Source organism: Delftia sp. PX-1, from assembly GCF_055797465.1.
In genome coordinates, this window is the sequence record NZ_CP184763.1 from 667501 (window position 1) to 779619 (window position 112119).

101 protein-coding genes and 2 rRNA genes (1 of these 103 only partly in view) are annotated in these 112119 nt (G+C 67.3%); 55 read left to right on the plus strand and 48 right to left on the minus strand.

The features are described 5' to 3' along the window. The first annotated feature begins 30 nt into the window (after positions 1-30). Positions 31-2906: ribosomal RNA gene (locus ACN20X_RS03110) — 23S ribosomal RNA — on the plus strand. Positions 2907-3031: 125 nt separating this feature from the next. After that, positions 3032-3144 (plus strand): 5S ribosomal RNA (gene rrf, locus ACN20X_RS03115). 151 nt (positions 3145-3295) lie between these two features. On the opposite strand, the gene ACN20X_RS03120 is transcribed toward rrf, so the two are convergent. Continuing rightward, the gene (locus ACN20X_RS03120; RefSeq protein ID WP_099735233.1) at positions 3296-4063 is read right to left on the minus strand and encodes a class II glutamine amidotransferase; all 768 of its coding nucleotides are present in this window, start codon (positions 4061-4063) and stop codon (positions 3296-3298) included. Positions 4064-4162: 99 nt separating this feature from the next. On the opposite strand from ACN20X_RS03120, the gene ACN20X_RS03125 reads away from it, so the two are divergent. Further along, on the plus strand, positions 4163-4831 hold the full coding sequence (locus tag ACN20X_RS03125) for a hypothetical protein (RefSeq protein ID WP_034367715.1): 669 nt from the start codon (positions 4163-4165) through the stop codon (positions 4829-4831). Positions 4832-4894: 63 nt separating this feature from the next. Here ACN20X_RS03125 and ACN20X_RS03130 read toward each other — a convergent pair whose 3' ends face one another. The 3 genes from ACN20X_RS03130 to ACN20X_RS03140 form a co-directional block, all read right to left on the minus strand. Continuing rightward, positions 4895-5083: a 4-oxalocrotonate tautomerase gene (locus tag ACN20X_RS03130; RefSeq protein ID WP_012202595.1), complete on the minus strand. Its 189-nt coding sequence runs from the start codon at positions 5081-5083 to the stop codon at positions 4895-4897. A gap of 17 nt (positions 5084-5100) precedes the next feature. After that, complete coding sequence (locus ACN20X_RS03135; protein WP_082145387.1) at positions 5101-5355, minus strand: cysteine-rich CWC family protein; 255 nt, start codon at positions 5353-5355, stop codon at positions 5101-5103. Between the two features lie 80 nt (positions 5356-5435). Next, complete coding sequence (locus ACN20X_RS03140) at positions 5436-7628, minus strand: malate synthase G (protein ID WP_160854214.1); 2193 nt, start codon at positions 7626-7628, stop codon at positions 5436-5438. A 304-nt stretch (positions 7629-7932) separates the two neighbouring features. On the opposite strand from ACN20X_RS03140, the gene ACN20X_RS03145 reads away from it, so the two are divergent. From ACN20X_RS03145 to ACN20X_RS03185, 9 genes are all read left to right on the plus strand, one after another. After that, positions 7933-8868 (plus strand): LysR family transcriptional regulator, encoded by a 936-nt coding sequence (locus ACN20X_RS03145; RefSeq protein ID WP_026062476.1) that lies wholly within the window; start codon positions 7933-7935, stop codon positions 8866-8868. Between the two features lie 28 nt (positions 8869-8896). Continuing rightward, the gene (locus ACN20X_RS03150) at positions 8897-9502 is read left to right on the plus strand and encodes a DUF3016 domain-containing protein (RefSeq protein WP_074924252.1); all 606 of its coding nucleotides are present in this window, start codon (positions 8897-8899) and stop codon (positions 9500-9502) included. A gap of 129 nt (positions 9503-9631) precedes the next feature. Continuing rightward, the gene (locus ACN20X_RS03155) at positions 9632-10078 is read left to right on the plus strand and encodes a DUF2214 family protein (RefSeq protein WP_016450692.1); all 447 of its coding nucleotides are present in this window, start codon (positions 9632-9634) and stop codon (positions 10076-10078) included. Between the two features lie 54 nt (positions 10079-10132). Then, entirely contained in the window at positions 10133-11830 is a 1698-nt protein-coding gene (gene argS / locus ACN20X_RS03160) for an arginine--tRNA ligase (RefSeq protein ID WP_016450693.1), read from the plus strand. Positions 11831-11850: 20 nt separating this feature from the next. Next, on the plus strand, positions 11851-12540 hold the full coding sequence (locus ACN20X_RS03165) for an SPOR domain-containing protein (RefSeq protein WP_016454601.1): 690 nt from the start codon (positions 11851-11853) through the stop codon (positions 12538-12540). A gap of 81 nt (positions 12541-12621) precedes the next feature. Beyond that, entirely contained in the window at positions 12622-13272 is a 651-nt protein-coding gene (locus ACN20X_RS03170) for a thiol:disulfide interchange protein DsbA/DsbL (RefSeq protein ID WP_016450695.1), read from the plus strand. A 171-nt stretch (positions 13273-13443) separates the two neighbouring features. After that, positions 13444-14106 carry a lipopolysaccharide transport periplasmic protein LptA gene (lptA, locus tag ACN20X_RS03175; protein WP_016454602.1) on the plus strand — a complete coding sequence of 221 codons (663 nt, stop codon included), beginning with the start codon at positions 13444-13446 and terminating at the stop codon, positions 14104-14106. Next, positions 14103-14900, plus strand: a complete 798-nt coding sequence (gene lptB / locus ACN20X_RS03180) for an LPS export ABC transporter ATP-binding protein (protein ID WP_016450697.1) — start codon at positions 14103-14105, stop codon at positions 14898-14900. The genes lptA and lptB overlap by 4 nt, the downstream gene beginning before the upstream one ends. Positions 14901-14954: 54 nt before the next feature. Continuing rightward, positions 14955-16571, plus strand: coding sequence for an RNA polymerase factor sigma-54 (locus tag ACN20X_RS03185; protein WP_473210272.1), 1617 nt, complete (start codon positions 14955-14957; stop codon positions 16569-16571). A gap of 21 nt (positions 16572-16592) precedes the next feature. Here ACN20X_RS03185 and rtcR read toward each other — a convergent pair whose 3' ends face one another. Further along, positions 16593-18218 carry an RNA repair transcriptional activator RtcR gene (rtcR, locus tag ACN20X_RS03190; protein WP_016454604.1) on the minus strand — a complete coding sequence of 542 codons (1626 nt, stop codon included), beginning with the start codon at positions 18216-18218 and terminating at the stop codon, positions 16593-16595. Between the two features lie 697 nt (positions 18219-18915). Here rtcR and ACN20X_RS03195 point away from each other — a divergent pair. From ACN20X_RS03195 to rtcA, 5 genes are all read left to right on the plus strand, one after another. Next, a complete protein-coding gene (locus ACN20X_RS03195; RefSeq protein WP_013804750.1) occupies positions 18916-20055 on the plus strand; it encodes a slipin family protein in 1140 nt (379 codons plus the stop codon). 56 nt (positions 20056-20111) lie between these two features. Beyond that, the gene (locus tag ACN20X_RS03200; RefSeq protein ID WP_016454605.1) at positions 20112-20609 is read left to right on the plus strand and encodes a hypothetical protein; all 498 of its coding nucleotides are present in this window, start codon (positions 20112-20114) and stop codon (positions 20607-20609) included. A 59-nt stretch (positions 20610-20668) separates the two neighbouring features. Next, a complete protein-coding gene (locus ACN20X_RS03205; RefSeq protein ID WP_016454606.1) occupies positions 20669-21886 on the plus strand; it encodes an RtcB family protein in 1218 nt (405 codons plus the stop codon). A gap of 158 nt (positions 21887-22044) precedes the next feature. Further along, positions 22045-22866: a nucleotidyltransferase domain-containing protein gene (locus ACN20X_RS03210; RefSeq protein ID WP_016454607.1), complete on the plus strand. Its 822-nt coding sequence runs from the start codon at positions 22045-22047 to the stop codon at positions 22864-22866. Between the two features lie 13 nt (positions 22867-22879). Further along, positions 22880-23923 carry an RNA 3'-terminal phosphate cyclase gene (gene rtcA / locus ACN20X_RS03215; protein WP_473210273.1) on the plus strand — a complete coding sequence of 348 codons (1044 nt, stop codon included), beginning with the start codon at positions 22880-22882 and terminating at the stop codon, positions 23921-23923. A 6-nt stretch (positions 23924-23929) separates the two neighbouring features. Here rtcA and rocF read toward each other — a convergent pair whose 3' ends face one another. Together rocF and ACN20X_RS03225 are read right to left on the minus strand one after the other, a co-directional pair. Further along, on the minus strand, positions 23930-24895 hold the full coding sequence (gene rocF / locus ACN20X_RS03220) for an arginase (protein ID WP_026062796.1): 966 nt from the start codon (positions 24893-24895) through the stop codon (positions 23930-23932). A gap of 17 nt (positions 24896-24912) precedes the next feature. Next, positions 24913-25986 (minus strand): ornithine cyclodeaminase, encoded by a 1074-nt coding sequence (locus ACN20X_RS03225; RefSeq protein WP_209803309.1) that lies wholly within the window; start codon positions 25984-25986, stop codon positions 24913-24915. 115 nt (positions 25987-26101) lie between these two features. On the opposite strand from ACN20X_RS03225, the gene ACN20X_RS03230 reads away from it, so the two are divergent. The 3 genes from ACN20X_RS03230 (at position 26102) to sugE (ending at position 28374) form a co-directional block, all read left to right on the plus strand. Continuing rightward, on the plus strand, positions 26102-27382 hold the full coding sequence (locus ACN20X_RS03230; protein ID WP_017406989.1) for a THUMP domain-containing class I SAM-dependent RNA methyltransferase: 1281 nt from the start codon (positions 26102-26104) through the stop codon (positions 27380-27382). Continuing rightward, complete coding sequence (locus ACN20X_RS03235) at positions 27379-27867, plus strand: putative toxin-antitoxin system toxin component, PIN family (RefSeq protein ID WP_016450511.1); 489 nt, start codon at positions 27379-27381, stop codon at positions 27865-27867. The genes ACN20X_RS03230 and ACN20X_RS03235 overlap by 4 nt, the downstream gene beginning before the upstream one ends. 189 nt (positions 27868-28056) lie before the next feature. Beyond that, the gene (gene sugE, locus ACN20X_RS03240; protein WP_013804742.1) at positions 28057-28374 is read left to right on the plus strand and encodes a quaternary ammonium compound efflux SMR transporter SugE; all 318 of its coding nucleotides are present in this window, start codon (positions 28057-28059) and stop codon (positions 28372-28374) included. 13 nt (positions 28375-28387) lie between these two features. On the opposite strand, the gene ACN20X_RS03245 is transcribed toward sugE, so the two are convergent. The 3 genes from ACN20X_RS03245 to ACN20X_RS03255 all read right to left on the minus strand — a co-directional run bounded on the left by ACN20X_RS03245 (position 28388) and on the right by ACN20X_RS03255 (position 32764). Beyond that, positions 28388-28939, minus strand: a complete 552-nt coding sequence (locus ACN20X_RS03245) for a GNAT family N-acetyltransferase (protein WP_017406990.1) — start codon at positions 28937-28939, stop codon at positions 28388-28390. A gap of 417 nt (positions 28940-29356) precedes the next feature. Further along, positions 29357-31753: a cytochrome P450/oxidoreductase gene (locus ACN20X_RS03250; RefSeq protein WP_133073148.1), complete on the minus strand. Its 2397-nt coding sequence runs from the start codon at positions 31751-31753 to the stop codon at positions 29357-29359. A gap of 30 nt (positions 31754-31783) precedes the next feature. Beyond that, positions 31784-32764, minus strand: a complete 981-nt coding sequence (locus ACN20X_RS03255; RefSeq protein WP_034389537.1) for a Bug family tripartite tricarboxylate transporter substrate binding protein — start codon at positions 32762-32764, stop codon at positions 31784-31786. Positions 32765-32924: 160 nt separating this feature from the next. On the opposite strand from ACN20X_RS03255, the gene ACN20X_RS03260 reads away from it, so the two are divergent. Further along, positions 32925-33770 (plus strand): IclR family transcriptional regulator, encoded by an 846-nt coding sequence (locus ACN20X_RS03260; RefSeq protein WP_047327977.1) that lies wholly within the window; start codon positions 32925-32927, stop codon positions 33768-33770. 19 nt (positions 33771-33789) lie between these two features. Here the strand turns inward: ACN20X_RS03260 and ACN20X_RS03265 are convergent, their stop codons facing one another. Next, positions 33790-34653 (minus strand): BUD32 family EKC/KEOPS complex subunit, encoded by an 864-nt coding sequence (locus ACN20X_RS03265; RefSeq protein ID WP_473210274.1) that lies wholly within the window; start codon positions 34651-34653, stop codon positions 33790-33792. Between the two features lie 140 nt (positions 34654-34793). On the opposite strand from ACN20X_RS03265, the gene ACN20X_RS03270 reads away from it, so the two are divergent. Next, the gene (locus ACN20X_RS03270; RefSeq protein ID WP_473210275.1) at positions 34794-35576 is read left to right on the plus strand and encodes an IclR family transcriptional regulator; all 783 of its coding nucleotides are present in this window, start codon (positions 34794-34796) and stop codon (positions 35574-35576) included. Position 35577: 1 nt separating this feature from the next. Here ACN20X_RS03270 and ACN20X_RS03275 read toward each other — a convergent pair whose 3' ends face one another. Genes ACN20X_RS03275 through ACN20X_RS03290 form a run of 4 tightly spaced genes read right to left on the minus strand, consistent with a single transcriptional unit; the run spans position 35578 to position 39734 of the window. Then, positions 35578-36720 carry a CaiB/BaiF CoA transferase family protein gene (locus ACN20X_RS03275; RefSeq protein WP_473210276.1) on the minus strand — a complete coding sequence of 381 codons (1143 nt, stop codon included), beginning with the start codon at positions 36718-36720 and terminating at the stop codon, positions 35578-35580. 21 nt (positions 36721-36741) lie between these two features. Next, positions 36742-37704 carry a Bug family tripartite tricarboxylate transporter substrate binding protein gene (locus ACN20X_RS03280; RefSeq protein WP_017406997.1) on the minus strand — a complete coding sequence of 321 codons (963 nt, stop codon included), beginning with the start codon at positions 37702-37704 and terminating at the stop codon, positions 36742-36744. Between the two features lie 40 nt (positions 37705-37744). Further along, the gene (locus ACN20X_RS03285; protein WP_277849152.1) at positions 37745-38524 is read right to left on the minus strand and encodes an SDR family NAD(P)-dependent oxidoreductase; all 780 of its coding nucleotides are present in this window, start codon (positions 38522-38524) and stop codon (positions 37745-37747) included. A 22-nt stretch (positions 38525-38546) separates the two neighbouring features. Then, the gene (locus tag ACN20X_RS03290) at positions 38547-39734 is read right to left on the minus strand and encodes a thiolase family protein (protein WP_017406998.1); all 1188 of its coding nucleotides are present in this window, start codon (positions 39732-39734) and stop codon (positions 38547-38549) included. A gap of 161 nt (positions 39735-39895) precedes the next feature. Between ACN20X_RS03290 and ACN20X_RS03295 the strand changes: the two genes are divergently transcribed. From ACN20X_RS03295 to ACN20X_RS03350, 12 genes are all read left to right on the plus strand, one after another. After that, positions 39896-41461, plus strand: coding sequence for an AMP-binding protein (locus ACN20X_RS03295; protein ID WP_473210277.1), 1566 nt, complete (start codon positions 39896-39898; stop codon positions 41459-41461). A 48-nt stretch (positions 41462-41509) separates the two neighbouring features. After that, positions 41510-42652: an acyl-CoA dehydrogenase family protein gene (locus ACN20X_RS03300; RefSeq protein ID WP_017407000.1), complete on the plus strand. Its 1143-nt coding sequence runs from the start codon at positions 41510-41512 to the stop codon at positions 42650-42652. 269 nt (positions 42653-42921) lie between these two features. After that, the gene (locus ACN20X_RS03305) at positions 42922-45300 is read left to right on the plus strand and encodes a type VI secretion system Vgr family protein (RefSeq protein WP_473210278.1); all 2379 of its coding nucleotides are present in this window, start codon (positions 42922-42924) and stop codon (positions 45298-45300) included. A gap of 15 nt (positions 45301-45315) precedes the next feature. Continuing rightward, on the plus strand, positions 45316-45657 hold the full coding sequence (locus ACN20X_RS03310; protein ID WP_128422780.1) for a PAAR domain-containing protein: 342 nt from the start codon (positions 45316-45318) through the stop codon (positions 45655-45657). Between the two features lie 6 nt (positions 45658-45663). Then, the gene (locus ACN20X_RS03315; protein WP_473210279.1) at positions 45664-46272 is read left to right on the plus strand and encodes a DUF4123 domain-containing protein; all 609 of its coding nucleotides are present in this window, start codon (positions 45664-45666) and stop codon (positions 46270-46272) included. Positions 46273-46292: 20 nt separating this feature from the next. After that, entirely contained in the window at positions 46293-46673 is a 381-nt protein-coding gene (locus tag ACN20X_RS03320) for a hypothetical protein (protein ID WP_227469546.1), read from the plus strand. Next, complete coding sequence (locus tag ACN20X_RS03325) at positions 46670-47425, plus strand: hypothetical protein (RefSeq protein ID WP_034367907.1); 756 nt, start codon at positions 46670-46672, stop codon at positions 47423-47425. Before ACN20X_RS03320 ends, ACN20X_RS03325 begins: the two co-directional genes overlap by 4 nt. Before the next feature lie 37 nt (positions 47426-47462). Next, positions 47463-48551 carry a type VI immunity family protein gene (locus tag ACN20X_RS03330; protein WP_227469547.1) on the plus strand — a complete coding sequence of 363 codons (1089 nt, stop codon included), beginning with the start codon at positions 47463-47465 and terminating at the stop codon, positions 48549-48551. Positions 48552-48570: 19 nt separating this feature from the next. Further along, entirely contained in the window at positions 48571-49680 is a 1110-nt protein-coding gene (locus tag ACN20X_RS03335; RefSeq protein WP_473210280.1) for a type VI immunity family protein, read from the plus strand. A gap of 12 nt (positions 49681-49692) precedes the next feature. Then, the gene (locus tag ACN20X_RS03340; protein WP_343740965.1) at positions 49693-50214 is read left to right on the plus strand and encodes a hypothetical protein; all 522 of its coding nucleotides are present in this window, start codon (positions 49693-49695) and stop codon (positions 50212-50214) included. Between the two features lie 149 nt (positions 50215-50363). Beyond that, positions 50364-51188, plus strand: a complete 825-nt coding sequence (locus ACN20X_RS03345; protein WP_473210281.1) for a YecA/YgfB family protein — start codon at positions 50364-50366, stop codon at positions 51186-51188. A 33-nt stretch (positions 51189-51221) separates the two neighbouring features. Continuing rightward, complete coding sequence (locus tag ACN20X_RS03350) at positions 51222-51536, plus strand: helix-turn-helix domain-containing protein (RefSeq protein WP_012202639.1); 315 nt, start codon at positions 51222-51224, stop codon at positions 51534-51536. Here the strand turns inward: ACN20X_RS03350 and ACN20X_RS03355 are convergent. The 5 genes from ACN20X_RS03355 to ACN20X_RS03375 form a co-directional block, all read right to left on the minus strand. Then, on the minus strand, positions 51517-52008 hold the full coding sequence (locus tag ACN20X_RS03355; protein ID WP_074924290.1) for a CinA family protein: 492 nt from the start codon (positions 52006-52008) through the stop codon (positions 51517-51519). The two genes, ACN20X_RS03350 and ACN20X_RS03355, sit on opposite strands and share 20 nt — an antisense overlap. A gap of 10 nt (positions 52009-52018) precedes the next feature. Continuing rightward, complete coding sequence (locus tag ACN20X_RS03360; protein ID WP_012202641.1) at positions 52019-52519, minus strand: phosphatidylglycerophosphatase A family protein; 501 nt, start codon at positions 52517-52519, stop codon at positions 52019-52021. 130 nt (positions 52520-52649) lie between these two features. Then, complete coding sequence (locus ACN20X_RS03365; RefSeq protein WP_016453948.1) at positions 52650-54302, minus strand: DUF4139 domain-containing protein; 1653 nt, start codon at positions 54300-54302, stop codon at positions 52650-52652. Between the two features lie 38 nt (positions 54303-54340). Beyond that, complete coding sequence (gene thiL, locus ACN20X_RS03370; protein WP_313284426.1) at positions 54341-55306, minus strand: thiamine-phosphate kinase; 966 nt, start codon at positions 55304-55306, stop codon at positions 54341-54343. Between the two features lie 65 nt (positions 55307-55371). Then, positions 55372-56271: a LysR family transcriptional regulator gene (locus ACN20X_RS03375; RefSeq protein WP_047219821.1), complete on the minus strand. Its 900-nt coding sequence runs from the start codon at positions 56269-56271 to the stop codon at positions 55372-55374. 70 nt (positions 56272-56341) lie between these two features. Between ACN20X_RS03375 and ACN20X_RS03380 the strand changes: the two genes are divergently transcribed. From ACN20X_RS03380 to ACN20X_RS03395, 4 genes are all read left to right on the plus strand, one after another. Next, positions 56342-57790 carry an acyclic terpene utilization AtuA family protein gene (locus ACN20X_RS03380; RefSeq protein WP_473210282.1) on the plus strand — a complete coding sequence of 483 codons (1449 nt, stop codon included), beginning with the start codon at positions 56342-56344 and terminating at the stop codon, positions 57788-57790. Beyond that, complete coding sequence (locus tag ACN20X_RS03385) at positions 57787-58158, plus strand: AtuA-related protein (RefSeq protein WP_013804720.1); 372 nt, start codon at positions 57787-57789, stop codon at positions 58156-58158. Before ACN20X_RS03380 ends, ACN20X_RS03385 begins: the two co-directional genes overlap by 4 nt. A gap of 48 nt (positions 58159-58206) precedes the next feature. Next, positions 58207-59193: a Bug family tripartite tricarboxylate transporter substrate binding protein gene (locus ACN20X_RS03390; protein WP_016450608.1), complete on the plus strand. Its 987-nt coding sequence runs from the start codon at positions 58207-58209 to the stop codon at positions 59191-59193. 121 nt (positions 59194-59314) lie between these two features. Next, positions 59315-61435 (plus strand): alpha/beta hydrolase domain-containing protein, encoded by a 2121-nt coding sequence (locus tag ACN20X_RS03395; protein ID WP_473210283.1) that lies wholly within the window; start codon positions 59315-59317, stop codon positions 61433-61435. A gap of 20 nt (positions 61436-61455) precedes the next feature. Here the strand turns inward: ACN20X_RS03395 and ACN20X_RS03400 are convergent, their stop codons facing one another. The 4 genes from ACN20X_RS03400 to apaG form a co-directional block, all read right to left on the minus strand. Beyond that, complete coding sequence (locus ACN20X_RS03400; protein ID WP_013804717.1) at positions 61456-62580, minus strand: YbdK family carboxylate-amine ligase; 1125 nt, start codon at positions 62578-62580, stop codon at positions 61456-61458. Further along, positions 62570-63832 (minus strand): cation:proton antiporter, encoded by a 1263-nt coding sequence (locus ACN20X_RS03405; RefSeq protein WP_016450606.1) that lies wholly within the window; start codon positions 63830-63832, stop codon positions 62570-62572. Before ACN20X_RS03405 ends, ACN20X_RS03400 begins: the two co-directional genes overlap by 11 nt. 198 nt (positions 63833-64030) lie before the next feature. After that, the gene (locus tag ACN20X_RS03410; RefSeq protein ID WP_016450605.1) at positions 64031-65998 is read right to left on the minus strand and encodes a site-specific recombinase; all 1968 of its coding nucleotides are present in this window, start codon (positions 65996-65998) and stop codon (positions 64031-64033) included. 52 nt (positions 65999-66050) lie between these two features. Further along, on the minus strand, positions 66051-66458 hold the full coding sequence (gene apaG / locus ACN20X_RS03415) for a Co2+/Mg2+ efflux protein ApaG (RefSeq protein ID WP_016450604.1): 408 nt from the start codon (positions 66456-66458) through the stop codon (positions 66051-66053). Positions 66459-66574: 116 nt separating this feature from the next. On the opposite strand from apaG, the gene rpe reads away from it, so the two are divergent. Continuing rightward, positions 66575-67258, plus strand: a complete 684-nt coding sequence (gene rpe, locus ACN20X_RS03420) for a ribulose-phosphate 3-epimerase (RefSeq protein WP_016450603.1) — start codon at positions 66575-66577, stop codon at positions 67256-67258. 116 nt (positions 67259-67374) lie between these two features. Here the strand turns inward: rpe and ACN20X_RS03425 are convergent, their stop codons facing one another. Together ACN20X_RS03425 and ACN20X_RS03430 are read right to left on the minus strand one after the other, a co-directional pair. Continuing rightward, entirely contained in the window at positions 67375-67701 is a 327-nt protein-coding gene (locus ACN20X_RS03425; protein WP_043790802.1) for a CzcE family metal-binding protein, read from the minus strand. Between the two features lie 155 nt (positions 67702-67856). Next, positions 67857-68906, minus strand: a complete 1050-nt coding sequence (locus tag ACN20X_RS03430) for a porin (protein WP_016450601.1) — start codon at positions 68904-68906, stop codon at positions 67857-67859. A 143-nt stretch (positions 68907-69049) separates the two neighbouring features. On the opposite strand from ACN20X_RS03430, the gene ACN20X_RS03435 reads away from it, so the two are divergent. The 3 genes from ACN20X_RS03435 to ACN20X_RS03445 all read left to right on the plus strand — a co-directional run bounded on the left by ACN20X_RS03435 (position 69050) and on the right by ACN20X_RS03445 (position 71514). Then, the gene (locus tag ACN20X_RS03435; RefSeq protein ID WP_151020832.1) at positions 69050-69256 is read left to right on the plus strand and encodes a hypothetical protein; all 207 of its coding nucleotides are present in this window, start codon (positions 69050-69052) and stop codon (positions 69254-69256) included. A 115-nt stretch (positions 69257-69371) separates the two neighbouring features. Continuing rightward, positions 69372-70805 (plus strand): hypothetical protein, encoded by a 1434-nt coding sequence (locus tag ACN20X_RS03440; protein WP_235434694.1) that lies wholly within the window; start codon positions 69372-69374, stop codon positions 70803-70805. Positions 70806-70833: 28 nt separating this feature from the next. Next, complete coding sequence (locus tag ACN20X_RS03445) at positions 70834-71514, plus strand: winged helix-turn-helix domain-containing protein (protein ID WP_016450599.1); 681 nt, start codon at positions 70834-70836, stop codon at positions 71512-71514. A gap of 12 nt (positions 71515-71526) precedes the next feature. On the opposite strand, the gene ACN20X_RS03450 is transcribed toward ACN20X_RS03445, so the two are convergent. The 6 genes from ACN20X_RS03450 to ACN20X_RS03475 all read right to left on the minus strand — a co-directional run bounded on the left by ACN20X_RS03450 (position 71527) and on the right by ACN20X_RS03475 (position 77055). Then, complete coding sequence (locus ACN20X_RS03450) at positions 71527-72534, minus strand: transketolase family protein (protein WP_279493715.1); 1008 nt, start codon at positions 72532-72534, stop codon at positions 71527-71529. Then, positions 72531-73391, minus strand: coding sequence for a transketolase (locus ACN20X_RS03455; protein WP_151020330.1), 861 nt, complete (start codon positions 73389-73391; stop codon positions 72531-72533). Before ACN20X_RS03455 ends, ACN20X_RS03450 begins: the two co-directional genes overlap by 4 nt. Before the next feature lie 33 nt (positions 73392-73424). Then, positions 73425-74684, minus strand: coding sequence for a TRAP transporter large permease (locus ACN20X_RS03460; RefSeq protein ID WP_473210284.1), 1260 nt, complete (start codon positions 74682-74684; stop codon positions 73425-73427). 12 nt (positions 74685-74696) lie between these two features. Then, positions 74697-75239: a TRAP transporter small permease gene (locus tag ACN20X_RS03465; RefSeq protein WP_016450595.1), complete on the minus strand. Its 543-nt coding sequence runs from the start codon at positions 75237-75239 to the stop codon at positions 74697-74699. Further along, positions 75236-76243 (minus strand): TRAP transporter substrate-binding protein, encoded by a 1008-nt coding sequence (locus ACN20X_RS03470; RefSeq protein ID WP_151020332.1) that lies wholly within the window; start codon positions 76241-76243, stop codon positions 75236-75238. The genes ACN20X_RS03465 and ACN20X_RS03470 overlap by 4 nt, the downstream gene beginning before the upstream one ends. 62 nt (positions 76244-76305) lie before the next feature. After that, positions 76306-77055: an SDR family NAD(P)-dependent oxidoreductase gene (locus tag ACN20X_RS03475; RefSeq protein ID WP_016450593.1), complete on the minus strand. Its 750-nt coding sequence runs from the start codon at positions 77053-77055 to the stop codon at positions 76306-76308. Between the two features lie 173 nt (positions 77056-77228). Here ACN20X_RS03475 and ACN20X_RS03480 point away from each other — a divergent pair, with 173 nt between their 5' ends. Together ACN20X_RS03480 and ACN20X_RS03485 are read left to right on the plus strand one after the other, a co-directional pair. Then, positions 77229-78143 (plus strand): LysR substrate-binding domain-containing protein, encoded by a 915-nt coding sequence (locus ACN20X_RS03480; RefSeq protein WP_016450592.1) that lies wholly within the window; start codon positions 77229-77231, stop codon positions 78141-78143. A 257-nt stretch (positions 78144-78400) separates the two neighbouring features. Next, a complete protein-coding gene (locus ACN20X_RS03485) occupies positions 78401-80992 on the plus strand; it encodes a putative bifunctional diguanylate cyclase/phosphodiesterase (protein ID WP_223275343.1) in 2592 nt (863 codons plus the stop codon). 34 nt (positions 80993-81026) lie between these two features. Here the strand turns inward: ACN20X_RS03485 and ACN20X_RS03490 are convergent, their stop codons facing one another. The 6 genes from ACN20X_RS03490 to ACN20X_RS03515 all read right to left on the minus strand — a co-directional run bounded on the left by ACN20X_RS03490 (position 81027) and on the right by ACN20X_RS03515 (position 88795). After that, positions 81027-83552, minus strand: coding sequence for a sensor histidine kinase (locus ACN20X_RS03490; protein ID WP_473210285.1), 2526 nt, complete (start codon positions 83550-83552; stop codon positions 81027-81029). A gap of 24 nt (positions 83553-83576) precedes the next feature. Further along, the gene (locus ACN20X_RS03495) at positions 83577-84416 is read right to left on the minus strand and encodes a substrate-binding periplasmic protein (RefSeq protein ID WP_016453965.1); all 840 of its coding nucleotides are present in this window, start codon (positions 84414-84416) and stop codon (positions 83577-83579) included. 9 nt (positions 84417-84425) lie between these two features. Then, on the minus strand, positions 84426-85190 hold the full coding sequence (locus ACN20X_RS03500; RefSeq protein WP_016450587.1) for an HD-GYP domain-containing protein: 765 nt from the start codon (positions 85188-85190) through the stop codon (positions 84426-84428). Next, positions 85190-85561, minus strand: a complete 372-nt coding sequence (locus tag ACN20X_RS03505) for a response regulator transcription factor (protein WP_017404901.1) — start codon at positions 85559-85561, stop codon at positions 85190-85192. The genes ACN20X_RS03500 and ACN20X_RS03505 overlap by 1 nt, the downstream gene beginning before the upstream one ends. 211 nt (positions 85562-85772) lie before the next feature. Further along, complete coding sequence (locus ACN20X_RS03510) at positions 85773-87023, minus strand: HD-GYP domain-containing protein (protein ID WP_046240182.1); 1251 nt, start codon at positions 87021-87023, stop codon at positions 85773-85775. 74 nt (positions 87024-87097) lie between these two features. Next, positions 87098-88795 (minus strand): methyl-accepting chemotaxis protein, encoded by a 1698-nt coding sequence (locus ACN20X_RS03515; protein ID WP_473210286.1) that lies wholly within the window; start codon positions 88793-88795, stop codon positions 87098-87100. 322 nt (positions 88796-89117) lie between these two features. Between ACN20X_RS03515 and ACN20X_RS03520 the strand changes: the two genes are divergently transcribed. The 8 genes from ACN20X_RS03520 (at position 89118) to ACN20X_RS03555 (ending at position 97348) form a co-directional block, all read left to right on the plus strand. Further along, positions 89118-89594 (plus strand): chemotaxis protein CheW, encoded by a 477-nt coding sequence (locus tag ACN20X_RS03520; RefSeq protein WP_016450786.1) that lies wholly within the window; start codon positions 89118-89120, stop codon positions 89592-89594. 70 nt (positions 89595-89664) lie between these two features. Next, on the plus strand, positions 89665-91419 hold the full coding sequence (locus ACN20X_RS03525) for a methyl-accepting chemotaxis protein (protein ID WP_043790791.1): 1755 nt from the start codon (positions 89665-89667) through the stop codon (positions 91417-91419). Between the two features lie 153 nt (positions 91420-91572). After that, a complete protein-coding gene (locus ACN20X_RS03530; protein ID WP_473210287.1) occupies positions 91573-92250 on the plus strand; it encodes a phosphoglycolate phosphatase in 678 nt (225 codons plus the stop codon). Positions 92251-92396: 146 nt separating this feature from the next. After that, on the plus strand, positions 92397-93692 hold the full coding sequence (gene speE / locus ACN20X_RS03535) for a polyamine aminopropyltransferase (protein ID WP_473210288.1): 1296 nt from the start codon (positions 92397-92399) through the stop codon (positions 93690-93692). A gap of 244 nt (positions 93693-93936) precedes the next feature. Beyond that, entirely contained in the window at positions 93937-94629 is a 693-nt protein-coding gene (locus tag ACN20X_RS03540; protein ID WP_016450790.1) for a hypothetical protein, read from the plus strand. Positions 94630-94799: 170 nt separating this feature from the next. Beyond that, on the plus strand, positions 94800-95300 hold the full coding sequence (locus tag ACN20X_RS03545) for a hypothetical protein (protein WP_016453971.1): 501 nt from the start codon (positions 94800-94802) through the stop codon (positions 95298-95300). Beyond that, positions 95278-95964, plus strand: a complete 687-nt coding sequence (locus ACN20X_RS03550) for a response regulator transcription factor (protein ID WP_013804692.1) — start codon at positions 95278-95280, stop codon at positions 95962-95964. The genes ACN20X_RS03545 and ACN20X_RS03550 overlap by 23 nt, the downstream gene beginning before the upstream one ends. Continuing rightward, complete coding sequence (locus ACN20X_RS03555) at positions 95933-97348, plus strand: sensor histidine kinase (RefSeq protein ID WP_016450792.1); 1416 nt, start codon at positions 95933-95935, stop codon at positions 97346-97348. Before ACN20X_RS03550 ends, ACN20X_RS03555 begins: the two co-directional genes overlap by 32 nt. Here the strand turns inward: ACN20X_RS03555 and ACN20X_RS03560 are convergent. Then, positions 97323-97919: a chalcone isomerase family protein gene (locus ACN20X_RS03560; protein WP_012202680.1), complete on the minus strand. Its 597-nt coding sequence runs from the start codon at positions 97917-97919 to the stop codon at positions 97323-97325. The genes ACN20X_RS03555 and ACN20X_RS03560 overlap by 26 nt on opposite strands. A gap of 982 nt (positions 97920-98901) precedes the next feature. On the opposite strand from ACN20X_RS03560, the gene ACN20X_RS03565 reads away from it, so the two are divergent. Then, complete coding sequence (locus ACN20X_RS03565; RefSeq protein WP_099734956.1) at positions 98902-99216, plus strand: hypothetical protein; 315 nt, start codon at positions 98902-98904, stop codon at positions 99214-99216. A gap of 48 nt (positions 99217-99264) precedes the next feature. On the opposite strand, the gene ACN20X_RS03570 is transcribed toward ACN20X_RS03565, so the two are convergent. Genes ACN20X_RS03570 through ACN20X_RS03580 form a run of 3 tightly spaced genes read right to left on the minus strand, consistent with a single transcriptional unit; the run spans position 99265 to position 101086 of the window. Then, on the minus strand, positions 99265-100245 hold the full coding sequence (locus tag ACN20X_RS03570) for a CBASS cGAMP-activated phospholipase (protein ID WP_154836238.1): 981 nt from the start codon (positions 100243-100245) through the stop codon (positions 99265-99267). Then, positions 100245-100694 carry a hypothetical protein gene (locus ACN20X_RS03575; RefSeq protein WP_016449524.1) on the minus strand — a complete coding sequence of 150 codons (450 nt, stop codon included), beginning with the start codon at positions 100692-100694 and terminating at the stop codon, positions 100245-100247. Before ACN20X_RS03575 ends, ACN20X_RS03570 begins: the two co-directional genes overlap by 1 nt. After that, positions 100691-101086 (minus strand): hypothetical protein, encoded by a 396-nt coding sequence (locus ACN20X_RS03580; protein ID WP_013804688.1) that lies wholly within the window; start codon positions 101084-101086, stop codon positions 100691-100693. Before ACN20X_RS03580 ends, ACN20X_RS03575 begins: the two co-directional genes overlap by 4 nt. Positions 101087-101442: 356 nt before the next feature. On the opposite strand from ACN20X_RS03580, the gene trpE reads away from it, so the two are divergent. Further along, on the plus strand, positions 101443-102942 hold the full coding sequence (gene trpE, locus ACN20X_RS03585; RefSeq protein ID WP_473210289.1) for an anthranilate synthase component I: 1500 nt from the start codon (positions 101443-101445) through the stop codon (positions 102940-102942). Further along, entirely contained in the window at positions 102939-103289 is a 351-nt protein-coding gene (locus tag ACN20X_RS03590) for a chorismate mutase (RefSeq protein WP_016449526.1), read from the plus strand. The genes trpE and ACN20X_RS03590 overlap by 4 nt, the downstream gene beginning before the upstream one ends. A gap of 13 nt (positions 103290-103302) precedes the next feature. Here ACN20X_RS03590 and ACN20X_RS03595 read toward each other — a convergent pair whose 3' ends face one another. From ACN20X_RS03595 to rbbA, 6 genes are all read right to left on the minus strand, one after another. After that, positions 103303-104550, minus strand: coding sequence for an acetate/propionate family kinase (locus ACN20X_RS03595; protein WP_473210290.1), 1248 nt, complete (start codon positions 104548-104550; stop codon positions 103303-103305). Beyond that, positions 104547-106013, minus strand: coding sequence for a bifunctional enoyl-CoA hydratase/phosphate acetyltransferase (locus ACN20X_RS03600; protein WP_126311081.1), 1467 nt, complete (start codon positions 106011-106013; stop codon positions 104547-104549). Before ACN20X_RS03600 ends, ACN20X_RS03595 begins: the two co-directional genes overlap by 4 nt. Continuing rightward, complete coding sequence (locus ACN20X_RS03605; RefSeq protein ID WP_047472286.1) at positions 106010-108319, minus strand: DUF3141 domain-containing protein; 2310 nt, start codon at positions 108317-108319, stop codon at positions 106010-106012. Before ACN20X_RS03605 ends, ACN20X_RS03600 begins: the two co-directional genes overlap by 4 nt. 116 nt (positions 108320-108435) lie before the next feature. Then, a complete protein-coding gene (locus tag ACN20X_RS03610; RefSeq protein WP_016453976.1) occupies positions 108436-108969 on the minus strand; it encodes a hypothetical protein in 534 nt (177 codons plus the stop codon). A gap of 53 nt (positions 108970-109022) precedes the next feature. Next, a complete protein-coding gene (locus tag ACN20X_RS03615; RefSeq protein ID WP_017405871.1) occupies positions 109023-110153 on the minus strand; it encodes an ABC transporter permease in 1131 nt (376 codons plus the stop codon). A gap of 1 nt (position 110154) precedes the next feature. After that, positions 110155-112119 carry the 3' portion of a ribosome-associated ATPase/putative transporter RbbA gene (gene rbbA / locus ACN20X_RS03620; protein ID WP_464183597.1) on the minus strand. It continues 792 nt past the right edge of the window, so only the last 1965 of its 2757 coding nucleotides appear in the window; the start codon falls outside the window, past its right edge; it ends in the stop codon at positions 110155-110157.

Here is a 112119-nt window from a genome sequence, read left to right on the forward strand (position 1 = left end):
GAAATCTCGCAAGAGAGATCAAAGTTATAGGGTCAAGTGACTAAGAGCATGTGGTGGATGCCTTGGCGATGATAGGCGACGAAAGACGTGATAGCCTGCGATAAGCTTCGGGGAGCTGGCAAATAAGCTTTGATCCGGAGATTTCTGAATGGGGAAACCCACCCGCAAGGGTATCGCATACTGAATACATAGGTATGCGAGGCGAACCTGGAGAACTGAAACATCTAAGTACCCAGAGGAAAAGACATCAACCGAGATTCCGAAAGTAGTGGCGAGCGAAATCGGAACAGCCTTCTAGTGATAGTCAGACGGTTAACAAAACGGAATGGAAAGTCCGGCCATAGTAGGTGATAGCCCTGTATGTGAAAACCGACTGGTGGTACTGAGCTAGAGAAAAGTAGGGCGGGGCACGAGAAACCCTGTCTGAATATGGGGGGACCATCCTCCAAGGCTAAATACTCATCATCGACCGATAGTGAACCAGTACCGTGAGGGAAAGGCGAAAAGAACCCCGGGAGGGGAGTGAAATAGATCCTGAAACCGCATGCTTACAAAAAGTAGGAGCCCGCAAGGGTGACTGCGTACCTTTTGTATAATGGGTCAGCGACTTACATTCAGTGGCAAGGTTAACCGAATAGGGGAGCCGTAGAGAAATCGAGTCCGAATAGGGCGTCCAGTCGCTGGGTGTAGACCCGAAACCAAGTGATCTATCCATGGCCAGGATGAAGGTGCCGTAACAGGTACTGGAGGTCCGAACCGACTAGTGTTGCAAAACTAGCGGATGAGCTGTGGATAGGGGTGAAAGGCTAAACAAACTTGGAAATAGCTGGTTCTCTCCGAAAACTATTTAGGTAGTGCCTCAAGTATTACCTGCGGGGGTAGAGCACTGTTTAGGCTAGGGGGTCATGGCGACTTACCAAACCTATGCAAACTCCGAATACCGCAGAGTACAGCTTGGGAGACAGAGCACCGGGTGCTAACGTCCGGACTCAAGAGGGAAACAACCCAGACCGCCAGCTAAGGTCCCTAAAATTGGCTAAGTGGGAAACGAAGTGGGAAGGCTAAAACAGTCAGGATGTTGGCTTAGAAGCAGCCATCATTTAAAGAAAGCGTAATAGCTCACTGATCGAGTCGTCCTGCGCGGAAGATGTAACGGGGCTAAGCCAGTTACCGAAGCTGCGGATTTGCAATTTATTGCAAGTGGTAGGAGAGCGTTCTGTAAGCCTGTGAAGGTGCCTGGTAACGGGTGCTGGAGGTATCAGAAGTGCGAATGCTGACATGAGTAGCGTTAAAGGGGGTGAAAAGCCCCCTCGCCGTAAGCGCAAGGTTTCCTACGCAACGTTCATCGGCGTAGGGTGAGTCGGCCCCTAAGGCGAGGCAGAGATGCGTAGCTGATGGGAAACAGGTCAATATTCCTGTACCGATGTGTAGTGCGATGTGGGGACGGAGAAGGTTAGCTCAGCCAACTGTTGGATATGTTGGTTCAAGCCTGTAGTCGTGCCTGGTAGGCAAATCCGCCGGGCTTAGATGAGGGGTGATAACGAGTCTGCTTGCAGACGAAGTGAGTGATACCCTGCTTCCAGGAAAAGCCACTAAGCTTCAGCTACACACGACCGTACCGCAAACCGACACTGGTGCGCGAGATGAGTATTCTAAGGCGCTTGAGAGAACTCTGGAGAAGGAACTCGGCAAATTGATACCGTAACTTCGGGAGAAGGTATGCCGCAAGTAGGTGAACTTGAACAAAGGGAGCCCAAAGCGGTTGCAAAAAATCGGTGGCTGCGACTGTTTAATAAAAACACAGCACTCTGCAAACACGAAAGTGGACGTATAGGGTGTGACGCCTGCCCGGTGCTGGAAGATTAAATGATGGGGTGCAAGCTCTTGATTGAAGTCCCAGTAAACGGCGGCCGTAACTATAACGGTCCTAAGGTAGCGAAATTCCTTGTCGGGTAAGTTCCGACCTGCACGAATGGCGTAACGATGGCCACACTGTCTCCTCCAGAGACTCAGCGAAGTTGAAATGTTTGTGATGATGCAATCTCCCCGCGGAAAGACGGAAAGACCCCATGAACCTTTACTGTAGCTTTGTATTGGATTTTGAACGGATCTGTGTAGGATAGGTGGGAGGCTTTGAAGTGAGGACGCTAGTTCTCATGGAGCCGACGTTGAAATACCACCCTGGTGCGTTTGAGGTTCTAACCCAGGTCCCTTATCGGGATCGGGGACAGTGCATGGTAGGCAGTTTGACTGGGGCGGTCTCCTCCCAAAGCGTAACGGAGGAGTTCGAAGGTACGCTAGTTACGGTCGGACATCGTGACGATAGTGCAATGGCATAAGCGTGCTTAACTGCGAGACTGACAAGTCGAGCAGATGCGAAAGCAGGACATAGTGATCCGGTGGTTCTGTATGGAAGGGCCATCGCTCAACGGATAAAAGGTACTCTGGGGATAACAGGCTGATACCGCCCAAGAGTTCATATCGACGGCGGTGTTTGGCACCTCGATGTCGGCTCATCTCATCCTGGGGCTGTAGTCGGTCCCAAGGGTATGGCTGTTCGCCATTTAAAGAGGTACGTGAGCTGGGTTTAAAACGTCGTGAGACAGTTTGGTCCCTATCTTCCGTGGGCGCTGCAGATTTGAGGAAGCCTGCTCCTAGTACGAGAGGACCGGAGTGGACACACCTCTGGTGTATCGGTTGTCACGCCAGTGGCATTGCCGAGTAGCTAAGTGTGGAAGAGATAACCGCTGAAAGCATCTAAGCGGGAAACTCGTTTCAAGATGAGATCTGCCGGGGCCTTGAGCCCCCTGAAGAGTCGTTCAAGACCAGGACGTTGATAGGCTGGGTGTGGAAGCGCAGTAATGCGTTAAGCTAACCAGTACTAATTGCTCGTGAGGCTTGACCCTATAACTTTGATGACGTGATCATCAAGGTGGTTATGCCAAGTAAGGCGCAGTCAAAATACAAAGCTGATTACAGACTCTATGAATTCGTTGTGTTGCTCACAAGAGCAGCATGACAATAAGTTATGCCTGATGACCATAGCAAGTTGGTACCACTCCTTCCCATCCCGAACAGGACAGTGAAACGACTTTGCGCCGATGATAGTGCGGGTTCCCGTGTGAAAGTAGGTCATCGTCAGGCTCTTACAGCCCAAGAAACCCCGTAGCCCAAAGCTACGGGGTTTTTTGCATTGGGGTGCAGGAAACGGGGAAACAGGCAGAACAGCCAAAACGGACAACCCAAAAAAGAGAGCGCTGACGCGCTCTCTTTTTATTCCTGAATGCGCAATGCTTCAAAGCGGCAGGCATTCGCCCTGTACAAAGACCTTGAGTTCGCCCGACTGGATTGAAGTCCAGGTCTCATTCTTGGTCAATGGCGCCGTGACGATGATGGCCACGCGGTCCTGGGGTGTGGTTTCCCGGGCGAAGTCCACGGTCAGGTCCTCATCCGACAGATGGGCCTGGGCAAAGGGGTGGCGACGCTCGATGTAGCACAGGTGTGTGGTGGCATGGGCCCACAGCGCTTCGCCGTTGGACAGCAGGAAGTTGAAGGTACCGTGCGGCGAGATGCGCTTGGCCAGTTCGCGCAGCGTGTGCGTGAGTTCCTGGACGCTGGGCAGGCCGGCATGGGACTTCCAGAGCTCCTGAAGAATCCAGCAGAAGGCCTGCTCGCTGTCGGTGTTGCCTACCGGATGGAAGTGGGCATGCAGCTTGGGTGCAAAGCCCTTGAGATCCCCGTTGTGGGCGAAGACCCAGTTGCGGCCCCACAGTTCACGCACGAAAGGGTGGCAGTTCTGCAGGCTTACCGCGCCCTGCGTGGCCTTGCGGATGTGGGCGATGACGTTGCGGCTCTTGATCGGGTACTCGCGTATCAGCTTGGCGATGGGTGAGTCGATGGCGCGCTCATAGCCCACGAAGTGGCGCAGGCCCTTGTCCTCGAAGAAGGCGATGCCCCAGCCGTCCGTATGGTCGCCGGTATTGCCCGCGCGCTGGGTGAACCCCGAAAAGCTGAAGCGCACGTCGGTGGGCGTGTTGCAGTTCATTCCAAGCAGCTGGCACATGGCGGTATCGTTGTTTGCGTAGTTCAAGCCATAGCCTAACGCCTTGCGCAGCAGCTGCAAGCACAATGCGGTGCAACGGCAAAAAAACGGAACAAACCCATGCCCATCCTCTGTCTGCATACGGCGCACAGCAACGCCGTGATCTTCAAGCAGGCTGCTGCCGAACTGGGCTGGCCGGCCCACTCAATCGTTCATCAGGTGCATGAGGAACTGTTGTTGGAGGCGGAGGCTGCTGGCGGCATGGATGCGGCGCTTCGGCGGAAAACAGCAGGGCAGCTTGATGCGCTGGCAGACCCTGCCGATATCGATGCCGTGCTGCTGACCTGTTCGACCCTGGGTCCGGCCGTGGCGGATTGCCTCAGTGACAAGGTCTGGCGTGCCGATGGCATGCTGGCCCGCAAGGTGGCTGCTGCCTTGCAGAGAGATCCCCAGTCACGCATTGCACTGCTGTGTGCTGCTCCCACGACGTATGAAGCCACGCGCGATCTGTTCATGCAAGCGTTGCTGCCTGGCGATGCACATCTGCGCCTGCAGCTGCAGTGTGTCGAAGGCGCATGGGCGCTTTTCCGTAGAGGCGATCTCTCTGGCTACCAGGCACGGATGACCGATGCCGCTTTTCAAGCCTATGCGGCCGGCGCCGCCCAGGTGGTTTTGACCCAGGTTTCCATGGATGGGGTTGCCAGGTACTGGCAGGCCAGAGACTCCCATCCTGTGCCGTGGACCGTGGCTGCCAGTGCGCTGCAGGCACTTGGAGAAATGCGCAAATAAAGCTGCAGCTTCATGGAAAAAGGCAGCCGAAGCTGCCTTTTGCATGCGTTGGAGGAAAAGTCCTCAGCTGCGCTCGGACCAGAGCTTGCCGCCCGTGGCCCAATTTTCGCGCTTGATGTCGGTGATCAGGATGTCCACCGATTCGGGCGAGCCACCGAGGACTTCGACCGAGACGCGCGTGATCTCTTCGACCAGCTTGCGCTTTTGTTCGACGGTGCGGCCTTCCATCATTTCGACGTGGTACGTGGGCATGTCAATCTCCTCAGGGATCAAGTTCTAGGGGGTTGGGTCGGCGACATCATATCGGCCGACGCGGGCGGTCGAGGCTTGTCGGTGCCAAGTGCGCAGGCGGGACACAGGCAGGCCTTGTTGCGCAGGGGCTCCGGAATGCGGGCCAATGCATCGGGTGCCACCGGCGTGTCCATGCACCAGCAGTTCAGCGGATCCACGCCCGCAAGAATGGCGCACTGATTGCTGCGGCCGCACAGCGGACACAGGCTGGCATCGGGGGGATGGGCACTCATCGTGGTTCTGAGTGTAGATCCATGAAAAAAGCACCTCAGGCAAGCCTGGGTGCTTTTTCAAGCGCCGGGCGCCGCCCGCGTCAGGCGGCGGCCTTGACCTTCAGGCGCCAGGCATGCAGCAGGGGCTCGGTGTAGCCGCTGGGTTGCTCCTTGCCCTTGAAGACCAGGTCACAGGCGGCCTGGTAGGCCATCGAGGTGTCGAAGTGGCCGGCCATGGGCTTGTACAGCGCATCGCCCGCGTTCTGCTGGTCGACCACGGCGGCCATGCGCTCGAAGGTCTCGCGCACCTGGGCCTCGGTCACGATGCCGTGCTGAAGCCAGTTGGCGATGTGCTGGCTGGAGATGCGCAGCGTGGCGCGGTCTTCCATCAGGCCCACGTTGTGGATGTCGGGCACCTTGGAGCAGCCCACGCCCTGGTCCACCCAGCGCACCACATAGCCGAGGATGCCCTGGACGTTGTTGTCCAGCTCCTGCTGCTTTTCGGCGGCGCTCCACTTGTCTTCCTTGACCACGGGCACCTGCAGCAGGTCGGCCAGGATGTTGGCGCGCTCGGCGTCGGCATTGGTCTGCTCCAGCTGCTTTTGCACTTCGGCCACGTTGACCTGGTGGTAGTGCAGGGCGTGCAGCGTGGCGGCCGTGGGCGAGGGCACCCAGGCGGTATTGGCGCCGGCCTTGGGGTGGCCGATCTTTTGCTCCAGCATGGCCTTCATCAGGTCGGGCATGGCCCACATGCCCTTGCCGATCTGCGCCTTGCCGCGCAGGCCCAGGCCCAGGCCCACGAGCACGTTGCTGCGCTCATAGGCGGCCAGCCAGGCGCTTCCCTTCATGTCGGCCTTGCGAACCATGGGGCCGGCATACATGGCGGTGTGCATTTCGTCGCCCGTGCGGTCCAGGAAGCCGGTGTTGATGAAGGCCACGCGCGATGCGGCGGCGGCGATGCAGGCCTTGAGGTTGACGCTGGTGCGGCGCTCCTCGTCCATGATGCCCAGCTTGACGGTGTTCTCGGGCAGGCCGAGCACCTTTTCCACGCGGCCGAACAGCTCGCTGGCGAAGGCGGCTTCCGCAGGGCCGTGCATCTTGGGCTTGACGATGTAGACGCTGCCCGTGCGCGAGTTGCGGATGCCGTTGGCGCCCAGACCCTTGATGTCATGGACGGCGATGGCCGTGGTGACCATGGCGTCCAGGATACCTTCGGGGATTTCCTTGCCGTTGCCCCAGAGGATGGCCGGGTTGGTCATCAGGTGGCCGACGTTGCGAACGAACATCAGCGAACGGCCATGCAGCCTGACGGGCTTGCCGTCGGCGCCGGTGTACTCGCGGTCTGCATTCAGGCCGCGCGTCATGCTCTTGCCGCCCTTGTCGAAGGTTTCGGTCAGCGTGCCCTTGAGGATGCCCAGCCAGTTGGCATAGCCCACCACCTTGTCTTCGGCATCCACGGCGGCCACGGAGTCTTCCAGGTCCAGGATGGTGGACAGGGCCGCCTCGACCACCACGTCGGCCACGCCGGCGGCATCGGTCTGGCCGATGGCCGTGGTCTTGTCGATGCGGATGTCGATATGCAGGCCGTTGTTGAGCAGCAGCACGGAAGAGGGCGCTGCGGCATCACCCTGGTAGCCCACAAACTGGGCGGTGTTCTTCAGGCCCGTGGTGCCGCCGTTCTTGAGCGCGACGACCAGCTGGCCGCCTTCCACGCGGTAGCCGGCGGCATCCTTGTGCGAGCCCGAGGCCAGCGGGGCGGCCTGGTCCAGGAAATCACGTGCGAAGGCGATGACCTTGGCGCCGCGAACGGGGTTGTAGCCCTTGCCCTTTTCCGCGCCGCCGTCCTCGCCGATGGCATCCGTGCCATACAGGGCGTCATACAGCGAGCCCCAGCGCGCGTTGGCGGCGTTGAGCGCATAGCGGGCATTGAGAATGGGCACGACCAGCTGGGGGCCGGCCTGGATGGCCAGTTCCGCATCCACGTTGGTGGTGGTCGCCTTGGCATCCTTGGGCTGCTCGACCAGATAGCCGATCTGCGTCAGGAACTGCTGGTAGCCGGCCATGTCGGTGATGGGGCCGGGATGGGCCTTGTGCCAGGTGTCCAGCTCGGCCTGCAGGCGGTCGCGTTCGGCCAGCAGGGCGGCATTGCGGGGGGCGAGGTCGTTGACGATCTCGTCGAAGCCTTTCCAGAATGCCTCGGGCGCGACACCCGTGCCCGGGAGCACTTGTTCATTGATGAAGCGGTGCAGCTCTGTGGCCACCTGCAGGCTGTGGGCTTGGGTGCGATCGGTCATGGTGGGAACCCCGGTTGGATGGATGGAAAGACTGGCCTGGACCCTTTACGGGCCTGACTATAAGGAATACTTTATTAGATTTATTTGCGTACATAAATAGACCATAAATCTTAAAACTCGTGACTTTTACGCAAAAATGTGGGAAGGTTATGCGCCTGCCAAAACCATCGGAAATTGGCATGCAGCCCGGTGCGAAGGGCAAATGGCAGACAGCCAGTGCCTACTGCGCAAAAAGGCGGACCCCAGGAGACAGGCATGCATGCGCATGCCCCACAAGAACACGGAAAAGAAACGGACAGCAGTCATGGACAAGCTCAAGGCATTCGAGTCATTCGTATCGGTGGCCACGCGCGGCAGCCTCACGGCAGCGGCCAAGGCGGAAGGCGTGGCGCCAGCCATCATGGGGCGGCGGCTGGATGCCTTGGAAGAGCACCTGGGCGTCAAGCTCATGGTGCGGACCACACGCCGCATCTCGCTCACGCACGAGGGCAGCGCTTTTCTCGAGGATTGCCAGCGCCTCTTGTCCGATGTGTCCAACGCCGAGGCCAGCGTCAGTGCGGGCGGGGTCAAGGCCACAGGACATCTGCGCATCACGGCGCCGGCAGGCTTTGGTCGGCGGCATGTGGCGCCTCTGGTGCCGCGTTTTCGGGACCTGCACCCCGATGTGACGATTTCCCTGAATCTGAGCGACCGCGTGGTCGATCTGGCCGGTGAGGGCTTTGACTGCGCGGTGCGGGTAGGCGACCTGCCCGACTCGGCCCTGGTCAGCGTGCGCATCGCCGACAACCGGCGCCAGTGCGTGGCCACGCCCTCCTATCTGGAGCGCCGCGGCACGCCGCGCCACCCCAGCGAGCTGACCCAGCATGACTGCCTGACGCTGTCCAGCGATGCCTCGCAGACGCGCGGCTGGGCCTTCCGCATTCCGCACCCGGACAGCGGTACCAGCGAAGTCGTGCATTTCAAGCCGGGCGGTCCGCTGGACTGCTCCGACGGCCAGGTGCTGCACGACTGGTGCCTGGGCGGCTGGGGCATTGCCTGGCGCAGCACCTGGGAGGTGGAGGCCGAGATCGCCGCCGGGCGCCTGGTGGCGGTGCTGGAGGAATTTGCGGCCCCACCGAACGGCATCTTCGTGGTCTTTCCCCAGCGCAAGCACATGCCGCTGCGCGTGCGGCTGTGGATCGACTATCTCAAGCACCATTACGAGCAGCCGGAATTCTGGCGTCGAACCCACGCGGCCTGAGCAGGCCGCCCAGCAAGGAGGAATGAGCATGGCAGTGTCGATCGCGAAGAAAGCGATATCCGCAACGCAGGTCGCGCCCCCCGCAAGGCGGCGCTGGATGTGCATGGCGCTGGGCGCCGCCTGCCTGGGGATGGTGGCGGGCTGTGCCGTCCAGGGGCCGGAGCAGGGCAGGGCCGCAGGGGCCCGCCAGGGGGCGGTGCCTGCGGGCATCGTGAGCGTCACCTTTGACGACCCTTCGCGCTTCGACGCCTCGCGCAGCGGTCCCGGGGAGACCGACAAGGCGCGCCGTGCCTGGGTGGACGCACTGGCCCAGTTCCTGGCCGAACGGGCCGCGCCCAGGCTGCCCCAGGGCCAGCGGCTGGAAGTCCACCTCACCGATGTGCAGCGTGCCGGCAGTTTCGAGCCCTGGCGCGGACCCCAGGCCGCCGATGTGCGCATCGTCCGCGATATCTACCCGCCGCGCATCGACCTGCGTTTCAAGCTGCTGGATGCCGACGGAAAGCTGCTGCGCGAGGGCAGCCGCCAACTGCGCGATGCGACCTTCATGATGCGCCCCGACCTGTATCCCAACGATCCCCTGCGCTACGAGAAGACGCTGCTGGATGACTGGTTGCGCGCGGAACTGCCGAAGTAACGACGCAAGAGCCGGCGCGACGGGAGGTCCGCAGTGGTCTACCGATTGCCTCGGGCATCCCGATGGCGGTCGCCGTTTCTGGCGTAATGCAGCATGGCCCAAGAGGCTCAATTTCTATACGGATTCCCCATGACGATAGAAGCCATTCTGGCCAGCCTTCACCTGCTGGCCATCCTCACCTTCGTGGTGTTCCTGTCCAGCCAGGCAGCGCTGTGCCGCAGCGAGTGGATGAGTGCCGCCGTGGTCCAGCGCCTGGCGCGGCTGGACATGATCTACGGGCTGGCGGTGGTGTTCCTGGTGCTCACCGGCATTGCGCGCCTGGTGTGGGGCGTCAAGGGCATGTCCTGGTACGTCTCGCAGCCACTGTTTCATCTGAAGATGACTTTGTTCGTGGTCGGCGCCGTGTTGTCGATCAAGCCCACGCTGGCCTTCCGCCGCTGGCGCCGCGCGCTGGATGCCGGCCAGGGCCTGCCCCAGCCTGCCGAGGTGGCCAGCACGCGCCGCTGGGTGATGTGGCAGGCGCATGTGGTGCCTGTGATCGCGGTGGTGGCGGTGTTCTGGGCGCGGGGCATGTAGGCCCGGTTTTCCTGTCTGGCGGCATGGGGCGGGCCTGCCACGTAGAATCCGCCGATGCTCTCCGTCAAACAGGAACTGCTCGCGGCTCTGGCCGGCGAGCTTGAAACTTTGTCGCCCGGCGCCGGTGCCCGTGCCGCTTTCGAATCCCCCAAGGTGGCTGCCCATGGCGATTTCGCCTGCACGGCCGCCATGCAGCTGGCCAAGCCACTCAAGCTCAATCCGCGCGCGCTCGGTGAACAGCTCAAGGCTGCGCTGGAGGCCACGCCGGCTTTCCAGCGCTGGGTCGATGCCATCGAGATCGCCGGCCCCGGCTTTCTGAACATCCGTCTCAAGCCCGCCGCCAAGCAGCAGATCATCCGCGAAGTGCTGGGACAGGCCGAGAAATTCGGCTGGCAGGCCGACCGTGGCGCCAAGATGCTGGTCGAGTTCGTCTCCGCCAACCCCACCGGCCCGCTGCACGTGGGCCATGGCCGCCAGGCCGCGCTGGGCGATGCCATCTGCAACCTCTATGCCACCCAGGGCTGGGGCGTGCACCGCGAGTTCTACTACAACGATGCGGGCGTGCAGATCGACACGCTGACCAAGAGCACGCAGCTGCGCGCCAAGGGCTTCAAGCCCGGCGACGAATGCTGGCCCATCGATCCCGAGAATCCGGAAAGCAAGGCCTTCTACAACGGCTCCTACATCCAGGACATCGCAGACGATTTCAAGGCCTGCAAGACCGTCAAGGCCGATGACCGCGAATTCACGGCCAACGGCGATGTCGAGGACTACGACAACATCCGCCAGTTCGCCGTCGCCTATCTGCGCAACGAGCAGGACAAGGACCTGCAGGCCTTCAACCTGCACTTTGACGAGTACTACCTCGAATCCAGCCTCTACACCAACGGCCATGTCGAGGACGCGGTGCAGCGCCTGATCGCGGGCGGGCACACCTACGAACTCGACGGCGCGCTCTGGCTCAAGTCCACCGACTACGGTGACGACAAGGACCGCGTGATGCGCAAGCAGGACGGCAACTACACGTACTTCGTGCCCGATGTCGCCTACCACATCCAGAAGTTCAAGCGCGGCTACTCCAAGGTCGTCAACATCCAGGGCACGGACCACCACGGCACCATCGCACGCGTGCGCGCCGGCCTGCAGGCCGCCGACGTGGGCATTCCGGCCGGCTATCCCGACTATGTGCTGCACACCATGGTGCGGGTGGTGCGCGGCGGCGAGGAAGTCAAGATCAGCAAGCGCGCCGGCTCCTACGTCACGCTGCGCGACCTGATCGAGTGGACCAGCAAGGATGCGGTGCGCTTCTTCCTGCTGTCCCGCAAGCCCGACACCGAGTACACCTTCGACGTGGACCTGGCCGTGGCCCAGAACAATGACAACCCCGTGTACTACGTGCAGTACGCCCATGCGCGCATCTGCTCGGTGCTGGCAGCCTGGGGCGGCGATGCGGACACGCTCAAGGACGTGGACCTGTCGGCGCTGGAAGGCCCGCAGGCCCAGGCGCTGATGCTGCAGCTGGCCAAGTACCCGGCCATGCTGACTTCGGCCGCAGAAGGCAATGCGCCCCACGACGTGACCTTCTACCTGCGTGAACTGGCCTCGCTGTACCACAGCTACTACGACGCGGAACGCATCCTGGTGGACGATGAAAAGGTCAAGCTCGCCCGCCTGGCGCTGATCTCGGCCACGCGCCAGGTATTGCACAATGGCCTGGCAGTGCTGGGCGTCTCGGCCCCGCAACGCATGTAACTTCGAGCGACAAGCCATCTATGAAGACACAGCAACGTGGGGGCACCGTCATCGGTCTCATCATCGGCATGATCGTCGGGCTGGCAGCAGCCCTGGCCGTCGCCGTCTATGTGACCAAGGTGCCCGTGCCCTTTCTCTCCAAGGGCGGCAAGACGGCCGACCAGGACGCGGCAGAGGCCCAGCGCAACAAGAACTGGGACCCCAACGCACCGCTGCAGGGCAAGAACCCGGCGCCGCCACCACCGGCTGCCGTCACGCCCAGCCTCCCCGGCAGCACCACGCCAGCAGCGCCCACCCCGCCCGCCGTGGCCGGCGGCGTGACGCCGCCGCCCGCGCCCGTGGACCCGGCCAAGCCGCCCGCCAAGCCCGACACCAAGGCCGATGGCAAGACCTCCGCCGACCCGCTGGGTGATCTGGTGAAGGCGCGTTCCGCCGCTGCCGAGAAGACGGAAAAGGCCGAAAAGGCCGAGGCTGCCTTCAACTACTTCGTGCAGGCCGGCGCCTTCCGCAGCCAGGGCGATGCCGATGCGCAGCGGGCCAAGCTGGCCATGCTGGGATGGGAGGCGCGCGTGAGCGAGCGAGAGCAAAACGGCATCACCATCTTCCGCGTGCGCGTGGGTCCGTTCACCAAGCGCGACGATGCCGAGCAACTCAAGCAAAAGCTCGATGGCGCCGGGGTCGAGTCCACGCTGGTGCGCGCCGCACGCTGAAACAGCGTTGAGCAAGAGCGCTGAACTTTTTGGCAAACCCCAGCCTCCTAATCTGCAGCATTGAACGAGGAGTTTGTTTTGATGAATCGCCGCGACTTTTCCCTGGCTGCCTCGGCAGCCGCTGCCAGCGCGCTGACGCTGGGCACCTCCGCCGCACAGGCCCAGGCGGCAGCGCCCAAGGAGGGCAAGGACTACATCAAGCTGGCCAAGCCCGCACCCACCAGCGCCGGCGCCGGCAAGGTCGAGGTGGTCGAGTTCTTCTGGTACAGCTGCCCGCACTGCAATGCATTCGAGCCCACCTTTGCCGCCTGGAAGAACCAGGCGCCGGCCGACGTGGTCGTGCACCGCGTGCCCGTGGCCTTCAACGCCAGCTTCGTGCCCCAGCAAAAGCTGTACTACGCCTTTGAAGGCATGAACCTGCTGGACACCATGCATGCGCGCGCCTTCCACGCCATCCATGTGGAACGCAACCGCCTGGCCAAGGACGACGAGATCTTCGCCTGGGTGGGCAAGCAGGGCGTGGACGTGGCCAAGTTCAAGGAGGTCTACAACTCCTTCACGGTCTCCAACCAGGTTCGCAAGGCCACCCAACTGCAGCAGGACTATGACGTGGAAGGCGTGCCGGCCATGGGCGTGGCGGGCCGTTACTACACCGACGGCACCAAGGCCGGCAACATGACCAATGTGCTGCGCGTGGTCGATCAGCTGATCGCCACCAGCCGCAAGGGCTGAGGTCCGGGCCTCGGCCCAGACCACCCGTAACAGGCCCGCCATTGAGCGGGCCTGTCGCTTTTGGAAACCTCTTTTTGTGCCTTCGTGTCAGCGCTTTGCCCCCGGCTTGAAAGACGCCAGGAACGGTTGCGCGCGACACCCCCTACAATGGATGCAAGAAGCGTGCCCTCCATGAAACAACGACTTTCCCCCCTCCTGCTCGCAGCCGCCCTGGCGGCTTTCGCCGGTTTGGCCCAGGCCGAAAAGGCCGACAGCACCAAGCCCATGAACATCGAGGCTGACGCGCTGCGCCATGACGAACTCAAGCAGACCAGCGTCTTCACCGGCAACGTGGTGATGACCAAGGGCACCATCGTGCTGCGCGGTGCCCAGCTCGACGTGCGCCAGGACCCCGAAGGCTTTCAGTACGGCGTGGTCACGGCCGAAGCGGGCAAGCGCGCCTTCTTCCGCCAAAAGCGCGACACCGTTCCCGGCCAGCCCGAGGAATTCGTGGAAGGCGAGGGCGAGGTCATCGAATACGACGGCAAGGCCGATCTCGTGAAGTTCATCCGCCGCGGCGAACTGCGGCGCTATCGCGGCGGCCAGCTCAGCGACGAGATCACGGGCTCCATCATCGTCTACAACAACCTCACCGACGTGTTCACCGTCGATGGGCAAAAGACCAGCGGCGGCCAGCCCAGCTCCACCGCCGGCCAGGGCGGGCGCGTGCGCGCCGTGCTGGCGCCCAAGGAGGGCACACCGGGCTCGCAGCCGCGCGCTCCCGCCGCAGGCGCGCCGGGCACATCCCTGCAGCCCAGCAACACCCTGGACAGCCTTGGTGGTACCAAGCGATGAGTACCGAGGCCTCAGCCCCCGCTGCCCACGCTTCCTCCCCACGCGCCGAACAGGGCAGCAGCCTGCAGGCGCGCCATCTGGCCAAGTCCTACGGCAGCCGCAAGGTGGTCAAGGACGTGTCGCTGTCCGTGAAGAAGGGCGAGGTCGTGGGCCTGCTGGGCCCCAACGGCGCGGGCAAGACCACCTCGTTCTACATGATCGTGGGCCTGGTGCGCAGCGACGGCGGCGACATCTTCATCGACGGACAGGCCGTGGGCAACATGCCCATCCACCAGCGCTCGCGCCTGGGCCTGTCCTACCTGCCGCAAGAGGCATCGATCTTTCGCAAGCTCAGCGTCGAGGACAACGTGCGCGCCGTGCTGGAGCTGCAAAGGGATGAGCAGGGCCGGCCGCTGGCGCGCAGCGTCATCGAGGAGCGCCTGACGGCGCTGCTGCAGGAACTGCGCGTGGACCATCTGCGCGCATCGCCCGCGCTGGCGCTGTCGGGTGGCGAACGCCGCCGCGTCGAGATTGCACGTGCCCTGGCCACGCAGCCGCGTTTCATCCTGCTGGACGAGCCCTTCGCCGGCATCGACCCCATCGCCGTGATCGAGATCCAGCGCATCATCGGCTTTCTCAAGGCGCGCGGCATCGGCGTGCTCATCACCGACCACAACGTGCGCGAGACGCTGGGCATCTGCGACCATGCCTTCATCATCAGCGACGGCCATGTGCTGGCCCAAGGCACACCCGAGGAGATCGTGGACAACGCCGAAGTGCGGCGCGTCTACCTCGGCGAACACTTCCGGATGTAGCGCCATGCCCTGCCTGGCCCGTCTGCGAGATTGCCTGCGCGAAGGAGCTGCCGCTTGAAGCCCGGACTGTCGCTGCGCGTCTCCCAGCATCTTTCGCTCACCCCGCAACTGCAGCAGTCGATACAGCTGCTGCAGCTGTCCACGCTGGAGCTGGCGCAGGAAGTGGAGCAGATGCTGGGCGACAACCCCTTCCTGGAGCTGGCGAACGACGACGGCGACCACGAAGCGGCAAGCAGCGCCCCGGAGCCTGCGGCGCCCGGCGCCGACGCCGCGGACTCCTTCCAGGAAAGCCGTGCGGACCAGCCATCGGCTGCGGTGGAATGGGAGGCGCCGTCGGACACATCCTCCGGCGATGCCGTCGAGACCTCCGGCACGGCCGAATCCCTGAGCTGGGAAGGAGATGGCCAGACCAACTCGGGCAACGACGACCGCGACTGGGGCAGCGATGCGCCTTCCAGCCGCACGCGCGGCCAGGGTGACGATGACGAGACCGATGCCACCGAGCTGGCACGCAGCGCAGAAAGCCTGACCGACCATCTGCACCGCCAGGCCCTGAGCCTGCGCCTGGGCGAGGTGGATCGCGCCGCGCTGCGCTTTCTGATCGAGAACCTCAACGACGACGGCTACCTGGAAGACTCGCTCGACGAGCTGGCACAGGGCCTGGCGGGCGACGACCTGGAGGAGTGCGAGGAACTGGTGCACCGCTTCACCGTGGCGCTGCGCCTGTTGCAAAGCCTGGAGCCGGTGGGCGTGGGCGCGCGCGACCTGGCCGAATGCCTGACGCTGCAGCTGCGCGACCAACTGGCCGATGCCGAGCGCGAAGGCGACGGCAGTGCCGAGGACGAAGATCGGCAGGCCGTGCTGCGCACCGCGCTGGACATCTGCGCCCAGCCCATGGACCTGCTGGCGCGGCGTGACCTGCGCAAGCTCGCCAGCCTGTGCGGCGCGCGCGAGGAGCGGCTGCGCGAGGCGATGGTCCTGATCGCCCGGCTGGAGCCGCGCCCGGGCCGGCGCTTCGCCGACGTGCAGCGCCAGATCGTCGTGCCCGATGTCATCGTGCGCCCGGTGCGCATGGGTGCGGGACGCATGGAGTTCAGCGTGCAACTCAACCCCGATGTCATGCCCAAGCTGCGCGTGCACGACATCTATGCCAGCGCGCTGCGCAGCCACCGGGGCAGCGAAGGCCATGCGGCTCTGCAGCAGCGGCTGCAGGAGGCGCGCTGGTTCATCAAGAACATCCAGCAGCGCTTCGACACCATCCTGCGCGTGTCGCAGGCCATCGTGGAGCGCCAGAAGAACTTCTTCGTGCATGGCGAGCTGGCCATGCGCCCGCTGGTGCTGCGCGACATTGCCGATGCGCTGGGCCTGCATGAGTCCACCATCAGCCGCGTGACCACGGCCAAGTACATGGCCACGCCGCAGGGCACCTACGAACTCAAGTATTTCTTCGGCTCGGGCCTGGGCACCGAGGCGGGCGGCAACGCGTCGAGCACGGCCGTGCGCGCGCTCATCAAGCAGTTCGTCGCAGCCGAGGACCCCAGGAAGCCGCTGTCGGACAACCAGCTGGCCGACATGCTCAAGGAGCAGGGCATCGAATGCGCACGGCGCACCGTGGCCAAGTACCGCGAACTGCTCAAGATCCCCCCGACCACGCTGCGCAAGGCCCTGTAGCCGCGCAGGGCGCGCACGCTCTCAGGCCGCAGGTGCGCGGCCGGCCACGTCATCCCATTTGAGGCCGAATTTCAGCAGGTACTTGCGCAGGCGGTCGGCATCGTTGACCACGCTGCGCTGGGTGCGTGACTGGTCGAACAGGCGGCGCCCCGCATCGGACAGCGAGGGCGATTGCCTGCACACGCGCAGCACCGCTTCGAGCTGCATGCGGTCGAACAGATCCATCTGCTCCAGCCTCTCGGCGGGCAACAGCGCATCAAGGCCGCAGCCGGCGCCGGCGGGGGCGGGCTGCGCTGCCTCGCCCCGTTGCCACAGCCACTGCATGCGCTGGATCTCGGCATCGACCAGGGCCGTGGAGATGCGCCCTCCGTCAGCCAGCGTGGCCAGCCGCGTCATGCTGGCCGACAGGTCGCGGAAGTTGCCGCTCCACAGCGCCTCGGACGAGCGCGCAAAGCGCAGATAGCGCTCGCGGGCCTCCACGTTGAAGCGCACCATCTGGCCGGTCTCGTCGGCCGAGCGCGCGAGCAGGTGGTCCATGTTGGGTTCTATGTCCTCGGGGCGCCCGGCCAGGCCCGGCAGCGCGTAGGACCACAGGTTGATGCGCGCGAACAGATCCTCGCGAAAGCGCCCCTGCGCCACGTCGATGCGCAGGTCGCGGTGCGTGCCGGCGACCAGCTGGAAATCGCTGCTGACCTCGCGGTCGCTGCCCATGGGATAGAAGCGCTTTTCCTCCACGGCCTTGAGCAGCATGGCCTGTTCGTCCAGGCCCAGCTCGCCGATTTCGTCCAGGAACAGCACGCCCTGGTGCGCGCTGCGCAGCAGGCCGGCGCGGTCGGCCGCAGCGCCCGTGAACGCGCCCTTCTTGTGGCCGAACAGCACCGAGGCCGCGCCATCGCCGCGCAGCGTGGCGCAATTGACCTCGACGAACTCGCCCTGCACCTGGTGCCTGGCCTTCTTCAACTCGTACATGCGCCGCGCCAGATGCGATTTGCCCGCACCCGTGGGACCCGTGAGCAGGATGGGCGCGCGCGAGCGCACGGCCACGCGCTCGATCTCGTCGATCAGCGCGTTGAACCCGGCATTGCGCGTGGCGATGCCGCTCTTGAGAAATTGCACGGCCTCGCTCTGCTCGGCGCCGAAGCGCTGGGCGATCACGTCGTAGCGCGACAGGTCCAGGTCGATCAGCGCATAGCTGCCCGGGTCGCCCATGCGCTGGCGCCGGGGCGGCGAAGTCTGGGCCAGCACGCCGGGAATGCGACGCGACTCCACCAGCAGGAACAGGCAGATCTGTGCCACGTGCGTGCCCGTGGTGATGTGGGTCCAGTACTCCTCGCGCTCGGGGTCGAAGCGATAGGCCTGCGTCCAGTCGAACAGCCGCGCATAGACCTCGCCGAAATCCCAGGGATCGGCAATGTCCATGGGCACGAGGTTCACCTGGGTCTCGGGCGATGCCGTGGCGATGTCGCCCTGCAGCAGCTGCGCCAGGGCCAGATGGGGCGGCGTGTAGAGCAGCTCCAGCCGCTCCACCACCAGATCCTCGTGCTGCATGAGGGAGAGGGTCGGCCGCCATTTTTCCCAGCGCCCCGCGCCCCTGCCGGAGTCCAGCTGCGTACCCAGAAAGCCGATGACGACCTTTTTCTTTTCCATGTTTTTGTCTAGTTGAATAGCTGAAATTCTAGTTTCTTTGGATTGAAGAAGAAATCAAGAAAAGTGTGATTTGAGATTTATCCAAATAAATCAAGGGGTTGGGGAATTGTTTGGTGCCGGATGCCAGGCTGGCACGCATCTCGCAATAAGCAAGGCATCCAGTGCAGGCGGTGACCGCTCACAGGCCGGGGTTGGGGCAAAGGCCCGCCCCGCCGGTGCCGGAAGTCCGGGCCCCCAGGGGCTTGTCGATTTCCCGCATGCCGCACGCCGCAGGCGCTGGGTGACGGCAAGGTTGTGGAAACCGTCCCGCAAGGGACTCCTGGTTCGACTCCAGGCTTGCCAGCCACTGGTAGCTCAGTCTGGTAGAGCACCCTCGCAAGAGGACTGTCGCAGGTTCGATTCCTGTCCACTCTTCCGGCCGCAAGGCCGGGCTATTGAAACGGTCGAAAGACCACCCGCCGAACGCGGGAGGTGGCCGCCGGGTTGCGATGCAGCCCCAGGCCGCCCCCCGTCAGCAGCGGCGGCTGTGCCAGGTCCCGGCACGGTCCGCGCCCGCAGCCAGCCACGCTGCAACCTGTTTCCAGGGTTGCCGCCACGGCGCACTGCAAGGCCCGGGCCGTGCCCCCTGGAACCCCGCCGCTGCTGTAACGGCACCCCTATTGATTGCGGCGAAGACGCCGAACGAGGAGAAGAAGAAATGCTGAAGATCCAACGCATCACCATCAAGAAGAACGAACGGGCCCTGCTGCTGCGCAATGGCGATTTCGAGCGCGTGCTGCACAGCGGCCGGCACTGGCTGTTTGCCGGCACCGACCAGCTGCGCGTGGAAACCTTTGCCCTGGAGCAGCCCGCCTTCACGCACGGCCTGGCCGACTACCTGATGGCGCAGGAGCCCGCCGTGGTGGCCGCCGAATTCCTGCGCGTGGAACTGTCCGAAACCGAGGCGGGCCTGCGCAGCGAAAACGGCGTGCTGGTCGAGATCCTGCCGCCCGGCACGCGCCGCCTGTACTGGAAGGGACTGGTGGATGTGAGCGTGCAGGTGGTCGACCTGCAGGCCGGCGCCGAGCTGCCCGCCGCCCTGGCGGCGCGCCTGACCCAGACGCAGCTGCGCCAGCGCAGCGTGTCCGGCCTCAACGGCGTGCTGCAGGTGCAGGTGCCCGCAGGCCAGTGCGCGCTGCTGACCATCGACGGCAAGGTGGACCGCCTGCTGCAGGCCGGCAGCCATGCGTTCTGGAAGTTCGGCCGCAGCATTGCCGTGGAGCTGGTGGACCTGCGCCTGCAGGCCGTCGAGGTCTCGGGCCAGGACATCATGACCCGCGACAAGGTGAGCCTGCGCCTGAACCTGAGCGCCACCTATCGCCACACCGACGTTCTGCGCGCCTTTGCCCAGCTGCAAAAGCCCGCCGAGCACCTGTACCGGGAGCTGCAGTTCGCGCTGCGCGCCGCCGTGGGCACCCGCACGCTCGATGAGCTGCTGGAGAACAAGACGGTGATCGACGACGTGGTGACCGCTCACATGGCGGCCAAGCTGCAGCCCTTCGGCATGGTGGTGGAGAGCGTGGGCGTGAAGGACATCGTGCTGCCCGGCGAGATGAAGGCCATCCTGACCCAGGTGGTGCAGGCCGAAAAGCAGGCCCAGGCCAACGTGATCCGCCGCCGCGAGGAAACAGCGGCCACGCGCTCGCTGCTCAACACCGCCAAGGTCATGGAGGACAACCCCGTGGCCCTGCGCATGAAGGAGCTGGAGACGCTGGAGCGCGTGGCCGAGCGCATCGACAAGATCTCCGTGTTCGGAGGGTTGGACCAGGTGCTCAACGGGCTGGTGAAGATGCGTTGACCGGCAGGCTGGTCGGCACACAACGGACAACGAAGAAACAAAAGAGAGGTACGGCCATGGCCGCATTCGAAGAACTATGGAGCTATGAGGTGGGCAAGGCGGGCTGGGCGACGTTGAAGTTCAGCACGCCCGAGGAGGAACTGGTGTGTGCCGTGTCCTACCTGCATGATTCGCTGGGTGATCTGGCCGCCATGGCGCTGGCCTTGGCCAAGGGCGCGCACCGCGCTGCCGCCGTGTTCATGGACGAGCCCGGCGAAATGCACCTGAGCATGGAGGGTGGCCACGACACCCTTTCATACGAGCTGCGGCAGTACGCGGACTGGGCCAGCTGGGGCATCACCGCCATGGATGACTATGAAGTGCTGGCCCGTGGGCAGATGGCCCGCGAGGACGTGGTGCGCAGCGTGTACCGCGTGCTGGACGGTATTTATTGCGGCATGGGCGTCGAGGAATACCGAAAGCGCTGGCTGGAGCATGAATTCCCGCTGCGGGACTATCAAAGCCTGGGCAGCGCCATCCGCAAGCGGGACCTGTCTCGCCTGATGCGTGGATGAGCCGCGCGGCAGCAAGACCTGAACAAGACGAACAGACAAGAAGACTGAAGGACAACGCAATGAACTACCTGCAACACAACGTGGAAAACGGCGTCCCCATCAAGATGTGGACCAAGGGCGTGCCCGTCGAGGACGAGGCGCGCAAGCAGCTGGAGAACGCCGCGCGCCTGCCCGTGGTGTTCAAGCATGTCGCAGCCATGCCCGACGTGCACCTGGGCATAGGCGCCACCGTGGGCTCGGTGATCCCGACCATCAAGGCCATCATCCCGGCGGCCGTGGGCGTGGACATCGGCTGCGGAATGATGGCTGCCAAGACCACGCTGCGCGCCGAGGACCTGCCCGACAACCTGGGCCCGCTGCGCTCGGCGATAGAGCAGGCCGTGCCGCATGGCTCGGTGCCGCGCCACCGGGGCCGTGATCCAGGCAGCTGGGAGAACCCGCCCGTGTCGGTGGACCAGGTCTGGGCCACGCTGGCCGATGAGTTCGACCTGCTGTGCGAGCTGCATCCGCGCCTGGCCAACACCAACAACCGCAAGCACCTGGGAACGCTGGGCAGCGGCAACCACTTCATCGAGATCTGCCTGGACGAGGCGGGCTTCGTGTGGTTCATGCTGCACTCGGGCTCGCGCGGCGTGGGCAATGCCATCGGCACCCATTTCATCGAGCTGGCCAAGAAGGACGCAGAACTGCATCAGCGCAACCTGCCCGACAAGGACCTGGCCTATTTCGAGGAAGGGGCCCGCTACTTTGGCGACTATGTGCGCGGCGTGTCCTGGGCGCAGAAGTTCGCCATGCGCAACCGCGAGGTGATGATGGTCAACCTCATCGCCACGGTGCGCAAGGTGATCGCCAAGCCCTTCGAGTCGCATGTGGAGGCGGTGAACTGCCACCACAACTACGTGCAGCAGGAGCGCCATTTCGGCCAGGACGTGTTCATCACCCGCAAGGGCGCGGTGAGCGCGCGGCGCGGCGAGCTGGGCATCATCCCGGGCAGCATGGGCGCGCGCAGCTATATCGTGCGCGGCCTGGGCAACCCGGAGAGCTTCGAGAGCTGCAGCCACGGTGCGGGCCGCGTGATGAGCCGCACCAAGGCCAAGAAGATGTTCAGCGTGGCGGACCACATCAAGGCCACCGAGGGCGTGGAATGCCGCAAGGATGCCAATGTGGTGGACGAGATTCCCATGGCCTACAAGGACATCGATGCGGTCATGGCCGCGCAGCAGGATCTTGTGGAGGTGGTGCACACCCTGAAGCAAGTGGTGTGCGTGAAAGGATAGGCACCCCCTGAGCCGCTATGCGGCTTCCCCCTCTCTACCCGCTTCGCGGGGGAGGGGGACGACACCCTCGGTGCGGGGCGGCCCTTCCTCGGTGTCCCTCGCTTGGGGCTTGCCAGTCTTATGAGGCGTGGCAATTGAAAAGAAAGCAGGATGAGAGCATGAGGGAAGAGAAGGTATTGAGCGCGCATCCGGTCTCCGACGCCATGCGCGCCACGGTGCTGGCCAACCTGGCCGAGGTGGAGCGCAGGCACGAGGTCACGGTGCTGTTTGCCTGCGAGTCGGGCAGCCGCGGCTGGGGCTTTGCCTCGCCCGACAGCGACTATGACGTGCGCTTCATCTACGTCCACCGCCTGCCCTGGTATCTGACGGTGGCGCCGGGCCGCGATGTCATAGAGCAGCCGCTCAGCGGCGAGCTCGATGTCAGCGGCTGGGAGCTGCGCAAGGCGCTGGGGCTGCTGCGCGCCTCCAACCCCACGCTGCTCGAATGGCTGCGCTCGCCCGTGGTCTACCGGCAGGAGCAGCCCTGGGCCGAGCGCCTGCATCTGCTGGCCGAGCAGGGCTTTTCGCCGGTGCGCGGCTACCACCACTACGTGGCCATGGCGCGCAAGAACCTGCGCGCCCACCTGCAGGGTGATGTGGTGCGCTACAAGAAGTACTTCTACGTGCTGCGCCCCTTGCTGGCCGCGCGCTGGATACGCGAGGGGCGTGGTGCGCCGCCCATGCGCTTTGCACAGCTGGCGGCGGGCACGCTGGAGGATGCAGTCCTGCTGGCCGAGCTCAACGAGCTGCTGGAGCTCAAGATGCGCCTGGGCGAGGCCGCCAAGGGGCCGCGCCGGGTGCGGGTCCATGATTTCCTGGAGCGCGAGCTGGCCCATGCCATGGCCCATGCGCCCGATCCGGGGGACCAGGCCGATGCGGCGCCGCTGGACCGCTATCTGCGGGATGCCGTGGCGCGCTTTGGCGGCAATTGGCGGCAATGAATGAAAGAGAAAAATGAAAGTGATCGAGATCGACGGCTCCGCCGGGGAGGGCGGAGGCCAGATGCTGCGCAGCGCGCTGGCGCTGTCCATGTGCACGGGCCAGCCCTTTGCCATGCAGCGCATCCGTGCCGGGCGCGCCAAGCCGGGCCTGATGCGCCAGCACCTGGCCTGCGTCAATGCCGCCGCCGAAATCTGCGGCGCGCAGATGCAGGGCGCCGAGATGAATTCGCAGACGCTGCAATTCACACCGGGGCCGGTGCGTGCGGGCGAGTACCGCTTCGTGATCGCCTCGGCCGGCAGTTGCACCCTGCTGCTGCAGACGCTGTGGCCCGCGCTGATGCTGGCCGATGGCGAAAGCCGCCTGACCCTGGGCGGCGGCACCCACAACCCGGCCGCGCCGCCCTTCCATTTCCTGGAGCGCAGCTATGCGCCGCTGCTGCACAGGCTGGGCGCGCGCTGCGAACTGCGGCTGCGCCGGCTGGGCTTTTATCCGGCCGGTGGCGGCGAGATGGACGTGACGATCACGCCGGCAACCAATGGGCTTGTGCCTTTCGATATCACCGAACGCGGCGCCCCCTTGGCCAGCCATGCCGAATGCTTTGCGCCCGCGCTGCCACGCGCGGTGGCCCAGCGCGAACTGGACCATCTGGGCCAGGCCCTGGACTGGTCTGGCGAGCAGCTGCAGGTGGCTGCCGTGCGCCAGAACGAGGGGCCGGGCAACGCGCTGCTGGCCACGCTGGCCTATGAGCACCTGAGCGAAGTGTTCACGCAGTTCGGCATGAAGGGCGTCAGCGCCGAAAAGGTGGCGCATGACCTGGCACGCGAGGTGCGCCGCCACCAGGGCAGCCGGGCCGCGCTGGGCCCGTACCTGGCCGACCAATGGGCCCTGCCGCTGGCGCTGGCCGTCTGGCGCAGCGGGCGCGGTGCCAGCTACACCTGCACGGAACTTACGCCGCATGCGCGCAGCAATTTCGAGGTGATCGAGCGCTTTGTGCCTGTGCGCTTCGCCACAGATGCAACGGGTGACGGCTGGCGTGTTTCGCTCTCGCCAGCCTGAGCGGCCTCAGCGATCGGCCCGCACCAGCGTGCTCTTGCCGAACAGGCTCTCCAGCAGGTCCACCACCAGCTCGGCCGTCTGGTTGCGCAGGTCCAGCGCCGGGTTCAGTTCCACCAGGTCCATCGAGCCCAGGCGTCCGGTGTCGGCCAGCATCTCCATGCACAACTGGGCCTCGCGGTAGCTGGGGCCGCCGCGCACGGGCGTGCCCGTGCCGGGCGCGATGTCGGGATCGAGGTAGTCCACGTCGAAGCTCAGGTGCAGGTGGGTGTCGCTGCCGGCGAGGCCGTCGAGCGCGCGGCGCATGACCTCGCGCATGCCCAACTCGTCGATGGCGCGCATGTCGTACACCTCGATGTCCAGCGAATGCAGCAGGCGCTTTTCCTGGTCATCCACGCTGCGCAGGCCGATCTGGCACAGCGAGGCGGCATCCAGCGCCGGATCGCCGCCCTGGGACAGCGCGGTCAGCGGCTCGGGCCCCAGGCCGCACAGGCTGGCCACGGGCATGCCGTGCAGGTTGCCGCTGGGCGAGATATCGGGCGTGTTGCAGTCGGCGTGGGCGTCCAGCCAGATCACGCGCAGCGCGCGGCCCAGGCGGCGGCAGTGGGCGGCCACGGCACTGATCGAGCCCATGGCCAGGCTGTGGTCGCCGCCCAGCATCAGCGGCAGCTCGCCATCGTCCAGCGCCTGGCCCACGGCCTGGTGCACGGCGTCCATCCAGGCGCGGGCCGGTGCGAGGTGGCGCAGCCCCTGCTCGGGCGGTGTCTGGGGATTGGGCGGACCGGCCAGGTTGCCGATGTCGCGCACCTGGCAGCCCAGCTGGCGCAGCGCCGGGGCCAGGCCGGCCACGCGCAGCGCGTCGGGGCCCATGGCGCTGCCCAGGCGGCTGGCGCCGATGTCGGTGGGCACGCCTATGAGTCTCAGGGCGCGTGCGGTCTGCGGGGTCGTATGGGTGTTCATGCTCATGGGACCCATGGTATGCAGTCCCCGTGTCAGCCAAAGCCGCGTTCTGCCTGCCCGGCCTCGCGCACCAGCCGGTACAGGTCGCGGGGGTCGGCCAGCGCAGGCACCAGGTCGATCGACTGCATCAGCCCGGTGTCGTGGGCCAGCGCGCGCAACCAGCGCAGGGCCGAATAGTCTTCCAGCGCAAAGCCCACGGAGTCGAACAGCGTGATCTCGGTGTCGTGCCCGCGTCCCGGCGCCAGGCCATTGATGACCTGCCACAGCTCGGTCACGGGCGCGTCGGCGGGCAGCTGCTGTATCTCGCCTTCCACGCGCGTCTGGGGCGTGAACTCCACGAAGATGCGCGCGCGCCGCAGCAACTCCACGGGCAGTTCGGTCTTGCCGGGGCAATCGCCGCCGACGGCATTGATGTGGGTGCCGGGGCGCACATCGGCATCGGCGATCACGCAGGCGCGGCGCTTGGCGGCCGTGACCGTGGTGACGATGTCGGCGCCTTCCAGCGCCTGGGCGCTGCTGGTGCAGCAGGTGATGCGCTGGGCGGCAATGCCTGCATGGCCCAGGTTGTCCACCAGCTTGCGCATGGCCTGGACGTCGATGTCGAAGATGCGCAGCCGTTCCACGCCCAGCAGGTGGGTGAAGGCCAGGGCCTGGAATTCGGACTGCGATCCTGCGCCGATCAGCGCCATGCTGCGGCAGCCCTGTCGCGCCAGCCGGCGCGCGGCCAGCGCCGAGGTGGCCGCGGTGCGCAGCGCCGTGGCCAGCGTCAGGTCGGACAGGAAGACCGGCAGGCCCGTGGCCACGTCGGCCAGGGCGCCGAATGCCATCACCGTGGGCAGGTCCCGGTCGGCGTTGTCTGGATGGCCATTGACGTACTTGAAGGCGTAGTCCAGCGCATCGGACACGGGCATGAGCTCGATCACGCCGCCGGGCGAATGGTGGGCGAGGCGGGCCGATTTCTCGAAATCGGGCCAGCGCGCGAAGTCTTGCTCGATGGCATCGGCCAGGCCGGCCAGGCAGGCGGCGACGCCGACCTGCGCCACCAGGCGTGCGGCCTGCGTGGCGCCGAGGAAATCCGTGTGGACGGGCGTGGTTCGAGTCTTCATGGTGCTCTCCCTCGCGGTTGCTTCCACTGTAGGCCCGGGCCGAAGCGCAGGCAAGCGGGTTTCGGCTGGCGCCTGCGCGGGGAATCGCGGTGCGCGTATGCTCGGCACCCAAGCTATGAACCAACTGCATCTGTTTTTGCCCTGCGCCGCCGGCGTCGAGGGATTTCTGGCCGACGAGGTCCACGCGATCACCGGCCTGAGCGGCCACGACCTCCTGGTCGGCCGTGGCGGCGTGATGGTGCGCGGCCTGTGGCGCGACGCCATGCTGCTGAACCTGCACAGCCGTCTGGCCCAGCGCGTGCTGGTGCAGCTGTCGCAGACCCTGTACCGCAACGAAAACGACCTGTACCGCGCCGCCAGCGAAGTGGCCTGGGAGATCTGGTTCTCCCCGCGCGAGAGCTTCAAGATCGAAGTCACGGCCCAGCACAGCCCGCTGACCAGCCTCAACTTTGCGGCGCTGCGCGTCAAGGACGCCATTGCCGACCGCTTCCGCGACAGGAAGGGCGTGCGCCCCGACGTGGAAACGCGCCACCCCGACGTGCGCGTGCACCTGCACCTGACGACCGACGAGGCCACCATCTACATCGACACCTCGGGCGAGGCGCTGTTCAAGCGTGGCTGGCGCGAGGACAAGGGCGATGCGCCGCTCAAGGAAACCCTGGCCGCGGCCATGATCGCCGCCACGGGCTGGGACCCGCACGGCGACGATCCCCAGCCGCTGTACGACCCCTGCTGCGGCAGCGGCACGGTGCTGATCGAGGCCGCGCAGATCGCCCGGCGCATTCCGGCCGGCATCCTGCGGCGCTTCGCGTTCGAAAAGCTCGTGCCCTTCCAGAGGCATGTGTGGGAAGCCATGCTGGACGAGGCAGAGGCCGCCATCCTGCCCGACAGCCCCGTGGGCATCTATGGCTCCGACGTGTCACACCGCATGGTGGACTTCGCCCAGCGCAACGCCGAGCGCGCGGGCGTGGGCCAGACCGTGCAGCTGCGCGGCGGCGACGCCCTGCAGCGCATGCCGCCTTGCGAGCAGCCCGGCCTGATGCTGCTGAATCCGCCCTATGGCGAGCGCATTGCCGCAGCCGGCTCGGCCGGCCGCAGCGCCGGCGAGCGCATGGCCGTGGTCGAGCGCGCGGGCCGCGAGACGGCCCAGACCGAGGACGGTGTGGAATTCTTCAGCCAGCTGGCCACCCACTGGAAGAAGAACTACAGCGGCTGGAGCGCCTGGATGCTCACGCCCGACCTCAAGCTGCCCGGCAAGATGCGCCTGAAGGAAGCGCGGCGCACGCCCATGTGGAACGGCCCCATCGAGTGCCGGCTGTTCCGCTTCGACATGGTCCGTGGCGCTGTCAAGCCCAGAAAGGCCGCCGAAGGCCCGGCAGAGGGCGCCGCGCCATGAAGATCGTGCTGCGCTGGCCGCAGTGCAACGACGGCTACGAAGGTCCCCTGCCCCGGCCCGTGGTGCTCGATACCAATGTGGTCCTTGACATGCTGATCTTCGACGATCCGCATGTTCCGCCGATCCGCGAGCTGGTGGAGCAGGGGCAGATGCGCTGGATCGCCGACCAGGCCCAGCGCATCGAGCTCGAACGCGTGCTGCACTACAGCCAGATCGCGCCGCGCGTGGCCTTCTACGGCAAGACGGTCGAGGGCGTGCTCTCGGCCTTCGACGGAGCCGTCGAATACGTGGCCGATGCGCCGCGCATCCGCTTTGCCTGCACCGACCCCGACGACCAGCATTTCCTGGACCTGGCCAGCCAGCACCAGGCGCTGCTGATCAGCAAGGACAAGGCCGTGCTCAAGCTGCGCAAGCGTGTGGCCGGCCTGGGCGCCACCGTGGGCAACATCCTGCTGGCCGAGCAGGAAGAGGCACTGGCCGCCTGAAGCCTGGATGCTGTTGTGCAGCAACCACCCAGGCGGCAATGGGGCAACAGGCTGGGTGCGGCCGGCTTGAAGGCTTTCTCCTAAACTGGCGGCCATGCAGGAGGCGCAAGCCCTTCTGCCAGGAGCACGGCCTCCCCCACATCGGGACATGCATGCGCCGGGACGACCCGGCTTCACAAGGAGTTTTCCATGGCATGGGTCTATCTGTTGGTGGCGGGGCTGCTCGAAGTGGTCTGGGCGTTTTCGATGAAGCAATCGCACGGCTTCACGCGGCTGGTGCCCAGCGCCATCACCATCGTCACCATGATCGCCAGCTTCGGCCTGCTGGCCGTGGCCATGCGCAGCCTGCCGCTGGGCACGGCCTACACGATCTGGACCGGCATCGGCGCCGTGGGCGCCTTCCTGGTCGGCATCACGGTCCTGGGCGAGCAGGTCAGCGCCATGCGCATCGGCGCGGCCGTGCTCATCGTCTCGGGCCTGGTGCTGATGAAGATGTCTTCGGACTGAGCGGGGCGGCCGTTCAGCGGCCCGTGCCCAGCTCCAGCGTCAGGCGCAGCATGTCGCGGTGCTGCACGCCGCGCTCCCACAGCTGGGTGGTGTAGTGCTTCAGAAAGAAGTCACGCACGATGCCCGTCACGCGAAAACCCGCGCGCTGGTAGAAGACCAGCTGGTCGCCGAAGCTGCCGGTGCCGACCTCGATGCGGGGAGCACCTTGCGAGCGCGCCCAGGCGATGGCCTGGCGCAGCAGGGCGGTGCCCAGGCCCCGGTGGTGCAGCGATTCCGCGACCGCGATGTTCATCAGCTCCCAGGCGGGTGGGCCTGAGGCCTCGTCGCCGCTGGCGCGCAGCGGCACCAGCACGCACATGCCCAATACCTCGCCGCGCCCGCCGGGACGCGGCGGCTGGCCTTCGCGCTGGAAGGACTCGCGCGCGGCAAAGCAGGTGGAGCCCGCCAGATAGCCGCGCACCTTTTCCCGCGACGGATCCGCCGACAGCAGCAGCGGCCACGGCGCCTCGGCCGGGTTCAGCGGCTCTATGTGCCAGGGTGCGAGGGAAACGGAAGGCGCGGTCATAAGCCTGAATCATCCCATGCCTGACATTGGGACGCAGTTGGGCGCCTCTGCGGAATCTTGACGTGCGCTTACAACTGTGCCTTTGCACGGGCGGATCTAGTGGTTTATACTTATACCTAGGGTAAACGCTTAGAGGGTTTTCCCGGCATTCGCGGCACTTGAGATGCATGCCGCCAGTGATTGTTGAGCGTCTCAGTAAGGAAGTTCACCATGCGCCAAGCAATCTATTCCCTGATCGATTTCATCCAGCAAGCCCGCAACGCCGAGCTCGAAATCGCCAACCAGTAATCCGGTTGGAGGCAGGTGCGCCCCGAAGCGCGCCCACCGATGCGATCGCCCCATTGCCGATGATGGCCTTGGGGCTTTTGTGTTTCTGGGCGCCGGGCTTGCGGGCGCCGGGCTGCCCTGTAGCCCTGGCTACAGGCCCAGCACCAGCCTGCCGCTCCTGGCGCGCGAGCAGCAGCTCATCATCTTGGTGCAAGCCGCGCGCTCGCCGCGCGTGAGCACCATGTCTCGGTGGTCCACCTCGCCTTCGAGCACGGGCACTTCGCAGGACCCGCACAGCCCTTCCCGGCAGTCGCTTTGCACTTCGATCTTCGCGCTGCGCAGGGCGTCCAGCAGCGTCTGGTCGTTGCGCACCTGCAGCACAAGGCCCGAGGCGCGCAGTTCCACCTTGAAGCCCTGCTCCCTGGCAGGGTCCAGCGCCCCCACGGTGGAGACGAAATGCTCCACGCGCAGGCTGTCCTCGGGCCAGTGGCGGCTGGCGGCCTCCAGGCCGTGCAGCAGGCGCGCCGGTCCGCAGGCATGAATGCGGGCTCCGGCGCGCGGCGTGGCCAGCAGGGCGGCGTAGTCGGCGCGCCGGCCTTCCTCCGCCACGTACAGGTGCAGCCGGGCGCCATGCTCGGCCTGCAGCGGCGCCAGCAGCGCCATGCCCGCGCGGCGCCGGCCGCTGTAGTGGATTTCATAGGACAGGCCCAGCGCCCTGGCGCGCCGTGCCATGGCCGAGATGGGCGTGATGCCGATGCCGCCGGCCACCAGGATCAGGTGGCTGGCGCCTTCGTCCAGCGGGAAATGGTTGCGCGGGCCCCGCACCTGTACGGTGGCGCCGCGGTGCAGATGCTCATGCACCCAGGCCGAGCCGCCACGGCCGTTGGCCTCGCGCAGCACGGCAATCTCGTAGCTGCCGGTGTCCTGCGGGTCGCCGCACAGCGAGTACTGGCGCGACAGGCCCGTGTCGCCGCATTGCAGGTCGATGTGCGAGCCCGGCGTCCAGCGCGGCAGGGCGTGTCCATCGGCGGCCTTCAGGCGCAGGCGCAGCACGCCTTCGGCGGCAGCCTCGGCCTCGGCCACGACCATGGGCCGGCTGGCGCCGCCCTGCAGGGCTTCGCCGATGCGCACGGGCTGGCGCGCCTGCAGCAGGGCGGGACGGGCGCGCTCGGGGTTCAGGGCCGGGTCCCACTCCACCCACAGGTGTTCGGGGCCCCGGAACGAGGTGTTGGGCACGTAGGTGAACCGCTGCTCGGCCAGCCGCATGTGGGGCAGGCGGCGCGTGAACTCCTCCAGGAAGATCTGCATCTCCATGCGCGCCAGGTTCTTGCCCATGCACTGGTGCGAGCCATAGCCGAAGGTCAGGTGGTCGCCGGCGTTGTCGCGGTGGATGTCGAAGAAGTCGGCATCGGCGAAATGCCGCTCGTCGTGGTTGGCCGACGAGGTCACGATGAGCAGCTTCGAGCCCGCCGGCACGGCCACGCCGCCGATCACCACGTCGCGCGTGGCCAGGCGCCGCCAGGCGGCCACCGAGCCGTTGTGGCGCAGGCATTCCTCCACGGCATTGGGGATCAGCGCAGGGTTCTCGCAGATCTGCTTCCAGGCGCCGGGATGCTGCAGCAGCAGCTTGACGGCGTTGGCCGTGGCATTGGCCGTGGTCTCGTGCGCGGCCACGATGCCGGCCATCATCATGGAGTGCAGGTAGGAGTCGGTGACGACCTCGGGAAGCTCCTTTTGCTTGCGTATGCCGTATTGCATCCAGCCCGGCGCATCGGGGTTCTCGCGCATCTTGGCCAGCACCTTGCCGGCCAGCTGCCAGAAGTTGCCCACCGCATGGGCCACGGCCACCTGCTGCTCGGGCCGGGGCCGGCCCCAGGTGTTGACGGTGTGGGCGATGGAGTACTCGCGCAGCCGGTCCATGTCCTCCTCGGGCACGCCGAGGAAGTGCAGGGCCACGGTCAGCGGCACCTCCCACAGCATCTGGTCCACAAGGTCGGCGCGACCGTCGTCGATGAAGCGGTCCACATAGGCGCGCGCCAGCTTGCGCACCATGGGCTCGTGGTGGCGCAGCTCCTCGGGCGTGAACGGGTCCATCAGCGCGCGGCGGCGCGGCATGTGGGCGGGCTCGTCCTCGTTGACCAGGGTGCGGTTCAGCGCGAAGCCGTAGGAGGCCAGCACGGCATTGGCCTCCTCGCCCGTGGGCGTGATCTTCTCCAGCGCGATCGAGGGACTGAAGGCGATGTTGTCGCGGAACACCGCCTTGATGTCGTCGAAGCGCGTGACCACCCAGTAGCCCAGTTGCGGGCTGTAGAACACCGGCTCCTGCTCGCGCGCCCAGCGCACATATTCGGGCGGGTCCTGCTGGTAGCCGTCGCTGAACGGGTCGAAGGCCGCGGCACCTGCGCTGACGGGGCAGCCCGTGGGGCCGGTCTGGCCGCTGGGCTGGCGGTGGTCGAAGGGGCAGCGCGCGGAGGCGGGCGCAGAGCCGGACGCAAAAGCGGACGCAAAGGCGGACGGGGCGGTGTCGGGGGCGGCGGAGGCAGTCATGGCAGGTTCGCAGGCAGGAGGCGCGGAGGGTCAATCCAAAGTGATGTTCTGGTCGCGGATCAGCTGGTGCCAGCGCGTGCTTTCGCTGGCCAGCAGCGCGGCGAACTGCTCGGGCGTGTTGCCCACGGGCTCCACGCCGAAATCCACGAGCTTCTGGCGCACGGCGGGCTCGTTGATCGCGGCCACGACCTGCCGGTGCAGGGCCGCGATGACCGGGGCCGGCGTCCTGGCGGGCGCCACCAGTCCCACCAGGGCGGCGGCCTGCACCTTGGGCAGGCCCAGCTCGGCGAAGGTGGGCACGTCGGGCAACTGGGGCAGGCGCGTGGCGTTGGCCACGGCCAGCGGGCGGACCTTGCCGCCCTTGATGAAGCCTGCGCCCGCGGCCAGGTCCACCATCATCACGGGCACCTGGCCGCCAGCCACGTCGCCCAGGGCCGGTGCCGCGCCCTTGTAGGGCGCGTGCACCAGCTTCAGGCCGGCCTCCACCCTGAGCAGTTCCATGGCCAGGTGGTGCGGGCTGCCGGCACCGGCCGAGGCGTAGTTCACGCCGTCCTTGCTGGTGCGCGCCTGGGCCAGGAAGTCTTTGGCCGTGGCCGCTGCCATGCCGGGGCCGGCCACTAGGATCATCGGGAAGCGGCCCATCAGCGTGACCGGCGCAAGGTCCCTGGCGGGGTTGTAGCTGAGGCTCTTGTAGAGCACGGGATTGAAGACCAGGGTGCCGTTGTCGGCCGACAGCACGGTGTAGCCATCGGCGGCGGCGCGCGCGGTTTCCGAGGCGCCTATGGCCGTGTTGCCGCCCGGGCGGTTGTCCACCACGATGGGCTGGTGCACCTGGCCGCCCCAGGCCTGGCCTATGGTGCGGGCCAGGAAGTCCGAGCCGCCGCCGGCCGCGTAGGGAACGATCCAGCGCACGTTCCTGCTGGGGAATCCGTCCTGGGCCAGCGCGCCGGGCAGGGCGGTGGCCGATAGCAGGCCTGCGGCCAGTGTGGTGAGGAAAAGGCGCTTGTGCATGGGGCTTGTCTCCGGTGAGGCCTGGGTGGAATCCATGGAATCTTGTTTTGCGTAATTTTTCTACGCATTGCGTAAAAACACCGCCCGGGATTACCCGCAAGCTGCGGCACAATGCCCCGCCAGCCCTTAAAACAGGCCTTTCCAGACCCGTCCTGCCGCCATGACTTCCACTGTTGCCTCCGAGATTGACGAGCCCGCGCCGCCGCGCGAAAGGCGCCAGCGCGTGCAGGCCGCCGAGACCTGCCTGGCCGTGCTCAAGGCCCTGGCCACGCTGGGCGGACGCGCCAGCCTCACGGCCATCGCGGGCGCGGTGGAGGAAAGCCCGGCCAAGGTCCACCGCTACCTGGCCAGCCTGATGGCCGAGGGGCTGGTGGAGCAGGACCGTGGCGGCACGCAGTACGCGCTGGCGGCCGAGGCCATGCGCGTGGGCCTGGCCGCCATGCGGCAGTCCGACCCCATCCGCCTGGCCGAGCCGGCCCTGCTGCACCTGCGCGAGGCCTTGCAGGTCACCAGCTTCGTGGCCGTGATGGGCAACCTGGGGCCGACCATCGTGCGCTTCGAGGAGCCGGGCCTGCCGGTCACCGTCAATGTGCGCGTGGGCTCGGTGATGTCGCTGCTGTGGTCGGCCACGGGGCGCGCCTTCTTCGCCTTCATGGACGACGATGCCCGCGTGGATGCGCTGCTGGCCCGGGAGCTGGCCGAGGCGCCGGCCGCGCGGCGCGCGCTGCTCGATGGCGCGGACCCGCTGGGCACGCTGCGCCGCGAGATCCGCGCTGCGGGCTGCGCCTCGGTGCGCGACGTCAACCTGCCGGGCATCAGCGCCGTGGCGGCGCCGCTGCACGATTACACAGGCCATGTGGTGGGCGTGCTGTGCGCGCTGGGCGCCAGCGGCGGCTTCGACCCGGACCCGCAGGGCGCTGTGGCCCGGGCCCTGCGCGCCGAAGCGGCGCGCGTCAGCGCCTCGCTGGGCCATCTGCCCGGTGAGGCCCGGCTGAGGCCCGGTTGAGGCGTGCAGCCCGCTGCCGCTACGGCGTCACCAGCGTGTAGGCCATGCGCACGCGCTGCATGTCGCGGCCCAGGCGGCGGCTCTCAGGCAGGCGGCGCACCCAGGCCAGCTGTTTCACGGTGCGCGCCATCAGGGCGCGGGTCTCGGGTTCCATGGACTGCACGAAGTCCCGCCAGGCCGTGCGCGCGGCCAGCATGGCGCCGGCCTGCTCCAGTATCCAGGCCGTGGAGTGGGCGTAGCACAGGGCATCGCGCACGCGGCACAGCGCCAGGGGCAGGTGGGCGGCGGGGTCGTCCTCGAAGTCGATGAAGCCGATCACGCCATCGGCACAGCAGACCATGTTGCGCGCAAAGGCCTGGCTCAGGCAGTCGCCGCTGCCATGCACCTGCTGCAGGGTCTGCAGGCCCTGCAGCCACAGCGCCAGCGTGCTGCCATCCCCCCGGGGCAGGGCGGCTTCCATGGCATTGCCCAGCGAGGGCGCCTCCACGCCGGGGCTGCCCAGGTGGCGCATGGCAAAGCCGTCCTCGCACTCGGCCAGCACGGCAGGCACGCGCAGGCCGCGCTGCGCGAGCTGGCGCAGGCGGCGCACCTCGGTGCGGATGGCTTCGTGTCCGCCGGGATTGGGCACGGGCCGCAGCACGGGCAGGCGCAGGCACAAGGCGAGCAGGGCCAGCGCGCGATAGCGCCATGCCGGGTTGCTGGCGCCCGCGCGCTTGACCCAGATGGTTTCGTCGCCGCGGTCATAGCGCTGGATGCTCAAAGGCTGGCTCAGCACATGGGCGCGCAGGAAGGCGTCGTAGTCTGGCGATTCGGAAGGCGGGACGGCAGCAAACGGTTCGGACACGGCAGGCTTTTCTGGTGGGAGGCGCAGGGCGCCAAGCATGGACCGATTGTGCCGTGTCATGTCCGTTGCGCGGGGCAAGTCCTGTTTACGGGTTTGCACTGCGCATGGCCCTGGAAATCTGTGCGGCGGCACCCTGAAAATTGAGACAATCGTTTCATCTTTTCAGCCCTCATCAATCCATGAATTCCGAAGACAGTGGCAAGCTGGTGGCCGCCCTGGTGCGCGGCATCTCCGTACTGCAGTGCTATTCCAACAAGCACCAGGAACTCAGCGCCCGTGAACTGATGGACATGACGGGCCTGCCCAAGCCCACGCTGTTCCGCCTGATCGACACCCTGTGCGAACTGAACCTGATGCGCTACTCCGAGCGCCTGTCCAAGTACGTGCCGGGCGTGGGGCTGCTGAACCTGTCCTCGCCCGTGCTGGCGCGCATGCACATGCGCCAGTTCGCGCGGCCGCACATGCAGGAGCTGGCCAATCACCTGGAGGGCCAGATCCAGCTGGCCGTGGGCCACGGCCGCCAGCTGTGCCTGGTGGAGCTGGCCAACGGCCTGACCAACAAGGTCTTCCTGCCCGAGATCGGCGTGCACATCTCGCTGTCGCGCACCGCCACGGGCCGCGCCTACCTGCTGAGCCTGCCCGAGGCCGAGCGCGAGGCCTTCATCGCGGAACTGCAGGCCGACGATCCCGCACGCGCCCAGCAACTGCGCGAGCGGCTCGACGATGCGCGGCGCGACCTGGCCGAGCACGGCTTTTGCCGCAGCCACGGCGACCTGCACCGCGAGATCCAGTCCATTGCCGTGCCCATGTCCACGGCCCAGGACGGCGAGTACTGGGTGTTCTCGGTCTCCCTGCCCATCTACAGCCCGCAAAGCCGCGCGCTGGAAAGCGATGCCGGGCCGCGCCTGATCACGCTGGTGCGCCTGGTCGAAGGCATGCTGGGCGCCTCCAGCCTCTCGTGAATCAGCGGGCGCTGCGCCAGACTTCCTGCGCGCGCCCTGCGCTCACCTTCTCCCGCACGCTGGCGGTGTCGGAGCCTGCGGCATTCGCACGGCCCGGCGCATAGGCCTGGCCGTCAAAGCGTGGCGCGGGGCTGGCCTGCAGGGCGCCGCCTTCGGGCTGCAGGTAGACGCCGCGCGCCTGCAGGTGCGGGTGGCGGGCTGCTTCCACGGGACTGAGCACGGCGCCGAAGCAGGCATCGCTGCCCTCCAGCAATTGCTGCCAGTGCGCGCGGGGCCGGGAGGCGAACAGCGTCTGCAGCTGCGCGCGCCGCGCGGGCCAGGCGGCGCGGTCCCACTGGGGGCCCTGGAACGCTGCGGCACCGGCCAGGCCCAGCCTGTCCAGCAGCAGGGCGTGGAACTGCGGCTCGATGGCTCCCACGGTGATGAAGCCGCCATCGGCACAGGCATAGGTTTCGTAGAACGGTGCACTGTCGTGGATGCTGTGGCCGCGCTCGTCGGCCACCAGCCCGCGCTGGCGCGCGTGCAGCATGAGGTTGAGCATGTGCGCTGCACCATCGACGATGGCCGCGTCCACCACCGTGCCGCGCCCCGTGGCGCGTGCCTGCACGATGCCGGCCAGCAGCCCCGTCATCAGGTACATGGCGCCGCCGCTGATGTCGCCCAGCGTGGCAAAGGGCGAGACCGGCCGCGCGCCGGCCGGCGAGCATCCCCACAGCGCGCCCGAGACGGCGGCATAGTTGTTGTCGTGGCCGGCTGCCTGGGCCAGCGGTCCGTCCTGGCCCCAGCCCGTCATGCGGCCATAGACCAGGCGCGGGTTGAGGGCCTGGCAGGCCTCGGGTCCCAGGCCCAGGCGCTCCATGGCGCCGGGCCGCATGCCTTCGATCAGCGCATCGGCATCGCGCACCAGGGCCAGCACCAGGTCACGCCCTTCGGGCGACTTGAGATCGGCGAACACCGAGCGCTTGCCGCGCGACAGCGCGGAGGTGGCTGAGGTGGCTGAGGCGGATGAGGTGGCGGCGGGTTCCGCCTCGGGCCGCACGATGGACACCACATCGGCTCCCAGGTCCGCCAGATGCATGGCGCAGAACGGCCCCGGGCCGATGCCGCCAATCTCCAGCACGCGCACGCTGTCCAGCACCTTCATGGCGTCTCCGTCGAAATCGGTTCAGTCGAGTTGCAGCTGGCGGCTGGTGATCAGCGCGCCCCAGCTCTTGCGGTCGTTGTCCACCAGCTGGGTGAACTGCGCCTGCGGCATGCCGCCCGGGCGGCCGCCGAGCTCGCGGTAGCGGCGCGCCACCTCAGGGTCCCGGAGCACGGCGACAAGGCCGTCGGTGAGCTTGCGCACCACGGCGGGCGGCGTCTGCGCGGGCAGGAAGAAACCCATCCAGCCGACCTTGTCGAAGTCCTGCAGGCCCAGCTCGGTGGTGGTGGGCACGTTGGGCAGCTCGGGCTCGCGCTGCGCGCCCGTCACGGCGATGGGATGCAGCTTGCCCGCCTTGATATGCACCAGCGAGGCCGTGAGGTTGTCGAACATGAACTGCGTCTCTCCCGAGACGATGGCCGCCGTGGCCGGTGCCGAGCCGCGGTAGGGCACATGCACCACGTCCACGCCCGTGCGCTCGCGCAGCAGCTCGCCCATGAGGTGCGTGGTCTGGCCCACGCCGGCCGAGGAGAACGACAGCTTGCCCGGCGCCTGCCGCGCGGCCTTGAGCAGATCGTCCAGCGAGCGCACCGGCGATGCCTGGGGCACGACCAGCACGTTGGAGAACGAGATCATGTCCGTCAGCGCCACGAAGTCCTCGGGCCTGTAGGGCAGCTTCTTGTAGGCCGTGTAGTTGATGGCGTTGGAGCCCGTGTTGCCCACCAGCACCGTATAGCCGTCCGGCTGCGCGCGTGCCACCTGGCTGGCACCGATGGAGCCGCCCGCGCCGGGCCTGTTGTCCACGATGACGGGCTGGCCCAGCCGCTCGCCCAGCTTGAGCGCCAGCAGCCGCGCGGGAATGTCGGTGGAGCCCCCGGCCGCGCCCGGCACGACCAGGGTGATGGGCCGCGTGGGCCAGGCGTCGGCTGCAATGGCTGCCGTGGCGCACAGCAAGGCAGCCGCCGCCAGCGTGAGACGTTTGAACATGGTGTTTCTTCTCCGCGCGTGTGCTGGGCCGGGGCGCTTCTCAGCGAGGATTCATCCGAATGGCACCGTCCAGGCGAATCGTCTCGCCATTGAGCATGGGATTTTCAAGAATGTGCAGCGCGGTCAGCGCGTACTCGGACGGGTGGCCCAGGCGTGCGGGGTTGGGCACGGAGGCGGCCAGCGACTGGCGGATGTTGTCGGGCAGCTTGGCCAGGATGGGCGTGTCGAACAGGCCCGGCGCAATGGTGCACACGCGGATCATGCGCGTGGCCAGGTCGCGCGCGGCGACGATGGTCATGCCGATGATGCCGGCCTTGGCCGAGGCATAGGGAATCTGGCCGATCTGCCCCTCGTAGCCCGCCACCGAGGCAGTGAGCACGCAGGCGCCGCGCTCGCCTTGCACGGGCTCGTTGCGCGCCATGCTGGCGGCGGCCAGGCGCAGCGTGTTGAAGGTGCCGATCAGGTTCACGCGCACGATGCCCGTGTACTTGTCCAGCGAGCCCGGGCTGCCGTCCTTTTCCACCAGCCGCAGCGGCCCGCCCACGCCCGCACAGTGCACCAGGGCGCGGAACTCGCCGAAGTCCTCGGCGGCGGCAATGGCGGCGGCCATCTGGTCGGCGTCGGCCACGTCGGCCTTCACGAAGCGCAGGCGACTGCCGTGGCGCTGGCGGGCGGCGTCCACCATGGCCGCGCCGCGGTCCTCGTTCAGGTCCACCACCACCACGTTCAGGCCGCGTTCCAGCAGCGCCAGGGCCGATGCCTCGCCCAGGCCCGATACGCCGCCCGTCACCAGGGCCGTCATGTTCTCTTGCAGTTGCATGGATGTGTCTCCCGTGCCTGGCTCACAGGCGTTCGATGATGGTGGCGTTGGCCATGCCGCCGGCCTCGCACATGGATTGCAGGCCGTAGCGCGCGCCGCTGTCCTCCAGCGCGTGCAGCATGGTGGTCATCAGGCGGATGCCCGAGGCCCCCAGCGGATGGCCCAGGGCGATGGCGCCGCCGCGCGGGTTCAGCCGCTCGGGGTCGGCGCCCAGTTCCCTCAGCTCTTTCAGCCAGGCCAGGGGCACGGAGGCGAAGGCCTCGTTGATCTCGCAGTGGTCCATCTGCTCCAGCCGCATGCCGGCCTTGGCCAGCACGCGCCGCGTGGCGGGAATGGGGGCCGTGAGCATGTACAGCGGATCGTCGCCCACCACGTCCAGCGCCACGAAGCGCGCACGCGGGCGCAGGCCCAGCTGCTGGGCGCGCTTTTCGCTCATCAGCAGCATGGCGCTGGCGCCGTCGGTCATCTGCGAGGCATTGCCCGCCGTGGTGTGCCAGCGGATCTGCGGAAAGCGTGCCGACAGCTCGTCGTTCTGGAACACGGCCTTGAGCGCGCCCAGCTTCTGCGCCGTGGTGCCCGGGCGGATGGTCTCGTCGGCCGTGACGAGGCCGGCAGGCGTGGTGATGCCCACGATCTCGCGCTCGAAGTGCCCGGCCGACTGGGCCGCATGGGCGCGCTGGTGCGATCGCGCGGCATAGGCATCCAGTTCCTCGCGGCCCAGGCCCCAGCGCGCGGCCACGAGGTCGGCCGACACGCCCTGGCCCACCAGCCCCGGCGCGAAGCGCGCATCGAAGCGTGCGCCCGTGGTGTTCTGCCCCATGCGCGAGCTGCCCATGGGCACGCGGCTCATGGACTCCACGCCGCAGGCGATCACCATGTCCTGCGTGCCCGACATGATGGCCTGCACGGCAAAGTGCACGGCCTGCTGGCTGGAGCCGCACTTGCGGTCGATGGTGGTGGACGGCACATGGGCCGGCAGGCCTGCGGCCAGCCAGGCCAGGCGGCCCGGCGTGCCGGCCTGCTCGCCAGCCTGGCTCACGCAGCCGGTGATCACATCGTCCACCGCGCCGGGGTCGATGCGGTTGCGCTGCACGAGCTGCTCCAGCACCTGGCTGAGCAGATCGACGGGGTGGAGTTGGGCCAGGGCGCCATCGGGCTTGGCCCGGGCCATGGGACTGCGGATGGCATCGACGATGACGGGAGTGTTCATGCTGATTTAATGAGACTGGAGGTTCACGAAATGAATGATAAGTCTCGAAATTTGCATTGAACAAAGCGTTTTCCCGGATGAAAAACCGCGCGCAAACAAAAATACTTGCTGAAATCCGATGAATTCGAGACGGCGGATTCAAAAAAGCAAAGGAGACAGGCGTGCATGACTTTCACAGCTGGGCCGATGCCCGGCCCGACCGCGTTGCGCTGACCATGGGCGACAGCGGCCAGCAGCACACGGCGGGCGCGCTGGCGCAGCGCTCGCGCGAGGTGGCGCAGTGGATGGCCGGGCAGGGCCTGGCGGCCGGCGACACGGTGGCCGTGCTGATGGAAAACCGCGTGGAGATCCTGGAGCTGGTGCTGGCCGCTCGCCTGGCGGGCCTGTACGCGGTGGTCATCAGCACCCACCTGACGGCGCCCGAGGTGGCCTACATCCTGGGCGACAGCGGGGCGCGCCATGTCTTTGCCTCGGCCGCCACGGCGGCGCAGCTGCCGGCCGAACTGGCCCCCTCCGTGCATTCGGTGGACGGAGACTGCGCATCCACGGGCCTGCCGTCGCTGGCCGATGCCCTGGCCGCCTGGCGTGCGCAGGCGCCCGCGCCCATCGACCTGTCCAGCCGTCCGCTGGGGCGCGACCTGCTGTACTCCTCGGGCACCACGGGCCGGCCCAAGGGGATCAAGAAGGCGCTGCCGGCGGCGCTCTACCGCACGCAGGCCGACCCCGAATTCCTGGCCTGGCAGCGCAACATGGGCTTTGACGCCGACACGGTCTACCTCTCGCCCGCACCGCTGTACCACGCAGCGCCGCTGCGCTACTGCCTGCGCACGCTGGACGGCGGCGGCGCGGTGGTGATCACGGCGCGCTTCGACGCACAGCAGGCGCTGGCGATGATCGAGCGCTACCGCATCACCCACAGCCAATGGGTGCCGACCATGCTGGGCCGCCTGCTGCAGCTGCCCGAGGAGGTGCGGCACGGCTATGACCTGTCCAGCCACCGCTGCGCCATCCATGCGGCCGCGCCCTGCCCAGTGGCCGTCAAGCAGGCGCTGCTGGACTGGTGGGGCGACATCCTGCTGGAGTACTACGCAGGCTCCGAAGGCTGCGGCATCACCCTGATCAACTCCGCCGAATGGCGCCGGCGTCCAGGCTCCGTGGGCCGCGCCAGCTACGGTCGGCTGCGCATCGTGGGCGACGACGGGCAGGAGCTGCCTGCGGGCCAGATCGGCCGCGTGTTCTTCTCGGACGTGGCGCCCTTCGCCTACCTCAACGACCCCGCCAAGACCCGCGAGGCCATCGACGAGCGTGGCTGGGCCACCTACGGCGACCTGGGCCATGTGGACGAGGAGGGCTACCTCTTTCTCAGCGACCGGCGGGCCGACCTCATCCTGTCGGGCGGCGTCAACCTCTATCCGCAGGAGATAGAGAACGCGCTGGCCACGCACCCGGCCGTGCAGGAGGTGGCCGTGGTCGGCGTGCCCGAGCCCGACTTCGGCGAGCAGCCCATGGCCGTGGTCGTGCTGCGCCAGGGCCATGCGGCCAGTGCAGAGATGGCGCACGCCATCGTCGCCGAGGCCGGCGCCACGCTGTCGCGCCTCAAGCGCCCGCAGCGCCTGCAGTTCGTGGACGAGCTGCCGCGCCTGCCCACGGGCAAGCTGCTGCGCCGCGTGCTCAAGGACAGGCTGCGCGAGCAGCCCCACGCGGGCTTCAACCTGCGCAGCGCCTGAACGGCCCTTCCCCGTCTTTCCTCACCGACAACCACCGGATACCGACCCATGCAAGACCTGACCGAGCGCTCCGTCTACCGCGAAGACCATGAACAGTTCCGCGAGCAGGCCCGCCGCTTCTTCGAGCGCGAGATCGTCCCCCACCATGCCGAATGGGAGCGCCAGGGCATCGTGCCCAAGGAGGTCTGGCGCAAGGCCGGGCGCGAAGGCCTGCTCAACCCCATGCTGCCCGAGCCCTATGGCGGCGGCGGCGACTTCGGCCATGCGGCCGTGCTGCTGGAGGAGATCGCGCGCACGGGCGCCAGCGGGCTGGGCTTTCCGCTGCATTCGGACATCGTCGCGCCCTACATCCATGCCTATGGCAGCAAGGCCCAGAAGGACCGCTGGCTGCCGCGCATGGCCGCGGGCGAGCTGATCGGCGCCATCGCCATGACCGAGCCCGGCGCGGGCAGCGACCTCAAGTCCGTGCGCACCACGGCGCGGCGCGAGGGCGACCACTACGTGCTCAACGGCCAGAAGACCTTCATCACCAACGGCATCAATTCGGAGCTGGTCATCGTCGTCGCCAAGACCGCGCCCGAGATGGGTGCCAAGGGCGTGTCCCTGATCGTGGTCGAGGACGGCATGCCCGGCTTCTCCAAGGGCCGCAAGCTCGAGAAGATCGGCCTCATGGCGCAGGACACCTCGGAGCTGTTCTTCGACAACGTGCGCGTGCCGGCCGACCACCTGCTGGGCGAGGAGAACGCGGGCTTCAGGTACCTCATGCACGAACTGGCCCAGGAGCGCCTGGTGGTGGCCGTGCGCGCCGCCGCCTCCATCGAGGCCTTTTTGCACAAGACCATTGCCTACACGCGCGAGCGCAAGGCCTTCGGCCAGCCGGTGTTCGACTTCCAGAACACGCGCTTCAAGCTGGCCGAGGCCAAGGCCCAGGCCACCATGCTGCGCGTCTTCGTGGACGACTGCATCGCCCTGCACCTGCGCCGCGCGCTCGCCCCCGACCGGGCCGCCATGGTCAAGCTCAATGCCACGGCGCTGCAAAACCGCCTGCTCGACGAATTCCTGCAACTGCACGGCGGCTACGGCTACATGACCGAATACCAGATCGGCCGCGCCTGGACCGATGCGCGCATAGGGCGCATCTACGGGGGGAGTGACGAGATCATGAAGGAGATCATCGGAAGGACTCTTTGAACCCCTGAGCGGCTGCGCGGGCGTGCGGCGCCCTGATCCGGGGGCGGCCAGCCGGGGCGATGTGTGGCGGCTGCACATCATGAAGGCCCTTGCTCCGGCCGCTTGTCCTAGGCTTTTCCCAAGCCCGATCCGAGTGGGAGAAGCGGCAATTTTCCTTTTGGCAATCCTATTTTTTGGCAGAAATTGGAATTTCCATAGAGCGGCTCATTCTTCCATGATCTTTCCGTATCGAAAGATCGGGAGGGCGCCCCCACAGGGCGAGAGCACCAATGACACGCCGAGTCACCATCCACACGCCATTGGGCGAGCAGCTGCATTTCCGTGAATTGCGCGGCCAGGAAAACATCAGCCAGCTCTTCAGCCTCGATGTGGAAATGCTCAGCGAAAGCGAAAGCATCGATCCCAAGGCCCTATTGGGCAAAAACGCCACCATAGAAATTGAAACCCAGGGCGGCGGCAGGCGCTTCATCGACGGCATCGTCACCCGCTTTGGCATGCAGGGCCAGGATCACCGCCACTACGCCTACAAGGCGCGCCTGAGCCCCTGGCTGTGGCTGGCCACGCGCAAGAGCGACTTTCGCATCTTCCAGAACCTCAACGTGCCCGACATCATCGAGCAGGTATTGGGCGTCTATGGCCATCCAATGCAAAGGAAACTCACCCGCGCCTATCGCAGTTGGGATTACTGCGTGCAATACAACGAAAGCGATTGCGACTTCGTCTCGCGATTGATGGAGCACGAAGGCATCTACTACCACTTCGCGCATGCCATGGGAGAACACACCCTGGTGCTGTGCGACGACATCATTGCCTCGCACGGCGCATTGCCCGGCGGCGAATCCATTCCCTTCTATCCCCCGGAAAAAGCCGCCGCAGGCGACCAGGAAAACATCCACGCCTGGCAGCTGGAGCAGGAAATCAAGCCGGGCCGCCATTACATCGACGACTACGACTTCAAAAAGCCCCGGGCCGAACTGTCCCACATGCGCCGCGATCCACCGGGCCATGCGCACGACGGCCATGAAACCTACGAATGGCCGGGCGGCTACACGGAGTACGGCGACGGAGATGCCTACATCCGCGTGCGCCTGAAGCAAGGCCTCACGGGCCACAGCCGGGTGCGGGGCCAGTCCTGCCATCGGGCGCTGGCCACGGGCTACGCCTTCAGCCTCTACAACTACCCGCGTGGTGACCAGAACCGGCAGTACCTGATCACGGGCCTGAGCTACCACCTGAAAGAAAACCCTCGCGTCAGCGCGATCTCCAGCATACGTGGCGTCCCATCCGCACCGAGTACCCGTGACGGCGCCAAGGAAGAAGGCTCCTTCCAGCGCTACGAGCTGCAGGCCCAGCCCACGGATCTTGCCTTCAAGCCGCCGCGCACCACGCCCAAGCCGCGCACCACGGGGCCGCAGACGGCCATTGTCGTGGGCCCGGCCGGGCAGGAAATCTGGACCGACGAATACGGCCGCATCAAGGTGCAGTTCCACTGGGACCGGCTGGGCAAGAAGGACCAGAACTCCAGCTGCTGGATCCGCGTGGCCACCAACTGGGCCGGCCCGGGCTTTGGCGCCATCTCGATCCCCCGCATAGGGCATGAGGTGGTGGTGGACTTCCTCAATGGCGACCCCGACTATCCGCTGGTCACGGGCTGCGTCTACAACGCGGCCAACATGCCGCCCTGGGCGCTGCCGGCCAATGCCACGCAATCGGGCATCAAGACCCGATCGAGCAAGGATGGCAACCCGGGGTCAGGCATGAAGAACGGCCAGGGCGACGCCAACGCCATCCGCTTCGAGGACAAGGCGGGCGCCGAACAGCTGTGGCTGCATGCACAGAAGGACCAGCTCACCGAAGTCGAGAACGACGAAGACAAATGGGTGGGCAACGACCGGCGCAAGACGGTAGACCGGGACGAGACCAATGTCATCCACCGGGACCGCACGGAGACCGTGGACCGCAACGAGAAGATCGATGTCCACGGCTGGCGCACGGAGGTGGTGGACCTGGACGAGACCCTCACCGTCCACCAGAACCGCACGCGCACGGTGGACCTGGATGAAAGCATCCGCATCTGCAAGAACCGCACGAAAACCGTGGATGCCAATGGACGCGACAGCATCGGCCGCAACTGGACCCTGGCCACGGGGCGCATGAAATCCGAAACCGTGGGCATCGGCTACACCCAGGGCACGGGCCTGTTCAAGATGGTCACCGTGGGGTGTGCCTACAACCTCAACGTAGGCGCGGTGCTGATGAGCAACGTGGGTGTCCTGCGAAGCGACAGCGTGGGGATGGACTGGAGCCGGACCGTGGGGCGCAACCGCAGCGCGCAGGTTGGAAGCGATGAAGGCCTCATCGTGGGCAACAACCGCAGCAGCACCATCCAGAACAACGACAGCACCGAGGTAGGGCAGGACCAGGCGGTCAACGTCGGCAACGACCACGCGCTGCGGGTGGGCGCCAACAGCCTGGTCGATGCGGGCGGACAGCTGGCCCTGGCGGCGGGCACCACGCTGACGGTCGATGGGCAACAGGTCATCGTCACCGGCACCCGAAGCATCCGGCTGCAATCGGGGGCGAGCTCCATCGAGATCTCTCCGGCCATGGTCGAGATCAAGTCGCCGCTGGTGAAGATCAACTGCTGAACCCGGGACACTCGCATGGGACAACCTGCAGCAAGAGTGGGCGACGTGCATGCCTGTCCCGCCCACGGGGGCGGGGCCATTCTCTCCGGCCAGGCCGATGTGCTCATAGGCGGCATGCCGGCGGCCAGGGTCACGGACCAGGCGCTGTGCCCCCGTTCGCCGCCCGACGCCATTGCCGAAGGCGAAGCCACGGTACTGATCGGCGGCAGGCCCGCAGCCCGCATGGGGGACAGGACCGTGCACGGCGGCGTGGTCGTCTCGGGCTGCACCACCGTCTGGATCGGTGCGAATGCGGGCCGGTGCCTGGCCGAAGCCGCGCAATCGGGGGCCGCCTTCGTGTCGGCCATGGAGGACTGAATCGCCATGTCCACCTTGATCCCCCCAGGCCTCGGCACGCCGGACGACCTCCAGATGGCACGCCAGGCCGTGCTCGAAAAGGTGGCGGCGACCTATGACGGCCTGCTCTACGCCATCGTGGACGCGGCGGCGGATGAGCACCTGCATGACGCCATCCTGGCCGAGCCGCCGCAGTCCGGCATCACCTGCCTGTATGACGGCATGCCCGCCGCCCGCTATGCGCGCTACGCGCCCTATCTCATGCGGGTGCATGCAGGCAGTCCGCTGTTCCAGCGCTGGCCGCATGAAGGCTGGCAGGCGCACTGGGGCATTTTCCTGATCAGCCGGCTGCCGGCCCCTGCGCTCAAGCGCCATCTCAAGCGGTTTCTGCAGGCCAGGGGAGACGGCGGCCAGCGGCTGTGGCTGCGCTTTTACGACCCGCGCGTGCTGCCTCGCCTGCTGGCGCAGTTCGACCCGGCGCATCTGGGGGACTGGTTCCGCGGCCACAGCATCCTCGCCTGCCTGGCACCGCATCCCGAGGGGATCTGGGTCGGCATGGCGCAACGCAAGTTTCTGGACCACGTCACAGGCCTGGCGCGCCTGGACAGCAGGCAATGGGAGGTGTCTTCGCCATGATGGAAATTTCAACCCTGGAAATGCAGCGCACGCTGCGCCGCAACCTCGTGCCCAGCGAAGAAGGGATTGCCGCCATCGTGCGGCAGACCTGCCATCTCAGCGAGCAGGATTGGCCGCATGACAGGCTGCTGGCCCATACCCGGCGAGGCCTTGACCGCGCGGTGGGCTGGGGCCTGTCGACGCCGGACGATGTCATCGGCTTCCTGGCCTTGCGCCACCAGTTTGGCGAGCGCTTCGACGAATTTCCCGCCGTGCGCAAGTTTCTCTCGCGCACCGACCTGCCGCCTGACGGACGCATCCAGTTGATGATGCTTGAACTGCCGATGGGCATCTGGGACGTGGTGCGGCGGCGCACACCTGCTGGCGAATCGTCCTCGCCCCTCGGCGGGCCTGGCGCATGAGCTGCGAACAACTGGTCCCCGCCTTCATCGCCCTCAATCGCCTGAAGCGGTCCAGGGACCTGTGCAAGGCCGTCGTGCTTGTGGGCTTCAACAAGGTATGCGGCACCCGGGACTTCGACAACGAACTGGACCGCAGGGCGCTGTGCGAGCTGTTTTGCTGCTGCATGACCGGCGGCCTGGGCCAGCGCTGCGTGGCCGGCGTGGTCATGCAGGCCGACGGGTTTGAAGGCTACCGGGGCTACTACAAGCAGGAAGTGCCGTACCGGGACGGTGCGCCAGTCATGTCCCGCAACGAGCCCGTACGACCCACGCGCAGCCGGCCTGCCGGCTCGCGCATCCCGGATGTGGTCGTGGTGAAGAACCCGCGCCTTCCGCCTGTGCTGGACAACGTGCAGCGGGTGTATGAGATGAAATTCCCGGGGGATAAATTTTCTTCAGAATTTGGGCCAGACGGCAAGATACAGTTTCAGGCATATAGCGACATTTTTAAAGAAAAGTTTTTCAAGGATGCCTTAGACGCAGGAAGTTGTGCTTGCGAAGGCGATGGAGAAACGACGAACGAAGGCGTATTGAACCAAGCAATGCGATGGCAGGCCAACAGAGAAAAGGAAATTTATTTGGCAGAACGGGTAAATGCGGATACGGCAGCAGCAATTGGGGCTGCGGCCGGTGCGTCCGCATTGGGGCGTGTACTCCGAGGTGTAGGTGCGGTGGGAACCGCACTGGCAAGAGTCCTCGGCGTGACATTTTGAAGCAATGGCTTCGGTACGGTCAGATATGGAGATGGATATGGCTAAAGACTTTAATAAACCTTTAAGCACCAAAGAACTGCAAAAAGCTACCGTGGCGACTATGGATATTCTGAAAGCGATGGTATTACAGAATAGATTTGGACGTATTTGCGCAAGAGCTGGGTGGACCATCGAAATGGTGTTCCATGAAGGGGATTCACTGGCCGTACGTGAGCGTGCATGGAAAGTGATTGATCTGTTTTGTGAGGTTGTTGGCGCAGACAAGCTTGCAATATGGTGGGGTCTGGCGCCTATGTCACTGACCAGCAAGCAAGCACAAGCGAGAATTGCCAAACACAAGCCGAGTACGCTTAACAATCCCGAAGGGTTTGCGATGATTTTTGATCTAGCTTCGGGAAATCCAAAGCCACCAGATGACTGGGTTGAAAATGCTCAAGACTTTCGACTTCACTGCCGTATAAACAACGATGAAGGTATTTGGCTACATGACCGCCATATCTCGCCTGGCATAGGTCCTGCCATGTCTTTCATTCGCATGGCGTTTCCCGCATGGTGGATTCTGGGTCAGCCGCCCGAGCGCAATGTGGGCCGGATCACCTCCCAGGTGGTGGAATTAATGCAACCCTTCTGGGCTATTGCCGGGTGGGGTGTCATTCCTGCAGTGGAAGAACGCAATATTGGACCCGATGGCAAGGGCCAGCAGGTGCTGTATCCCTATCTGAAGCGGTTCCCAGGATTGAATGCCATAGGAAGTCTTGCATTGTTCGATCATGACTTCAACAAAGCCATGTACAGCATCAACTGGCTGAGTTTTGTCAGCGATGCCTTGCTGGAAAAACTGGGCGGGCGAGAGGCCGTGCGAAAGCAGGTGGAGGCCAGTCAGTATCTTTCGGCCGGGGATGTGGGCAACTGCCTGGGAATCCGTGCGGGAGACTTTCCTGGTCTGGGGGATATGGATCAAGGACTGACGCTGCCCGCCTTTGGCGAGGCGGCGCGCCTGCTCAAGCCTGTTCGCGCCAGATCCCGGCTCAACAACTTCATCGGCCCACCGCCTTCGGGCTCCAATGATGAACATGCGTGGCTGCTGGCATGCGATGCCTATATGAGTCGGTTTGATTTGTTCTGATTTCTGGTGTTTCGAAGGAATGGGGAAGATCACAATGGCTGCGGAACATGATTTCGATTGGCCTTGGGGCAATGAGAAGGCGGATGCTTCAACCGTGGCGACGATGGATATTCTCAAGGCGCTGGTACTGTGCAATCAGTTCGGTGATGTCTGTGCAAGAGCCGGCTGGACCATTGAAATGGTGTTTCATGAGGGGGATTCCTTGGCTGTGCGTGAACGTGCATGGAAAGTGGTTGATCTTTTTTGTGAGGCCGTAGGGAGGGAGAAATTGGTTTATTGGTATGACGGAATGCCTGCCATGCTAACCAGCGCAATGGCACAAAAGAAGTTGACCGCGAAGAAGCAGAAGAGCCTAGACAATCCTAAAGGTTATGCACTGATTTTTCATATGGCTTCCGGAAAGCCAAAGCCGCCTGAACTGTGGGAAAACAACGCACAAGACTTTCGTCTTTACTGTCGTATCAACAACGACGAAGGGCTTTGGATGAAGGATCGCTATCAATCACCTGGAATAGGGCCTGCCATGTCTTTCATCCGCATGGCATTTCCTGCATGGTGGATTTTGAATCAACTGTCCGAGCGCAATGTCGGCTGGATCACCTCCCAAGTGGTGGAATTGATGCAGCCTTTCTGGGCGACGGCGGGTTGGGGCATCATGTCTGCAGTGGAAGAGCGCAATATCGATCCCGACGGAAAAGGCCAGCAAATACTCTATCCTTATCTTCAGAGATTTCCAGGCTTGAATGCTTTAGGTAGCCATGCTTTGCAGAGTCATGACTTCAACAACGCCATGTACAGCATTAACTGGCTCAGTTTTGTCAGCGATGCCTTGCTGGAAAAACTGGGCGGGCGGGAGGCGGTGCGCAAGCAGGTGCAGGCCAGCCAGTATCTATCTGCCGGGGATGTGGGCAACTGCCTGGGAATTCGCGCAGGAGACACTCCGGGGCTGGGGGACATGGACCAGGGGCTGACGTTGCCCGCCTTTGGCGAGGCAGCGCGCCTGCTCAAGCCTGTCCGTGCCAGATCCCGCCTCAACAACTTCATCGGACCGCCGCCTTCCGGATCCGACGACGAAGACGCGTGGCAATTGGCATGCGACGCCTATATGCGTCGCTTTGATGAATTCTGAATGGAAAGCACCATGAAGCCACAGCCCATCGCCCCGTTGATGGATGCCGTGTTGCGCACGCTGGGACGGCACAGCCGGCAGGATTACCTGCGCCTGGCCCTGCGCCAAGCGGGATTGAGCGATGCGCAGCTGCTGAAGATCGATCACGCCCCGCCTTACCCGGTGACATGGGCGGAGACGGGGCTGGGCCTGGTCCTTCAACGCCTGGCCTGGGGCGACATGCCAGGCGCTCCGACATGGGGCGTGCACAGCGTGACCCTGGATGCGCAGCGCTGGAAGGGGTCCTGGCCCATGGGCCTGGATCCGGAGACCGTGACCGCGCAGGAATTCGTCAGCCTGCTGGCCCAGGACCAGTCCGAGGCGCTGTGCCTGCCCCAGATGGCCTGCTGCACGACCTGCGGTTTCGACGAGCAGACATGGGCACTGGTGGCAGTCTTTGGCGGCGCCAGCGGCGCTTTGCAGAATTTGACGATGAGCCGGGTCGGGGAATGGGTGGGGCTTTCCATGCTCCCGGCCTGGCAGGGAGCCGGGTAGCGGGTGGGCCATGTGGGAGATATGGCCCCGTGGGCGCCAGTTCCGACCGGGCGCCACGGACATGGCGGCGCGGCTACACTGCGGGCCATTCATTCGAGGGGCTGGCCGTGGCCGGTTCCTTCTCCCTGTTTTCCCTAGAGATTTCCGCCATGTCCAACGACGCCCACGAAGCCACCGCCCTGCCCGACGAGCCTGCCCTGACGCCCGAGGCGCTGGAGGAGCTTGACGATCTGCTCGACGAGCTGCGCACGCGCGGCGAGGAGATTCCGCAGTGGGAGTTCTGCGACGGTTTCCTGACGGCGCTGATCTGCACGCGCCGCGAGGTGCCGGTCGCCGAGTGGCTGCCCATGCTGCTGGGCGACGGCGGCACGCTGGAGGCGGCCGAGGGCCAGCCGCTGCCGCTGATGGAAGTGTTCAAGGACGCGGCGCAGCAGGCGCGCTTTCTGGAGCTGGTGGGCCTGCGCATGGACGAGATCCGCACCCAGCTGGACGCCGACGTGAAGACGCTGGAAGACGACCGCACCTTCCAGCCCGAGGCCATGGACATGCGCGGCGCCATCCTGTCGCTGCCCGAGGAAGAGCGTCCCGATGACGGCGAGATTCCTTCGTTCGGCCAGATCTGGGCGCTGGGCTTCATGTTCGTGGTCGAGAACTGGGCCGAGGAATGGGCCGCCCCGCGCGACAAGGAAGCCGCCGGCTGGCTCAACGAGGCGCTCAACGCCGTCGTGGCCCTGACCGAGGACGACACCGGCAAGCCCGAAGTCTGCATGTACGACGAGGACGGCCCCGCCAGCACCAGCCAGGAGCGCGTGGAGCAGTTCGGCGAGGCCATCTGGGCGCTGTACGACCTGCGCCAGATCTGGAAGAGCATGGGCCCGCGCCAGGAAACCATCGTCAAGGGCGAGCAGCCGGGCCGCAACGACCCCTGCCCCTGCGGCAGCGGCAAGAAGTTCAAGAAGTGTCACGGCGCCTGAGCGCCCGCGCCACAGGCTTTGGATGCACGGGCCATGAGACATATCGGTGAACGCATACGCGCCCGCCGCGCCGAACTGGGCATGACCCAGGGCCGGCTGGCCGAGGCCGCAGGCATCACGGCCTCGGCCGTGTCGCAGATCGAATCGGGGGCCATCCGCACCCTCAAGAACGACACCCTGGCCCGCGTGGCCCTGGCGCTGCAGACCACGGCGCTGGAGCTGACGGCCGGCCTGGAAGACGACAACGCGCCGCTGCCCGTGGACGAGCAGCGCCTGCTGGAAAGCTACCGCGCCCTGCCTGCACCGCTGCAGGAGATCGCGCACCGGCTCATAAAAGCCTTGCGCTGATCAGCGCATTGAGGCGCTGCAGGGCATGGACCATGGTGGCCTGGCGCACGGCGGCGCGGTCGCCGTCAAAGCGCAGGCATTCGCTGTGCGTGGTGCCGTACACGTTCCAGCCGAACCAGACCGTGCCCACGGGCTTGGCGGCGCTGCCGCCGCCCGGCCCGGCCACGCCTGTCACGGCCACGCTGCACTGCGCGCGTGAGTGGGCGATGGCGCCTTCGGCCATGGCGCGCGCCACGGGCTCGCTCACGGCGCCGTGTTCGGCGATCAGCGGCTCGGGCACGCCCAGCAGGTCGTGCTTGGCCGCGTTGGAGTAGCTGACAAGGCCGCGCTCGAACCATTCGCTGGAGCCGGCGCGGTCCGTGCAGGCCGCAGCGATCATGCCGCCCGTGCAGCTCTCGGCCGTGGCCAGCATCCAGCCGCGCTGCAGCAGCAGGCCTGCCAGGGTTTCGACGAGTTCGTTGGATGCGTTCATGCCAGCTCCTTCAGCCGATGAAATGGCGCCATAGCGCGATGACCAGCAGCGTGCAGAAGGCGGCCACCAGGTCATCGAACATGATCCCCCAGCCGCCGCGCCAGCCGAAGCCCTTGAAGCACCGGTCGGCCCATTTGACGGGCTGGGGCTTGGCGGCGTCGAAGAAGCGAAACAGCGCAAAGGCGATGAGCTGGCCCCAGAAGCCCGTGGGCATGACCAGCCACAGCACCAGCCAGAAGGCCACGATCTCGTCCCAGACCAGGTTGCCCGGGTCGGCCACGCGCATGTGGCGCGCCGTGACCGTGCAGGCCCACCAGCCCAGCGGAATGCTGCCCGCGATCAGCAGGCCGATCTGCTGGGGCGTGAACCAGTGCTGCAGCAGCAGGAAGGACAGCCAGGCCCACAGCGTGCCCACGGTGCCGGGCGCGATGCGCCCCAGCCCCGAGCCCAGCCCCATGGCGATGAAGTGGGCCGGGTGGGACATCATGAATTCCAGCGTGGGGCGTGCCATGCCGCCCTGCGGCGGGCCTTCCGGTGGGCGCGCCGCAGAGGCAAAGGTGGGGGTAGCAGGATCGCCGGAAACCTCCGGCCGCAGCGGCGCGTCACTCATGGGGCGAGATCATAAGCGCGGCCCTGGTGCTTCACTGACGCTCTTCGACCGCCAGATCCTGCGGATGGCGGATCTGGTGGCGGGCCTCGAAGCTGGCGCTGGCGCCAGCGGCCAGCGGCTGCTGCCAGGCGATCATGCCGTTGCGGTCGTTCCAGCGCGTGGTGGCCGGCTGCGGGTTGTACTGGGACTGCACGCGGATCTGCTCGTTGCGCGAGACGGGTGCGGCGTCCACCACCTGCAGCTCGATGGCGCGGTCATGGCGGTTGTCCACCTGGAAGCGCCGCGTGACCTGGCGTTCGGTGCTGCTGCTGAGCAGGCCGCCGCTGCCCGTGGCCGAGTCCACGGGCAGGTTGCGCACCACCACCTTGTCATCGCGGCCGAAGGACAGGCCCTGGGCCAGCGCGGCGGCGTTGCCGAAGTCCAGCCGGCCCTGGCCGGCGAAGGCGCCGTCGCGGAACAGGGCCACGGGGCCTGCGGGCCAGACACCGGCCGGCACGGCCAGCTGGGCCACCAGGTAGGCGGCCTCTTCCACGGCGGGCGCCGTGCGCGTGAGCAGGGTGGCCGGCAGGTTGTGCGAGCCCAGGGCCAGGGTCACGCGCTCGCTGCTGGAGGGCACGCTGATGCGGTAGGGCACGGAGAACTGCGTGGCGTAGGCGGTGTTGAGGCTGGCGACATCGAGCACCGGCAGTTCGGTGGCCTCGCCGGCCGCCCCGGGCTTGCGGGCGCGCTCCAGCATCATCGCAGGGGCCGCCGGGGCCGGCGCTGGCGCAGGGGCCATGGCTGCCACGGGGCGGGGCCGTTCCACATCCAGCGTCCAGGGATTGGGCAGGCGCGCCTGCGTGCTGCGCGAAGGCTGGCCGGTGGACAGCAGCAGCTGCACCTGGCTCCAGTCCTCGCCGCTGTTCTGGGCCACCAGGGCCAGGCGTTCGATGGCCACCGTGCCCTTGGCCGGGTCCAGCTGGGCGCGGTAGGTGGGCTGCCAGCTCGGGCCGCGCACCTGGTAGGTGAGCTGCACATTGGCATCGGCCGGGCTGGCCAGTTGCACGGTGACCTTCATCACCTGGGCGTTGCCGGCGCCCGTGCGGTCGCGTTCGAGCTGCAGCGGCCTGAGCTGCTCCTGCAGCGCCTGCTTTTGCCGCAGGATCTGGTGGGCGCGCAGCGTGTTGCCGCGGCTGGTGCTGCGCAGCGCCTCGGTGGCGGCGCCCAGCTGGCTGGCGGCGGGCAGGGCGGGGGCTTTGGCGTCATCGCCGGGCTTGGCCAGGCCCTGCAGGTAGTCGCCCACGAGCTTGGCGGCGGACTCGTCGGCCTCCAGCGCGGCCAGCTGGTCTTCCAACGTGCGGATCTGCTGCTCCAGCGGGCTGGCGCAGGCCTTGGAGGCCAGTTCGCGCGGCTGCGACTGCAGCTTGTAGTCACCCAGGCGCACGCCGGCATCGGCGCTGACCTGCAGGCTCTGCGGGTCGATGGAGCCGGGCAGGCACTCGAACACCAGCTGGCGCGTGGCGGCCGTGATGCGCGCCGTGCGCTCCACCGAGGCCACGCCCGCATACAGGGTGACGCGCGCGATGGGGGCGCGGGCGATGGTGGCTTCCTGGGCTTGTGCCTGGGCCTGGACCGGGGTGCCTGCCAGCAGGAAGCAGGCGGCTGCCAGGGCAGAGAGGGCGGGCAGGGCGGAGCGTTGAACCATGGGCAGTCCTTCTCGGATGAAAGTGGTTTGGCGCGGCGTCAGGCCGCAGCGAAGTGGTCGAATGAGGTCCACCGGGGCGCCATGGCCGCTCCGTCCGGGCCGATCAGCCGCAGGCCGGGCTGCTCCTCGATGCAGCCGATGCGCGTGACGCGCGTGGCGCTGTCGCGGCCTGCGGCCTGCACGGCATCGCGCCGGTCGGCCGGGGCCGTGAAGCACAACTCGTAATCGTCGCCGCCGGACAGGGTGCACTGGTGCAGCAGGTCGATGGCCAGGGGCGTGTGCCGGCCGGCATCGAGCAGCGGCGTGATCAGGCGCGTGTCCAGGCTGGCACCCACGCGGGATTGCTCCAGGATGTGGCCCAGGTCGCCCAGCAGGCCGTCGCTCACATCCAGCGCGCTGCTGGCAATGCCGCGCAGCGCCTGGCCCAGGGCCACGCGCGGCGTGGGCGCTTCCAGGCGCTGGCGCGCGGCGGCCAGCGTGCCGGGTGGCAGGGTGGTGTGGTCCAGCAGGGCTTCCAGCGCCAGGCGGGCATCGCCCAGGCTGCCGCTGACCCAGATGTCGTCGCCTGCGCGCGCGCCGCTGCGCAGCAGGGCCTGGCCGGGCGGCACTTCGCCGAAGACGGTGATGCAGATGTTCAAGGGCCCCTGGGTGGTGTCGCCGCCGACCAGCTCGCAGCCGTGGGCGTCGGCCAGGGCCAGCAGGCCGCCTGCGAAGGCCTCGGTCCAGGCCGCATCGGCGCGCGGCAGGGACAGGGCCAGGGTGAAGGCCAGCGGACGCGCGCCGCAGGCCGCCAGGTCGGACAGGTTCACGGCCAGGGATTTGTGGCCCAGCAGGCGCGGGTCCACGTCGGCGAAGAAATGCCGGCCCTCGACCAGCATGTCGCTGGAGACGGCCAGCTGCATGCCCGGCGCCGGGGCGAGCAGGGCGCAGTCATCGCCCACGCCCAGGGCGGCGCGGCGCACGGGGCGCTGGAAGAAGCGGCGGATCAGGTCGAATTCACCCACGGTGGCGGCTTTCGGAGGCGGTTGGCGATCGGGCTATTGTGCTGCGAGGTTCGTGCTGCCCCGTATCAGGTGGTCTCGCCCGCACCGGGCCGATGCTCCAGCGCCAGCGCGTGGAAGGCCTGGGCGGCCGGCGACAGGCTGCGCTGGCGCCTGCGCACCAGGTACAGGTCGCGCCGGCGGTCGGCATCGGCCAGCGGACGCGTCACCAGGCCGGGCTGCACGAAGTGGAACAGCGCCAGGGCCGGCACCACGCTGATGCCCAGGCCCGCGCGCACCATGCCCATCACGGTGGCCAGGTGCTCCACCTCCAGCAAGGTGTTGAGGGGCGGGGCCTGCTCCTGCGATTCCAGGTACTGGCGCACGCTGCTGTGGCGGGCGAGCTGGATGAAGGGCTGGTCCCGCAGGTCGGCCATGGCCGGCGCGGGCAGGGCCGCCAGCGCATGGTCGGCGCGGCAGACCAGGTGCAGCCGGTCGGCGCAGAACCATTCGGCCTGCAGCTCCTCGGTGTCGGCGCGGATGGCGGCCAGCGCCAGGTCGGCCTGGCCCGAGGCCACCTGGGCGATGCACGATTCGGACAGCAGGTCCGACACCTGCAGCTGTATGCCCGGATGGCGCGCATGGAACAGCGCCAGCACGGGCGGCAGCCAGGCCGCCGCCAGCGAAGGCAGCAGGGCGATGGACACGCGCCCGCGCTGCAGCGCCGCCGCCTCGCGCAGGCCGTGCACGGCATCGCCCAGGTCGGCGCGTATGCGCTGCGCGGCATCGAGGAACTGCGCCCCCTCCTGCGTCAGCGCCACGTGGCGCGTGCTGCGGTCGAACAGGCGCACGCCCACGCCGTCTTCCAGACCCTTGATCAGGGCGCTGAAGGCCGGCTGCGACAGATGGCAGCGCTGTGCGGCCAGGGTGAAGCTGCTGAGCTGGGCCAGGGCGATGAAGGCATCGAGCTGGCGGGAGGAGATATTCATCGGGTTTTTGGATAAGTCGATCCGAACAATCGATTTCACAGATTAGCAGCGGCTGCCTACATTGGCTCTCATGGACAACCTGGAACCCTCTCTTGCCCCGGACAGGCCCCCGCTGTGGGTGGGCTGCGCAGCCGGCTTCTCGGGCGACCGCACCGATGCCGCCGCGCCCGTGGTGCGCGCCCTGGCGGCCAGCGGCCAGAGCGCCTGCCTGATCTTCGAGACCCTGGCCGAGCGCACGCTGGCGCTGGCCCAGCTCGCGCGGCGCGAGCAGCCCGACGCGGGCTATGAACCCCTGCTGGAGGACCTGCTGGAGCCCGTGCTGGCCGACTGCCTGGCGCATGGCATACGCATCGTCAGCAACTTCGGTGCGGCGAATCCCGAAGGCGCGGCGCGCTGCATCCAGCGGCTGGCGCAGCGCCTGGGCCTGCGCGTGCCGCGCATCGCCGTGGTGCATGGCGACGATGTCAGCGGCCCGGCGTACCGCGGGGCGCTGCGGGCCGCGCTGGGCGCGGAGTTCCCCGAGGATTCGCTGGTCAGTGCCAACGCCTACATCGGCGCGCGCGCGATTGCCGAGGCCCTGCAGGCCGGCGCCGAGATCGTGGTGGCCGGCCGCGTGTCCGACCCCTCGCTGACCCTGGGGCCGGCCATGGCGCATTTCGGCTGGGCCTGGGACGACTGGGACCGCCTGGCGCGCGCCACCATGGCCGGCCACCTGCTGGAATGCGGCGCCCAGGTCACGGGCGGCTACTTTGCCGACCCGGGCTTCAAGGACGTGCAGGGCCTGGCGCGGCTGGGCTATCCCATCGCCATCATCGAGCCCTCGGGCGACTGCACCATCACCAAGCCCGAAGGCACGGGCGGCCTGGTCAGCGAACGCACGGTCAAGGAACAGCTGCTGTACGAGGTGCACGACCCGGCCGCCTACCTGACGCCCGACGTGGTGGCCGACCTGTCCGAGGCCGAGGTGCACCAGTTGGGGCCTGACGCCGTGCGCCTGAGCGGCGTGCGTGGCCATGCGCACAACGGCCACTACAAGGTCAATGTCTGCCATGCCTCGGGCTGGCTGGCCGAGGGCGAGATCTCCTATGCCGGCCCGCGCGCCCTGGAGCGCGCCCGGCTGGCCGGCGAGGTGCTGCGCGAGCGCCTGGGCGGCGAGGCCGCAGGCGACCTGCGCCTGGACTGGATCGGCGTGGCCAGCGTGCTGGGCGACGACGCCGGCCGCTGGCGCGACGCGCAGCCGGCCGGCGCAGCCGCCCCCCAGGACGTGCGCCTGCGCGCCGCCTGGCTGCGCCCCACGCAGGCCCAGGCGCAGCGCTTGCCGCGCGAGGTCAATGCGCTGTACACCTGCGGGCCGGCCGGCGGCGGCGGCGTGCGCACGGCGCTGCGCGCGCGGCTGGGCACGGTGTCCTGCCTGCTGGCGCAGCAGAGCGTCGCCACCGGATGGAAGTGGGCCGAGGGAGATGTCGATAAAGGCGTTGATAAAGGGGTCGAGAAAGAGGCCGGGGAGCACGCCGCATGAACACACTGCCAACCACGATGCCCGTCACCGTGCCGCTGTACCGCCTGGCGCACGGGCGCACGGGGGACAAGGGCAACCGATCCAACATCAGCCTCATCGCCTGGAATGCCGCCTGCTGGCCCGTGCTGGTGGAGCAGATCACCGAAGAGCGCGTGGCCGCGCACTTCGCCGCCCGGCGCCCGGCGCGCGTGCAGCGCTTCGTGCTGCAGCGCCTGCAGGCCATGAACTGGGTGCTGGACGCGGTGCTGGACGGCGGCGTCAACGACGCGCTCAACCTCGACAGCCACGGCAAGGCGCTGTCGTACTGGCTGCTGCAGATGCAGGTCCACATACCGGCCTCGCTGCTGCCCCACCTGGCGCCGGAGTAGCCGGCAGCACCCACCCGTCACACATTCATCACAACAAAGGAGACAGACATGAACCTTTCGCACAACTTCCCCCGCCGCCATGTGCTCGCCCTGGCCGCCTGCGCGCTGGCAGCAGCCGCCGCCGCACCGGCCCTGGCACAGGACTATCCGTCCAAGCCCATCACCTTCGTCGTGCCGTTTGCGGCCGGCAGCGCCACCGACCAGCTGGCACGGGCGCTGGGCCAGGCCGTGACCACGGCGACCAAGCAGGCCGTGGTGGTCGAGAACAAGGGCGGCGCCAGCGGCATGATCGCGGCCCAGCAGGTGGCGCGCTCGGCGGCCGATGGCTACACGGTGCTGATCACCACCAACACCACGCATGCGGCCAACCAGCATCTGTACAAGAAGCTGCCCTATGACGCGGTCAAGGACTTCGCGCCCGTGGCCGGGCTGGGCAAGGGCGGCCAGGTGCTGGTGGTGCGCGCCGATGCGCCGTACAGGAACGTGGGCGATCTGCTGGCGGCGGCGAAGAAGCAGCCGGGCAAGCTGTCGTTCGGCAGCGGCAGCTCCTCCAGCCGCGTGGCCGGTGAAATGCTCAAGCAGCTGGCCGGCGTGGACCTGATGCACGTGCCCTACAAGAGCAATCCGCTGGCCATCACCGACCTGCTGGGCGGCCAGATCGACCTGATGATCACCGACACCTCCACCGGCGTGCCCCAGGTCAAGTCGGGCAAGCTGCGCGCCCTGGGCTACTCCACCACCCAGCGCAGCCCGCAGCTGCCCGAGGTGCCCACGCTGGAGGAAGCCGGCGTCAAGGGCTATGACATGGGCTACTGGTTCGCCGCCTATGCGCCGGCCGGCACGCCCGAGGCCGTGGTGGCCCGCCTGAACCGCCTTCTGTCCGACGCCGTGCACAGCGCGGGCGCCAAGTCCTTCTTCGACATGTCCGGCTCCCAGGGCTGGACGGCCACACCGCAGGAACTGGCCGCCTTCCAGGCCGCCGAGACCCAGAAGTGGGGCCAGGTGATCAAGGCCGCCGGCATCCAGCCCGAGTAGGCCGCTCCCCGCTCTCGTTCCCCGCTCTCCCGTTCCCTTTCTTTCCGAACCGTCCTAGGCCGCCGCAATGCACGGCGGCCAGGGCGCAGCCTTGCCTGTGCCATGACCCCAAGGAGACAACATGCACATCAGATCCACCCATCCACTGGCCCTTGCCCTGGCCGCATCCGGCCTGCTGACCGCCTGCGGCGGCAGTGACTCGCCCGCCGGTTCGCAGGCGCCGCGCATGCAGCTGAGCATCAGCGCCACCGAGGACTTTGCCGGCAGCTACGGCAGTGTCGGCGCCTACGAAAAAGTGACCGGCGTGCTGCACGGCGAGCTGGACCCGGCCGACCCGAAGAACGCCGTGATCCAGGACCTGGCGCTGGCGCCCGTCAATGCGCGCGGCATGGTCGAGTACAGCACCGACTTCGTCATGCTCAAGCCCAAGGACATGTCCAAGGCCAGCGGCGTGCTGCGCTATGACGCGCCCAACCGCGGCAACATCCTGACCATGCCCAACCCCACGGCCACGCCCGGCGATGCGGTCTACCTGGAGCGCGGCTATGTGCTGCTGTACTCGGCCTGGCAGGGCGATGTGCCCAAGTCCACGCCCGCGCGCCTGACGGTCACCGTGCCCGTGGCCCGCAACAAGGACGGCAGCAGCATCACGGGCAGCTACCGTACCGAGCTGGTCCCGGCCGCCGCCGTGCCCTCCATGACCCTGCCCGGCGGCGTGTTCAACGGGACCATGATCCCCTACGAGCCCGCCAGCCTGGACAACACGCAGGCCGGCTACTCGCTCACGCGCCGCATCAACGAAACCGATGCGCGCCAGACCGTGCCTGCGGGCGACTGGAAGTTCGCCAGCTGCGATGCCGCCGCCAATCCCTTCCCCGGCACACCCAGCGCCACCAATGTCTGCCTGAAGGGCGGGTTCGATCCGCAGTACCTCTACGAGCTGGTCTACGTGGCCAAGGACCCCAAGGTCATGGGCGTGGGCCTGGCCGCGCTGCGCGATACGGTGAGCTTCTTCCGCGCCAAGGCGGCCGATGCCGACGGCAAGGCCAATCCGCTGGCCGGGCGCATCACGCACACCATCGGCCAGGGCACCTCGCAGTCGGGCAATGCCATGAAGACCTTCCTGCACCTGGGCTTCAACCAGGCGCTCGATGGCGGCAAGGTCTTCGACGGCATGTATGCCCACGTGGCCGCGCGCCAGACCAACATCAACACGCGCTTTGCCGTGCCCGGCGGCGGGGGCGGCCTGCGCACCGACCACACGGCCTTTGGCCAGACCGCGCCGCGCGGCCTGGACAAGGACTACAGCGATGAGGTCAGCGGCCGCCAGGGCGGTGTGATGAAGCGCTGCGAAGCCAGCAACACCTGCCCCAAGTTTTTCCTGGGCCTGTCCGGCACGGAGTTCTGGCAGCTGCAGGGCTCGCCCGTGCTGACCGATGCCAACGGCCTGCGCGACATCGCCCAGCCCGCCAATGCGCGCATCTACTACTACGCCAGCACGCAGCACGGCGGCGCAGGCGGCACGGCCAGCATCGGCTATGCGCCCACGCGCAATGTCTATCCGGCCGGCACCGTGGTGCACTTCAACGACACGTTCCGCGCGCTGTTCATCGCGCTGGAGGACTGGGTGGTGCGCGGCACCGAGCCGCCGGCCAGCCAGGTGCCCAAGCTGGCCGACGGCACCCTGGTGCGGCCCGACAAGCTGGTCTTTCCCGCCATGAAGGGCCTGAGCTGGAGCGTGGGCGGCGTGCAGACCGCCATCCCCGAGTTCCGCTACCTGGCACGCCACAACGGCTTTGCGCTGCTCGACTTCGGCCCGCAGTACGTGCCGCAGGACGAAAGCGGCATCGCCACGCTGCAGCCGCCGCGCGCCACGGGCAAGGACTACGCCATCCTCGTGCCCCAGGTCGATGCGGCCACCGGCCTCACGCGCGCCGGCATCCGCAGCGTGGAGGTGCGGGCACCGCTGGGCACCAGCATGGAGTTCAACTACGTGGCCACGCCGGGCATCGTGGACCTGTCCAACCTCACGGGCAGCTTCATCCCCTTCCACAAGACGCGCGCGGCGCGGCTGGCGGCCGGTGACGGGCGGCCGTCACTGGAGGAGCTGTATGTCGACCAGGCCGGCTACGTGAGCGCCGTCACGGCGGCGGCCCAGGACCTGGTGCGCCAGCGCCTGCTGCTACAGCGCGACGCCGACGCGCAGATCACCGCCGCGCGTGCGGCGGCGGTGCTGCCTTGAGCCTGCGCTGAACGCAGGCCTCAGACGGCCTGGCCGCGAAAGCGCATGGCCGCCTGGCGCGAGACCTCGGCCAGCAGCTGCTCGCTGCGCTGGCGTTCGCGCAGCCAGCGGGCATCGTTGCTGCCGGCGGCCACGTCACTGCGCAGCAGGTGCAGGGCGGGCGCGGCGCCATGGCGGGCCGCGTAGTCGGCCACGGCATCCATGGTCTTGAGGATGTGGTCGGCCAGCGGCATGTGCTCGCCCGTGGCCGGGTCCACGTACACGGCCTCCAGGCCGAAGCGGCAGGCCTGGAAGCGGTTGTAGGTGTAGACCAGGTAGTCGTCCTCCACGGGCGTGAAGGGCTGGGTGTCCATGAACCAGGCGGCCAGCGCCTGCACATAGCCGGACAGGGCGGCTGCGCGTTCGATGGTCAGCGGCGTGTCGAACACGCGGATCTCGATGGTGCCGAACTCCGGCTTGGGCCGGATGTCCCAGTAGAAGTCCTTCATGCTCTTGACCACGCCCGTGCGCGTCATCTTGTCGAAGTACTGCTCGAACTCGCTCCAGTGCAGCACGCAGGGCGCGCGGCCCGACAGCGGAAAGGCGAACACCGAGTTCAGCCGCGCCGAGTCGAAGGCCGTGTCGTGGCCCTGCACGTAGGGGCTGGAGGCCGACAGCGCAATGAAGTGCGGGATGTAGCGCGACATGCGGTGCAGCATCAGCAGCGCCGCGTCGGCGTCGGGGCAGCCGATGTGCACGTGCTGGCCGAAGATGGTGAACTGCTTGGACAGGTAGCCGTACAACTGCGACAGCTCCTGGAAGCGCGGCTTGTCGTAGATGCGCCGCTCATGCCACTGCTGGAAGGGGTGGGTGCCGCCGCCCACCACGGCGATGTTGAGCTTGTCGGCGCTTTTGACCAGGGCATCGCGGATCTGGCTGAGCTGGCCCAGCACCTCCGAGGCCGAATGGCAGACGCTGGTGGAGATCTCGATCATGCTGTTCGTCATCTCGGGCACCACGCTGCCGGGCAGCGGGTTCTTGAGCATGAGGCGCAGCATGTCCTCGGCGTAGGGGGCCAGATCGTAGTCGTGGGTGTTGACCAGCTGCAGTTCCAGCTCCACCCCCAGGGTCAGCGGTTCGGACGAGTTGAAGGCTTCAAGACTCACGTTCATCTCCTGCGGTGTTCGAGCGGCTCAGCGGCTTCCAGGGACGGGAGCTTTCGCCGGAGCGGTAGATGGCCACGGTGGCCAGGGCGGCGCCCAGCACCTCCATCACCAAAATGGTGGGCAGGGCCACGCCTGCGATCTGCGCGCCCAGCTCGGGCGCGGCGGCCACGAACTGCGAGGCGATCAGCAGCGCCACCGATGACATGGGCGCCATGGCGCAGCCCACCCAGAAGGCCTGGCGCCAGTTGGCGCCCGTGCCCACATTGCCCACGGCCACGCCCAGGGTCTTGGCGACCAGGCGCGCCAGGATCACGGCGCCCACCACGCCGGCCACCGGCGCGCTCCAGTCGGCCTGTGCGGCCACGGTGGAGACCAGCACGAACATCAGCATGGTCAGCAGCGAGGCCGCCGTGCCCAGCTGGCGCGGCCAGGCCCAGGGGCGCGGGTTGAACTGCTTGAGCAGGATGCCGCCCAGCAGCGCCGCCAGCGGCGCCGAGCCGCCCAGGTACGAGGTCAGCGGCACGCTGGCCGAGATCAGGGTGAGAAAGAGGATGGAGGTGTTCTCGCTGGCCGGACTCATGAAGCGCAGCGCCAGGCGCATCAGCACGGCCAGCACCAGGGCCACGGCCACCGAGACGCCCAGCACCACCAGCACCGGCATGATCGAGGCCACGAAGCCGGCCTTGGGCTGCGTCAGCATGCCCGCCTTGGCGCTGCCCAGGGCCAGCGCATACAGCGTGGACAGGGTGGACAGCACCAGGCCGCGATCGGTCACGGCGCCTGCGGCACGCATGTCGGCCACCACGCGCGTCAGCACCAGGGGCGAGGCCGCCATGGCCACCAGGGCCAGCGGCCCGGCCACTTCGGGGGCCATGCCCAGCCAGCCCAGCACCAGGGAGACCAGCACGTAGGTCAGCGCGGACTCGGCCACGCTTTGCACCAGCACCATGGGGTTGTGGCGGAACCAGCGCAGCGTGATGCGCCCGCCGCATTCGAACAGCACGATGGCCACGCCCAGCTCCAGCAGGAACAGCCCCGTGCCCTGCAGCGGCCAGGTGGTGTTGGCCCCAAAGCCGATCAACCCGGCAATGCCGCCGACCAGCGAGTAGCCGACCACCTTGGGCAGGGCGGCATGGCGCTGGCAGGCATAGCCGACCATGGTGGCCACGGCCAGCAGCAGGGACCACTGAACCGTGGCCAGCCCGGCCGAAGGCCGCAGCCACGGTTCCCAGAAGCTCAGCATGTCATTCATCAGCGACGTCCTTTGCGCGAGCCAGTGGCCCGCAAGCGAAGCTCCGCAAGGCCTTCCCTGCGGCGCGGGCAAGCCCGCGTCCCGTGCGCCTGGCACGGGGACACTTCGTTGGCGATCCACTGGCGTGACTGCCAGGCTGCAAGGCCGGGCGGGCACGCCAGCACGTGGGTTCCGCGTGGTTCCCGAGGTCCCGCAGGCTCAGGGGCGGAAGAAACTCAGCGGCGCTGTGCGCAGACGGCGGCGGATGGCCGAATAGATGCGCGAGCGGTCGACTCCGCTGACATTGTGTGCCCTCAGCGCAACGCGGAATGCCAGATAAAAGCTGACAGTGACGTTCAACGCGCCATTGATGGGCAGTAGGGCAATCGCCCACCAGAACATGTCGGAGTGCAGAACCTCCCAGCCCAGGGCGGCCATGGCGGCCCCGATCTGGCCGGCCGACAGCGTGACGTGGCGCACCTCCAGCCCCAGGCCGAAGAAGGCCGCGAAGGCCGGCACGAGGCCCAGCATCATGCCCAGCGAGACATTGGCAGCAAAGCCCGAGATGTTCTTGCGCCAGAAATGCGCCCAGCGATCCGCGCGCCCGGCGCCCAGCCAGCGCGTGATGCCGGGGTTGTAGCGGATCACCGAGTCCAGCCGGCGCAGCACGAACCAGTTCTCGGCCCAGCCCGCGATCAGGCTGCTGGCAAACAGCAGCACGCCCGTGAAGGCAGCGAACAGCGGCGACAGGCCCAGCAGGCTCAGCGAATCGAGCACGGCAATCGCATGCGGCTCGTCGATGGGCGTGTGGCCGAACAGCTGGGCATAGCCCAGCGACAGCAGCAGCACCATGGGCAGCACCACCAGCACGTTGCCCAGCACGGCTGCCACCTGGGAGCGCACCAGGTGCGCGACCTCGTCCACGAATTCCTCGATGGCCTCGCTGGCGCGCAGGTCCTTGAGCTTGGCGGCCATGGCCGGCGCCGTCATGGCCGGCTGCTTGGTGGCCACCGTGAAGTGCAACAGCTGGATCAGCACGAAGCTGATGGAGTAGTTGATGCCTGCGGCCAGCCCGCCCCAGAACGCCGACAGCCCCAGCGCGTAGAGCGCGAACTTGAGCAGCGTGGTGAAGGCCATCACGAAGCCGCCGCCGGCGGCCTTGGTCACCATGGACAGGTACTCGCGGCCCGTGCGCGTGATGTAGTGCTCGCCGGTCTCGGCGCTGCGCTCGGCCACCTTGGCGGCCAGCAGCGAGGTATTGGTGGCCAGCAGGGCGCGCAGGCTGCGCCGCTCGATGCCCACGGACACCAGGTTGGCCAGCAGGTCGGCCGTCTCGGTGGCGCGGTTGTCGGCCAGCAGGCAGTCGAGCAGGCGCCTGACGCGCAGGATGCGCGCGCGCAGCTGGCGCAGGCGAAACACCAGGCCCACCGAAATGCCTTCGGACTCGAAATGCGCGTACACCGATGTCACGGCCGCGCGGCAGGCATCCAGCCGTTCGCGCAGCCGGGCCTCGGCCGCGTCGCGCCGGTCGTTGGTGCGCAGCGCGTGCAGCACCTCCACGCGCAGGCTTTCCGCATCGTGGATCAGGGCGTGGAAGGGCTGGTCATCGCGCGCCTGCTCGTCCATGCGCAGGCGCAGCTCGGGCGAGAAGCCCGTGGACAGGATCTGTCCCGTGCAATAGGTGATGGAGCCCAGCAGGCTGTTCTGCCAGAAGCTGCTGCCCTGGCCCTCGCTGCCATCGGTCAGCAGTACGGCGATGCGCTCGAGCAGGGCCGCGTCCAGCGCGTGCAGCCAGCGCGCGTCGAATTCGTCGGGCATGGCCAGCATGAACAGCTCGGAGGCATCGACCGTCTCGGGCGTGCTGGGCAGCAGCTTGTAGCGCACGCGCTCGGACAGCTCGCTGAACATGTTGGTGCGCGGCGCAAAGCCGAAATCGGCCAGCAGCGCCGTGATGTCCACGGTATCGATGAAGCGCAGCCACCACGCATGCAGGCGCTGGCGCACGGCCGGATCGGCCTCCACGGCCTCCACCAGCAACTGCACGCGCTGCACCGCGCCGTCCACCGACGGCTTGGGCGCGCGCACCCACTCCAGCAGGTGGATCAGCCAGATATGGCGGTGCGCGAGGTCGGCCTCGGGGTCGAGTGCGGCCAGAAGGCCGGGCAGGTCTTGGGTGATTCGCTTCATGTAGGGGTCTTGCGGCAGGGCGGAAGACTAGCGCCTCCCCCGAGGAACGCGCTCAGTGCAGCACGCGGTTGTCAGGGTCTGGAAAGCTGTCGCCGCCAGCGCCCGACTGCAGATGAAAGCGCGGGATGGGGCACTCGAAGACTTCGCCCTCGTGGCTGATGCACAGATAGGTGCCCTGCATGCTGCCGTTGGGCGTGCGCAGCTGGCAGCCGCTGGTGTACTCGAAGGTCTCGCCGGGCTGCAGCAGCGGCTGGCGGCCGATCACCCCCAGGCCCTTGACCTCTTCGACATGGCCCAGTTCGTTGGTGATGATCCAGTGGCGCGCGATCAACTGGCCCGGCACCTGGCCGGTATTGGTCACGGTGATCGTGTAGGAGAAGGCGTACACGCCTGCCGCTGGAGCGGATTGCTCTGGCAAAAAGGCGGGGCGGACCTGGACCTGGAACTCGTTCATGGGCATGGCGGCAATGGTAACTGCCCGCAATGTACCGGCTTGCGAACGTCCCCACGCGCCGCCGCCCATGGCTTTGTGCCGTCGCTGGTGCCGGTATGGGCTAGCTGCGACAATCGCAGGCCATGAGCCCCACCTACCGCATCGCCCCCTCCATCCTGTCTGCCGACTTCGCCCGTCTGGGTGACGAGGTCAAGAATGTGATCGCCTCCGGCGCCGACTGGATCCACTTCGACGTGATGGACAACCACTACGTGCCCAACCTCACGTTCGGTCCCATGATCTGCGAGGCCCTGAAGCCCCATGCGAAGACGCCCGACGGCCAGCCCGTGCCCGTCGACGTGCACCTGATGGTCACGCCCGTGGACGAACTGGCCACGGCCTTCGCCAAGGCCGGCGCCGACTACATCAGCTTCCACCCCGATGCCACGGCCCACGTGCACCGCAGCATCCAGAACATCCGTGCCCAGGGCGCCAAGCCGGGCCTGGTGTTCAACCCGGCCGCCTCGCTGGACGTGCTGGACTGGGTCATCGACGACATCGACCTCATCTTGCTGATGAGCGTGAACCCCGGCTTCGGCGGCCAGAGCTTCATCGACAGCACGCTGCGCAAGATCGAGGCCGCGCGCAAGCGCATCGAGGCCAGCGGCCGCGACATCCGCCTGGAGGTGGACGGCGGCATCAAGGAAACCAACATCCGCCGCGTGGCCGATGCCGGTGCCGACACCTTCGTGGCGGGCAGCGCCATCTTCGGCAAGCCCGACTACAAGGCCGTGATCGACGCCATGCGCGGCGCCCTGGCGGCCTGAGCTTCGGCCTGCCTCCAGCAACGAAAAGGGCCCGCGAATTGCGGGCCCTTTTTTTGCTGCGTCGAGTTGCGTTGAGTTGGATTTTGCGCAGCGCAGGCCGCAGCGACGCGGCCCCTTCAGCCGCCTCGCTCGTGCTCTGCGGGCATGACGAAGATGCTGCGGCCCTGCGTGTCGAAACCGGGCGGCGCAAAGCGCGCCACCGGCACATGGCTGTGCCGGATGGAGCTGACCTTCCACGCGAATGTCCTGCCCTTGCTGGTGAAATTGAGGGTTTCGCCGCAGGTGACGTTGATGGGCGTCTTCTGCGACAGATCGACGCTACGGTAGGAGCCTGCAGGCGCGGGCGAGCCGTAGTGCGATTGACCGTTGGGAAAAGTGTCCGCATGGGCCATTGGGCAGGCAAGAAAAATGCCTGCGATATACAGGGCATTGATGTTTTTCATGAAATGCTCCTTGGCGCAAATGGGATTTTCAATTCAAACGGAACATGGATGGATGGCAGGCCGTGGCAATGGTTTGGCAAATGCGGCAAAAGGGCATTGCCCGGCCTGCCGCCAGCGGTTTTGCAACGCTGGCGGGAATAATCCCGGAAAGGGAATCAGAAGCTGTGGCGTATGCCCACTTCCGCACCCGTTGACGTGCCCTTGGGAGCAAGCCCCGGTGCACCGCCCGACAGGGCGAAATTCGCATTGCCCTTGTTGGATATGCGGGCCACGGTTCCATACAAGGCCGTGCGGCGCGACAGATCATGCACATAGCCGATGGCATATTTGTTCGCATCGCTGCCATTGAATGCCACCGGACCCTTGCGCGAATCGGTACGCACATAGGAGGCGCGGAGATGGCCGCTGCCCACGGGAACCGTCATGCCCAGCAGCCAGCGGTCCTCGGAGCCCAGGGTGCTGCTGCCGTAGGTGCCGAAAGGCAGGTCCTCCCGCTGGAAGTGGCCCATGAGCTTGGCGAAACCGAAGTCGTACGAGGCGCCCGCGCCATACTGCCTGAACTTGGCGCCGGCGGCGCCGATGTCGGTCGTGCCATAGGACAGCGACAGGCTCAATGGACCGTTTTCGTAGTGAACCCGGCCTGCCACGTGGCGGCCCACGTTGCTCGATGGGTTCTCGTCCATGGCGTACATGAATTCCGCACGCAGGCCCCAGAGGCTGGGCGAGAGGTACTGGATCGCGTTGTCGCGGCGGTAGTAGGACGGTGAAAAGCCGTCCGGCATGCGGCTTGCCACGGCGGAACCGCCCAGTCCGATCACGCCGAACGGATCGTATTTGTAGGTATGTGCCGAAGCCGGCGAAAGGTCGCGGCCCAGGCGCACTTCGCCGAAACCTCCCGACAGGCTCACGGTGGAACGGCGCTGGAAGAACTTGCCCGTGGAGCTGAACGTGCCCGTGTCGGCATTGACGTCCGACTCCAGCCAGAAGCCGGCCCTCAGTCCGCCGCCCAGATCCTCGTCGCCGCGAAATCCCAGCCGCCCGGAGGCCAGGCCGCTGTTGTTCATGGTCAGGTTGCCAGGCAGGTCGCTGTTCCTCACGTAGCGCGCATTGACGTCTACGATGCCGAACAGGGTGATGGATGACTGCGCGCTGGCCGCCAGCGAAATGACGGGCAATGCTGCCGCCAATATGCGATTGAATTTCATGCCTGATCCTTGTATTGAATGGTGGATTCCATGCGCATCCATTTTCAAAACGGATGCTGTGGTAAATACTAGAATCCGCAGGCGATCGCAGTCGGTCTTGAAAAGAAATGGGCAGGGCATGGCAAGCCATTCACAGGCTTTTCGTGCAAAACCTGTTCCACCCCGCCAACACCAGAAGGGAGGGGCTGCCATTCATGACAGTTACCTTTCTTCAAAATGTCTTGAATGTCACTTGGCTGTCGGGTGGATGGATGTTGGGCATTGATAGCATTCAGGGGATTGACTCCGGTGAAATAAAAATAATCCGTGTCGTATCGCTGATGCGGCTGTGGGTGGGTATTGAAAGATAGGCGGGGGGGACAGAAAATGCGTCGCGAGGATGTCAAGCTGAGGATGCTGGCAAGAAGAGGGGACACGGGGGCCAGGCTTCAGCTCGGGGAGGCCTATCTGGCAGGGGGTCCGGGCGTGCCCAGAAGCATTTCCGTGGGGCTCGGCTACCTGCAGGCCGCACTGCCCCAGGCCAGGCGCCAGGCCTCGGTCTGCATGGCCCTGCATCTGCCGCTGAGGCAGTTGCTGGAGCACGGGCTGCTGGAGCCTTTGAGGATCGCTGCGCAGTACGAGGATGTCGGGCGCCAGAAGCTCGCCGCATGGCATCTCATCCGGGGGGAACTCGATCTGGCGCTGGAATGCCTGGGCCGGTGCAGCGCTTCCCTTCCGTGCCACGGGGCAGGCGGCGCATCCGCGCTCACCTGCGGCGAGTTGCTGCAGGTCCTGCAGATCCTGCGCGCCGTCCAGCCGCAGGACATTGCCGAGGTCATGGCCAGCGAAGCCCGCCAGGCCATGGCCATGGGCCAGTCGCCACGCGCAGTGCAGATGCTGGAGCTCCTGGGCGATCTGCCCCATGCCGCTGCCTGTCCCGCCATACAGCAGCTGATCGCCGACCTGGTTCACCAGGCGGAGGTGGCAGGCCATGGCCTGGGGCGGCTGGCGGTGGGCTGGATAGAAAGCAGCCTGGAGCGCTGCGCCGCCGATGGCGACCTGCACGCCTGCCATGCGCTGGGGCGGGCGCTTTCCGGCCAGTCCTGCGCTCACCTTGCGCCAGACAACCTCGTGCACGCGCAGAACCTGCGCAAGGCGGCAGCCCTGCTGCTGCGCGCCGCCGATGGCGGCATCGCCGTCGCCTGGCTGCACCTGTTTCGCCTGTGTTCCGACTACCGCAGTTCGGTGGCCAATCCCACGCTGGCGCGCTTTTGCCTGGAGAAGGCGGCGCGGCACGGCCTGGCGGAGGCCCAGCGCCGCCTGGGTGCGCTGGTGCTGCGTGACGCCACACGCATCGAATCCATGGAGCAGGGCGTGGCCCTGCTCCATGCCGCGGCGGCCAAGGACGACGAGCAGGCCGGGCTGCTGCTGCGCTCGTTGCTGCTGCCCGTGGACGGGGGCGACGAGGAGGCGCTCACGGCCATCGAGGCGGTGCGGCCCGATGCGCCGCGGCTGGCCATGCGGCTGCGCCTGGCGCGGGCGTTCGGTCTCACCAAGCAGGAGGCGCTGTCGGTCGATCCCTTGACCGCCATGCGGCCCTGGGGCCTGGTGGTGGGCCACAACCCCTTTGTGGCGAAGGCACGGCTGTGCGAGCCCCGGGCCGTGCCCGCGACCACGCCCGAGGCCCGCTGCTGCCTGGAGCAGGCCGCTTTCCTGTTCTCGGCGCAGCGCCAGGAATCCCTGGTGCCGGAAGGATCGCTGCGGGCACGTTCGCTGCAGTTGCGGCGCTTGTTCCACCGGCTGCAGATCAGCGAGACGGTCTTTTTCGCCTCCGCCTCCTCCCGGCAGCGCGAGGCCATCCGCGTCGGCACGAAATGGGCGCGACGGCAGCAGCAGATGCTCAGGCAGGTGCTGGCCTGAGCCTTGCCGTGCGGTCAAAGGAGCGAGCATGAAAGTCCTGATCGTGGACGCCCATCCTCCATCGGCGCAGTACCTGTGCCAGGGCCTGTGCCAGGACGGGTTCAACGTGGACGTCGCGCATGACGGCCGGCAGGGCCGCGACATGGCACTGAGCCGTGCCTACAGCCTGGTGGTGCTGGACCTGGACCTGCCCGGGTTGAGCGGGCGAGAGGTCCTGCAGGCCCTGCGCCGGGCCACAAGCACCCCCGCCATCGTGGTTGCCGCAAACGACAGCCTGGAGGACCAGGTGTTCTGCCTGCAGCACGGCGCGGACGACTACCTGGTCAAGCCCATCAGGCTGCCGGTGTTCCTGGCCCGCGCAAGGCTGCGCATGCGCGGGTCCGCCGGGCGGGAGGGCATGCGCCTGACTTTGGCGGATCTGGTGCTGGACCTGTCCAAGAAGCGGGTCGAACGCGCCGGTCGCCGGCTGGACCTGACCCGGCAGGAGTTCGCCGTCCTGTGGCTGCTGCTGCAGCGCCAGGGCGATGTGGTCTCGCGTGCCGAATTGGTGGAGCAGGTCTGGAGCCTGCCCGTGGATGCCTTGAACAACGCCGTGGACGTGGCGGTGTGCAGGCTGCGCAGCAAGCTCGACGATCCCTATGCGGTCAAGCTGCTGCACACGGTGCGCGGCATGGGCTATATGCTGGCGCTGCGGACAGATTCCCCGTGACCGCAGCCTTGCCTACCCCAGCCACTGCCGGATGCGCCCTGCCAGCGCCTGGGCGCTGATGCCGTAGCGCTCATGCAGCGTGGGCAGGGCGCCCGCGTCGAGGAAGGCGTCGGGCAGGCCCGCCAGCCGAAAGCGCGCGGGCCGCACGTCGCGCTCCAGCAGAGCGCCGGCCACGGCCTCGCCCAGGCCGCCCACCACCGAATGGTTCTCCGCCACCACCACCAGGCGCGGCCCGCTGGCCACGGCCTGCACGATGGCCTGCACATCCAGCGGCTTGATGGTGGCGCAGTGCAGCACGGCGGCGCCCACGTTGTCGGCGGCCAGCAGTTGGGCGGCCTCCAGCGCGCGCATGGTCATGAAGCCGCTGCAGATGATGAGCACCTCGCGGCCCTCGCGCAGCATCTTGGCCTTGCCCAGCTCGAACCGGTAGTCGTACTCGTCCAGCACCAGCGGCACGTTGCCGCGCAGCAGCCGCATGTAGACGGGGCCGCGGTGCGCCGCGATCTGGGGCACGGCCTGGGTGATGTCCAGCGCATCGCAGGGATCGACGATGGTCAGCCCCGGCACGGCCCGCATCATGGCCAGGTCGTCCGTGGCCTGGTGGCTGGGGCCGTAGCCCGTGGTCAGGCCCGGCAGGGCGCAGCAGATCTTGACGTCCAGGTTGTCCTCGGCAATCACCTGGTGGATGAAGTCGTAGGCCCGGCGCGTGCCGAAGACGGCATAGGTGGTGGCAAACGGCGTGAGCCCCTCCTTGGCCATGCCGCCGGCGGCGGCCATGAGCAACTGCTCGGCCATGCCCATCTGGAAGAAGCGCCCGGGGTGGGCCTGGGCGAACAGGTGCAGGTCGGTGTACTTGGCCAGGTCGGCGGTCAGGCCGACCACGTCGGGGCGGCTGGCGGCCAGCTCCACCAGGGCCTTGCCGAAAGGCGCGGCCTGCACGCGCTGGCCTTCGGCCGCGATGGAGGCGATCATGGCCGAGGTGGTCGGCCGGGGCTTGGGGGTGGCAAGAGGCATGTTCATGGCAGGGCGGGCTCCAGGGGTTGCGATGCGTCCAGGAGGGCGATGGCCTGCTGCCACTCGGGCGGATCGACGCGGATGAAATGGTTCTTCTCGCGCTGCTCCAGGAAGGGCACGCCCTTGCCCATCAGCGTGTCGCAGAGGATGACGCGGGGCCGGTCCTCGGCCAGCGCCCGCGCCGCGTCGAAGGCTTGCACCACCTGGGCCAGGTCGTTGCCGTCCACGCGCTGCACATGCCAACCGAAGGCGGCCCATTTGTCGGCCAGCGGCTCGAAGCCCAGCATGCGCGTGGAGGGGCCATCGGCCTGCTGGTTGTTCACGTCCACCAGGCAGATCAGCCGGCCCAGCCCGTGGTGGGCGGCGGACAGCGCGGCCTCCCAGGTCGAGCCCTCGTCCAGCTCGCCGTCGGACATGGAGTTGTAGACAAAGGCATCGCTGCCCTTGTGGCGCAGCGCCAGCGCCATGCCCACGGCGGTCGGCAGGCCCTGGCCCAGCGAGCCGCCCGAAATCTCCATGCCCGGCGTGTAGCTGGCCATGCCCGACATGGGCAGGCGGCTGTCATCGCTGCCATAGGTCTGGAGCTCCTCGTCGGACAGGATGCCCGCCTCGGCCAGGGCCGCGTAGAAGGCGATGGCGTAGTGGCCGTGCGAGAGCAGGAAGCGGTCGCGTCCCTCCCACACGGGCTCATCGGGCCGCAGCCGCAGCGCGTCGCCATAGGCCACGGCCAGCACATCGGCCCAGCCCAGGGCCTGGCCTATGTAGCCCTGGCCCTGCACCTCGCCCATTTGCAGGGCGCGGCGGCGTATGCGCCAGGCACAGGCCGCGAGCCGGTCCAGGCGCTGTTGCAGTTCTTGGTTCATGCATCGTCTCCTAGGGATGGAAGGGCGCGCGGCTCAGCGCAGGATGCTGGCCGGCACATAGGACACCAGCGCCAGCACGGCCAGCGCCACCAGGTAGAAGGGAATCAGCTCGCGCACGGTCTGGCCCACCTTGACCCGGGCCAGCGAGCTCGTGATGAACAGCGTCGTGCCCACGGGCGGCGTGTACAGCCCCAGGGCCAGGTTCACGACCATCATGATTCCGAGCTGGGTCATGTCCATGCCGATGCTCTGGGCCAGCGGCACGAACACCGGCGTGAGCAGCAGCACGGCGGCCGGCAGGTCGATGAACATGCCGATGAAGAGCATCAGCAGGTTCATCAGCACGATCACCAGCCAGGCCGAATGCACATGCGACTGAACCCACTGCACGATGCCGTCGGGCATGCGGTCGAAGGTCAGCAGCCAGCCGATGGCCGACGAGGCCATGATCACCAGCAGCACCACGCCCGTGGCCAGGCCCGCATGCACCACCGCATCGTTGAGCCGGCGCCAGCCCAGGTCGCGGTACACCACGGCCGACACCAGGCCCGCATACAGCGTGGACAGCACGGCCACCTCGGTGGGCGTGGCGATGCCCAAGCGCAGGAACACGATGATCAGCACCGGCAGCAGCAGGGCCGGGCTGGCGTACAGCAGGTGGCGCCGGAAGGCGGGCCAGGCGAAGGGCGTGGTGTCGCGCGGAAAGCCGCGCCTGTGGCCCACCCACCAGCACACGCCCATGAAGCCCGCGCACATCAGCAGCCCCGGCACGATGCCCGCCACGAACAGCGCCGCAATCGATGCATTGGCGCTGAGCGCGAACAGGATCATGGGGATCGACGGCGGGATCAGGATGTCGATGGTGGCCGCCGCCGCCAGCGTGGCCGCCGAGAACGCGGGCGGATAGCCCAGCCGCCTGTGCCACGGGATCATCAGCGATCCGATGGCCGAGGCGTCGGCCACGGCCGAGCCCGACACCCCGCCGAACAGCGTGGACGACATCACCCCCACCTGGGCCGGCCCGCCGTGAAAGCGCCCTATCAGCGCCGACAGCACGCCCACCAGGGCCTCGCCCAGGCGCCCGCCCATCATCAGCGAGCCGGTGAGCATGAAGAACGGGATGGCGATCAGCGGAAAGCTCTGCACCTGGGCCACCATCTGCTGCACCAGCAGGTCCAGCGGCACGCGGTCCGAGGTGGCCGCCGCCGCCATGGCGCCCATGAGCAGCGCGTGCGCAATGGGCATGGCGATCACGGCACCCGCCATGAAGACGAAAAGCATGATGAAGGACATGGCACCCTCCCTTCACCAGTGCGCGCCGGCCACGGGCCGGGCCGGTTCGGCAGACGCACCAGCGGCACCGGCCTGCGCGGATACCCGGTCCCTGCCCGCCACGCAGGCGCGCCAGGCCGACTGCAGGGCCAGCAGGGCCAGCAAGGCCATGCCCACCATCACGCAGCCATAGGTCAGCGAGCCGGGAATGCCCAGGATCTGGCTGCGCTCGTCATGCACGATCTCCAGCATGTTCAGCGTGGACCAGGCCAGCGTGGCGTACAGGGCGGCCACGGCCAGCCAGCCCAGCACGGCCGTGGCGCGCCGCACGCGGGCAGGCAGGGCCTCGACCAGGAAGCTGGTGGTAATGTGGGCGCCATGGGCGGCGGCCAGCACCACGCCCGACATCACCAGCCAGGGAAACAGCAGCTCGGGCACCTCGTTGGCCCACTGCAGGCTGGTGCCGCTGGCATAGCGCAGGGCGGTGTTGCACACCAGGATCACGAAGATCACCAGGGTGCTGGCCCACAGCACGGCGCGGCACAGGCCCGTGACCAGGCGTTCGATGAGGTTCATGGATGGCTCCCTGCACTTGACTGCGCGCCTGCGGCCTTGACGACCTTGGCGATATAGGGGCCCGCAGGGCTGGCCAGCCACTTGTCCTGCACCTTGGCCGTGGCCTGGGCGAAGGCCCGCGCGTCGATGGTGCTCACCTCCACGCCCTTGGCGCGGATGTCGTCCAGCAGCTTGTCGTCGGCCTCGCGCGCCAGCTGGCGCTGGTAGGCCGTGGCCTCCTGCGCGGCCTCGGCCAGCAGCGTGCGGTCGGCGGTCGGCAGCCGGTCCCAGCTGCGCTTGCCCATGATCAGCGGCGTCATCTGGAACATGTGGCCCGTCAGCGCCAGGTGCTTTTGCACCTCGTACAGCTTGCTGGCGTGGAAGTTGGCCAGCGGGTTCTCCTGGCCATCGACCACGCCCTGCTGCAGGGCCACGTACAGCTCGGCGAACTTGATCTGCTGGGCCTCGGCGCCCAGGGCCTGGATGATGTCCACCAGCACCGCGTCGGGCGGCGTGCGCATCTTCAGGCCCTTGAGATCGTCCACGCTGCGCAGGGGCCGCTTGCTGTTGGTCATGTGGCGTATGCCGTTGTCCCAGTAGCCCAGCACCACCATGCCCTTGGCGGCCGATTTGTCGGCCAGCTCCCGGCCCAGCGGCCCGTCCAGCAGCTGGAAGGCCCGGGCCGGCGTGGCGAAGAGAAACGGCATGCCATAGGCCGCGTACTCGGGCACGGCCGCGGCCACCGCGCCCTGGGAATTGGCCGACAGGTCCAGCGCGCCCGTGCGCAGGGCCGTGACCATGGCCGCGTCGTCGCCCAGCTGGGCCGAGGGGGCGACCTGCACCTCGATGCGGCCCGCGCTGCGCGCCTTCACCAGCTCGGCGAACTTCAGCGATGCCAGGTGGCGCGGATTGTCGGGCGCGGCGCCGTGCCCCAGCGTGAGCTTGACGGCCTGGGCACAGGCCAGGGCCGGCAGCAGCAGGGCGCAGGCGGCCAGGGCGGCGCGGTGGAAAAGCGTGCTTTGCATGGTCTTGTCTCCTTTGCTTGGGTTGTGTGCGGCCATGCAGGCCATGGCCAGGCGCGCGGGGCTCAGTGGATGAGCATCCCGCCGTTCACATCGAGCGTGATGCCCGTGCAATAGGCGGCCAGGTCGCTGGCCAGGAATACGCAGGCGCCGGCCACATCGTCGGCGCGGCCCAGGCGGGCCAGCGGAATCGTGGCGGAGATCTCGCGCTTGCGCTCGGGGCCGAGCTTGCCCTGGGTGATGTCCGTCTCGATCAGGCCCGGCGTGACGCAGTTGATGCGTATGCCCTCGGCGCCGAACTCGCGCGCCATGGCGCGGGCCAGCCCCAGCACGCCGGCCTTGGCGGCCGAATAGTGCGGCCCGCCGAAGATGCCGCCGCCGCGCTGGGCCGAGACGGAAGAAATGCAGACGATGGCGCCCGCTTGCTGCCTGCGCATGGCTGGCAGCACGGCCTGGGACATGTACAGCGTGCCGCGCAGGCTCACGTCGAGCACGCGGTCGTAGTCGGCCCCGCCGATCTCCAGCGTGCCCACGGCCTGCGTGATGCCCGCGTTGTTGACCAGCGCGTCGATGCGGCCGAAGGCGCGCAGCACGGCGGCGGCGGCCGCCTCGCACGAGGGCTTGTCCGTCACATCGGCCACCAGCCCCAGGTGCCCGTCGCCCAGCCGCGCGGCCGCGCCGGCCGGGTCGGCCCGCTCCAGGTCGAGGATGGCCACGCGGGCCCCCTGGGCGGCCATCTGGCGCGCCGTGGCAAAACCGAGTCCGTTGATCCCTGCGCCGCCGGTGATGATGGCGACCCTGTCCTTGAGCAGCATGTGCCTGTCTCCGCTGTAGTGGTGGTGGATGCAGCCATCTTGGGCTGTCACGAGCATGAAGACAAACGATGTTTCATCAGCCTAAGATGACAGTTCTTCAGCTCACGTACGGGGTCTCCCGGGGTCTGCCTGTGAGCTGCCCGTGAGCTGCCCGCGTCTTCGAGGAACTTGCCATGGCATCCATTCCCAGCAGTGCCCACCTGCAGGCCTTCGAGGCCGTGGCGCGCCGGCGCAGCTTCGCGCTGGCCGCCTCCGAGCTGCACCTGACGGCCTCGGCCGTCAGCCACCAGGTGGCCAAGCTGGAGGCGCAGCTGGGCGTGCGCCTGTTCGAGCGCAGCGCGCATGGCGTGCGCCTGAGCCGCCCGGGGCAGGCCTACCTGGAGCGCGTGGGCGGCGCGCTGGCGGCCATCGTCTCGGCCACCGAGGACCTGCGCCACAGCATGAGCAACAGCCTCTACGTGCACTGCGCGCCCAGCATCGCCAGCCTCTGGCTCATGCCCCGGCTGCGGGACTTCGCACGGGCCTGCCCGCACATTGCGCTGAACCTGTCGGCTGCGCATTCGCACAGCGACTTCGCGCTGGGCCAGGCCGATATCGACATCCGCTACGGCATTGCGCAGTGGCCGGAGCTGGAGGTGGAGCCCCTGTTCGAGGAGCACATCCTGCCGCTGGCCAGCCCCGCGTTCGTGGCCGAGCATGGGCTGCAGCGCGTGCAGCAGTTGCTGCACGTGCCGCTGATCCAGAGCAACGTCAGCATCGTCCAGTGGTCGGACTGGTTCCAGGCGTTCTCGCAGCTGCGCGCGCCAGAGCGCTTTGCCGTGCGCTTCGACCGCGCCCAGATGTCGCTGGATGCGGCCACGCAGGGCCTGGGCGTGGCGCTGGAAAGCGCCATGAACGCGGGCGGCCACATTGCCGACGGCCGGCTGGTGGCCCCCTTCGGCATGGACCGGGCCCTGCGCGTCAAGGCCCACTTTGCCGTCTACCCCGCGCGCAACGCCCGGCGCCCCGCCGTGGCGGCCTTCCTGGCCTGGCTGCATGCCGAGGCCGCCCGCACCGAGCAGCAGCCCTGCCGCCAGTGCCCGGAATGAGTTGGCGGCCGGACCGGGAAAAGGGGCCGGACAGATATTCCCGCATCCGGCGGAAAAGGCCTGCGATGCAATTTCTCTATGAATGAGCGAGTGCGCGGCAAATGGTTTTATTGCCCCCTGTTTTCGGCGAATGACGACGCGATTGCCAGCAGGGATTGGCAATAATTCCGGACAGCCATATACACAGGGAGTGCCACGCTGAAATGGCCAAATCAGCAAGACGCCGATTTATCGGACTGATCACGGTGAGCTACGGGTTGCTCGCATTCGCCTGGATCATTCTGTCCGACAAGCTGTTGTTCGCGTTGGCAGGCAGTGCGGATATCGGCTGGCTTTCCGTCGCCAAGGGGCTGTTCTTTGTGCTGGCCACGGACTTCCTGCTGTTCTTCGCGCTGTGCTCGGTGCCGGCCGCGCACAGCGGCGGCGCCTCCGCCATCACCCAGGAAATGGGGCCGCGCCGTTTCCCGGTCTGGGCCTCCTATCTGTTTGCCCTGGCCATGAGCCTGGCCGTGCTGGCCGCCAGCAGCACGCTGGCCAGCCATTTCGGTGAACGCTCGCTGCTCCTGCTGTTCATGCTGCCCGTGCTGGTCAGTGCGCTGATCGGCGGCCTGGGGCCGGGCCTGCTGGCCACGGCCTTTGCGGCCTACAGCCTGGACCAGACGGACGGCGTCGCCGTGCGCGACTGGGCGCAATGGGGGGTGGTGGCCGTCAACGGCCTGGCCGTGAGCGTGCTGGCCGAGACGCTGCAGCGCTCGCTGCGCAAGGCCAACATGCAGCGGCAGCTGCTGGACTCGGTGATCTCCGGCACCTCGGATGCCGTCTTCGTGAAGGACCTGCGCGGGCGCTATCTGCTGGTCAACCGGGCCGCCGCCAGCCTGGTGGGCCGGCAGGCCGAAGACATCGTGGGCAAGGACGACTTCGCGCTCTTTCCCTTTGGCATCGCCAGCGCCATCCGCAGGAAGGACCAGGCGGTGCTGCGCCAGGAGGTGGCCACGCATGAGGAGCAGCTGACGGTGGAGCCGGGCAGGACGCTGGACCTCCTGGTCACCAAGGGCCCGGTGCGCAATACGGCAGGCCACATCGCAGGCCTGTTCGGCATCTCCCGGGACATCACCGAGCGCAAGCGCTTCGAGCGCGAGCTGGCCCAGGCCGCCGTGGTGTTCGACAGCAGCCACCAGGGCATCATGGTGGTCGATCCGGCGCGGCGCATCACGCGCGTCAACCCGGCCTTCACCCGCATCACCGGCTATGCGCCCGAGGAGGTGATCGGCCAGACGCCGCGCGTGCTGTCCTCGGGCCTGCACGGGCCGGAGTTCTACCGGCAGATCTGGGCCTGCATCGCGCGCGACGGCTTCTGGCACGGCGAGATCTGGAATCGCCGCAAATCGGGCGAGATCTTCGCCGAGATGCTGTCCATCTCCGCTGCGCAGGGTGCCGGCGGCGAGATCGAGCACTACATCGGCGTCTTCACCGACATCAGCCACATCAAGGCCCATGAGGCCGAGCTCGACCGCGTCACCCACTACGACCTGCTGACCGGACTGCCCAACCGCCGCCTGCTGGTCGAGCGGCTCAACCAGGCCATGCTGCGCACGGCGCGCGAGGGCCGCTCCCTGGCCGTGTGCTTTCTGGACCTGGACGGCTTCAAGGAAATCAACGACCTGCACGGCGTTGCAACCGGCGATGCGCTGCTGGTGGGCGTGGCCGAGCACCTCAAGAGCGTGCTGCGCTCCGAGGACACGCTGGCCCGGCTCGGTGGCGACGAGTTCGTGCTGCTGCTGTCGCAGATCGGCTCGGTCGAGCACTGCACCTCCATCCTCGACCGGGTGCTGGAGGCGGCCAGCCGCCCCGTGCCCGTGCAGGACCGGGTGCTGACCGTGACCGCCAGCGTGGGTGTCAGCCTCTACCCCGACGACCAGGCCGACCCCGACCTGCTGCTGCGCCATGCCGACCAGGCCATGTGCGTGGCCAAGCAGGCCGGGCGCAACCGCTACCAGCTGTTCGACCCGGAAAACGACCGCAAGGCCGATGCGCGCCGCCTGCAGCTGGGCTGGCTGCGCCGTGCGCTGGAGCAGGGCGAATTCCTGCTGCACTACCAGCCCAAGGTGGAGCTGGGTGGCGGCAGGCTGGTGGGCGCCGAGGCCCTGCTGCGCTGGCACGACCCGCGCCAGGGCCTGCGCTCGCCGGCCGAGTTCCTGCCCTTCATCGCGGGCAGCGACCTGGAGCGACCGCTGGGCGACTGGGTCATCGGCGAGGCCGTGGCCCAGGCGGCACGCTGGCTCGACCAGGGCCTGGACCTGTGCGTGAGCATCAACGTCAGCGCCAACCAGCTTCTGGATGGCGGCTTCCACGCCACCATGGCCCAGGTGCTAGCCCGGCATCCCGAACTGCCGCCGCACCTGATCGAGCTGGAAATCCTGGAAAGCGCCGCCATTGCCGACATGGAGCAGGCCATCCAGGTGATGGGGCAGTGCCGGCAGCTGGGCATACGCTTTGCGCTGGACGACTTCGGCACCGGCTACTCCTCGCTCACCTACCTGCGCAAGCTGCCCGTGCAGTCGCTGAAGATCGACCAGAGCTTTGTGCGCGACATGCTGGCCGACCCGGACGACCTGGGCATCGTTGAAGGCGTGATCCAGCTGGCCAGCACCTTCCAGCTCGAATCCGTGGCCGAAGGCGTGGAAACCCCCAGGCATGCGCGCCGCCTGCGCGAAATGGGCTGCCACGTGGCCCAGGGCTACGGCATCGCCCGGCCCATGCCCGCCGACCAGCTGCCCGCCTGGGCCGCGCGCTGGCAGGCAGGGGACAACTGGCTGGTGCATGGGCGGCACATGCCGTCCGAGGCCTGAGCCTCGCGCCACCGCGCCACCGCGCCCGCGCAGGCTATGTCAGCTCGGCCGGTCGGGTCTCCTGCGCACTGCGGCTGGGCAGGATGATGGTGAAGATGGCGCCGCCTGCCGGGCCGTTGCCGGCCACGATGGTGCCGTCCATGGCGTCGATGATCTTGCGGCAGATGGCCAGTCCCAAGCCCGTGCCGCCCGAGCCGTCCTTGGTCTTGCTGGACTGCACGAAGGGCTGGAAGATCTTGTCCAGCTCCTGTGGCGGAATGCCCGGGCCCTGGTCGGAGAAGGCGATGCAGATGTCGCCCTGTCCGTCGATGCGGCCCTGCACATCGATGCGCCCGCCGATGGGCGAGAACTTGATGGCATTGGCCAGCACATTGCGCACCACCTGCTGGAAGCGCACGGGGTCGGCCTTGGCGATCAGCGGGGCGTCGTCGAGTTCGAGCCGCAGGTCGATGAGCTTGTGCTGCTGCTGCGGCTCCAGCTCGCGCACGACCGGCCGGATCAGGCTGCGCAGATCCGTGCGCTCCAGGTGGATGGTTCCCACGGCGCTGTCCAGCTTGGCCACATCGAGCAGGTCATTGACCAGGGCCAGCATGCGCTGGCCCGCCGCATGGATGTCGTTGAACATGTCGGCCATGGCGGGATTGCCGCGCGAGCGCAGGCTTCCCAGCTCGGCAAAGCCCATGATGGACTGCAGCGGGGTGCGCAGCTCATGGCTCATGTTGGCGACGAATTCCGACTTCACGCGGAAGGCCTCCTCGGCCGCGTCGCGGGCCTCGCGCGTGGCATGCTCGGCCGCGCGGAATTCGCTCACATCCACAAAGATGCTGAGCACGCCGGTGGTCTGCCCCTGGGCATCCTTGACCGCCGCCTTGGAGATCTGCACGTCGCGGTAGCTGCCGTCCACGTGGGGCAGCCGGGCCTCCAGCACCATGCGCTGGCCCGAACGCATCACGACCTGGTTGCTGCGTATCTGCAGCAGGGCATCGTCGCGCGAGTGCAGTCCCTTGATCTCGTGGCCGAGCACGGCATAGCGGCCGCGGCCGAAGAAGTCCTCCCAGGCCTTGTTGACCAGTACCACGCGGTGGTCCGCGTCGGTGACCAGCATGGGCAGGGGCGTGGTCTCGAACAGCAGGTGCTGGAAGGCCAGCTGGGTCTGCAGCTCCTGCTGTGCCTTCCAGCGGGCCGTCACGTCCACGGCGCTGCCCGCGAAGCCCACGAGCCGGCCGTCGCGCAGCAGGGGGACGACGGCGATGTCGCAGAGTATTTCCCGGTGGCCCGGCAGCTGGAACATGGCCTGGCAGTTGCGCAGGGCCAGCTTGGCCTGTGGGTCGAGCAGGGCATGGATCTGCGGCCTGCAGGCTTCGCGCGCGATGCCTTCCAGCGGCTGCCCCAGCGCCTCGACGCTGGGCTGCCCGGTCCATTGCTCCCAGCGTGCGTTCACGAAGGTCAGCCGGCCCTGGATGTCGGTGCGAAAGATCAGCTCCTGCACGCTGCGCATGAGCACGGCCATCTCATGCTCGCTGCGGGCCAGGCGCGCCTGGGCCTTTTCCATGGACTGCTGGGACGACTTCTGGACCCTGCGGGTCTTGAGCACCGACCCGCTCAGGCCCAGCACCAGGGCAAGAAGCGCAAGGCCGGCAACGAAGAAGGCGAATGCCTTGTCGCGCCAGCGCGCGACCACCTCCGAGTAGGGCTCCTCCACCACCAGCAGCAGAGGCCAGTTGCGCACGGTGCGAAAGGACACGACCTCATGGGAGCCGAGCATGCCGGCGCCGACGTAGGAGCCGAATTCGCTGTGCGGCAGCCATTGCCGGAACAGCGGTGTCTGCAGCACGGCGGTCGCCTGCACGCCGGTGCCCGCATTCGTGCTGGCCAGCGTCTGGCCGTCGTAGCTCAGCAGCATGGCCTCGTAGCTGAGGGACTCCAGCGTGGATTGGTAGAAGTTGGCCACGGCATCGGGATTGATCAGGGCCACCAGCACGGCCGGTGCGCCGTTGTCGCGCTCGAATGCGAGGATCTGGGGCAGGTAGCGGACGCCCCGCGGTGTCGCATGCGGTGTCGCTGCCAGGGAGGAGAGGCTGCGGCCGGTGACCAGGCGTCCCAGCTGGACCTTGCCCGGGACCGGAGCCGATGCCCTGTCAGGCAGCAGCTTGTGCAGCTCGATCTGCAGGCCGGCCTCGCCCGCTTGCGTGCTCGCCAGGATGCGTCCTTTGCCATCGAGCAGCGCCATGCTGCGCAGAACCGGCAACTGGCCGACCACTTGCGCCAAGGCCGCCTCGCGCGCTGCGCCGGGGCTGTCGGCGGACAGGATGACCGGGTTGTTGGCCAGGCTTGCCAGGGCGACCTCGCCGGTCTCGAAGGTCTTGTTCGTCTGATCCTGCAGCACACGGGCCAGCAACGCCGCCTGGGCCTTGCTCTGCTCGGCCTCGGCATGCAGCTGGCTCCAGACGAACAGCACCAGCCCGGCAAGCACGCACAGGGCAAAGGTCAGCACCAATGCCTTGAGGTGGGCGCTGCGCCTGGCCCCCAGAAAATGATGCGTGCCGGCTCGGCCAGACATGATGAAGGCGCTCCATCGGAGGGTTCAAGGCGCGACGATGGCGCTCAGCCCGTGGTTGCGCGCTGCCCGGGCCAGGCGGCCGTCTCGCCGGATGTCGGAGACGAACTGGTCCAGGCGCGCCAGCCACTGGGCGTCGGCAGGACTGGTTGCATAGCCGTAGGGAAGCACGTGGAACGGCTTGGGCGGTGCGATCAACCGGGCCCAGTCGGAGCTGTCGAGCAGCCGGCGGCTGTAGGGGTAGTCGGTCATGAACACATCCACGCGCCCTGCCATGAGCTCCTTCTCGCGGGTCTGGGGCGGCTCGATGGACACGATCTGCGCATGCTTGAGCGTCTCGCGCATCACGGGCTCCATGAAGGTGCCACGCTGCACGGCGACCTGCACGCCGGGCTGGTCGATGTCCGCCCAGGACTGCACGGCCTGATTGCTCTTGGTCGTGACGCCGTAGATGTCGCTGCTCAGATAGGGCTGCGTGAAGCGCAGCTGCTTTTGCCGCTGGGGGAGTATGCCCACGGCGAACATGGCGACATCGCAGCGCGACTCCAGCAGGTCAGGTATCAGCCTGGGAAAGGAGGAATCCACATACTGCAGCCGTACGCCCAGCTCCCTGGCCAGCTCCGCCGACAGCTCTGCATCCACGCCCGTCAGCCGGCCCGTGCGCGGGTCGCGGAAGGTGATGCCGTAGTAGTCGGGCCATATGCACACACGCAGGGCGCCCGTGGATGCAATCCGCTCCAGCACCTCGCCAGCTGCGGCAGAGCCGGACCATGGCACCAGACACAGCAGCAATCCGGCAACGGCTGCCAGGCGGGCCAGCACGCGCCTTGGAGACGGTGCGCCGAAACATGTCGATGATGGATGCATGGCGGGCTTTCAGGGTGTGTCGATCAGATCGGTGAAGGACGGGGACTGCCGGGTCAGCGCCAGGCGCAGCGCATCCAGCTCTTCGATGTTGTCCATGAACGCGTCGACGATGCCGGGATCCAGGGCCTTGCCCCGTTCCGCCGCGATCATCTCCAGGGCCCGTGCTCGCCCGAACGCCGGCCGGTACACCCGGTCCATGGTGAGCGCGTCGAAGATATCGACGATGGAGGTGATGCGCGCCGACAGCGGGATGTCCTCGCCTGCCAATCCCTGCGGGTAGCCCTTGCCGTCGAAGCGTTCGTGGTGGCTGGCGGCGATTTCGGCCGCCATCTGGAACACCGGGATGCGCGACTGGCCCAGCAGATGCGCGCCGATCTCGGCATGCCGGTTCATGACCAGGCGCTCCTGCGCATCCAGCGGGCCCTGCTTCTTGAGGATGGTGTCCGGAATGCCGACCTTGCCGATGTCATGCATCGGGGCCGCCTTGCGCAGCAGGCTGGCGAATTCGATGCGGCAGCCCAGGCGCAGGGCCAAGGCCTCCGACAGGTAGCCGATGCGGATGATGTGCGAGCCGGTGTCGTCGTCCTTGAACTCGGCGGCCATGGCCAGGCGCAGCAGGGTCTCGTGGTGGGCGCGTGTCACTTCCTTGAGCAGATCGTTGCGCTCGCGGTACATGCGGCCGAAGTCCTGGATGAGCTGCTCCATCTGCTCCACGGCCGCAGGATCGAAACGTCGCGATGGCTCCCGGGGGGAGGCGGTCTGGTACTGGGCCATCAGTCGATCCTCTCGAGCTTTTCGATCGTCTCCAGCAGCTTCAGGGTGCTGAAGGGCTTGACCAGGTATTCGTCGGCTCCGGCCAGCAGGCCCGCCTTGCGGTCCTCGGCGCTGCCCCGGGCCGTCAGCAGGATGACCTGCGTATGCAGCAGCTCGTAGGAGCGCTTGATGCGGCTGCACACCTCCAGGCCGTCGAGCGTGCCCGGCATCATGATGTCGAGCAGGACGATGTCGGGCCTGAGCCTCTCGGCCATCGCCCAGGCCTCGTCGCCATCGCAAGCCTCTATGACGTCAAAGTCGCTGAATTCCAGTGTCATGCGCAGCAGCTTGCGGATGTCGGCATGGTCCTCGGCGATCAGTATCTTTTGCATGGGGAGATCTTTCATGCCGCAACAAAGGTGTGGGCCGGCATGTGAATCATAAATATCAATTCAATCAAATTTTATTGAATTTATCTATCAAATCTGTTGCCAGGCCTGCACGCCCGTGGGCGCCGGATGCTGCCGCCCGCAGCGGGGCGGGTTCCGGCCCCAGGCCGGGAACAGGTCTTTTCCCCCTGTGCGGGAGCCGGCAGCCCCGCCTTTATGTGGCCCGTTCCCAGGCCGGGTCTTTCCACAGGGCATCGAGGTCGGTGAAGCCCCATTTCGCGGGGTCTTCCCGACTGGCTATCTTCTCCTGGCACCCGGGCCGGGCCAGGTCAACGGTCTCCGGTGCCATCCGCATGCCGCTGGCCGTGGAATAGAACACCTTGACCTGCGGACATGTCAGGGACTGGCGGCCAGGGTCCACGACCACCCCCAGCCTGCCCGTTGTCAGCCGCACCAAAGAGCCCACCGGGTAGATGCCTATGCTTTTGACGAAGGCCTGGAATACGGTCTTGTCGAAGTGCCCGGCGCTCCATTCGGCCATCTTGTGCACCGCCTCGGCAGGGTCCCAGCCACGCTTGTAGGGGCGGTCCGAGGTGATGGCGTCGTAGACATCGCAGACCGCGCCCATCTTCGCGAACAGGCTGATGTCCTCGCCGCGCAGCCCGTGGGGGTAGCCTGTGCCATCCACCTTCTCATGATGGTGAAGGCAGACGTCCAGCACCACCGGATCATCGACGCCGCCGGCCAGGAGCAGCTCCAGGCCTCGCGCCGGATGCTCGCGGACCTCGGCAAACTCCCTGTCGGTCAGGCGCCCCGGCTTGTTCAGGATGGGGGCGGGGATCGCCATCTTTCCAATATCGTGCAGCAGCCCCGCATAGCCCGCCTGGCGCACCTGCTGCGGTGGCAGGTCGAGCTGGCGTGCCAGCACGATCATCAAGGCGCAGACCGCCACCGAGTGCATGTAGGTGTAGTCGTCGCTGCTCTTGAGTCGGGCGATGCTGACCAAGGCGCACGGGTTGCGGATGATCGACTCGGACATCTCGGCGACCACGGAGCGGGCCTCGTCCTGGTTGATCTCCCTGCCCATGCGCGCCTCGCGGAACATGGCGGTGATCGCCTGCCTGGACTGGCGGCAGATCCGGGCCGCCCGCTTCACCTCCTCATCGAAGGCAACGGGCCGCAGCTCGCACTCCAACTCGGCCAGTTGCGAGATCTCGGACAGTTGGGCGTCGATCACGGTGTCCACCTGCTCGCGCGAGCAAGACGGCTCGTCTTGCGCGACATCCAGGCCTTTGGCGGTATCGATCCACACTTCCTGGATGGGGGCGTGCAGGATCCTCGCCAGGTCGGCAGGGTCTTCCAGCCTGAAGCGGCTGCGCCAGAACGGATGCTCCATCCAGCTGCCGCAAAAGCTCTCCAGAAACATGCCCAGCCGCAGCTGCCGCACACTGATGCGCTTGATCATGAACAAGGGCCCCGCAACGGTTCACATGGATACTTCATCTTGCCGCCATTTCCTTGCTTCTGTACGGATCCAGGTCAGAAGGCCGCCCATTCCTCCTCCTTGACCTGCGGTTGCGCACGGGCCGGCGATACGCGGGCCTGAACGGCCGGCAGCGCTTGCCTGGGCCCCATGACCTGGACGGTGGCGGCACGCGGCGCGGCGGGGTGGCTTGCCCCATGCTCGGGATGCATCCTGAATGTGGAGACGATCTGCGCCAGAGAAGCGGCCTGCTGCTCCAGGCTGCCCGCAGCGGCCGAGCTTTGCTCGACCAGCGCCGCGTTCTGCTGCGTCATCTGGTCCAGCTGGCTCACCGCCTCGCCGACCTGCCGTATGCCTACCGCCTGCTCGGCCGATGCGCTGGAGATCTCGCCGATCATGGTGTCCACGCTGCGCACCTGCTCCACGATGCGGCCCATCTGCTCGCCAGCCCGGGTCGCCACCTGGGTGCCTTGCTCGACCTTTTCCAGGTTGGCACCGATCAGCTCCTTGATCTCGCGGGCCGCCGTGCCCGAGCGCTGGGCCAGCGCGCGCACCTCGCTGGCGACCACCGCGAAGCCCCGGCCCTGTTCGCCGGCCCGCGCGGCCTCCACGGCAGCGTTGAGCGCCAGGATATTGGTCTGGAAGGCAATGGCGTCGATGACGTTCGTGATCTCGGCGATCTTGCGCGAGGCCTGCGAGATGTCCTGCATGGTATGCACCACCAGGGCCACGGACTGGCCTCCCTCGGCAGCCGAGGCCGACGCGGCCGAAGCCACCTTGCTGGCCTGCTGGGCCGTGTCCGCATTCGTGCGCACCGTGGCCGTGAGCTCCTCCATCGATGCGGCCGTCTCCTCGAGGTTGCTGGCCTGCTGCTCGGTGCGCTGGCTCAGGTCCAGGCTGCCGGAGGCGATCTCGCTCGACCCCGTCGCAATGCTGTCGCTGCTGAGGCGAATGCTTGCCATGATCTCGCGAAGCTTGCCGTTCATGTCGCGCATCGCGCCCAGCAGCCGGGCGGGCTCATCCCGGCCCTGCACCACGATGCTGGCCGTGAGGTCGCCCCGCGCCACGGTGTCCGCCACCGAGACCGCCATGTGCAGGGGCTCGGTGATCGAGCGCGTGATGGCCCAGGCCAGCACGGCGCCCAGGGACACCGCCAGCGTGGCCAGCCCGCCGAGCAGGTACAGCGCCAGGTGGTAGTCCTTCTCGGCCTGCTCGGTGGCCTTGCGCCCGCCTTCCTGGTTCAGCGCGATGTCCTGGCCCACGACGTCCATGAGCTGGGCGAAGGCCTGAGCGGTCGCACCCGTGGCCAGTGCGCGCGCCTGGGCCACCTGTTCGGGGCCCCCGCTGGACAGCTCGACCATCTTTTGGTCAGCGGCTCGGGCCGCGTCCCACAGCACCAGCATCCTTTCATACAGCTGCCGCTCCTCTGGCGAGGACACCAGCTTTTCATAGACGGCCAGGTCCGACTGCAGTGACTTCTGGGCCTGCAGCAGCAGGTCCTCCTGGGCGCGCTTCCTTTGCGCGTCCTCCTCGATCACGTGGCGCAGCCCGGCGCGGCGTGCCGCGTTGGCCGTGGCGCGGATCGAGGCCAGCACATTGGTGGAAGGCAGCCAGTTGGTGCCCAGGTCGTTGGCATTGAACTGGACCCGGGCGATCTGCAGTGAGCCGATGGCCGCGACCGTGCTCAGCAGCAGCAGGAGCAGGGTGAAGGCAGCGATGAGCCGTGTGCGGATGGACAGAAGGCGAAGGAACATGGTGGTGGGGCTCCCGAGAGGTGACTAGGAATTTTGATCAATATGATGCAATTGATAATTTACCAAGCTTGAGTTCATCTCGGGGGATTGAATTTATCAATTCAGTCTCGCCAAGCCATTGCTCCGGGATCTGCTGCGCCGAGCCGCCACGCAGTCCTCTACCTCCTTGGACAAGCCGTCGCCACAGCCCGGCAGCGCTTGGCGACGGCTCACGTGTCGAAGCATCAACACCCCCAAAAATGTAACAACCGGTTGTGCTGTTCTTTTCTCTCTGTTAAATTTTTATCAAATTCATCAAATAAATTTGATTGGAGTGATGAAGATGCCACCTACACTGACAACCGACACCGCCAGGCAATGGCTTTCCTTCCTTGTGGACGATGAGGAGTTCGGCATCGACCTGCTGCAAGTGCAGGAGATCCGGTCCTACGAGTCGCCCATGCGCATTGCCAATGGCCCCGCCTACTTCAACGGCGTGCTGGAACTGCGCGGGGAGGTCATTCCCGTCATCGATCTGCGGCTCAGGCTGGGGCTTGCGGCCAAGCCGTACGACGCCTGCACCGTGACCATCATGCTGCGCCTGCCTGGCGGAGTGACGGGCATGGTGGTGGAGGGTGTCACCGACGTGGTGACGCTCATGCCGCAGGACCTGCGCGCCGTGCCCGCCATGGGCGGGGGCCTGGTCAATGACTGCCTGCTGGCCATGGGCGTGCTCGAGGAGCGTTCGCTGCTGCTCATCGATGCCGACAAGCTCCTGGTGACGGCCACGGCAGCCCTGCCGGACTGCGCTGTGAGCTGAGCCATTTGCTCCGGCACACCTCTTTCTCCGCCTCTACACCGCAATTTGCCAACCCAACTGGAGACGCGCCATGAATCCCCGCTTCTGGACGGTCAAGACCAAACTTTCCGTGGCTTTCACCTGCCTGGCACTTCTCACCGTAGTGGTGTCCCTGCTGGCATTGCAGGCGCTGCGCGAGGCGAACCTGAATCTCGTGCACTTCGTCGAAGGCATCAACGCCCGTGCACACCTGGCAGAGAGGGTTCGCACAGCCGTGGACCGCAGGGCGATCGCGGCGCGCAACCTGGTGCTGGTGACCTCGCCTGCAGATCTGGCGGCGGAGAAGGATGCCGTGACCTCCGCGCACACCGACGTCAACACCTCGCTGGCCGAACTCCAGGCCAAGATGGCTTTGAAGGATGTTGCGGCCGATGCACGCGATCTGGTTGCCAAGATTGTGGGCGTGGAGCAGCGCTATGGACCGGTTGCGACCGATATCGTGGCCCTGGCTCTGCAAAACCAGAAGGAGGCAGCGATCCGCAAGATGAACGAAGAGTGCCGGCCCTTGCTGGCGCAGCTGATCGAGGCCACCCGCCAGTACAGTGAACTGACCCGCATCCGTTCACAGCAGATGATCGAAGAGGCCGCGCAGGCCTACGCGCACCGCAGAAACATGCTGATCGCCGCCAGCGTCACGGCCTTTGTCCTGGCCGTGCTGATGGGGCAGCTGATAGCACGCGGCCTGACGCGCTCCCTGGGCGCAGAGCCGGCGCAACTGGGCGATGTCGCCCGGCAGATCGCCCAAGGCAATCTCAGCCCTGAACTGCTGCGCCACCAGGCCCCTGAAGGCAGCGTCCAGGCATCGCTCAATGCCATGCTCCAGAGCCTGGCCTCGGTCGTGCAGGACGTGCGCAGCAATGCCGACGGGGTGGCGGGCGGCAGCACGGAGATCGCCAACGGCAATGCCGACTTGAGCCAGCGCACCGAACAGCAGGCCAGCGCATTGCAGGAGACTGCAGCGTCGATGGAGCAGCTGTCGACCACCGTCAAGCAAAACGCGGACAACGCCAGGCAGGTCAATCAACTCGCCCTGGGCGCAAGCCAGGTGGCCACCAAGGGCGGCGGCTCGGTGCAGGAGGTCGTCAATGCGATGCAGGACATCAGCGAAAGCTCGCGCCAGATCGGCGAAATCGTGGGCGTGATCGACGGCATCGCGTTCCAGACCAACATCCTGGCGCTCAATGCCGCAGTCGAGGCTGCGCGCGCAGGCGAGCAGGGCAAAGGCTTTGCCGTGGTGGCCGGTGAGGTGCGCAACCTGGCGCAGCGCAGCGCGCAGGCCGCCCGGGAAATCAAGCAGCTCATCGCCACCAGCACCACACGGGTCAAGCAGGGCACCGAGCTGGCCGACCAGGCTGGCGCCACCATGGCGCAGGTGCTGCAGTCCATCCAGCGCGTGACCGACCTCATGGGGGAGATCAGCAGTGCCAGCGATGAGCAAAGCGCGGGGGTGGCGCAGGTCGGCAAGGCCGTCAGCCAGATGGACCAGGTCACGCAGCAGAATGCGGCGCTGGTGGAGGAAAGCGCGGCAGCGGCGGCCAGCCTCAGAACGCAGGCACAGCAGCTGGTTCAGGCCGTGTCGATCTTCCAGCTGGGCGGCCAGGCGGCACAGCCTGCCTCGACACCGCCGCTGTCGCAGCCGACGGTGCAGGCGCGCAATCCGGCACCCGCGAAAGCGGCGCTCCCCGCCCGCCAGGCTGCCCGGCCCGTGCTGCGCCCCGTGAGCCCGGTGAGCCCTGCGCACAAGCAGGCGCAAGCGCAGGAGCAGGACGACTGGGTGTCGTTCTGATCAACGGCCCCTTGCGTGCCGCCGGGGGGCGCGGCCGCCGCCATGCCGGGTCTGCCAGGAGCCGCAGGGCCCAAGTCCAGGGCCCGTGCAAGTTCTGATATTTTCAGCGCTGTTCCTGCGCAGGCAGCCCCCGGTTATCGATACTCCATGGCCATGATTGCAAACCTTATTCCGTTGAACCCCACGCACCTGGATGCCGCCATCGTCGATCTCGACGGCACCATGGTCAACACCCTGGGCGACTTCGCCGAAGCCCTCAACCGCATGCTGGCGGACCTGCAACTGCCGGCCATCGCCCCGCAGGCCATAGAGAACATGGTGGGCAAGGGCTCGGAGCACCTGATCCGATCGGTGCTGGACCATGTGGGCGCGGCCGACGTGGACGCCGCCTATGACCAGGCCTGGACACGCTACGAACACCATTACCTGCAGCTCAACGGCCAGTTCGCCGATGTCTACCCGGGCGTGCTCGAAGGCCTGCAGGCATTGCGCGCACGCGGCCTGCGGCTGGCCTGCCTGACCAACAAGCCGCTGTCCTTCGCCCGGCCGCTGCTGGAGCAAAAAGGCCTGGCACCGCTGTTCGAACAGGTCTTCGGCGGCGATTCCTTCGAGCGCAAGAAGCCCGACCCCCTGCCCCTGCTCAAGACCTGCGAGGCCCTGGGCACCTCCCCGGCACGCACACTGATGCTGGGCGACTCCAGCAACGACGCCCAGGCCGCGCGCGCCGCGGGCTGCCCCGTGGTGCTGGTGAGCTACGGCTACAACCACGGCCAGCCCGTGCGCCAGGTCGATGCCGATGGCTTCGTCGATGCGCTGACCGAACTGGCCTGATTCGCACAGTTCCAGGTTTTTTGGAAAAAGAATGGGATTTGGTGATGGTTAACGCACTTTGACGGTGCGATTTATGTTTTTGCTAGAGTCGTCTGCTTTGCCACCCTGGCCGCGATCCGGCCACAGACAAGGAGGAAGCACGCGACATGCACGGACTGCACCTGACCGCCGATCTCTACCAATGCCAGGGCGACGAGCGCCATATGCTCGACGCCGATGCCATCGCCGCCCTGTGCCGCGCACAGACCGCGCAGGCCGGCCTGACCCTGGTGGAGGACCGCTGGGTCAAGTTCCCTGACTACCAGGGGCAGCCCGGCGGCGTCACCGGCACCGTGCTGCTGGCCGAATCGCACCTGGCCATACACACCTGGCCCGAGACCGGCTGCGTCACCGTCGATGTCTACGTCTGCAACTTCTCCGCCGACAACTCGGGCAAGGCCCGCGCGCTGATGGAGGGCGTGATCGCCGCCTACGCGCCGGGCCGCGTGGTGCGCCAGCATCTGATGCGCGGCGAAATCGGTCCCGGCGCCCAGGCCACGGCGGCGGCCGATGAGGGCGATTGGGCGCTGGAGGCGCTCACGCCCCATGCGCGCTTTGGCTGGCGCGCCACGCGGCGCGAAACCGTGCAGACGCCCCATCAGGAGCTGGAGCTGCTGCACACGCCGCAGTTCGGCAAGGTGCTGCGACTGGATGGCCGCTTCATGACCTCCGAAGGCGAGGAATTCTTCTACCACGAGGCCCTGGTCCACCCCGCTGCCCTGGCCCACCCGGCGCCGCGCAAGGCGCTGATCCTGGGCGGCGGCGATGGCGGCGCAGCCGAGGAACTGCTCAAGCACCCGTCCATGGAGCAGGTGGTGGTGGCCGAGCTGGACGAGGCCGTGGTCCAGGCCGCGCGCACGCACCTGCAGCAGGTGCATCGGGGCGTGTTCGATGACCCGCGCCTGCAGCTGCGCATAGGCGACGGCATGGCCATGGTGGAGCGCACCGAAGAACGCTTCGACCTCGCCCTGATGGACCTCACCGACCCCGACACGCCTGCCAGCGCGCTGTACTCCGACCAGGCCCTGGCGCGCATGAAGCGCGTGCTGGCGCCGGGCGGCGCCCTGGTGCTGCACCTGGGCAGCCCCGTCTTCCATGGCGAGCAGGTGGTGCGGCTGGTGGCCAGCCTGCGCGAGCGCTTTGCCATCGTGCGCTGCTACGGCCTGTACATCCCCCTGTACGGCGCCTACTGGGGCCTGGCCGTGGCCTCCGACACGCTGGACGCGGCGGCGCTGCCCCCCGCCCAGCTGCGCCAGCGCCTGGCCGAGCGCCGCCTGCCCGACCTGCGCTACTACAACGCCGAAGTGCACCCCGCACTGTTCGCGCTGCCCAACTATTACCGCGACCTGGTGCAGCCCGCGCCCCTGGCGGCGCTGCCCCCGCGCGCGGTCCGCGTCGCCTGAGCTCGGCCCGTTCTGGCAACGGGCCGAGCCCGGCCCGCCCTGGCCGGGCTGCGGTGGCAACTGCGCGCCCGGCAGGGCAAATTTGACACAGTGCTGCAATCTGGTGGCAAGTCTGCTGTAATGAAAAACGGCGGGAAGGCCCGTGCGCCCGCCATTTTTCCGGCTTCCTGGTAAGTATTTCCGGGATATTGCGTGCTTGCAAAAACCATATCAACAGATAAAGCGCCAGACGCCCTGTATCAAAATGACTGCTTCCCTTTCAAAAACAAGAATATCCGCGTCCAAATACCATGATGATTCCTTGCTGCGGCTTTGGAATTGGGCTTTGTTGGCAGGGCTGGTATTGAGCTTTCCCCTGAGCTTTGTATTGCCGCAAAGCCTGAGCTGGGAAAATGGATTCCTGGAGAATATCCAGGCCGTGACCCTGCTGCTGGGCATGGTGGCGGCCTTGGTTGCGGCGCGGCGGCAAAAAGGCTCCTTTGCAGCGCCACTGTGGTGGATCGCCTCCCTGTTCTGGCTGGCTTTTCTGGGGCGTGAACTGGCCTGGGGCGCAGCTTTCCTGCCCAGCCTGGAGGCTGGCAAGTGGGGGCCGGTGATCAGCTCCCAGGTGCTGTGGTACCGGCCCGCCGTCAAATGGGTGGTGGGCGCCATGCTGCTGCTGTGCTGCTATTGGTTTGTGCGCCACGGTGTCTGGAACAAGGTCATCAAGCGCCTGGTGCGCGAGAAGGCGCTGCCGATATTCAGCCTGGCGACATTTGTCGCGGCCATGGTGATATCCACCAATGCGGAAGGTCATGGCTTCATTGTCCTGCAGCAATGGTTTGATTATCAGGTGATCGTGCTGGAGGAGCTGGTGGAGACATTTGGATATATGGCACTGTGGCTGGCACAGTGGGCGCTGGTCAGGTATGTTGCTGGCTGGCAGGAAGATATTTGAGCCAATATTGATCAAGCCGGCCGCCTGCATATTCCCGGTGTAATGGGGCAGATTCAGGGGCCGGTAAGTCGCCAGTAAGACGCAATCGGGGAGCATGGCCGTTTTCCCCGCAGGTTTGCCGCTCTCGCGGCGGACCGACGGAGCCTGAAACGACAGAACGTGCCATCGCAATGCAAGCCTCCATCTACCAGGACGTGATAGGTATCCAGGCGGCGGGCCAGGCGTATTCCCTGGGTTCGCGCTTCCAAGAATGCAGCCAGCACCGTGCCGTGCGGCTGGAGACGATCTTCGAGTTGCTTATCCTCAAGTTCCGCGAGGACCTGCTGCAGGCGCTGGCCGAGGAGCCTCCAGGCCCCGCACGCCACCTGCGCGCCTATATCCGCTGCGTCTGCGACCATGCCCTGTCCCGCCAGCGCGGCCAGAAGACGGCCGCACAGTTGCTGACCCGCGCAAGATTCCAGAACATATGGTTTGATTTCGTGGATGCGGCCTGCGCCGACGATCTGGTGCCCGAGGACATTGCCCTGCAATGCCGCGCCATGGTCGAGGACCTGTGGGTCATCCATGTGCTGGTCGAGCCCATGGCGCCCCAGCGCATCACCGGGATCAGGGAGCATTTGCTGTCCCTGTGCGGCAACGACGGAAACCATGAATCGCATCGCATTAATTGAGGACCATGCCAGGCTGGCCACGCTGGTCAGCCGCTCGCTGGCCAACTCCGGCATAGAGACCGATGTCTTCCACCAGATCTCCACGGCCTGGCTGGCCCTGCAGGACATCGACTACGGCGTCATCGTCATCGACCGCGGCCTGCCCGATGGCGACGGCCTGCAACTGGTGCAGCGCCTGCGCGCCGCAGGCCGCTCCACGCCCTGCCTGATGCTCACGGCCCGTGACGCGCTCAGCGACCGCGTGGGCGGCCTGGAAGCCGGTGCCGACGACTACCTGACCAAGCCCTTTCCCATGGAAGAGCTGATTGCCCGCGTGCGCGCCCTGCTGCGCCGCCCGGCCCTGGTGCAGGAGCTGGCGCCGCAACTGGGCGACATCAGCATCAGCCCGCAGCAGGCCTGCATGCACTGCGCGGGCTCTGCCATCGCGCTGCCGCCGGCGGAGCTGCAGATCATGCTCAGCCTGGTGCGCAAGGCCGGCGCCACGGTGCGCCGCTCCACGCTGGAGGCGGCGGCCTGGGGCATGAGCAGCGTGGTCACGCCCAACGCCCTCGATGTGGCCCTGCACCGGCTGCGCCGCAAGCTGGCCGCGGCCGGCTCGTGCATGGAAATCGTCAACATCCGGGGTCAGGGCTATGCGCTTCGCGAACCTTTGCTGGCCCGGTAGCCTGCGCTCGCGGCTGCTGGCCGTCTATGGGTTGAGCATGGTGTTCAGCGCGCTGCTGGTGGGCGCGCTGGTGATCCTCGTCGCCAAGCCCTTCGACAGCTATGCGCTGCAGCGCGGCATGGGGCATGCGGCCGAGAAGCTGGCCGAGTGGGTGAGCTTCGATGCCAAGGGCGTGCCCCAGGGGTTCAGCGAGCGTGAACTCAAGGCCTGGATGCTGACCAGCCTGGGCGAGGAAATGCAGCTGCGCATCACCGACGCCCGCGGCCGCGTGGTCTTCGCCCCCAACGGCGAAATGCAGCCGCTGACGCAGACCGGCCGGGGCTTCGACCCCGAGCTCAAGGCCTTTGCCTACGAGCGCGGCGGCGTGGTCATGCGCGCGGGCACGGCCACGCTGGTCCACGACGGCACGACGTGGCACGTGCAGATAGCCGTCAGCGACCGCATGGTGGACTGGCTGCGCGAATCGGTGGGCCTGCCCGCGCTGTGGCGCGGCATGGTGGCCATCGGCGTGGTCTTCCTGGTCGTGTTCCTGTTCTCCACGCACCGCACGCTGCAGCGCATGCTCAGGCCGCTGGGCGTGGCCGCGCAGGATGCCCAGCGCATCACCCCGCAGACGCTGGGCACGCGCCTGCAGCCCAAGGACCTGCCGCGCGAGTTCGCGCCCCTGGTCGAGGCCTTCAACCACGTGCTGGACCGGCTGCAGGCCGGCTTCAGGAACCAGCAGGAATTCCTGTCCATGGCCGCGCATGAGCTCAAGACGCCGCTGGCCCTGATGCGCGTGCAGATCGAGCTGGAGCCCGAGGACCGGCGCAGCCCCGAGCTGCTCAAGGACGTGGACCACATGGCGCGCCAGGTCCAGCAGCTGCTGCACCTGGCCGAGGTCTGCGAGCACCAGCGCTACCGCATGGAAGACATTGCGCCGGCCGACATCATTGGCGAGGTCTGCGACTTCATGGCACGCGCCTCCGAAAAATGCGGCGTGCACATCCACTGCGAGGTCAAGGACGGCTCGCCTGCCTGGCGTGCCGACCGGGGCGCGCTGTTCGTGCTGCTCAAGAACCTGATCGAGAACGCCGTGCAGCACAGCCCGCAGGGCGCCACCGTCACCGTGAAGGCCTGCGGCCTGGGCTTTTCGGTGCTGGACCAGGGCCGTGGCGTGCCGCCCGAGGACCTGCCGCGCATCTTCGAGCGCTTTTGGCGCAGCAGCGAGCGGCGCGACCTGGGCGCAGGCCTGGGGCTGCCCATCTGCCTGGAGATTGCGCGCGCCCATGGCTGGACGCTCACGGCCCTGCCCGGTGCCACGGGGCTGGAGATCCAGGCGCGCTTTGCCGGGCCGGTGCAGGAGCCCGCGCAGCCGTTCAACCGCCCAGCAATGCCTTCTTGAGCTGCTCGTCGGCCGGGTGCGGGCCCAGCCAGATGCCCAGCAGCGCCTGGAAGAACTCGGGCTCCTGGAAGGGCGCGCCCTGGGCCTGGCCCTTGACGAAGACCTGGGCGCCCTGGCCCGGCACCCAGTCCACCGAGAAGTTCTCGCCCGGCAGCAGCTTCTTGTGTTGCGTGAAGATGTCGCTCATGCGCAGCACGCCGGGCACCAGGCGGGAGAAGCGGGCGCGCTCCATGTTGTCCTCGATGCCGCGCGCGAACAGCTTGCCCAACTCGGCCGAATCGATCTCGCGCAGCATGGTCACGCTCACGCGCTTGGGGCCGGGCAGGGCCGCGATCTCCTGCAGGCTGGCGGCCGGCTTTTCCAGGTACAGGCCCGCCGTGTACACCTTGAAGATGGCCTTGTAGCGAATGCCCGCGCCATTGAGCTGCAGCGTCTGGCCGCCCACCCCCGCCTGGGCGGGATAGGCCACGCCCGCGACGGTGCGCGGCGGCTCCTGGGCAGTGGCGGCCAGCGGCATCGCCAGCGCCATGGCCAGGGCGGCTGTCTTCATCCAGCGGGGCAAGGCGGTCATGGTGTCTCCTGCGCGGGGGCTGTGGCCCGGTTGCGGTTTGTTACGTCCGGGCGACATGTTGTGGGGATCGGGTGGGGGTGGCAACAGGGTTTTCGCTGGCCGATGGAGGGTGGCTATCATCCTGCTCGGTCCGCTTTCTTGTCGTGGGTGTATGCCCACGTTCCTGCGGTTATGGACGGGATGGGGCTACCCGCAAGGGCGTCCGCACGTCGCAATGCGTGTTCTTAACATCCCGTCCACCTGTCTGTGCGTTGCACCGCTGATTCTGTTTGCAAGCCCCTGTCGGGGCGTTTCTTTTCGAGGCCGGGTTTCGGCCCGGCGGCCGACTCACTTTCTTGTCTCGCTACAAGAAAGTGAGCAAAGAAAAGCGCCCGGATGTCCGCGACCCCTTCGCTTCGCTGCGGGGCAACCTGCGCCGTGGCGGTTGCGGGGTTCGCCGTGAAACTCACTTCGCGCTGCGCGCTACGTTCAAACAATCACGGCGAGTCAGATGACGAAGCAGTCCTGTCCTTCGGCAGGACTGCAACCCCGCAACCACCACGGCGCAGGCGCTGACATACGGGGAGTTTGCCCGGGCCTTCGCTGCGCTCGGCCTGGGGCTTCGGGGCGCTTGCCGTCTTGAAAGCCTCTATCATTGCGGCGGCCCCCTGTTCAGGGGCTGGTGCGTAAGAACACTTGACTGTTGAGCGGTGCGGCCTCGCCGTTAAGGAGGCCTTGTCACGTCTGAATTGTCGGATCGTGGGTGCATGCCCACGTCCCTGCGGTTACGGGCGGGATGGGGCTACCCGCAAGGGCGTCCGCACGGCTCAGCACGTGTTCTTAACATCCCGTCCACCTGTTTGTGCGTAAGAACACAGACGGGTGGTTCCCGTCTCGCTGAGGAGTAAATCATGTACGTCATGTACGGCACTTCTTTTTCTGCCTTCCCCTCCACCCATCAAGCGCCCCACGCTGGCGCGTCTGCCGTGGGAGGGGTTGCGCCATGAGTACCTCTTCCACAACCCTGACCCAGCCCACGCCGCAGCAGTTGAGCCATGCCGTGACCGAGATCGGCCGGCTGACGCTGCAAGGCAGCAGCGAGGTGTACTCGCTGGGCCAGCTGGCGCTGGCCTGGCTGGAGCGGCCCGAGGGCCATCGCAATCTGGAGGTGGTGGCCAATGCGCTGCAGGCCATTTGCGGGGCTGCGCAGCGGATGGAGGAGCTGGTTGAGGACGAGGTGAGCTACGTGCATTGCCTGCAGGAGGATCCGGCGTATCTGCGGCGGATGGCTGCGGCTTCGGCGGCGTTTGAGCGCTGATTCTCTTTGCAAGCCCTGTCGGGCCTTCGCTTCGCTTGGCCCGGCGTTTCAGCCCAGGACGTTCTTCAGCAGCGTCTTTTCCTGCTCCGTGAGGGCGGCGATGCATTCGTCGCCCAGGGCCTGCAGCAGCCGGGTGCTGTCGGCATTGGCGATGTCCAGGCCCAGGCGCTTTTGCTGGGCTGCGGGCTGCGTGAAGTTCAGGCGCAGGTAGCTGCTGGTGCCCAGTTCCTGGCGGGCCGCCTTGACGGCCTGGACTTCCTGGGCGGCCATGACCAGGTCCAGCAGGGGCTTGACCAGGGTCAGCCCGCGCCGGGGCATGGCCACGGGGTCCTGGCCCTGCTGGGGGTTGGCGGTGCCTACGCTGATCATCACGATGTCGGCGGCCGGCCCCCAGAGTTGGCGGGCGGCCTGCAGGGCCAGCAGGTCGGGCGCGTTGGCGGCGAGTCCGCCGTCCACGAAGACATGGCCTGCTGCGGCGTGCGCAGGAAAGTAGGTGGGGGCGGCCGATGAGGCCAGCATGGCGTCCATCAGCGTCAGGCCCAGCCGGTCCCTGTCGGGCAGGGCGCCGCTGGCCAACAGGTGCAGCTGCGATGAATTCCAGTTCACGGCGGGCAGCAGCAGCGGCACCTGCAGTTGCCCCAGGGCGGACTGCTCCGCTTGCGGCATGGCCTCCTTGATCGCTGCGCGCAGCGGGGCGCTGTCATAGAGCGCCTTGCCCATGGCCTGGCGCAGGCCGGGCAGCCATTTGGAGGGAAAGATGGCGGGGCCGTGGTCCAGCAGCAGTTGCTTGATGCGCGCGGGCTGGCAGCCGCTGGCCAGGGCGGTGGCGATGATGGCGCCGATGGAGGTGCCGGCGAACAGGTCCACTTTCTCCAGCAGGTCGCCGTTGCCGAATTCGCGGTGGATGCGCTCCAGCACATGGGCGCTGAAGAGGCCGCGATAGCCGCCGCCCGACAGGCTCAGGACGACCCGGCGCCGGCGCAGGCCCTGGCGCACCGCGCTGGACAGGGGCGGTACGTCGAAGTCCATCACAGCGCGTGCACGGCAACGCCACGGGCGGCGGCCTGCGTCAGGTAGAGGTTGGCGGGCTCGGTGTAGCAGACCTTGAGCAGGTCGGCCGTGGCGATGAGCAGCCGCAGGTCCTGCGCCAGGGGCGCCGTGCCCTGCGGGCCCTGGCTGTCCAGCGGCGCGAAGTTGCGCCATTCGATGAAGCGCTCCAGCACCTTGTTGTCCACGCTGGTCAGCATGGAGGCGCCTTCGGCGCGCAGGTTGGCATACAGCGCATCGAGCAGGGAGAACCACTCGTTGCGGTCACGCAGGTCGTGGAATGCCTCGGCCACGGCCGCCTTGGCGATGGCCATGGACAGGTCGCTGACGATGCAGTCCAGCGGCCGGATGGTGGAGAACCACTGCAGGGTTGCGGGCTCCTGGTTCGCCATCCACAGCAGGCAGCGGGGGCCCAGCAGGTAGCGGCTCATGGCGCGCGCCGGGCGGGTACGTCGATATCGCCGCGCGCCCCGGACATCTGCGCAGCGGACAGATCCACGGCCTGGCGCGGCAGCGGCAGGGACCGGCAGATGTCGGCCACCGTGCGGGGGGCGCGCTCGTTGGCGGACAGGGCCACCATGTGCTCCTCGCTGACGATCACGTAGCGCTTGCGGCCCTGGGAGATGAGGGCCACCCCGTCGTGATCCGCCTGTTTGAGCACCGCGCCGTACTGCGCCTTGAAGACCGAGATCGGCATGGGCGTGGTGTTGCGCGGCATGGCCGATCCGACCTGATGGCTCAGGTCCCGCAGGGCGCGGTTCAGCGGGTCGCGCTCGCCCTCGGGCAAGGCAGCGTCGGTGCGGGCGGAGAAATGGGACGGCATGGTCGACCTTTCTGGTCAGGTTGTGCTGCCATTGTTGGTCAGGCTGACCAGGGTGTCAATTGTGGCCATGGCAGGCCCCTGCGGCGCCCCCGCAAGGGGCCGGCCCGCACTTGTACCCAGCCGCGTCTGCGCTACACTTGCCCGCTATGTTCATTCATCGCATGTTCATTGCAGGTTGTGGAGACCGGGGAGCCTGGCCCTGGCGCAAGCCTGTCCAACTGAACAGCTGAAGCACCCGGGGCGCGACCCGGCGTGCACCCGAGGCCCCACGGGCCAATCGAATGAATCGGCGCAATCCATGCGCAGCCCGCACCCACATCAGGTCTGCCAGCGCCACGCAATCCGGAGCCTTCCCCGTGATCACCGAACTCGAATTCAAGAGCCTTGCCGCGCAGGGCTACAACCGCATCCCTCTGATGGTCGAGGCGTTTGCGGACCTCGAAACCCCCCTGTCCCTCTACCTCAAGCTGGCCCATGCGGGCGGTGACGGCAAGCACAGCTTTTTGCTGGAGTCCGTGGTGGGCGGCGAGCGCTTCGGGCGCTACAGCTTCATCGGCCTGCCTGCACGCACGCTGCTGCGCGCCAGCGGCTTCGGCGAGGTCGCATGCACCGAGGTGGTGACCGATGGCCAGGTGGTGGAGACGGCCAAGGGCAATCCGCTGGACTTCATCGCTGCCTACCAAAAGCGCTTCAAGGTGGCGCTGCGCCCAGGGCTGCCGCGTTTTTGCGGCGGGCTGGCCGGCTACTTCGGCTACGACGCCGTGCGCTATATCGAGAAGAAGCTGGAAGATTCCTGCCCGCCCGATACGCTCAACTGCCCCGACATCCTGCTGCTGCAGTGCGAGGAAGTGGCGGTGATCGACAACCTGTCGGGCAAGCTGTACCTGATCGTCTATGCCAACCCCGGCGAGAGCGAGGCCTATACGCGCGCCAAGAAGCGGCTGCGGCAGTTGAAGGATTTGCTGCGCTACTCGGTCAGCGCGCCGCAGATCAAGGCCGGCGAGAGCCACCCGGCCCAGCGCAGCTTTGCCAAGGAAGACTACCTGGCGGCCGTGGAGAAGGCCAAGGAGCTGATCGCCGCGGGCGACTTCATGCAGGTGCAGGTGGGCCAGCGCATCCACAAGCGCTTCACGGCCAGCCCCTTGAGCCTGTACCGCGCGCTGCGTTCGCTCAATCCCAGCCCCTACATGTACTACTACCACCTGGGCGATTTCCATGTGGTGGGCGCCAGCCCCGAGATCCTGGTGCGCCAGGAGAACACGGACGAGGGCCAGAAGGTCACCATCCGCCCGCTGGCCGGCACGCGCCCGCGCGGCGCCACGCCCGAGGCCGACAAGGCCACCGAAAAGGAACTGGTGGCCGACCCCAAGGAACGCGCCGAGCACGTGATGCTGATCGACCTGGCGCGCAACGACATCGGCCGCATCGCCAAGACGGGCAGCGTGAAGGTGACCGAGGCCTTTGCCGTGGAGCGCTACAGCCACGTGATGCACATCGTCAGCAACGTGGAGGGCATTCTGCGCGACGGCATGGACAACATGGATGTGTTCAAGGCCACCTTCCCGGCCGGCACGCTGACGGGCGCGCCCAAGGTGCATGCCATGGAGATCATCGACCAGCTGGAGCCGACCAAGCGCGGCATCTACGGCGGCGCCTGCGGCTACCTGAGCTTTGCGGGCGACATGGACCTGGCCATTGCCATCCGCACGGGCGTGATCAAGGACGGCACGCTCTACGTGCAGGCCGCCGCCGGCGTGGTGGCCGATTCCGTGCCCGAGATGGAATGGAAAGAGACCGAGCACAAGGCGCGCGCACTGATGCGCGCGGCCGAGCTGGTGGAGGAAGGACTGGAATGAGCACGGACCGCGCCAAGCAGGCCATCGACCTGGTGCAGCACTGCACCGACATGCTGGATGTGCGCCGCAATGTGGATGCGCTGGACGATGTGCTGGTGCCGCTGCTGGTCACGCGCATGGGCTACATGCAGCAGGCCGCGCGCATCAAGGCCGATGCGGCCCAGGTGCGCGACGAGGGCCGCATCGAGGCCATCGTGCGCCGCGTGCGCGAGCGCACGGCCGCCGAGGGCGGCCAGCCCGACATGATGGAGGCGGTGTACCGCCACCTCATGGAGGAATGCATTGCCTACGAGCACCGCGAGTTCGCGCGGCTGCGCGAAGGCGGTGCGCAGGACGATCGTTCCTAGGGCCTGTTCACACTCATACGGGGATCGCGTTGCCCGGCAGCCAGCGCAGCGCATGGCGCGCCGCCACCCATTCCTCGTTCGTGGGCTCCACGCCCACGGTGACGGCGCTGCCGGTGGCCGAGATCACGGCCGCATCGCGCGCATTGGCCTCGGCGTCCAGCCGCAGGCCCAGAAAACCCAGGCCCTCGCACACGCGCCGCCGTATCTCGGCGCTGTGCTCGCCCACGCCTGCGGTGAACACCAGCAGGTCCAGGCCGCCCAGCACGGCGACCAGGGCGCCGATCTCGCGCACGACGCGCCGCACGTACAGGGCCAGCGCATCGCGCGCACGCTCGGCCCGGGCATCGGCGCCTGATTCCAGCGGCAGCAGCACGCGCGGCTCGGACGAGGTGCCCGAGACGCCCAGCAGGCCGGACTCGTGGTACAGGATGCGGCCCACTTCCTGCAGGCTGAGCTTTTCGATTTCCATCAGGTAGATCACGGCGCCGGGGTCCAGCGCGCCGGTGCGCGTGCCCATCATCAGGCCGTCCAGCGCAGAGAAGCCCATGGTGGTCGCCACGCTTTGCAGGCCCCGCATGGCGCACAGGCTGGCGCCGCTGCCCAGGTGGGCCACCAGGGTGCGCCCGAGCGCCAGGTCGCCATGGCGCTCGGGCAGGGCGGTGGCCATGTATTCGTAGGACAGGCCGTGGAAGCCGTAGCGGCGCAGCCCGCGTTCCCAGGCCGCATGCGGCAGGGGCAGCAGTTGCTCGACCTTGGGCAGCGTGTGGTGGAAGGCGGTGTCGAAGCAGGCCACCTGCACCAGTTCGGGCCGCTCGCGCAGCAGGATGTCCATGGCCTCCAGCGCAAAGGGCTGGTGCAGCGGCGCCAGCGGGATGAAGGCCTTGAGGTCGGCCAGCACGCCGGCATCGACGCGCACGGGCTCGAAGTAGCGGCTGCCGCCGTGCACCACGCGGTGGGCGATGGCGGCCACGCGGGCGCCGTCCAGCTGCGCCAGGCGCGCGGTGATGCGCTCGCGGATCAGCTGCAGCGCGGCGCGGTAGGGGTGGGCTGTGTCCAGGGTGATGGCAAAGGGCGGCACGCCGCTCTCGCCGAAGTCGGGCGCGGGCCCGCCTATGCCCTGGACCTTGCCGTTCCACAGCGGCTTGCGCGGCAGCGGGCGCTGGGCACCGTCGAAGACGGCGAACTTGATGCTGGACGAGCCGCAGTTGAGCACAACGACCAGTTCGCGGGCGGGGGAGGATGCGGTGTGGGCAGGGATCATGGCGGCGAGTTCCGGTAGCGGTGGGCCAGCAGCAGGGCGATGGCGCAGGAGGCGATGCGCGAGGCGCGGCTGTCGGCGCGGCTGGTCAGGATCACGGGCACCTTGGCGCCCATGACGATGCCGGCGCTGGCCGCCTCGCCCATGTACATGAGCTGCTTGGCCAGCATGTTGCCGCTTTCCAGGTCGGGCACGACCAGGATGTCGGCCTGGCCCGCCACGGGCGAATCGATGCCCTTGGTGCGCGCGGCGGCCATGGACACGGCGTTGTCGAAGGCCAGCGGCCCGTCGAGCACGCCGCCCGCGATCTGGCCCCGGTCGGCCATCTTGCACAGCGCGGCGGCGTCCAGCGTGGCCGGCATGTGCGGGCTCACGGTCTCCACGGCGGCCAGGATGGCGACCTTGGGCTCGGGCACGCCGATGGCATGGGCCAGGGCGATGGCGTTGCGCACGATGTCGGCCTTTTGCTGCAGGTCGGGTGCGAGGTTGATGGCCGCGTCGGTGACGATGAAGGGGCGCGGGTAGTGCGGCGTCTGCAGCACGAAGCAGTGGCTGACGCGGCGCTTGGTGCGCAGGCCGGCGGCGGCGGCCACGACCTCGGCCATGAGTTCGTCCGTGTGCAGACTGCCTTTCATGATGGCCTCGACCTCGCCGCAGGCGGCCAGCTCGGCACCACGCGTGGCGGCGGCGTGGCTGTGCGGCACGTCCTCGATGCGCAGGCCGCCCAGGTCCAGCCCGTGCTCGGCCGCCACGGCCTCCAGCCGTGCGCGCGGGGCCACCAGCACGGGGTCGATCAGGCCTTCGCGGCGCGCGTCCAGCGCGGCCGAGAGGCTGGTCTCGTCGCAGGGATGGACCACGGCCACGCGGATGGGCGGCAGGCCGGCCACATGGGCCAGCAGGCGCTGCAGGCCGTCGCGTCCACCGGCCTCCAGCCGGATCTCGGGCAGACTTGTGCGCTGGCGCTCGATGTGGCGCGCAGGCGCATGCACCGTGGCCTGGCCCTCGATCACGGCGGCACCATGCTGGTTGGTGCAGGCCACGGCCAGCGTGACCTGGCGCTGCTCGGCCTGCTTGGCCAGCACCTCCACGCGCACGGTCAACCGGTCGCCTGCGGCCAGCGGCGCCAGAAAGCGCAGCGTCTGGCCGACCAGGGTGGTGCCGGGGCCGGGCAGGCGCGTGCCCAGCACCGAGGCCAGCAGCATGCCGCCCCACATGCCATGGGCGATCAGGGCCGTGTCGTCATCGTCGGCGCCGGCAACCGTGCCAGCACCGGCAGCGGCACCGGCACCAGCGCCGTCGGCCACGGCCGCGCCCGACAGGGCGGCGAACAGGCGCAGGTCCTGGGTGCTCAGCGTGCGTTCCAGGCTGGCGCTGTCGCCCACGTCCAGTTCGTCAAAGCTGTGGTTGCGCAACAGGGCCAGGTCTTCGGGCGGCAGGGCCGCATGGGAGGCAGGGGAGAGGTTCATCGCTTCTTTCGGGTACCTGTGTGCGCGCGGCTGGCCGGTGCGCGCGGGGTGGGCCTGGCGGCCGGGGCTTCGGGTGGGGCCGCTTCCTGGGGGGCCTCCCTGGCCTGCGCCACCTCCAGCGCCTGCACGAAATGCGCCATGGCCTGCAGCAGGCGCTGGTGCTCGGCATCGCTGAGGTTGCCGCCCTGGTTGGCCAGTTCGTCCACCGTGGTCATGCCCCAGCGGATGTCGGCCGCCGGCGAGGCGGCCAGCAACTGGGTGATGGCGGCCATGGCGGCGTCGGGCTCGCGCTGCATCAGCAGGGCCTGGCGGCGCACGATGCGGCGGAACTGCGCCATGTCGGGCGGCACGCCGCCCAGGTGATCCTGCAGCAGCCGCCAGGCGTGGCGGAAGTGGCGTTCATCGGCCTCGCCGCGTGCGCGCAGCACGTGGAACAGGGCGCGGATGACGGCCTCGTACAGCCCGCCCTGGGCCACGCTTTCGTGCAGCCGCGCCAGCTCCTGGCACATGTACTGGCAGTGCTCGGGCGATTCGCCCGGGTGCGGGCGCGGCGGGCCGTCGTCCTGGCGGCTTTGGCCGGCCAGGGCCTGCACCAGAGGCGAGCCATAGATGGCGTGGAACAGCCGCGCCTGCATGGCGTCGCGCTGGTCGCGGTAGGTGTCCAGCATATGCACCACGGCCTGCGACATGGCCTGCTGCGCCTTCAGGAAGGGGTTGTCGGGCTCGACGGGGTGGCGGTCCTCGCGCGCCTGCTCGGCGGCCTGGGCCACGGCAGGGGCCAGCGGGTGGGAGTCCGACCAGTATTCATAGCCCACGCGCAGCGGATGCATGGCCTGCAGCCAGCGCGCCGACAACGGCGTGGACAGGGCCTGCACCCAGGGCTGCACGGTGTTGCGGTACAGGGCGAGGTTGATTTCGGAGACGCGGGCGGCGGCGGCAAAGTGGCGCTCGCTTTCGGGGTCGGGCCGGACGATGTCGCGCACCTCGGCCAGGTCGCTGCGGCGGATCTTCATCAGGTAGGCCGCGTCGGTCAGCTCCTGCGGCGGCACGCCGGCCGGGCGGTCGGCGATCTCGGCGCGGTAGATGCCGGCGGGCAGCAGGTCGATGATGTCGATGTGCGCCGCGAACTCGCGGTGCTCCTTGCGGCCCACGGCGCCCGAGACAAAGATGCCCAGGTGGCCGATGCTGTCGTGCGTGGCGAAGACGATGGTCTGGTCGTGGGCGGCGATGTCCTCGTCGTCGCGGTACAGGTCGGTGATCCAGCCCAGGGCCTGGCCCGGCGGCGTGATGTTGTCGCCATGCGAGCAGAACACCACGATGGGCGAGCGGATGTTGCGCAGGTCGATGCGCACGCCGTCCGAGGTCGTCAGCTCGGCCGTGGCCAGCCGGTTGCCGATGAACAGGTTGTCCACGATGTACTGCATCTCGCGGCCTTCGAGGAAGACATGGCCGCCCCAGTACTTCTCGAAGCCCAGGTAGCGCGGCCCCTCGGTGTCCACGTCGGCATAGACCTGGTACTGCTTTTCCCACAGCGTGTTGGCGGGGTTGAGGTTCTCGAAGTTCTGCACCAGCCAGGCGCCGTCGAAGCGGCCCGCACCCAGGTCGCTGGTCAGTGCCGTCACCCAGCTGCCGCCCATGAGGCCGCCGCCGTAGCGCATGGGGTTGTCGCCGGCCCAGTACGACAGCGGCGCGCCGGCCACGATGATGGGCCCGAACAGCTCGGGCCAGACGGCGGCCGTCATGAGGATCTGCCAGCCGGCCTGGCAGTTGCCGATGACGGCGGGCTTGCCCCGGCTCTCGGGGTGAAGCTCGGCGACCTTGCGCACGAATTCGGCCTCGGCGCGCATCACGTCCTCGACGGTCTGGCCGGGCACGGGGTCGGGCAGGAAGCCCACGAAGTAGCAGGGATGGCCGGCCTTGAGGGCGGCGCCGATCTCGCTGTCGGGCTTGAAGCCGCCGATGCCCGGGCCGTGGCCCGCGCGCGGATCGACGACGATGAAGGGGCGCTTGGCCGGGTCGATGACCGTGCCCTCCATGGGCGCGATGCGTGCCAGCCCGTAGTTGACGGGACGCGGCAGCTCCAGGCCGGACATCACGATCTCGGCCTGGAAGCTCAGCACATTTGGCACTTCCTCGGCCAGGTGGGCGCGGTACTGGTTGCCGCGCTGGCGCCGGATGTCGGCATACAGCAGCGTGCGCTGCCAGGCATCGGTGGCGTACTGTGCAGCTGCCTGGGGCAGCTTCAGCGGATCGCCCCACAGTGCCCCCACGTCCACGGTGCCGTGGCTATCGAGGTGCTCGTTCATCTGGCCCACTCCTTTAACGGGCATGTCCTGCCCCCTGCTTGCAGATTGCGTGTGAATGGCCGCCAAACGGCCCCGCGCCTGCGGGACCGTGCGGCTTGTGTCAGCCCCTGGGCTCTTCAGCCGTGGGCGGCAGCGTCCCGGGCCGTTTCGGCGGCAGCCGCTGCAATGGGCTGCTGCGCCGCATGGTCGGGCGGGGTGACGGATGGGGTCACGGACTGGGCCATGGACTGCACGGCCGAGGTCCAGCGCGCCAGCAGGTCGCTCCAGGGCACGGCCGTGTCGGCCGCGCCCTGGGCGCCGCCGCTCAGCGTGGCTGCCACCTGCTGCTGCCAGTCGTGCACGGCCTGCTGCACGCCCTGGGCCAGGGTCATCTGGCTGGCCATGGCCGTCTGGGCCAGGGCCTGGGCATGGCCCATGCGCAGGTGGGCGTGGCGCCAGAAGGCCTGGGCGGGCAGGGTGGCCAGCTCCTGCCAGCTGCTGGTCTGCTGCACGCCCTCGATCTCGTTGCCGGTCTCGGCGATGCGCTCGGGGCCGTTGCGTGCGGCATGCTCCAGCCATTGCTGGCCGCTTTCCTGCAGCAGCCGGCTCAGGTGCAGCTGCAGTTCGAGCTGGGCCTTGAGCAGATGGAGGGGAATGGTCTGTGCGCTCATATGGAACTCCTTGCTGGTTGACGTGGAAAGATGCCTTGGCGGCGGAACGAAACTCAGGCCATCTGGCCGATGGTCTTGCGAAAGCGGGCGAGCGTGAGGGCGAACAGCACGGAGCCGATGGCGGCCAGTGCGAGAAAGGGCTTCCAGACCACGTCCAGCCCCGCTCCGCGGTAGAGGATGGCCTGCGACAGCTCGACAAAGTGGGTGGTCGGCGCGGCCAGCATGATGGTCTGCACCAACTGCGGCATGCTTTCGCGCGGCGTCATGGCGCCCGACAGCAGCTGCAGCGGCAGCAGCACGAGCACCAGCAGCATGCCGAACTGTGGCATGTTGCGCGCCAGCGTGGCAAGGAAGATCCCCAGCGACGTTGTGGCGAACAGGCACAGCGCGGCCCCTGCCAGGAACAGCGGCTGAGAGCCTTCGATGGGAACGCCCAGGGCGCCGCGCACCACGAGGTTGAGCGAGGCAAAGGCGGTGACCAGCACGACCAGTCCCATGGACCATATCTTGGCCAGCATGATCTCGGTCGGTGTCACCGGCATGACCAGCAGGTGCTCCACCGTGCCGTGCTCGCGCTCGCGGATCAGCGCCGCGCCCGTGAGGATGATGGACAGCATGGTCACGTTGTTGATGATCTGCATCAGCCCGCCGAACCAGACCTTGTCCAGCGCGGGATTGAAGCGCGCGCGCACCACCAGGTCCACGGGCAGGGCGGTGGCGCCCCGAAAGCGCCGCACGAACTCGCTGACCTCGGCCGAGACGATCTGCTGCACATAGCTGTTGCCCGTGAAGGCCTGGCTCATGCGCGTGGCGTCCACGTTCAGCTGCAGCTCGGGCGCGCGGCCCGCCAGCACGTCGCGCTGGAAGTTGGGCGGGATGTTGAGCACGAAGGTGTAGGTGCCCGAGTCCATGCCCGGGTCCATCTGCGTGCGGTCGATCATGGCCGGCGGCGCGAACTGCGGCGGATAGAAGGCGCCCGCGATGCGCTGCGACAGCGGCGAGCCGTCCTCGTCCACGATGGCGATGGGCGCGTTGTGCAGGCTCTCGGGCATGGCCGTGGCCGCCGTGTAGATGGAGACCGTGAACACATAGGCGATGAGCACCAGCAGCACGGGGTCGCGCCACAGGCTCCACAGCTCCTTGACGCCCAGCCGGTAGATGTTGGAGAAAAGGCGGGTGCGCATGTCAGCTCTCCTGCTTTCTGGTCAGCGCAATGGCCAGGCCCAGGATCGCCGGCACGGACAGCAGCAGCGGCCCGAACGAGCCGGCCAGCTCCCGAAATCCCAGCGCCTTGCTGAACACGCCGCGGCTGATGGCGATCATGTGGCTGGCCGGATAGACCTCGCCGATGGCGCGGCCCACGCCCTCCAGCGAGGACACGGGATCGACCAGGCCTGCGAACTGCGTGGTGGGGATCAGCGTGCCGATCAGCACCAGGAACATCGAGGCGATCTGGCTGCGCGTCAGCGTGGAGGCCAGCAGGCCGAAGCCCGTGGAGGCGCCGCTGAAGATCAGCGCCGCCAGGGCCAGCGTGGCAAAGCTGCCCGTCACGGGCACGCCGAACAGGGTGACGGCCATCAGGCACATCAGCAGGAAGTTCAGCATGGCCAGCACCACATAGGGCAGTTGCTTGCCCAGCAGGAATTCGGTGCGCGTGACCGGCGTGACGTAGAGGTTGGTGATGGAGCCGCTTTCCTTCTCGCGCACCACGGCCAGCGCCGTCAGCATGGCGGGCAAAAGCAGCAGCAGCAGGGGCATGACGGCCGGCACCATGGCCGGCAGGCTGCGCACGTCGGGGTTGTAGCGAAAGCGCGTCTGGATGTCGATGAGGCCGGCCGGCGCCACGCCCAGGCGCTCGCGCGCCTGCTCGGTCAGCCAGTGCTGGTGGATGCCCTGCAGGTAGCCGCGCACGGTCTCGGCGCGCGTGGGCATGGCGCCGTCGAACCAGGCGCCCACCTGCACGGAGCCGCCGCGCAGCACATCGCGCGCAAAGCCCGGCGGGATCTCGATGGCCAGGGTCAGCTCGCCGCTGCGCATGCGGCGGTCCAGTGCGTCGTAGTCGGTCAGCGGCGGCTGCTCGATGAAGTAGCGCGAGCCCGACAGGCTCATCGCATAGCTGCGGCTGATGGTGGTCTGGTCGCGGTCCAGCACGGCAAAGCGCAGGTCCTCCACGTCCAGGCTGATGCCGTAGCCCATCACGAACATCAGGATCAGCGAGCCCACCAGGGCCAGCGTGGCGCGCACCGGGTCGCGCTGCAGCTCCAGCGCTTCGCGCCAGACATAGCTGAGCATGCGCTGGGCGCTGAAATGGCGGCGGCGCGCAGCGTGCGTTTCCACGGCAGCGGGGGCGGCAGGCGCGGCCTGCTGTTCCTCGGCCGGGGCCTCGCCGCCACCGGCCTCGACCAGGTAGCCGATGAAGGCTTCCTCCAGCGTGGCCGCGCCGCGCTTGGCTACCAGGCGCGCGGGCGTGTCGCTGTCCAGCACCTTGCCCGCATGCATCATGGACATGCGGTCGCAGCGCTCGGCCTCGTTCATGAAGTGGGTGGAGATGAAGATGGTCACGCGGTCGCGCCGCGACAGCTCCACCAGCAGGCGCCAGAAGCCGTCGCGCGCCACGGGGTCCACGCCCGAGGTGGGCTCGTCCAGGATGAGCAGCTCGGGCTTGTGCACCATGGCCACGGCCAGCGACAGGCGCTGGCGCATGCCCAGCGGCAGGGCGGCCGGCAGGCTGTGCTGTGCGGCCTGCAGGTCGAAGCGCTGCAGCATCTCGGCCACGCGCGCGGGAATGTCCGCCTCGGGCACGCCGAACAGGCGCGCATGCAGCACCAGGTTCTGGTGCACGGTCAGCTCGCCGTACAGCGAGAACGCCTGGGTCATGTAGCCCACGCGGCGGCGCGTGTCGATGTCGCGCGGGTCCACGGGCTGGCCGAACAGCCAGGCCTGGCCCTCGCTGGCCGGCAGCAGGCCGGTCAGCATCTTCATGGTGGTGCTCTTGCCGCAGCCGTTGGAGCCCAGGAAGCCGAAGATCTCGCCGCGGCGGATGCGGAAGGACACATGGTCCACGGCGACGAAGTCGCCAAATCGCATGGTCAGGTCCCTGGCCTCGATGGCGATGTCGTCCTCGCCGCCCTCGGGCAGGGGGGCGATGGT

What these genes read in the sequence shown, in the direction of transcription:
- ACN20X_RS03360 (WP_012202641.1), bottom strand. Translation starts at nt 52,519, where the DNA reads ATGGCACGCCCCACGCTGGAATTCATGATGTCCCACCCGGCCCACTTC.
- ACN20X_RS03280 (WP_017406997.1), bottom strand. Translation starts at nt 37,704, where the DNA reads ATGTTCAAACGTCTCACGCTGGCGGCGGCTGCCTTGCTGTGCGCCACG.
- ACN20X_RS03195 (WP_013804750.1), top strand. Translation starts at nt 18,916, where the DNA reads ATGCTGAAGATCCAACGCATCACCATCAAGAAGAACGAACGGGCCCTG.
- argS (WP_016450693.1), top strand. Translation starts at nt 10,133, where the DNA reads ATGCTCTCCGTCAAACAGGAACTGCTCGCGGCTCTGGCCGGCGAGCTT.
- ACN20X_RS03515 (WP_473210286.1), bottom strand. Translation starts at nt 88,795, where the DNA reads ATGTTCCTTCGCCTTCTGTCCATCCGCACACGGCTCATCGCTGCCTTC.
- ACN20X_RS03330 (WP_227469547.1), top strand. Translation starts at nt 47,463, where the DNA reads ATGGCTAAAGACTTTAATAAACCTTTAAGCACCAAAGAACTGCAAAAA.
- ACN20X_RS03570 (WP_154836238.1), bottom strand. Translation starts at nt 100,245, where the DNA reads ATGGACTTCGACGTACCGCCCCTGTCCAGCGCGGTGCGCCAGGGCCTG.
- ACN20X_RS03285 (WP_277849152.1), bottom strand. Translation starts at nt 38,524, where the DNA reads ATGCAACTGCAAGAGAACATGACGGCCCTGGTGACGGGCGGCGTATCG.
- ACN20X_RS03490 (WP_473210285.1), bottom strand. Translation starts at nt 83,552, where the DNA reads ATGTCTGGCCGAGCCGGCACGCATCATTTTCTGGGGGCCAGGCGCAGC.
- ACN20X_RS03555 (WP_016450792.1), top strand. Translation starts at nt 95,933, where the DNA reads ATGCGCTTCGCGAACCTTTGCTGGCCCGGTAGCCTGCGCTCGCGGCTG.
- ACN20X_RS03460 (WP_473210284.1), bottom strand. Translation starts at nt 74,684, where the DNA reads ATGTCCTTCATCATGCTTTTCGTCTTCATGGCGGGTGCCGTGATCGCC.
- ACN20X_RS03465 (WP_016450595.1), bottom strand. Translation starts at nt 75,239, where the DNA reads ATGAACCTCATCGAACGCCTGGTCACGGGCCTGTGCCGCGCCGTGCTG.
- ACN20X_RS03320 (WP_227469546.1), top strand. Translation starts at nt 46,293, where the DNA reads ATGCAGCGCACGCTGCGCCGCAACCTCGTGCCCAGCGAAGAAGGGATT.
- ACN20X_RS03500 (WP_016450587.1), bottom strand. Translation starts at nt 85,190, where the DNA reads ATGGCCCAGTACCAGACCGCCTCCCCCCGGGAGCCATCGCGACGTTTC.
- ACN20X_RS03355 (WP_074924290.1), bottom strand. Translation starts at nt 52,008, where the DNA reads ATGAACGCATCCAACGAACTCGTCGAAACCCTGGCAGGCCTGCTGCTG.
- ACN20X_RS03245 (WP_017406990.1), bottom strand. Translation starts at nt 28,939, where the DNA reads ATGACCGCGCCTTCCGTTTCCCTCGCACCCTGGCACATAGAGCCGCTG.
- ACN20X_RS03155 (WP_016450692.1), top strand. Translation starts at nt 9,632, where the DNA reads ATGACGATAGAAGCCATTCTGGCCAGCCTTCACCTGCTGGCCATCCTC.
- ACN20X_RS03600 (WP_126311081.1), bottom strand. Translation starts at nt 106,013, where the DNA reads ATGAACCTCTCCCCTGCCTCCCATGCGGCCCTGCCGCCCGAAGACCTG.
- ACN20X_RS03140 (WP_160854214.1), bottom strand. Translation starts at nt 7,628, where the DNA reads ATGACCGATCGCACCCAAGCCCACAGCCTGCAGGTGGCCACAGAGCTG.
- ACN20X_RS03590 (WP_016449526.1), top strand. Translation starts at nt 102,939, where the DNA reads ATGAGCACGGACCGCGCCAAGCAGGCCATCGACCTGGTGCAGCACTGC.
- ACN20X_RS03565 (WP_099734956.1), top strand. Translation starts at nt 98,902, where the DNA reads ATGAGTACCTCTTCCACAACCCTGACCCAGCCCACGCCGCAGCAGTTG.
- ACN20X_RS03165 (WP_016454601.1), top strand. Translation starts at nt 11,851, where the DNA reads ATGAAGACACAGCAACGTGGGGGCACCGTCATCGGTCTCATCATCGGC.
- ACN20X_RS03375 (WP_047219821.1), bottom strand. Translation starts at nt 56,271, where the DNA reads ATGAATATCTCCTCCCGCCAGCTCGATGCCTTCATCGCCCTGGCCCAG.
- ACN20X_RS03250 (WP_133073148.1), bottom strand. Translation starts at nt 31,753, where the DNA reads ATGACTGCCTCCGCCGCCCCCGACACCGCCCCGTCCGCCTTTGCGTCC.
- ACN20X_RS03385 (WP_013804720.1), top strand. Translation starts at nt 57,787, where the DNA reads ATGAACACACTGCCAACCACGATGCCCGTCACCGTGCCGCTGTACCGC.
- ACN20X_RS03610 (WP_016453976.1), bottom strand. Translation starts at nt 108,969, where the DNA reads ATGAGCGCACAGACCATTCCCCTCCATCTGCTCAAGGCCCAGCTCGAA.
- lptA (WP_016454602.1), top strand. Translation starts at nt 13,444, where the DNA reads ATGAAACAACGACTTTCCCCCCTCCTGCTCGCAGCCGCCCTGGCGGCT.
- ACN20X_RS03275 (WP_473210276.1), bottom strand. Translation starts at nt 36,720, where the DNA reads ATGAAGGTGCTGGACAGCGTGCGCGTGCTGGAGATTGGCGGCATCGGC.
- ACN20X_RS03170 (WP_016450695.1), top strand. Translation starts at nt 12,622, where the DNA reads ATGAATCGCCGCGACTTTTCCCTGGCTGCCTCGGCAGCCGCTGCCAGC.
- ACN20X_RS03605 (WP_047472286.1), bottom strand. Translation starts at nt 108,319, where the DNA reads ATGAACGAGCACCTCGATAGCCACGGCACCGTGGACGTGGGGGCACTG.
- ACN20X_RS03260 (WP_047327977.1), top strand. Translation starts at nt 32,925, where the DNA reads ATGACTTCCACTGTTGCCTCCGAGATTGACGAGCCCGCGCCGCCGCGC.
- ACN20X_RS03150 (WP_074924252.1), top strand. Translation starts at nt 8,897, where the DNA reads ATGGCAGTGTCGATCGCGAAGAAAGCGATATCCGCAACGCAGGTCGCG.
- ACN20X_RS03550 (WP_013804692.1), top strand. Translation starts at nt 95,278, where the DNA reads ATGAATCGCATCGCATTAATTGAGGACCATGCCAGGCTGGCCACGCTG.
- ACN20X_RS03475 (WP_016450593.1), bottom strand. Translation starts at nt 77,055, where the DNA reads ATGCTGCTCAAGGACAGGGTCGCCATCATCACCGGCGGCGCAGGGATC.
- rtcR (WP_016454604.1), bottom strand. Translation starts at nt 18,218, where the DNA reads ATGGAAAAGAAAAAGGTCGTCATCGGCTTTCTGGGTACGCAGCTGGAC.
- ACN20X_RS03405 (WP_016450606.1), bottom strand. Translation starts at nt 63,832, where the DNA reads ATGAATGACATGCTGAGCTTCTGGGAACCGTGGCTGCGGCCTTCGGCC.
- ACN20X_RS03505 (WP_017404901.1), bottom strand. Translation starts at nt 85,561, where the DNA reads ATGCAAAAGATACTGATCGCCGAGGACCATGCCGACATCCGCAAGCTG.
- ACN20X_RS03615 (WP_017405871.1), bottom strand. Translation starts at nt 110,153, where the DNA reads ATGCGCACCCGCCTTTTCTCCAACATCTACCGGCTGGGCGTCAAGGAG.
- ACN20X_RS03450 (WP_279493715.1), bottom strand. Translation starts at nt 72,534, where the DNA reads ATGAACATGCCTCTTGCCACCCCCAAGCCCCGGCCGACCACCTCGGCC.
- ACN20X_RS03425 (WP_043790802.1), bottom strand. Translation starts at nt 67,701, where the DNA reads ATGAAAAACATCAATGCCCTGTATATCGCAGGCATTTTTCTTGCCTGC.
- ACN20X_RS03575 (WP_016449524.1), bottom strand. Translation starts at nt 100,694, where the DNA reads ATGAGCCGCTACCTGCTGGGCCCCCGCTGCCTGCTGTGGATGGCGAAC.
- ACN20X_RS03470 (WP_151020332.1), bottom strand. Translation starts at nt 76,243, where the DNA reads ATGCAAAGCACGCTTTTCCACCGCGCCGCCCTGGCCGCCTGCGCCCTG.
- ACN20X_RS03200 (WP_016454605.1), top strand. Translation starts at nt 20,112, where the DNA reads ATGGCCGCATTCGAAGAACTATGGAGCTATGAGGTGGGCAAGGCGGGC.
- ACN20X_RS03520 (WP_016450786.1), top strand. Translation starts at nt 89,118, where the DNA reads ATGCCACCTACACTGACAACCGACACCGCCAGGCAATGGCTTTCCTTC.
- rtcA (WP_473210273.1), top strand. Translation starts at nt 22,880, where the DNA reads ATGAAAGTGATCGAGATCGACGGCTCCGCCGGGGAGGGCGGAGGCCAG.
- ACN20X_RS03345 (WP_473210281.1), top strand. Translation starts at nt 50,364, where the DNA reads ATGTCCAACGACGCCCACGAAGCCACCGCCCTGCCCGACGAGCCTGCC.
- ACN20X_RS03145 (WP_026062476.1), top strand. Translation starts at nt 7,933, where the DNA reads ATGGACAAGCTCAAGGCATTCGAGTCATTCGTATCGGTGGCCACGCGC.
- ACN20X_RS03545 (WP_016453971.1), top strand. Translation starts at nt 94,800, where the DNA reads ATGCAAGCCTCCATCTACCAGGACGTGATAGGTATCCAGGCGGCGGGC.
- ACN20X_RS03135 (WP_082145387.1), bottom strand. Translation starts at nt 5,355, where the DNA reads ATGAGTGCCCATCCCCCCGATGCCAGCCTGTGTCCGCTGTGCGGCCGC.
- ACN20X_RS03525 (WP_043790791.1), top strand. Translation starts at nt 89,665, where the DNA reads ATGAATCCCCGCTTCTGGACGGTCAAGACCAAACTTTCCGTGGCTTTC.
- ACN20X_RS03365 (WP_016453948.1), bottom strand. Translation starts at nt 54,302, where the DNA reads ATGGTTCAACGCTCCGCCCTGCCCGCCCTCTCTGCCCTGGCAGCCGCC.
- ACN20X_RS03300 (WP_017407000.1), top strand. Translation starts at nt 41,510, where the DNA reads ATGCAAGACCTGACCGAGCGCTCCGTCTACCGCGAAGACCATGAACAG.
- speE (WP_473210288.1), top strand. Translation starts at nt 92,397, where the DNA reads ATGCACGGACTGCACCTGACCGCCGATCTCTACCAATGCCAGGGCGAC.
- ACN20X_RS03305 (WP_473210278.1), top strand. Translation starts at nt 42,922, where the DNA reads ATGACACGCCGAGTCACCATCCACACGCCATTGGGCGAGCAGCTGCAT.
- ACN20X_RS03395 (WP_473210283.1), top strand. Translation starts at nt 59,315, where the DNA reads ATGCACATCAGATCCACCCATCCACTGGCCCTTGCCCTGGCCGCATCC.
- ACN20X_RS03125 (WP_034367715.1), top strand. Translation starts at nt 4,163, where the DNA reads ATGCCCATCCTCTGTCTGCATACGGCGCACAGCAACGCCGTGATCTTC.
- ACN20X_RS03265 (WP_473210274.1), bottom strand. Translation starts at nt 34,653, where the DNA reads ATGCTTGGCGCCCTGCGCCTCCCACCAGAAAAGCCTGCCGTGTCCGAA.
- ACN20X_RS03350 (WP_012202639.1), top strand. Translation starts at nt 51,222, where the DNA reads ATGAGACATATCGGTGAACGCATACGCGCCCGCCGCGCCGAACTGGGC.
- ACN20X_RS03225 (WP_209803309.1), bottom strand. Translation starts at nt 25,986, where the DNA reads ATGAAGACTCGAACCACGCCCGTCCACACGGATTTCCTCGGCGCCACG.
- sugE (WP_013804742.1), top strand. Translation starts at nt 28,057, where the DNA reads ATGGCATGGGTCTATCTGTTGGTGGCGGGGCTGCTCGAAGTGGTCTGG.
- ACN20X_RS03560 (WP_012202680.1), bottom strand. Translation starts at nt 97,919, where the DNA reads ATGACCGCCTTGCCCCGCTGGATGAAGACAGCCGCCCTGGCCATGGCG.
- ACN20X_RS03380 (WP_473210282.1), top strand. Translation starts at nt 56,342, where the DNA reads ATGGACAACCTGGAACCCTCTCTTGCCCCGGACAGGCCCCCGCTGTGG.
- ACN20X_RS03325 (WP_034367907.1), top strand. Translation starts at nt 46,670, where the DNA reads ATGAGCTGCGAACAACTGGTCCCCGCCTTCATCGCCCTCAATCGCCTG.
- ACN20X_RS03335 (WP_473210280.1), top strand. Translation starts at nt 48,571, where the DNA reads ATGGGGAAGATCACAATGGCTGCGGAACATGATTTCGATTGGCCTTGG.
- ACN20X_RS03290 (WP_017406998.1), bottom strand. Translation starts at nt 39,734, where the DNA reads ATGAACACTCCCGTCATCGTCGATGCCATCCGCAGTCCCATGGCCCGG.
- ACN20X_RS03495 (WP_016453965.1), bottom strand. Translation starts at nt 84,416, where the DNA reads ATGCATCCATCATCGACATGTTTCGGCGCACCGTCTCCAAGGCGCGTG.
- rocF (WP_026062796.1), bottom strand. Translation starts at nt 24,895, where the DNA reads ATGGGTCCCATGAGCATGAACACCCATACGACCCCGCAGACCGCACGC.
- ACN20X_RS03340 (WP_343740965.1), top strand. Translation starts at nt 49,693, where the DNA reads ATGAAGCCACAGCCCATCGCCCCGTTGATGGATGCCGTGTTGCGCACG.
- ACN20X_RS03310 (WP_128422780.1), top strand. Translation starts at nt 45,316, where the DNA reads ATGGGACAACCTGCAGCAAGAGTGGGCGACGTGCATGCCTGTCCCGCC.
- ACN20X_RS03480 (WP_016450592.1), top strand. Translation starts at nt 77,229, where the DNA reads ATGGCATCCATTCCCAGCAGTGCCCACCTGCAGGCCTTCGAGGCCGTG.
- ACN20X_RS03540 (WP_016450790.1), top strand. Translation starts at nt 93,937, where the DNA reads ATGACTGCTTCCCTTTCAAAAACAAGAATATCCGCGTCCAAATACCAT.
- ACN20X_RS03390 (WP_016450608.1), top strand. Translation starts at nt 58,207, where the DNA reads ATGAACCTTTCGCACAACTTCCCCCGCCGCCATGTGCTCGCCCTGGCC.
- rpe (WP_016450603.1), top strand. Translation starts at nt 66,575, where the DNA reads ATGAGCCCCACCTACCGCATCGCCCCCTCCATCCTGTCTGCCGACTTC.
- lptB (WP_016450697.1), top strand. Translation starts at nt 14,103, where the DNA reads ATGAGTACCGAGGCCTCAGCCCCCGCTGCCCACGCTTCCTCCCCACGC.
- ACN20X_RS03510 (WP_046240182.1), bottom strand. Translation starts at nt 87,023, where the DNA reads ATGATCAAGCGCATCAGTGTGCGGCAGCTGCGGCTGGGCATGTTTCTG.
- ACN20X_RS03230 (WP_017406989.1), top strand. Translation starts at nt 26,102, where the DNA reads ATGAACCAACTGCATCTGTTTTTGCCCTGCGCCGCCGGCGTCGAGGGA.
- ACN20X_RS03430 (WP_016450601.1), bottom strand. Translation starts at nt 68,906, where the DNA reads ATGAAATTCAATCGCATATTGGCGGCAGCATTGCCCGTCATTTCGCTG.
- ACN20X_RS03205 (WP_016454606.1), top strand. Translation starts at nt 20,669, where the DNA reads ATGAACTACCTGCAACACAACGTGGAAAACGGCGTCCCCATCAAGATG.
- ACN20X_RS03410 (WP_016450605.1), bottom strand. Translation starts at nt 65,998, where the DNA reads ATGAAGCGAATCACCCAAGACCTGCCCGGCCTTCTGGCCGCACTCGAC.
- ACN20X_RS03445 (WP_016450599.1), top strand. Translation starts at nt 70,834, where the DNA reads ATGAAAGTCCTGATCGTGGACGCCCATCCTCCATCGGCGCAGTACCTG.
- ACN20X_RS03595 (WP_473210290.1), bottom strand. Translation starts at nt 104,550, where the DNA reads ATGATCCCTGCCCACACCGCATCCTCCCCCGCCCGCGAACTGGTCGTT.
- ACN20X_RS03210 (WP_016454607.1), top strand. Translation starts at nt 22,045, where the DNA reads ATGAGGGAAGAGAAGGTATTGAGCGCGCATCCGGTCTCCGACGCCATG.
- ACN20X_RS03580 (WP_013804688.1), bottom strand. Translation starts at nt 101,086, where the DNA reads ATGCCGTCCCATTTCTCCGCCCGCACCGACGCTGCCTTGCCCGAGGGC.
- ACN20X_RS03530 (WP_473210287.1), top strand. Translation starts at nt 91,573, where the DNA reads ATGATTGCAAACCTTATTCCGTTGAACCCCACGCACCTGGATGCCGCC.
- ACN20X_RS03235 (WP_016450511.1), top strand. Translation starts at nt 27,379, where the DNA reads ATGAAGATCGTGCTGCGCTGGCCGCAGTGCAACGACGGCTACGAAGGT.
- apaG (WP_016450604.1), bottom strand. Translation starts at nt 66,458, where the DNA reads ATGCCCATGAACGAGTTCCAGGTCCAGGTCCGCCCCGCCTTTTTGCCA.
- ACN20X_RS03130 (WP_012202595.1), bottom strand. Translation starts at nt 5,083, where the DNA reads ATGCCCACGTACCACGTCGAAATGATGGAAGGCCGCACCGTCGAACAA.
- ACN20X_RS03455 (WP_151020330.1), bottom strand. Translation starts at nt 73,391, where the DNA reads ATGAACCAAGAACTGCAACAGCGCCTGGACCGGCTCGCGGCCTGTGCC.
- ACN20X_RS03120 (WP_099735233.1), bottom strand. Translation starts at nt 4,063, where the DNA reads ATGTGCCAGCTGCTTGGAATGAACTGCAACACGCCCACCGACGTGCGC.
- ACN20X_RS03315 (WP_473210279.1), top strand. Translation starts at nt 45,664, where the DNA reads ATGTCCACCTTGATCCCCCCAGGCCTCGGCACGCCGGACGACCTCCAG.
- ACN20X_RS03270 (WP_473210275.1), top strand. Translation starts at nt 34,794, where the DNA reads ATGAATTCCGAAGACAGTGGCAAGCTGGTGGCCGCCCTGGTGCGCGGC.
- ACN20X_RS03255 (WP_034389537.1), bottom strand. Translation starts at nt 32,764, where the DNA reads ATGCACAAGCGCCTTTTCCTCACCACACTGGCCGCAGGCCTGCTATCG.